This window comes from Streptomyces sp. NBC_01006 (genome assembly GCF_045162725.1).
GTDB lineage: Bacteria > Actinomycetota > Actinomycetes > Streptomycetales > Streptomycetaceae > Streptomyces.
The window spans coordinates 5,378,477-5,491,318 of record NZ_CP108700.1; the positions used below are offsets into that span (position 1 = coordinate 5,378,477).

Consider the following 112,842-nt stretch of genomic DNA (forward strand, 5'->3'; position numbering starts at 1 on the left):
CCCAGGAGGCGGCGCTCGGCTCCACGATCACTCCGAAGCAGCTCAAGGAGTGGATCGACAACGACGAGCCGATCGAGATCATCGACGTCCGTGAGAAGAACGAGTACGAGATCGTCTCGATCCCCGGCGCGAAGCTGATCCCCAAGGGCGAGTTCCTGATGGGCACCGCCCTCCAGGACCTCCCGCAGGACAAGCGCATCGTCTTGCACTGCAAGACGGGTGTCCGCAGTGCGGAAGTCCTCGCGGTCCTGAAGTCCGCGGGCTTCGCGGACGCGGTGCATGTGGGCGGCGGCGTGATCGGCTGGGTCCACCAGATCGAGCCCGAGAAGCCGGTCTACTAGAACGGTCGAGAAGGCCCTTACCCCGCGGGCGGGGTAAGGGCCTTCTCTCTTGCTAGGCCGGGGTGCAGACGGTGTTGCCGGGGGGCACCTTCCCGTCGAGCAGGTAGTTGTTCACCGCGGCCTGCACGCACTTGTCGCCGCTGTTGTAGGCGCCGTGCCCCTCGCCCTTGTACGTGAGCTCCACGCCGACGCCGGGCCCGAGCCGCTCCACCATCTTGCGGGCGCCCTCGTACGGGGTGGCCGGGTCGCCGGTGTTGCCGATCACCAGGATGGGCGCGGAGCCGGGGGCGGAGACGTCCGGGGTCTCCCAGGCGCCCGGGACGGGCCAGTCGGTGCAGCTCATCAGGGCCCAGCCGAGGAAGTCCCCGAAGACGGGGGAGGCGGTGCGGAAGGAGGGCAGCTTCGCCTTCGTCTGCGCCAGCGTGAACCGGCCCTTGGAGTCGGCGCAGTTGATCGCCGTGTTGGCCGAGCCGATGTTGCTGTAATGGCCTTGCTGGTCGCGGCCGTTGAGCGCGTCGGAGAGCGCCATAAGCAGCTGCCCCTGCCCGCCGTCGGCCTCGTCGAGCCCCTGCTCCAGCAGCGGCCACAGCTCCTTGGAGTACAGGGCCTGGGCGATGCCGTTGGTGGCGGCGGAGTCGGTGAGCATCCGGCCGCCGATGCCGGGGATGGGCTTGTCGGCCAGGCTCTTCTGGAGCTTGATGATGTTGTCCTCGATCTCCTTGGCGGTGCTGCCCTGGAGCCGGCACTCGTCGCCGCGGTTCACGCAGTCCTGCGCGAAGTTGCCGAGGGCGAGCTGGAACCCCTTGGCCTGGCCGAGCGCTCCCTCCTCGGAGGTCTGGGTCGGATCGACGACGGCGTCGAAGACGGCCCGGCCGACGTTCTTGGGGAAGAGGTGGGCGTAGACCCCGCCGAGCTCGGTGCCGTAGGAGATCCCGAAGTAGTTCAGCTTCTCGTCGCCGAGGGCCTGCCGGATCCGGTCGAGGTCGCGGGCGGCGTTCTCGGTGCCGACGTGGGGCAGGAGGTGCCCGGACTTGTCCTTGCAGGCCTTCTGGTACTTCTCCAGATTCCCGACGAAGGCCTGTTCCTCTTGGGGCGTCTCGGGCGAGGAATCCTGTGCGTAGTAGGCGTCGAGCTGCTTGTCGTTCTCGCACAGGACGGGAGCGCTGCGCCCCACCCCGCGCGGGTCGAAGCTCACGAGGTCGTACCGCGCCCGCAGGGCCTCGTACTCCTTGGCGGCGCCGGGCAGCGTACTGATCCCGGACCCGCCGGGCCCGCCGAAGTTGAACACGAGCGAGCCGAGCCGTTTGCTCTTGTCCCGGGCCTTGGCCCGGATCAGCGCGAGCGGAATCGTCTCGCCCTCGGGCTTGGCGTAGTCGAGGGGCACGTGGAGCGTGGCGCACTCCCAGTCCTTGGGCGGCGCCTGCCCCCCGCCTTCGGCGACATCGGGAGCCTCGCACTCCCCCCACTTCAGCGGCGCGGCCCCGGGGGTCCCCCCGGCCTCGGGCTTGCCCTCACCACTGTCGGAACACCCGCTGACCCCGGCCAGCCCGAGAGCAACGACAACGGCCACGGCACCCCGCACCAAGTTTCGACCCATACCCCCATCCTGCGTGCCCCCCGCACCCCCCGCCCCCGCGCTGACCCGTTCGGGGACGGTGCCAACTGGCCTATTCGAGGCTGTCGGCGGCTTGGAGAGCCTCTACGACGCAGGCAAGTAGTTCCGCGTCCGACACGTCGCCCTCTTCTCTCAGGGACGGGTCGATCGGATAGTCGTCCAATGCATAGAACACTATGTTGAAGATGCGCGAGAGTTTCTCCCCGACACGTTCGCCGCGCTCCAGCGATGTGCGGCGAGCAGCCAGCCACAAGGTGGCAAACATTGCTGGCGTGATGGCGCCGGCTGAGAGGGACCTCATCAGTTCGAGTTGCTCACCGGCGGCGGAATGCGCGGGCGTAGAGTACGGTTTTCCAAATTCCCTGTGGCTCGCCGGTGATTCGTCCCACAATATCAGCTCGGCAGGTACATTGATGGATGTGCGTTTCGTGAATCGGCGGAAATTGACTACAGCCTGAGCGACCCCTTCTGGAACGGTTTTCCTGATGAATTTCTCATCCCCGGCCATGAGGGCATACCCGGCAGCTGTGAGGAGGACTCCCGAAAAATCTGGGAGGGCGATGAGGGTATCTTCGTCTGGCCATGGACTGTGCCAAATGTCGCATGTCGAATTCGTTGAAATTGTGATGAACGGGGAGGCCTGTATGTCCGGCAGGATGGGCCCGGCGAGCACGTGATCAAATCCGCTACTCTTCGATGCCTCAAGGACCCGGCGGACTAGTCTGGCGCCGAAATTCCCCGATACGGGAAAAGGTACGACCTTCCTGGCTCTTTGGTGCAGCCACTCGGCGCGAAACGTTCCACCCGACATGACGCTTGCGGCGAAGCCCGCTCCTTGCTTGATGTGTCGATTTTCTTCGCTCACCACAGGAATGCCTTATCCACGATGTCGGAGAACTGGAGTTCGCTGAGCTTGTAAGCGGTGCGGACGCGTCCGTCGGTATGTAGCATCACCATCTTCCTTTCCGAATCGATGAACCCAACGGCGATGTCCCCGTTCTTTCTGTAGTGGAATCGATAGATCTTCGTGTCGGGATCATTCATATGATCCCTTAGTTCCTGCTCGAACCGCTTAAGATTTTTCCCGTTGAGGTTCCCGGGCTCCTCCATGAAATCTTTGGCGTGTGCATGAAACTTCTTGCTCATGATCTTTTGGCTTGAGAAGTCTGCCTTCTCCTGCCACTTGTCCTTCAAGCATGGGGCCAGGCCCAGCGGGTCTGACCACGTGTAGGGGTTGGTGACGTAGGTGGTCGGGCTCGGGGCCGGGGTGAGGCCCAGGGGGTCCGGGGAGAGGTAGCGGGCCGTTTCGGGGTCGTACGTGCGGAAGTAGTTGTGGTGGAGGCCGGACTCCGGGTCGTAGTACTGGCCCGGGAAGCGGAGCGGGGTGTAGGCCGTCGCGTCGCTGTTCCAGGTTGTGGTGCCCCACAGGGTGGTGCGGGTGCGCCACGCCGTCGTGCCGTCTTCGGCGAGGAGCTGGGTCGGGGTGCCGACCAGGTCGGTGACGATCGCGAAGAAGCGGTCGTCGATTTCCGCCTGTTCGAGGCGTTCCGTCTGGGTGAGGGGGTGCAGGCCCTCATGGGTCCAGGTGAGGGTTACGCCCCCGGTGGTCTGCTCGCAGAGGGTCGTGCCGTCCCAGGTGAAGAGGACTTCCTCTGCCACTGTGCCGTCTTCCGACAGGCGTCGCTTGGCGGTGCGGCGGCCCAGGGCGTCGTACGTGTACCGCCACCGCGTGCCGTCCGGGGTGGTGACCTCCGTCAGCTGGTCTTCCGCGTTCCATTCGTAGCGCCAGGTGTCCGGCTTGCGGGAGAGGCGGGTCTTCTGGCGGAGGGTGACGCGGCCCAGGGCGTCGTGTTCGTAGCGGATCGAGCCCGCGTGGGTGATGCGGGTGCCCGTGTACGTGCGCTCGCCCACCGCCTCCGCGCCCGGGTGGCGGGTCGGCCAGGAGGCGTGCGTCTGGTTGCCGGCCTCGTCGTACGCGTACCGCTCCGACCAGGACGTCGCCTCCACCGTCGTGACGCGGGCCGCAGCGTCGAGCGTGAAGGTGCGGGGGCCGGTGACCGAGTCGTCGATGCCGGTCAGGTAGCCGTCGGCGCGGTAGCTGTAGCCGCGCCGCTGGAGGGTGCGGCCGTCCTGGCCCACGACCGACTGCGCGGTCCGGCGGCCCATGTCGTTGTACTCGTGGGTGAGGGAGAGCAGCGGGTTCAGCGTGCGGGTCAGTTCCTGGCCCGCCGCGTCCCGGTCGAAGCTCAGCGTGCGGCCCGCGGTGGTGAGCGTCGAGCGCCTGCCCGCCGCGTCGTACGTCCATGAGGACTCCGACCCCGTGGGGGTGGTGCGGTGCGTGCGGCGGCCCAGCGCGTCGTACCCGTACGTGAGCGTGCGGCCGTCCACCGTCTCCGAGACCAGCCTGGCCGCCTCGTCGCGGAGCCAGGTGACCGTCGCGTCCGGGGAGACCGCGGTCGCGAGGGCGTCGAAGGAGTCGTACGCGTACGACGTGACCCGGCCGGCGGCGTCCTTGCGGAGCACCTGGCCGAGTGCGTTGTGCTCGTACTCCGTCGTCTCGCCCACCGCGTTGGTGCGTGCGCTGAGGCGGCCGGCGCCGTCGTAGCCGTACGTGAGGGTGCGGCCGTCGAAGTCCGACTCGGTGGCCAGGCGGCCCGCAGGGTCGTACACCCCGCCCACCGGGTCCGTGTGGGTCAGGCAGTTGCCCTCACCGTCGTACGTCCACGACTCCGTGCTGCCGTCGGGGTTCAGACGGTGCAGCAGGCGACCTTCGACGCTCCATGTGAAGTACGTGGTGCTGCCGAGTGGATCGGTGACGGCGACAGGGCGGCCGAAGGCGTCGCGGACGTACTGAGTCGTCGCGCCCAGCGGGTCCGTCGTCGATACCACCTGGCCCGCCGGATCCGAGCGCACTGTCGTCGTCTGGCCCAAGGCGTCCGTCACCGCCGCCAAGTGGCCGCGCACGTCGTACGAGAACCGGGTCGTGATGCCGGACGGATCGGTGACGGAGGTGCGGTTTCCGTGGTCGTCGTACGTCTGGCGGGTCACCCGGCCGTCCGGGTGGACGACTTCGACGGGCAGGCCCAGGGCGTCGTACGCCGCGTGGATCTCGCGGCCGTCCGGGCGGACCACCGCAGTGAGCCGGCCCTGTTCGTCGTAGCGGAAACGGGTGGTGTGGCCGAGCGGGTCGGTGCGGGAGAGCAGGCGGTTGAACCGGTCGTGCTCGAAGCGCGTCGTCGCGCCCGTGGGGTCGATCTCCGCGGTGATCTGGGCGCGGTCATTGACCAGGAAGTGGGTGCGGTGGCCCAGGGAGTCGATGAGGGTGGTGCGGCCCGGCTCGTAGGTGAAGCGGACGTCGAGGTGGCCGTTGGTGCCGGACTGGGCGATGCAGCGGTGCTGCTCGTCGTAGACGTAGTCGAAGTGGCGGTCGTTGGTGTCGGTCCACGAGGTGATCCGGCCCAGCGCGTCGTAGCCGAAACGCAGGGGGCGGCCCGAGGAGTTCGTGACGTCCGTGAGGTGGCCGTCCGTGTAGCCGTAGCGGAGGACTTGGGTGCCGTCCGCCAGGGCCAGCCCGGTTATTCGGCCGTCCGACGACGTCAGGCGCAGCTCGTGGCCGCCGCTGTGGGAGACGGCGTTCGGGGCGCCGGACTCGTCGTACGAGAAGGCGATCCAGGCGCCGCCCCGGTCGTCGACCTGCAGCAGCGCGCCGTCCTCCGCGAAGTGGCGGACGTGGCCGGAATCGGGGTCGGTCACCGTGTACGCGCCGTCGGCGTCGAGGACCAGCGGCCAGCGATGGCCGTGGGACGGGAGGACGGCGGTCCCCGGCTCGGGGGTCGGGTAGGCGAGCAGGCTTCCGTCCTCGCGGACGAAGACGATGCCTTCCTCGTCGATCTCCAGGCGCTGGTCGACCGTACTGGCCCAGGTCGGACCGAACTATCGGCCCGAGCGGTACGAGGATTCGAAGGTGCGGTTGAAGACCAGCGGCAGCGAGCCGGGCAGCACGAGGTCGGTCTGAGGGAGGATCATCCGGCCCGTCGCCATGTCGACCGGGTCCTCGCGGCAGGTCAGGTCCTCCCTCTTGGCGCGCGCCGCAGCTTCTTGTTCGGCCTTCTGCGCCGCGCGCGTCGCCTCCTTCCGGGCCGCGTTCTCCGCGCCCGTCTCCGCGGCACGGGTACCCGTACGGGCGGCTGTGCGGGCGGCCCCGCCGGCGCCCTTGGTGCCGATGAATTCCGGGGCGAGGCGGCCCCAGCCCTCGCTCGCGTCGCCTTCGAAGCTGTCGAGTACGGCGCCGGGGATGCGCTCCGGGTGCGAGGCCGTGGAGACGAGACCCGCCAGGGTCATGTTGAGGTGCTGCGCGTACTCGGCTGGGTGTGTGAGGTTGTACGGGTCCGCCGGGTTGAGGCCGCGGGCGAAGTTCAGCAGGTCCGCCGTGCCCTTCACGACCCCGCCCGTGAAGTGGGTGAGCTCGACGGCCTGGGCACCCTCGTGGTCGAGGAAGCCGGACCAGGCCCGCTCCATCGCGGGCGGTTTGGCCGGGGCGTGCTCCAGAGCGGTCTCCAGCACCTTCTGGACTGCCGAGGCGATCTCATCACGCTGACGGCGGGCCTCGTTCAGGATCTCCTGGGCCCGTTTGCGGTCCGCCGCGCCCACGTCACCCGGGACGGTCGGCTTCAGGCCGGGATCGTGACCGGCCTTGGCGGCGGCCTCGTACTCCTTGGCCTTGGTCTCGTAGGCGGCGTCCGCGTCCTTCGTGGCCTTGTCGCCCTTCTTGTAGAGGTTGACCGCCTCTCCCGCCTGCTGCTGCGCCCACTGGACCGTCTCCGTGTACCGGGCCAGCGCGCCGGCGGCGGCCTCGCAGGCGTCGGCCGCCCGGAGCCAGTCCGTCGGATGCATCGCGAACTTCTCCCGGAAGGCGTCGGCCGCCGCGCCCTTCCAGTGGCCCGAGTCCAGGGCGCGCATGCCCTCGCCGACCCGGTCGAACGCCGTCTGGAAGTCCCTGAAGTGTTTGGCCGATTCCCGGATCGCGGAAGGTGAGCCGTGGATCAGTTCGTTGGCCTCCTCGGTCTGGCCGAGTTGCTGCTCACCCACCGTGGCGCCGAGGTTGGAGGCGGCGTTGTCGCCCCAGTCCTCGACCTTGTCCGCCGCGCCGTGCGCGCCGACGTAGTCGAGGGCACCGCCGATTCCGTCGGTGGCCTTGTCGATGCCCGCACCGGCGACCTTCTTCGCGGACTCCCAGCCGTCGTCAAGCTTGTCCAGGCCCTTGTTGACCAGGCTGCCCCAGTCCGCCATCAGTGCTCACCCTCCGGCAGCGCCTCGGGCGCCGGGCCGACCATGTCCTCCACCACCGTGTTCATCTCGTCGCGCAGTCCGGCCGCGCCGAGGACCTGGTTGGAGAGCAGGATGTCGGAGCTGTTTGCGTCGCGGATCGCGGTCTTCCAGGCCTCCTTGGTGCCCTCGGTGGCCCGTTCGTAGGACTCGCCGCTGTAGTCCGCGTCGCGGACCTGGGTGTACGGATTGTCGGAGAGGACGTCGTCCCAGCTCTTCGCGGTGATGTCCGCCTCGGAGGCGTACGGGTTGCCCATCATGGCGTTCGTGCCCACCTTGAACGCGCCCTGGACGTACTGGTCCTGCTCGTGTACGAGACCCGCCGACAGGCCGACGTCGAACGCGAAGGTGTTCCCCTGCTGGACGAGCGAGCGCACCCCCCACTCCCAGCGCTCGCAAAATGTCCTGAGGGTGGAGGTCAGACCTTCGTGACCCGTCTGCATGCCCGACAGGCCGAGCTCGGAGAATCCGCGGCCCATGCCCGCGGTGCCGACCGAGCCGACCTCCTTAAGCTCGGCCAGCGTTTCCGTGATGCCGCGCGCTATCAGCCCGAGAGCCTCTTTCGAGACGTCCAGATCCGGCTGGTCCCCGCTCACGCCGCCACCTGCCCGTCCAGTGCCGCCGCATCCGGCACGATGCCGCGCAACGGAGGAAGCACCACCCCGTCGGGGCCGGCCGCGTCCAGTGCCACCCCGCACGGGAAGTCCAGGGCCGGGACCAGCTCGTCCAGCAGCCGGGCGCCCGTGATGCGCCGGTAGGGCCACTCGCGTTCGGCCTCGTCCCGTGCCACCGCGAACCGGGCCAGCGCCTCCTCGTCGGAGAACGCGCAGATCCAGTCCAGGCCTCCGAGTCCGGCCGTCCACAGCCCGCCGCGCTCGTCCAGCGGTACGAGCACCACCCGGTGGGGGAGGAGTTGGTGGGCTGCCAGGGGTTCGCCCATCGGGCCCACGGCCCGCCGCGTCGGCCTGGCGCCCGGCGCTGACCCGCCCGCTGTACTTCCTAGATGGCCTCTTTCCGGGTCAGGTAGTTGAAGGACAGCCAGCCCGGCAGGACCGGGAGCCAGAACGTCATCAGGCGGAACAGGAGCACCGCCGAGATGGCGACCTCCTTCTCCAGGCCCGCCGCGATCAGCCCCAGCGTCAGCGTCGTCTCCACCGCGCCGATACCGCCCGGCGTCGGCGCCGCCGACCCCAGCGCGTTGCCCGCCAGGAACACCACCGCGATGCTCGCGTAGCTGATGGCCTGGCCGCCGCCGAACGCCCGGATCGACGCGTCCAGGCACATCACGAAGCAGCCGGTCAGCAGCAGCATGCCGCCGATGCCCGTCATCAGCTTCTGCGGCCGCTGCAGCACGTCCAGCATGCGCGGCACCACACCCGCGAACAGCGCCCGCACCCGCGTCGCCACGAACTTCCGCAGGAACGGCACCGCCGTCACCACCAGCACCAGCACCGCCACCGTCAGCAGACCCGCGATGACCGTCCGGGACGGCGTCATCTCCGGGGTCTTCTCGGTGCCCGTCAGGTAGCCGAAGGCCAGCAGCAGCAGGACGTGGCTCGCCAGACCGAACAGCTGCGAGGCACCCACGCTCGCCACCGCCAGCCCCGGCCGGATCCCGGCCCGCTGCAGGAACCGCGTGTTCAGCGCGACACCGCCGACCGCCGCCGGCGCCACCAGTTTCACGAACGACCCCGCCACCTGCGCGACGACCGTCCGCAGGAACGACACCCGCTCCGGCACGAACCCCAGCAGGCTCATCGCCGCCGCGAAGTAGGTGAGCGCCGAGAAGGCCAGCGCGGCCCCCACCCAGCCCCACTGCGCCTCGCCGACGACCGTCGCGAAGTCCACGTGCGCCAGCTGCGTGAGCAGGAAGTACGCGCCGAACGCGCCCGCGATGAACGACACCAGCGTGCGCGGCCGGATCCGCTCCAGCCGGGCCGGCTCCACCGGCGCCTGCGGGCGGATCAGCAGCACCTGCCGGCGGATCTGGCTCAGCAGGTCCTCCTCGCGGGCCCCGTCGAGGGCGTCGTCCAGCGCCTTCTTCTCAGCCTTCTTCTCCGCGGCCGTGCTCGTCGCCGACTTGGCTCCCGCCGACTTGGCACCCGCCTCGCGCGCCGCCTTCGCCGCCCGCGAGGACTCCAGTACGGCCTCCCGCTGCCGGTCGGCCCGCTCCCGCGCCAGCCTGCGCAGCGTCGCCCGCGTGGAGCGGCTCAGCGCGATCGGCTGGAGCAGCGGCAGGCAGTCCGCCACCGCGTCCGGGCCGAGCACCGACACCGCCGAGGCCACCGAGCGCTCCGCGCCGATCCGCAGCCCGAGTGTGGTCAGCAGCTGCGCGATGTCCATCCGGAGCACCAGGTCCCCGGCCGCGATCTCGCCGCCGCGCAGGTCGGTGAGGACGACATTGCCGGAACGATCCACCACGAGCGCGTCGCCGGTCAGCCGCCGGTGGGCGATCCGCCGCGACTGTAGGGCCCGTACCTGCATCCACGTGTTGCGGGTCAGGCCGTCGGTGATCTCCTCGTCGGCGAGCGCGTCGAGGGGCCGGCCGTCCAGGTGCTCGTACACGAGCATCACGGCGTCCGGGCCGAGCTCGGACGTGGCGATCAGCTTCGGCGCGTTGGCCCCGGCAGCGATGGCCGCGTACGCGAGGAGCGCCTCCTGCTCCAGCGCCTGGCGGAGAGACTGGAGGCTGCGCCGCGTCGTGATGCCGCGCAGGGTGAGCCGGCGCCAGACCCGGTAGAAGAACCCGTGCGCCTGCTGCTCGCGGTCGACGACCGTGACGTCGAGCGGCGGGCCGTCCTCCAGCGTGACGTGGTAGCGCCGGCCCCGGTCGCTGACCTCCGAGGCGTCGGCGCCGTCCGGGAGTTCCGCGCGCATGGCGCTGACCGGCTTGAAGCCGACCCGGCGCAGGCCGGCCAGCAGGGTCTGCCCGGTGGGGCGGACGTTGGGCGAGCCGACGGCGTACAGGGTCCCGTACGCGACGCTCCAGCCGATCAGCACGGTCAGGATGATCGAGAACGGGGTGGTGTACCCGCTGACCAGCATCGCGAAGGCGTCGAGCAGCAGGACCACCCACAGCGCGACCCGCCAGCGCGGCCTGCGGGTCATGCCGACGGCGGTCATGTACGCGATGACGGGCGCGAGGTAGCCGTGCACCGGGTCGGTGATGGGGCCGCCGACGCTGGTGGCACGGGTGAGGGCGTCCTGGATGGTGTCGGAGGCGGCCTGGGAGACCCACAGGTCGGTGGCCAGGGTCACGCCGTGCGCGAGGACGGCGGCGAGCACGCCGTCGGCGATGCGCAGTCCGTCCCGTTTGATCAGCCGCTCGATGGCGAAGGCCACGGGCACGAGCAGCACGGCGATGCTGGACACCAGCCCGGCGACCTTGATCAGCAGATCGGGGGCGGCGCCGGTGCCCTGGCTGATGTCGGCTTCGAGGCCGGCGGTGGTGCGGTGGGCGAAGGCGGCGATGGCGAGGACGACGGCGATGCCGAGGACGCCGACGAGGAGGCGTACGAGGTCGGAGGGGCGGTGGACGCGGGCGGCGAGCAGCGGCTCGTCGACCTCGACCTGGTCCGCTGACGCGGAGGCGCGCCCGTGCGGCCCGTCGGCGTCGGCCGCGGGCGCCTTCCCGGCCTTGGCCCGGGCCCGGGGTTCGCCCGTGACACCGGCCCCGGCGTCGGGCTCGGGTGTGCCTCCGGGGCCGGCTCCGGCTCCGGTTCCGGGCGCGGGCGTGGCCCGGCCGGGGGGCTCGTCGGGGAGCTTCCCGGACCCGGGGTGCGGGTCTGGGCGCGTGCTGTCGTCCTCAGCCGCGCCGTCCGGAGGGCTCACACCCTGCTCCTTCGTCGTCACTTCCGTCTCTTCTTGATCACGTATCACCAGTCACCGCCCGGAAGATGGTGGCACGGACCGACGCAAGGGCGGGGCATCAGGGTGCGCGCCGGTACGGAAGGAAACCTTCCGGGAACCGGTCCGTGATGTACGGCACCATGGGCGCAATGAGCGAAGAGCTGCCCGCGTACGCGGAGCGGGTGCTGGAGGTGGCCGAGCGGATTCCGCCCGGCCGGGTGATGACGTACGGGGACGTCGCCGAATGGCTCGGCGAGGGCGGACCGCGCCAAGTCGGGCGCGTGATGGCCCTGTACGGGGGAGCCGTGCCCTGGTGGCGCGTGGTCCGGGCGGACGGCCGGCCGCTGCCCGGCAGCGAGATCCGGGCCCTGGAGCACTACCGGACGGAGGCCACCCCGCTGCGGCTGACCGCCGGCGGCGAGGCCCGGCTGAACATGCCGCGGGCGCGCTGGGACGGTCGGGAGGAGAACGCCGCACGGGACGAGGGTCACATCTGACAGCTTCGGCCATGCGGGGCCGGGGCGGGCGGTCGAGCGCCCGTACGGGCGACGGTGCGCGGACCCTCCGTCCCCACCTCGGGGAACTGCGCGGGACCCGGCGGTTGCCGTAGCGTTGCCCCTTCGGCTTCGGCAGGCGCGGCGGCGGCCACGGTGACCGCGGCACCCGAAGCAACGGCAGGAACCGCAGTATCCGCAGTATCCGCAGTATCCGCAGACCCACCAGGACCGGCACCCCACGTGATCACCTCTCCATCCGACCGCACCGAGCGGCGGCGTACGCGGACCCCTGACGCGTACCGCCTCGTGCGCACCGGGCCGCAGCGGGTGGATCCCCCTGTTCTGGACGCAGCGCAGCAGGCGGTGGTTGACCACACCGACGGCCCGCTCCTCGTCCTGGCCGGACCGGGTACCGGGAAGACGACCACGCTGGTCGAGGCGGCCGCGGCCCGGGTCGAGGCCGGGGTGGACCCGGCCCGGATCCTGATCCTCACCTTCAGCCGCAAGGCGGCGGTGGAACTGCGCGACCGGGCCGCCCTGCGGCTCGGCGGGGCGCGGGCTCCGCAGGCCACCACCTTCCACTCCTTCTGCTACGGACTGGTCCGCGCCCACCAGGACACCGACCTGTTCGCGGATCCGCTGCGCCTGCTGTCGGGCCCGGAGCAGGATGTGATGGTCCGCACCCTGCTGGACGGCCAGCGCCAGATCCGCTCCATCCGCTGGCCGGACGATCTGCGGGCCGCGCTGACCACGCGCGGCTTCGCGGACGAGGTCCGCGCGGTGCTCGCCCGCGCCCGCGAGCTGGGCCTCGGCCCGGCGGCGCTGGACGCGTTCGCGACCCGGCTGGGCCGCCCGGACTGGAAGGCGGCGGCCGCGTTCCTGTCGGAGTACCTGGACGTCCTGGACATGCAGGGCACGCTGGACTACGCGGAGCTCGTGCACCGGGCCGTCCTCCTGGCGGAACGCACTCCGTCGCTCACCGGGTCCTACGACGTGATCTACGTGGACGAGTACCAGGACACGGACGCCTCCCAGCTGCGGCTGCTGCGCGCCCTGGCCGGCCCGGCGGGCACGCTGATCGCCTTCGGCGACCCGGACCAGTCGATCTACGCCTTCCGCGGGGCCGACATCAACAACATCCTGGACTTCGAGGGCTCCTTCCCGGGCGCGGCGGTCCACGCCCTGACGGTGGGCCGCCGCTCGGCCGCGAACCTCCTGGCGGCCACCCGCTTCCTGACCACCCGTATGCCGGTCCCGCGCCTCCCCTCGGCGGCGGTCCGCGCCCACCGGGCCCTGGCCCCGGTCCGCGAGGGCGGCGGGGTGGAGGTGTTCACGTACCCCACGGCCGGCGCCGAACTGGACAACATCGCCGACATCCTGCGCCGGGCGCACCTGGAGGACGGCGTGCCGTGGCAGGACATGGCCGTCCTGGTCCGCTCCGGAGGCCGCACCCTCCCGGCGATGCGCCGGGCCCTGATCTCGGCGGGAGTCCCGGCGGAGACGGACGGTACGGACACCCCCCTGCGCCACGAACCGGCGACGACCCCCCTCCTGACGGCCCTCCGCACGGCCGCCACCCCGATCCCGGCGCCCGCGGACCGCGAGCCCGACACCACGCCGACCGCTCCGCAGCGGGCCGGCGACCCGGTGGTGCCGGCGCCCCGGGACCCGGGCGCCGCCGACGCGGCAGCGGTCCGGGAACCTGCCGACGGCGCCGAATCCCCCGCCGCGCCCGCCGAGGGCGCCGGCGAAGGCGCAGGCGAAGACGAAGGGTGGATCGGGGTCGAGGCGGCGCTGGCGCTGCTCACCTCGCCGCTCGGCGGGATGGACGCCGCCGATCTGCGGCGGCTCGGCCGGGCCCTGCGCGACGAGGAGCGGGCCGCCGGCATCAAGGTGCCGGCCCCCTCCGACGTCCTGCTCGCCCGCGCACTCGCCGAGCCCGAACGGCTCACCGCCCACGACCCCGCGTACGCCCGCGGAGCGCAGCGCCTCGGGATGCTCCTGCGCAAGGCCCGCGAGCTCCTCCAGGGCGGCGGCACCGCCGAAGAGGCCCTCTGGATCCTCTGGGAGGGCACCCCCTGGCCCCAGCGCCTGGAGCGCGGCGCCCGCCGCGGCGGCGCGGCCGGCCGCAACGCCGACCGCGACCTCGACGCCGTCTGCGCGCTCTTCGACACCGCCGCCCGCGCCGAGGACCGCACCGGCGGCCGCGGCGCCCTCAACTTCCTGGAACAGCTCGAAGCCGAGGACATCGCCGCCGACACCCTCACGACCCGGACCACCCGCTCCGAGGCCGTCCGCCTCATGACCGCCCACCGCTCCAAGGGCCTGGAGTGGTCCCTCGTCGTCGTGGCCGGCGTACAGGAAGGGCTCTGGCCCGACCTGCGCCGCCGCGGCTCCCTCCTCGAAGCGGACCGCATCGGGCCGGGCGGGCTCGCCGAGCCGCTCACCCCCGGCGCGCTCCTCGCCGAGGAGCGCCGCCTCTTCTACGTCGCCGCCACCCGCGCCCGCGACCGCCTCGTCGTCACCGCCGTCAAGGCCCCCGCCGAGGACGGCGACCAGCCCTCCCGCTTCCTCACCGAGCTCGGGGTCACCCCGAAGGACGTCACCGGCCGCCCCCGGCGCCCCCTCGCCGTCCCCGCGCTCGTCGCCGAACTGCGCGCCACCACCGTCGACCCCGACGCCTCTCCCGCGCTCCGCGAGGCGGCCGCCCGACGCCTCGCCCGCCTCGCCGCGCTCACCGACCAGGACGACCGCCCGCTGGTCCCCGCCGCGCACCCGCAGCGCTGGTGGGGGCTGTACGAGCCCACCGCCTCGGCCGTACCGCTGCGCGACCGGGACCGGCCCGTCGCCCTCTCCGGCTCCGCCCTGGACCAGCTCGCCAACACCTGCTCCCTCCAGTGGTTCCTCGGCCGCGAGGTCAAGGCCGACGCCCCCTCCACCGCGGCCCAGGGCTTCGGCAACGTCGTCCACGTCCTCGCCGACGAGGTCGCCTCCGGCCGCACCCCCGCCGACCTGGCCGTCCTGATGGAACGCCTCGACTCCGTCTGGGACGCCCTCGCCTTCGACGCCCCCTGGAAATCCCGCCAGGAGAAGGACAACGCCCGCGCCGCCCTGGAGCGCTTCCTGCGCTGGCACACCACCGACCGCGGGGGCAGGGCCTCCGTGGCCACGGAGCACGCGTTCGACGTCACGCTCGAAGCGGGTGACCACACCGTCCGGATCCGGGGTTCCATGGACAGGGTCGAAGCGGACCCCCAGGGGCGCGCGTACGTGGTCGACTTCAAGACCGGCAAGGCCGCGCCCACGAAGGACGAGGTCGCACGCCACCCCCAGCTCGCCGTGTACCAGCTCGCCGTACGCGAGGGCGCCGTCGACGAGGTCTTCGACGGGGTGCGCCCCGAGGCGGGCGGCGCCGAGCTCGTGCAGCTGCGCCAGGGCGCCGCCCAGCGGGACGGCGGCGAGACGGTGCCCAGGATCCAGGCGCAGCAGCCGCTGAACGGCGAATGGGTCGGCGACCTCCTCGCCACCGCGGCCGGCCGGGTCCTGGATGAGCGATTCGCGCCCGCCACCGGAAAGCACTGCGACCACTGCTCCTTCCGCAGCTCGTGCAGCGCACGGCCGGAGGGCCGCCAGACGGTGGAGTGAAGCGGGCCGTTCGACGGCCGGCGGCCCGCCGGTGATCGACCGGCCGGTGAGACGGCGGCCGGGAGTGTCGGTGGGTCCGGCTAGCCTCTTCACGTGTCCGCGCGTCCGTCCGTCCTCACCGACCCCGAGCAGCTCAAGGAGCTCCTCGGCATCCCTTTCACGCCCGAACAGCTGGCCTGCATCACCGCCCCGGCCGCCCCACAGGTCATCGTGGCCGGCGCCGGTTCCGGCAAGACCACTGTCATGGCCGCCCGCGTCGTCTGGCTGGTCGGCACCGGAGCGGTCGCCCCCGAGCAGGTCCTCGGCCTGACCTTCACCAACAAGGCCGCCGCCGAGCTCGCCGAGCGCGTACGCAAGGCCCTCGCGCGGGCCGGCATCACCGACCCGGACCCTTCGCCGGCCGAGGCCGACGCGGCCGGCGGCGAGCCGCGCATCTCCACGTACCACGCCTTCGCCGGCCAGCTCCTGGCGGACCACGGCCTGCGCATCGGCCTGGAGCCCAGCGCCCGCCTCCTCGCCGACGCCACCCGCTTCCAGCTCGCCGCGCGCGTGCTGCGCGAGGCCCCCGGCCCGTACCCGGCGCTCACCAAATCCGTCCCCGACCTGGTCAGCGACCTGCTCGCGCTCGACGGCGAACTCTCCGAGCACCTGGTCACCCCGGCCGAGCTGCGCGCGTACGACACGGAGCTCCTCGACGCCCTCGCCGGCGCCAAGCTCACCAACGAAGACCTGCGCAAGGTCCCCGAGGCCGTGCGCGGCCGCCTCGAACTGCTGGAGCTGACCGAGCGCTACCGCACCGCCAAACGCTCCCGCGACCTGCTCGACTTCAGCGACCAGATAGCCCTGTCCGCGCAGCTCGCCACCACCCGGCCCGAGGTGGGGGCGCTGCTGCGCGAGGAGTTCCGGGTGGTCCTGCTCGACGAGTACCAGGACACCTCCGTGGCCCAGCGGCTGCTGCTGTCCGGCCTGTTCGGCGGGGGCAGCGGGCACGCGGTGACCGCCGTCGGCGACCCCTGCCAGGCGATCTACGGCTGGCGCGGCGCGTCCGTGGCCAACCTGGACGACTTCCCCGAGCACTTCCCGCATGCCGACGGGCGCCCCGCGACCCGGTTCTCGCTGAGCGAGAACCGGCGCAGCGGCGGCCGCCTCCTCGACCTGGCCAACGAGCTGGCCGCGCCGCTGCGCTCGATGCACGAGGGCGTGGAGGCGCTGCGCGCGGCGCCGGGGGAGGAGCGGGCCGGCTCGGTCCGCTGCGCGCTGCTGGACACGCACGCCGAGGAGCTGGAGTGGCTCGGGGACTCGGTCGCGCACCTGGTCCGTACGGGGACGGAGCCGCGCGAGATCGCGGTGCTGTGCCGGTCGGCGCGGGACTTCGCGCAGATCCAGGCCGTACTGGTGGCCCGGGACGTGCCGGTGGAGGTCGTCGGGCTGTCCGGGCTGCTGCACCTGCCGGAGGTCGCGGACCTGGTCGCGGTGTGCGAGGTGCTCCAGGACCCGGGCGCCAACGCCTCCCTCGTCCGGCTGCTCGTCGGCCCGCGCTGGCGGATCGGCGCGCGCGACCTGGCGCTGCTGGGGCGCCGGGCGCGGCAGCTGATCGGCCGCGCGCCGGGCGAGGTGGACCCGCAGGAGCGCCTCGCGGCGGCGGTGGAGGGCGTGGACCCGGTGGAGGTCGTCTCCCTGGCGGACGCGCTGGAGACGTTCCTGGACGGTTCCGCGGCCGCTTCGGACGACCTGCCGTTCTCTCCCGCGGCCAGGGTCCGCTTCGCCCACCTCGCCCAGGAGCTGCGCGACCTGCGGCGTTCGCTCGCGGACCCGCTGATGGACGTACTGCACCGGGTGCTGGCCGCGACCGGCCTGGACGTGGAGCTGTCGGCGTCGCCGCACGCGCTGGCGGCCCGGCGGCGCGAGTCGCTCTCCGGCTTCCTGGACGTGGCGGCCGGCTTCGCGTCCCTCGACGGCGAGGCGACCCTGCTGGCCTTCCTGGGCTTCCTGCGCACGGCGGTCCAGTACGAGAAGGGCCTGGACCACGCCCTCCCCGGCGGGGAGAACACGGTGAAGGTGCTCACCGCCCACAAGTCCAAGGGGCTGGAGTGGGACGTGGTGGTGGTCCCGGACCTGTGCGCGGGCTCGTTCCCGAAGGAGAAGGCCCCGGAGCCGTGGACCTCGTACGCCAAGGTCCTGCCGTACGGCCTGCGCGGTGACGCGGCCACCCTTCCGGCCGATCCGGCGTGGACCTCGGCGGGCCTGAAGTCCTTCAAGTCCTCGCTGAAGGAGCACAAGGCGGTGGAGGAACTCCGCCTGGGTTACGTGACGTTCACCCGCCCCCGCAAGCTCCTCCTGGGCTCGGCGCACTGGTGGGGCCCGACGCAGAAGAAGCGCCGGGGCCCGTCCCCGTTCCTGTCCTCCCTCCACGCGCACTGCGCGGCGGGGCACGGCGAGATCGAGGCCTGGGCGCAGGAACCGGCCCCGGACGCGGAGAACCCGTCGCTCGCCACGGAGTCCACCCCGGACCGGTCCTGGCCCCTCCCCCTGGACCCGGCCTCCCTGACCCTGCGCCGCGCGGCGGCGGCCCTGGTCGAGTCCCACCTGTCGGCGAACTCGTACCTGTGGCCCCCCGACTGCGAGGACCCCGCCTACGCTGACGAACCCGAGGGCCGGCCCGCGGACGCGGAGGACCAGGACCTCTGGGCCGCGGACGAAGCCCTGCCCGTGCCGCACGCCCGCACCGGGGCGGCCCCCGCCGTCCGGCCGGACGAGGACCCCTGGGCGGACGAGGCCCCGGCCTGGCCGACCCCGCCCGGCGGCACCGACCCGTACGACGACGACCTCTGGCCCGACGACGAGTGGGGCTCCGAGGACCCCGTCCCGGAGGGACCGACCCGGCGCGGAGCCACCGCACACGCGCCCCGGCGCACCGCGGCAGCGGCCCGGCTCAGCCCCGAAGAGGCTCGGGCCATCGCCTCCTGGGACCGGGATCTCGACGCCCTCGAAGGCGAGCTCCGGCGCGCCCGCGCCGCCGTGCGCGACGTCGAGCTCCCGGCCGCCCTCTCCGCCAGCCAGCTCCTGCGCCTCGCCGCGGACGAGCAGGGCTTCGCCCGCGACCTCGCCCGCCCCATGCCGAAGCCCCCGCAGCCCGCGGCGCGCCAAGGAACGCGCTTCCACGCCTGGGTCGAGTCCCGTTTCGACGAGCTCCCGCTGCCGCTCCTCGACGTCCTCGACCCCGCCACCGAGCTGCCCGGCTCCGACCAGGACATCGTCGACGAGGCCGACCTCGACTCCCTCAAGGCCGCCTTCGAGCGGAGCGAGTACGCCGAGCGCACCCCGTACCGCATGGAGGTCCCGGTCCAGCTCACCCTCGCCGGCCGCGTCGTCCGCGGCCGGATCGACGCCGTGTACCGGACCGAGGACGGCGGCTACGAGATCGTCGACTGGAAGACCGGCCGCACCACCGAGGCCGACCCCCTCCAGCTCGCCGTCTACCGCCTGGCCTGGGCGGAAGCCACCGGCACGCCCCTCGACCGCGTCACCACGGCCTTCCTCCACGTCCGCAGCGGCCGCGTGATCCGCCCCCGCGACCTCCCCGGCCGGGACCGTCTTGAGCGGATCCTCCAAGGCAAAACGGACACGGACAGTGACCGGCACCCCGGCAGTTAGGCTCGTGGGCATGAGCGAAGCCCCGGCGGACAGCGTCGTCCGCACGTACATCGACACCCACCGCGCCGCGTTCCTCGACGACCTCGCCGAGTGGCTGCGCATCCCCTCCGTCTCGGCCCAGCCCGAGCACGCGGACGACGTACGTCGCAGCGCCGAGTGGCTCGCCGCGAAGCTCAAGGAGACCGGCTTCCCGGTCACGGAGATCTGGCCCACCCCCGGCGCGCCCGCCGTCTTCGCGGAGTGGCCGAGCGCGGACCCGGCCGCCCCGACCGTCCTCGTCTACGGGCACCACGACGTGCAGCCCGCCGCCGTCGCCGACGGCTGGCACACCGACCCGTTCGAGCCCGTGATCCAGGGCGGCCGCATGTACGCGCGCGGCGCCGCCGACGACAAGGGCCAGGTCTTCTTCCACACCCTCGGCGTACGGGCGCACCTGGCCGCCACCGGCGCCGAGGCCCCGGCCGTGCACCTCAAGCTGCTCATCGAGGGCGAGGAGGAGTCGGGCTCCCCGAACTTCCGCGCCCTGGTCGAGCGCGAGGCGCAGCGCCTCGCCGCCGACATCGTGATCGTCTCCGACACCGGCATGTGGTCCGAGACCACCCCCACCGTCTGCACCGGCATGCGCGGCGTCGCCGACTGCGAGATCGACCTGTACGGACCCGACCAGGACATCCACTCCGGCGCCTTCGGCGGGGCCGTGCCCAACCCGGCCACCGCCGCCGCCCGCCTGGTCGCGGCACTCCACGACGCCGACGAGCGGGTCACGATCCCCGGCTTCTACGACAACATCGCCGAGCTCACGGACGAGGAGCGGGCGCTGATCGCCGAGCTGCCGTTCGACGAGTCCGAGTGGCTGCGCACGGCCAAGTCGCACGCAGCCGCGGGGGAGAAGGGCTACTCCACCCTGGAGCGGGTCTGGGCCCGCCCGACCGCCGAGGTCAACGGCATCGGCGGCGGCTACCAGGGCCCCGGCGGCAAGACCATCGTGCCCGCCTCCGCCCACCTGAAGCTGTCGTTCCGCCTGGTGTCCGGGCAGGACCCGTACGAGGTCGAGGCGGCCGTCCGGGACTGGGTCGCGGCGCGGATCCCGGACGGGATCCGGCACTCCATCGTCTTCGGCGCCCCCACCCGGCCCTGCCTGACCCCGCTGGACCACCCGGCGCTGCAGTCCGTCGTACGGGCCATGGGCCGGGCGTTCGGCGAGAAGGTCCGCTTCACCCGCGAGGGCGGCTCCGGACCGGCGGCGGACCTCCAGGACGTACTGGACGCGCCCGTCCTGTTCCTCGGCATCTCCGTGCCGTCCGACGGCTGGCACTCGCCGAACGAGAAGGTCGAGCTGGACCTGCTCCTCAAGGGCGTCGAGACGGCCGCCTACCTGTGGGGCGACCTGGCCGCCTCCCACGGGAAACCCGCCTGACGCACGCACCCACAGCCGTACCGAGTCACACGAGTCATCGAGTCACGAGAGTCACTGAGCCTGCCTGTCCCACCACCGGGGGAGTTGGAAGTACCTGTGAGCACCCATACCGAGCACCCGATCTCGCTCGCCGCGCCCAGCGGAATCGACCGCGCCGCGCACCACCGCCTCGACGAGGCCTGGCTCGCGGCCGCCTGGAGCCACCCGACGACCCGCGTCTTCGTGGTCTCCGGCGGTCAGGTCCTGATCGACGACACCCCCGACGGCGGGACCGGGATAGTGATGACCCCGGCCTTCGAGGCCCCGGTCACCGAGACGCACCGCTACTTCCTGGGCACCGACGACGAGGGCGTACGGTACTTCGCGCTCCAGAAGGACTCCCTGCCCGGCCGAATGGACCAGTCGGCCCGCCCGGCCGGCCTGCGCGAGGCCGGGCTGCTGCTCTCCCCGCGCGACGCCGGGCTGATGGTGCACGCCGTGGCCCTGGAGAACTGGCAGCGGATGCACCGCTTCTGCTCCCGCTGCGGCGAACGCACGGTGGTCGCGGCCGCCGGGCACATCCGCCGCTGCCCGGGCTGCGGCGCCGAGCACTACCCGCGCACCGACCCGGCGGTGATCATGCTGGTCACCGACGAGCACGACCGCGCGCTGCTGGGCCGCCAGGTGCACTGGCCGGAGGGGCGGTTCTCGACGCTGGCCGGGTTCGTGGAGCCGGGCGAGTCGATCGAGCAGTCGGTCGTGCGCGAGGTGTGGGAGGAGGCGGGCGTCAAGGTCGGCGAGGTCGAGTACGTCGCCAGCCAGCCCTGGCCGTTCCCGTACAGCCTGATGCTCGGCTTCACGGCGCGCGCCACGACCACCGAGATCACGGTCGACGGCGAGGAGATCCAGGAGGCCCGCTGGTTCTCCCGCGAGGAGCTGCGCGCCGCGTTCGAGTCGGGCGAGATGCTGCCCCCGTCGGGGATCTCCATCGCGGCCCGTCTGGTCGAGCGCTGGTACGGGGAGCCGCTGCCGCGCGCGGCCGGGTGAGGCTCGCGCGCGCACGAAAGGCCCCCGCCGCGGCGGGGGCCTTTCGTGCGCGCATCGCATCGCACCGGGCGCGGGTCAGGCGCCGGACGTCAGACGGCGAGGGCCTGCTTGACCTGGGCCAGGCTCGGGTTCGTCATGACCGACTCGGCGCCGGCGGCGGACTTCACGAGCACGGTCGGGACCGTCTGGTTGCCGCCGTTCGCCTTCTCGACGAACGCCGCGGACTCCGGGTCCAGCTCGATGTTGATCTCGTTGTACGCGATGCCTTCCCGGTCCAGCTGGGTCTTCAGCCGGCGGCAGTAGCCGCACCAGGTCGTGCTGTACATCGTGACGGAACCCGTGTCCTGCATGCTGCGCTCTCCTCTGTGGGGTCTGGGTGGTCCGAGTACTCGAACGTACGGGACCGCGGGGCCATTCCCGTACCCGCGATACGGCCGTGACGTCCAAGTACGTCAGGTGCGTCCGGTAGGACCGTGTGACGAATGCGCGCACCCTGTGGACAACTTTCCCGCCCGCCCCGCGGGACCTGGCAGCATGGCGGGGTGACATCAGCAACGCACCCCTCATCCTTCCCCGCCGGCGCGGACTCGGCCGACGCGGTGCTCCTGGGCCTGGACCCGGAGCAGCGCGAGGTCGCGACGACCCTGCGCGGGCCGGTGTGCGTGCTGGCGGGCGCGGGCACGGGCAAGACCCGGGCGATCACCCACCGGATCGCCTACGGGGTCCGCTCCGGCCAGCTGATGCCGGCCAGTGTGCTGGCCGTCACGTTCACCAACCGCGCCGCCGGCGAGATGCGCGGCCGCCTGCGCTCCCTCGGCGCGGGCGGGGTGCAGGCGCGGACGTTCCACTCCGCCGCCCTGCGCCAGCTCCAGTACTTCTGGCCCAAGGCGATCGGCGGCGAGGTGCCCCGGCTCGTCGAGCGCAAGGTCCAGCTCGTCGCCGAGGCCGGCGCCCGCTGCCGCATCCGGCTCGACCGGGGCGAGCTGCGCGACGTCACCGGTGAGATCGAGTGGGCGAAGGTCACCCAGACCGTGCCCTCCGACTATCCGGCGGCCGCCCTGAAGGCGGGCCGCGAAGCCCCCCGGGACATGGCGGAGATCGCCCAGATCTACGGGACGTACGAGCAGCTCAAGCGTGACCGCGGCATGATCGACTTCGAGGACGTGCTGCTGCTCACGGTCGGCATCCTCCAGGACCGCCACGACATCGCCGAGCAGATCCGCAGCCAGTACCAGCACTTCGTGGTGGACGAGTACCAGGACGTCAGCCCGCTCCAGCAGCGGCTGCTGGACCTGTGGCTCGGCGAGCGCGACAGCCTCTGCGTCGTCGGCGACGCCAGCCAGACGATCTACTCCTTCACCGGTGCCACCCCGGACCACCTGCTGAACTTCCGCACCCGCTACCCGCAGGCCACCCTGGTCAAGCTGGTCCGCGACTACCGCTCCACCCCCCAGGTGGTCCACCTCGCCAACGGGCTCCTCGCCCAGGCCAAGGGCCGCGCCGCCGAGCACCGCCTGGAGCTGGTCTCCCAGCGCGAGCCCGGCCCCGACCCGGTCTACGCCGAGTACCCGGACGAGCCCGCCGAGGCCGAGGGCGTCGCCCTGCGCATCCGGGACCTGATCGCCGCGGGCGTCCCGGCCGGCGAGATCGCCGTGCTCTACCGCATCAACGCCCAGTCCGAGGTCTACGAGCAGGCCCTCGCCGACGCCGGGGTCCCCTACCAGCTGCGCGGCGCCGAGCGCTTCTTCGAGCGCGGCGAGGTGCAGAAGGCGATCCTCGCCCTGCGCGGCGCCGCCCGCTCCGGGGGCAACGACCCGCTGCTCGACGATGTCGTCGAGCTCGGCTCCCAGGTCCGGGCCGTGCTCAGCTCCACCGGCTGGACCGCCGAGCCGCCCGCCGGCTCCGGTGCCGTCCGCGACCAGTGGGAGTCGGTGGCCGCCCTGGTCCGGCTCGCCGAGGACTTCGCCCGCAGCCGGCCCGGGGCCACCCTGGCGGACCTGACCGTCGAGCTGGACGAGCGCAGGGCCGCCCAGCACGCCCCGACCGTCCAGGGCGTCACCCTCGCCTCGCTGCACGCAGCCAAGGGCCTGGAGTGGGACGCCGTCTTCCTGGCCGGCCTCACCGACGGCATGCTGCCGATCACGTACGCCAAGACCGACGAGCAGGTGGAGGAGGAGCGCCGGCTGCTCTACGTCGGCGTCACGCGCGCGCGGCTGCACCTGACGCTCTCCTGGGCGCTCTCCCGGGCTCCGGGCGGCCGGGCCTCCCGACGCCCCAGCCGCTTCCTGAACGGGCTGCGGCCGGGCTCTGCGGCCCCCGGAAGCCGGACGGGCGCCCCGGCCGAGAGAGGGGTCCGGGCGCGCGGCCGCCGCGGCCCGGCACTGTGCCGGGTCTGCGGCAAGACCCTCACCGAGGCGGGCGAGCTGAAACTGATGCGCTGTGAGGACTGCCCGTCCGACATGGACGAGGGCCTCTACGAGCGGCTGCGGGAGTGGCGCGCGGGCCAGGCGAAGGAGCAGGGACTGCCCGCGTACTGCGTGTTCACGGACAAGACGCTCGTCGCGATCGCGGAGGCCCAGCCGTCCGAGGAGGGCGAGCTCTCGATGATCTCTGGAGTCGGCGGCCGCAAGCTCGACCGGTACGGAGCCGATGTCCTGGCCATCTGCGCAGGTCAGGACCCTGGGGGCGCGGATGCTGACGACGCGTAGAAACTCGTCGGAAAAATAGTTTGCACATGCCCAGCGAATCCCCATAGGTTCTTAGCAACGGAAACGGTGGCTTCTCCGAAGCTCCGGATCCGTGCTGTACTTATCCGAATACGTATGGGACAGGCCCCCGGGCCACCGTCCCCGAGACGCCGAGAGGAGGCGAGACCAGTGACCAGCTTCATCACCACCACCAAAATGACCGATCGCTCGGTCGCCGCTTCCTGCACGCTCGGCTCCTCCTCGCTCCTCCCGCTCCTGGGTACCGGTCTGTCCGCGATTTCCGCTGACAGCCGCGCCCTGCTGGCCGCGCCCTCCGCGCTGCTGGCGAGCGAGCGGAATGAGCGACCGACCCAGGCACCGGTGGCAGTACTGGAAGCCCAGGCGCATGGCGCCTATGGGTTTGCGGCCGCAGCCGGTGCCGGATCCAAGACGACGCAGACGAAGCAGCAGCACCACCTGATGTGGGCCTTCCGTGGGCTCGAACCCTGGAGTGATCCAGCCTGATTCCAAGATCAGGCCGGCGCCTTCAGGGCCGCGGAACCCCACCCGGGATCCGCGGCCCTTCTGTTTGTCCCCGACCGGGGACGACGGCACGAAGGAGCCTCGGGACTGGCAAGACCAGGTACCAGCCGCCCCCGGCCGAACCCGGCCGGAACGACTAGCCAACCAAGACGAGGAAGAAAACACCGTGCAACTCGAAGCGCACGCCCCGTCCGTACCGCAGACCCAGACGATCTCCCCGCCCGCAGTCCCGGAGGACTCCACCTTGACTCCCCTCACCGCGCTGACCGCGCTCGACGACGCCATCGAGAACCTCGGCGTACCCGTCGCCTGCCGTACCTACGACCCCGAGGTCTTCTTCGCCGAGTCCCCGGCGGACGTCGAGTACGCCAAGTCCCTGTGCGCCACCTGCCCGCTGGTCGAGGCCTGCCTCGCCGGTGCGCTCGAGCGCCGCGAGCCCTGGGGTGTCTGGGGTGGCGAGCTCTTCGTCCAGGGCGTTGTCGTAGCCCGGAAGCGGCCCCGTGGCCGTCCGCGCAAGAACCCGGTTGTCGCGGCATGACCGCCATCGGAACCATCGACCGCCCCGTGACGCACGACCCCTTGAAGCAGGCCCTCATGACCGCCCACACGACGAGCGAGCAGCCGCACGGCTCCGCCCACGCAGACTTCATCACCGCCGGCGCGATCACCTCGCGTCAGAACAGGACCCGAGAAATGCAACTCATCCCAGAAGCCCTGGCCCGTGCCCATATGGACGACCGCATGCGCGAGGTCGACGCCGAGCGTCGCGCCCTGCGCCTGGTCGCCGCCCGCCGCATGCAGCGGCGAGCCGAGCGCGTCTCGCTGCGCGCCCGGCGGGCCCTCGCCATGGCCGTCATGCACTGATCAGCGGCTGAACCGCCGCTGACCAGCGGCGCAGCAGCGTACGGGGGACCGGTCCGAACGGACCGGTCCCCCCGGTGCGTTGCGGACGGCTCTCCAGCCCTCGCGGGGATATCGTCTGGAGGTGGACCAGCCGAATCCCCACCCCGCCCCGTCGGGACCCGAGGCCCAGCCCGTCGTCTGCGCGCGCTGCGGCAAGAAGGCCCCCGACGGCGCCCCGCCCACCTGGACCTGCTCGGTGGAGAACGGGACCAGACAGTACTTCTGCGTCGACTGCGCGCGAGCCAACCTCAGGGCGATCGAGGGCCGCCTCGACTCGTCCTGGTGGTGACCCCGGGCCGGTAGGCCCACAGGCCTACCCGCTCACTCCTCGGGCGGGAACCCCGGGAGCCAGGACTCCAGTTCGTCCCGCAGCCGTACCGTCGCGCCCAGCTGGCAGAGCACCCCGATGGTGCTCAGCGTCACCCGGTGGATCAGCAGGTACGAGGGCGGCAGATTGATCTGCCGGCCCAACTGGTGCGCGGGGGACCGGGGATCCGCGATCCGGGCCGCCTGACCGCGCAGCCACGGCCGGGTGAAGGTGAACTCCTCGGCCTGGGCGGGCTCGATGATGGGCAGCAGATAGTCCAGCACCGCCTCCGGATCCAGTTCGATGGACTCCCTCACGAACCCCTCGGCGCACAGATGCCCGTAGATCCCCTCGGCATCGCCCTCCAGCGTCATCCGCAGCGAGGTGCCTATGGGTTTGGGCCAGCCGCCGGGCAGCCGGTCGACGGTGCCGAAGTCCAGCACGCCCAGCCGCATCCGGCCGTCCGCCCCCGCCAGCAGGCGGAAGTTGCCCGGGTGCGGATCGGCGTGCAGCAGCCCGGTGCGCGCGGGCCCCGAGAAGAGGAACCGGGCCAGCAGCTGCCCGGCGCGGTCGCGCTCCTCCTGGGTGCCGTCCGCTATCACCTCCGACAGCGGGGTCCCCTCCATCCACTCGGTCACCAGCACCTGGTCGCCCTGGTGCACCACGTCCGGTACGACCACGTCCTCGTCGCCCTCGAACGCGTCAGCGTGGATCCGCTGGGCTTCTGCCTCCAGCTCGTAGTCCAGCTCCTCCGAGACCCGGTCGCGCAACTCCTTGATCAGCGGCTTGACGTCCATACCGGGGATCAGCGGCCCCAGCAGCCCCGCGAACCGGCCCAGTTGCTTCAGGTCCGACAGCAGTGCCTCGCCGGCCCCCGGGTACTGGACCTTGACCGCGACCTGCCGGCCGTCGTGCCACACCGCCCGGTGCACCTGTCCGATCGAGGCGGCCGCGGCCGGCTTGTCCTCGAACTCCTCGAACAGCTCCCGCCAGTCGGCCCCCAGCCGGTCCGCCAGAACCTGGTGCACGGTCTGGGCGGGCAGCGGCGGGGCCGCCTCCTGGAGCTTGGTCAGCGCCGCCCGGTACGGCCCGGCGACCTCCTCGGGCAGGGCCGACTCGAAGACCGAGAGCGCCTGCCCGAACTTCATGGCACCGCCCTTCAACTCTCCGAGCGTGCGGAACAGCTGCTCGGCGGTGCGCTGCTGGAGCTCGCGCGCCACGATCTCCGCCGACTTGCCCCCGATCCGCTTCCCCAGCCCCCAGGTGACCCGGCCCGCGAAGCCGAGCGGCAGCGCGGCCAGCTTGACGGTACGGGTGACCGCCTTCCGGGGAAGATCAGACATGCGCCCCTCCAATTCCCAGACAGCTGTGCCGCAAGCGGCGGTTCAGGATGACCCCTCGGCCAACCGCATCCTGTCATGGCGCCCCCGCCCCGCCCCGGCCGAGGCGCCCGCCCCGAATGCGGGGTGAGCCTCCGCCGCCCGACAGTGTCCACCCTCATGGGCCCGCACGGCCGGAGAGCTGATCGAGCCCTCACGACGGCACCGCCTGTTCGGCCGGGACGCGGGCCGCCGCGCAGGGACAGCCGGGGTGGGGGCGCAGGGAGGTCTGCTCCCAGTGGAGGCCCGGGAGGGCGGCTTCCCAGCGGGAGGCCGTGGAGGCGGGGAGCTCCCCGTCGAGGAAGGACAGGGCGTGGGCCGCGGCCAGGCCGGCCACCGCCGTGGCCAGGCCCAGGTCGCAGGCCGCGGTGGCCCGGCGGCGGTGTGCCGAGCGCCATTGGACCAGCATCCGGGGCCAGGCCGGATCCGCCTCGACCCGGTCACGCTCCATGCAGCCCGCGCACGCCGTGGCCCCCGGCAGCACCAGCGGCCCCACCAGCCCGGTGCCCTCCAGTACACCGGCGTACAGATGAGGGGTGCCGGCGGCGATCCAGTCGGCCGCGGTGCCCGGATCCGGGGCCCACGCCTGCAGTCCGTCCCGGGGCGCGACCACCACCAGGGACACCCCCGGCTCGGGTCCCTCGTGCTCCGCGGTCCGCGGCGGGCGCCCCGGGGCCGATGCGCGGACCAGCGCGGCCGCGGCCTCCGCCCGCAGCCGGCCCACGCTGTCGGGCCCGAGCCCGCCCGGCGCCACATCCGCCGGCTCCACCCGCCCGCCGTCGAGGACCTCGACCCGGCCCACCCCAGCCGCCGCCAGGACCCCGGCGATCACCCCGCCCACCCGGCCGCTCCCGCGCACCTGGACCCGTATGGCCCGCCGCGCCGCGACCCCCCGCAAATCGCCCCCCGGCTCGCGGTGCACCAGCGACAGCGAGCCCAGATCGGGCCCGAGCCGCTCCAGGGTCTGCGGCCGTTTGCGCACGGCCTGGGCCCGCGGGCCGCCCGCCGTGGCGTCGTCCAGCAGCCCGGCCGCCGCCAGCCGCCGGACCAGCGCGTCCACCTGCCCCTCCGGCAGCCCCACCGTCACCGCCTCCGCGCGCAGCAGCTCCATCCCCCGCGTCCCGTCGATCCGGTCGATGAGCGATCCCGTCGCCGTGTCCACCGGGCCGAGCACCACCGCATGCGCGGGCGTCACCCCGAACTGCACCGTCTGCAGATCCCGCCACGCCCTCGCCAGCGCCGGCTTCACCTTCGGATACATGGCTTTCCCCCTCGTAACGAACCCCGCCTCATTCCCGTCCCTCGCAGAGTGCCCGCCCGCCGCATTCCGTGCGCGCATTCGTCCACAGGCAAGGGCTATAAGGCATATGAGATGGAGAAAGGGGGGTGCTTCCCGTGCCGCCTTCGAACCGATCACGTTCGAACCGCGGAGCGGGGGGACTTCGGCCAGGCGAGCGGGTACGGTCTTGGGCGTGTCCGCCGACCCACAGCAGCGCGCCGTCGAAGTCCGCCGGAGCGCGCGCCGCCGCAGGACCGTATCCGCCTACCGCGAGGGTGACCGTACGGTCGTCCTCATCCCTGCCCGGATGTCCGAGGCAGAGGAGCAGCGCTGGGTGGGGGTCATGCTCGACAAGCTGGCCGCGCAGGAGAGCAAGCGCACCCTCGGGGACGCGGAACTCACCGAACGCGCCGAGCGTCTGTCAGAGCAGTACTTCGGCGCCCGGGCCCGCCCCCGCTCGGTGCGCTGGGTCACCAACCAGAACACCCGCTGGGGCTCCTGCACCCCCGCCGAAGGCAGCATCCGGCTCTCCCACCGCCTCCAGGGGATGCCGGAGTACGTCGTCGACTACGTGCTGCTCCACGAGCTGGCCCACCTCCTCGTGCCCGGCCACGGCCCCCGCTTCTGGGAACTGCTGGAGGCCTACCCGCGCACCGAGCGGGCCCGCGGCTACCTGGAGGGAGTGGTCGCCGCCGAGCGCCTCCCCAAGGTCCCCGCGGCCCGCGAGGAGTGACCCGCCCCGCGCACCCCGGGCGGCCCACGTCTCGATATGTACCGGGTCGGTACCGACTTGGCCGGATGTCGGCGGATGCGGCTAGCCTGAGCGGCACGCAATTCACTGTCGGGATGGGGGACGGTCGTTACGTATGGCCAGGGAATTCCAACGCGGTCACAAGGCCAGGATCAGCGATCTGACGGCAGGCACGGATCTGTACGTGGGCGTGCAGGTCGCCGGGCCGGGACTCGCCTTCGACATCAGCTGCTTCGGCCTTGACGCCAACGAGCAGCTGTCGGACGACCGGTACTTCGTCTTCTACAACCAGCCGAAGTCCCCGGAGGAGTCGATCCAGCAGCTCGGCGCGCAGGCCGGCGACACCGAGTCCTTCCGGGTGACGCTGGACCGCGTCCCGGCGAGCATCCACAAGCTGTCCTTCACCGCCACGATCGACGGCGCCGGACAGATGTCGCAGATCGGACCGGGCTACATCCGGATCGTGGCCGGCGGCGAGGAAGTCGTCCGGTACTCCTTCACGGGCGCGGAGTTCAGCACCGAGCGCGCGGTCATGCTCGGCGATTTCTACCTCAAGGACGTGTGGCGCTTCGCCGCCGTGGGCCAGGGCTTCGACGGCGGGCTCGCCGCGCTGCTGAAGAACTTCGGCGGCGAGGTCGCCGAGGAGGACGAGCAGCAGGCTCAGCAGCAGCCGCAGGCCCCCGCCCCGGCCCAGGCCGGCGCCGCGCCGGGGTTCGCCCCGCCGCCGCAGGCCGCCGCCCCGACGCCGTCCTTCGGCGCCCCGGTCCAGGCACCCCAGGCCCCTCAGGCCCCGTACGTCCCGCAGCCCGCGCCCGCCCCGGCCCCTGCCCCGCAGTACCAGCAGCCCGCCCCGCCCGCCCCGGTGCACTCGGCCCCGACGATGGTCGGCCCGCTGGCCACCCCGCCGGCCCCCGCCCCGTACGGTCAGCCGCCGCACGCCCCGCAGCCGCCCGGCCCGCCCTCGTACGGCCGGCAGCCGCAGCCCTCGTACGGCCAGATGCCCGGCTACGGCGGCCAGGTCCCGCCACCGGCCCCGGCCCCCGCGCCCTACGGGCAGGTCCCCGGCCAGCAGCCGCCGCCCCCGTACGGCCAGCAGATGCCCGGCCAGCAGCCCGGCCACGGCCAGGGCGCCCCGCAGGCCGCCGGCGCCGGCCTCGCCGCCGCCGGCCTCGCCGCCGCCCTCCAGCCGTACAAGGAAGTCCCCACCGGCACCCGCTGGACCTCGCAGAACCAGCAGCTCATGCGCGTCGACCTGGCGATGGGCGGGCAGCCCGTCCTCGCCCGCCAGGGCAGCATGGTCCTCTACCAGGGCAAGGTCGACTTCAGCTACAAGGGCGCCGGCTTCGCCGGCCGCATCGTCGGCAACGCCACCGGCCAGGAGATGCAGCTGATGCGCTGCAGCGGCCGCGGCCAGGTCTTCCTCGCCGAGAACGGCGCCCACCTGCACGCCATCGAGCTCCAGGGCGACGGGATCTGCGTCTCCGCCGAGAGCGTCCTCGCCTTCGACGAGAGCCTGCAGCACGAGGTCCGCCGCATCGAGGGCCATGGCATCCCCGGCGGCGCCCTGTTCACCATGCTGTTCCAGGGCTCCGGCACGGTGATCGTCAAGACGCACGGCACGCCCGTCGTGCTGCCCGTCACCCCGACCACCTTCGCGGACAGCAACGCCATCGTCGCGTGGTCGGCGGCCTCCCAGGTGATCGTTTCCAGCCAGGTCCGGCTGCGGCGCAACGCCTACCCCGGCCACAGCGGGGAGACCGTGAACCTCCAGTTCCGCGGCGCTCCCGGCAACTTCATCGTCGTCCAGCCGTACGAGGTCTGAGGGAGCCCCACATGAATGCCATGAACGCAATGAACCAGCAGCTCGCGGGCTACGCCCCCACCCCCGTCACGGCCCGCATGGAGAACCACGGCAGGGCCATGCTCAAGGTCGCCATGCAGAGCGGTCAGGACCTCTTCGCGCGCACCGGATCGATGGTCGCATACGAGGGCTTCGTCCAGTACGAGCCCAACCCGCCGGCCCTGCGCCAGATGGCCTCGCAGTGGCTGACGGGCGAAGGCGCACCGCTGATGAAGTGCACCGGAGACGGCCTGCTCTACCTCGCCGACTACGGCGCCGACGTCGTCGTGATCAACCTCAACAACGACGCCCTCTCGGTCAACGGCACCAACCTGCTCGCCTTCGACGCCCACCTCCAGTGGGGCGTCGAACGGGTCAAGGGCATGGCCAAGTTCGCCGGCCAGGGCCTGTTCAACGTTCAGATCTCCGGCACCGGCTGGGTCGCGATCACCTCCCGGGGCACCCCGATCGTGGTCGACTGCGGCCGCGGCGAGGACGAGACGTACGTCGACCCGGACGCGCTCGTCGCCTGGTCCCCGAACCTCAAGGTGAAGGGCAAGCGCAGCTTCAAGGCCTCGTCGATGATCGGCCGGGGCAGCGGGGAGGCCTACCAGATGGGCTTCTCCGGCCAGGGCATCGTCGTCGTACAGCCCAGCGAGGACAGCACCGACCGGCTCCGGACCCGGGGCTGAGGGGGAGCGGACACATCATGCAGAGCGCACTTTTCGCCCACGCCGAGGCGCAGTCCCAGGAGCGGTACGCCGTCCAGAACCCGCAGCTGCTGCGGGTCACGCTGGCCGGCTCCGACGACGTGCTCGCCCGCAAGGGCTCCATGGTCGCCTACCAGGGCATCATCGACTTCGACGGCGAGTACCAGAGCACCACGCAGCGCACCGCCCGCGCCCGCACCGGCGAGGGCCTCGACCTGATGCGCTGCTCCGGGCAGGGCACGGTCTACCTGGCCAACCTCGCCCAGTACGTGCACGTCGTGGACGTGGACCAGGACGGCCTCACCGTCGACAGCAGCTACGTGCTGGCCCTGGACTCCACCCTGCACACCGAGGCGATCGCGGTGGACAGCCAGTACGGGATCTCCGGCTCCGGCAAGTACCAGCTCAACATCACCGGCCGCGGCAAGGTCGCGCTGATGACCTCCGGGCAGCCGCTGATGATGCAGGTCACACCCGACAAGTACGTCAACGCCGACGCGGACGCGATCGTCGCCTGGTCCACCTCGCTGCGCGTGCAGATGCAGGCCCAGACGCACTCCAGCGGCGTCTGGCGGCGGCGCGGCAACACCGGCGAGGGCTGGGAGCTCAGCTTCCTCGGCACCGGCTTCGCGCTGGTGCAGCCGAGCGAGGTGCTGCCGCCGCAGAACGCCCAGCTCGGACAGGGCATGGTCGCGCAGTACGGGATGGGCCAGCACGGCGTCCAGGCCCAGAACCAGAACAACGCCTGGAACTAGCCCGCGCCCCAAGCACACGGAAGGGGCGGCTCCGCGGATGCGGGGCCGCCCCTTCCGGGCTGTCCGGAGGGCGTCAGAGCCGCGCCCGCGTCGCCTCCAGCAGCCGTACGACCGAGGTGTCGGCCACCGCCGCCACCTCCTCGTACGGGAACCAGCGCAGGTCCAGCGACTCCTCGCTGATCTCCGCCACCGCGTCGGCCGGAGCCAGCGCCGCGTACTGCACGTCCAGGTGCCAGTTGCACGGCGCCGGGATCGGGTGCCGGTCCAGCCGTACGGGGCCGCCCGGCAGCAGGGTCAGCCCGGATGCGATGCCCGACTCCTCGACGGCCTCACGCAGCGCGGCCCCGGCGAGGGTGGTGTCCTCGGGCTCGCAGTGCCCGCCCATCTGGAGCCAGATGCCGAGCTTCTTGTGCAGGGTCAGCAGGACGCGCCCGCCCGCCGGGTCGATGACCAGCGCGCTGCCCGTGATGTGCCCGGCCTGGCAGGGCTTGTAGACCCCGTCCGGGTGGGCGGCCAGGTGTTCCAGATACAGGTCGCGCAGCTCGGGCTGGCCCTCGTACCCCTTGAGGACCAGCACCGCGTCGTCGTACAGGTTCACTTCTTCGTTTCACCCTCGCCGTCGGAGTCGCCGTCGGAGCCGGAGCCGGAGCCGGAGTCGGGAGCCGAGTCGCCGGGCCGGCCCTGCTCGCCCTCGCCGCGCTTCTGCGCCGCCTCCCCGAGCATCTTGTCGATCTCGGAGAAGTCCAGCTGCTCGCGGTGCACGAACCCGTCCGGATCGTCCAGGTCGGAGGCGGTCGGCAGCATGTCCGGGTGCTCCCACAGCCCGTCCCGGCCGTCCACGCCGCGCGCGTCGGTCAGCGAGGCCCACAGCCGCGAGGCGTCACGCAGCCGGCGCGGGCGCAGCTCCAGCCCGATCAGCGTCGCGAAGGTCTGCTCCGCCGGACCGCCCGAGGCGCGCCGCCGGCGCATGGTCTCGCGCATGGCGTCCGCCGAGGTCAGCCGGGGCTTGGCCGCCTCGTGCACGACCGCGTCCACCCAGCCCTCGACCAGCGCGAGCGCCGTCTCCAGGCGGGCCAGGGCGGCCTTCTGCTCGGGGGTGTCCTGCGGCTGGAACATGCCGCCCTGGAGCGCCTCCTGCAGCTGCTCCGGGTTCGAGGGGTCGAGCTGGCCGACCACGTCCTCCAGCTTCGAGGTGTCGATCTTGATGCCGCGCGCGTACCCCTCGACCGCGCCGAACAGGTGCGAGCGCAGCCACGGCACGTGCGCGAAGAGCCGGGCGTGGGCCGCCTCGCGCAGGGCCAGGTAGAGCCGCACCTCCTCGGCGGGGACGCCCAGGTCCTTGCCGAAGGCCTCGATGTTCAGCGGCAGCAGGGCGGCCTTGCCCGCCGGGCCCAGCGGCAGCCCGATGTCGGTCGAGCCGACGACCTCGCCCGCGAGGGTGCCCACGGCCTGGCCGATCTGCTGGCCGAACATGGCCCCGCCCATGGAGCGCATCATGCCGAGCAGCGGGCCGGCCATGGCCTGCATCTCCTCGGGCAGCACGCTGCCCATGGCCACGCCGACGCGCTCGGCGACCGGGTCCACGAGCTCCTTCCACACCGGGAGGGTCGCCTCGACCCACTCGGCGCGGCTCCACGCGACGGCCGTGGTGGCGCCCGAGGGCAGCGAGGTCACCCCGTCCAGCCAGTGGTCGGCGAGGCGCACGGCCTCCTCGACGGCGGACTTCTCGGAGCTGCCGACGCTGGCGTCCTTCACACCGTCCGCCGTGCCCTGGGCCACGGTCTGGCGGGCGATGTCCTTGGCCATGTCCCAGTTCACGGGACCGCCCTCGTAGCTGAGCATCTGGCCGAGCTGCTGGAAGGCCGCGCCCAGGTCGTTCGGGTTCATCGAGCCGAACATCGCCGCGAACGGGTTGTCCGCGCCGCCGGGGCCGCCGGCGCCGCCCGGCAGGCCCATGCCCGGGAACCCGAACGGATTCGGGCCGCCCTGACCGCCCTGGTTGCCCTTCTTGTTGCCTTCGTCGCCGTTCTCCGGCTCCTCCGGCGGAAGGCCGAATCCGAATGGGGTGTCGCTCACGGGTTTCCTCGGCTCGTAGGGCCGCCGGCGGGGGCCGACGGGAAATGGTCCGACAACACCACCCAGCGTAGACACCACACCCGCTTCCGGGCTCGGTGCTCCGCCGACTCCTGGGCTGCGGCAGGATGGACATCACCTGGTAGGTACGCGTCACGACGCGCCCCTACTGAAGACAACCGCTGGAGACGCCTGGTGAGTTCCCCAGATCCACAGGTTCGCGCGCCCCACGACGCCGAAAACCGCCCTGAGCACGGCGAGAGCGCCCATGGCGTTCGCCGGCCGCGAAACCAGGCGGCACCCCGCAAGAACAGCCCAGTGATCGCCGTGACCGGCGCCGCGTCGGGGGTCGGGGCCGCCCTGGTGGCCCGCCTGGCCGCATCCGACGAGGTCAAGCAGGTCGTGGCGATCGACGAGCGGCGCGGCGACTGCGCTGCCGCGCAGTGGCACGTCCTGGACGTACGCGACCCCGCGATCGCCGAGAGACTGCGCGGCGCCGACGTGGTCGTCCACCTGGCACTGGACCTCGACCTGGAGACGGATCCGGCGGCCCGTACGGCGTACAACGTACGCGGGACCCAGACCGTGCTGACGGCGGCCGCCGCGGCCGGGGTGCACCGGGTCGTGCTGTGCACGTCCGCGATGGTCTACGGGGCGCTGCCGGACAACGACATCCCACTCTCGGAGGACTCCGAGCTGCGGGCCACGGCGGAGGCGACGGGCGTCGGCGACCTGCTGGAGATCGAGCGGCTGGGCCGCAGGGCGCCGCGGGCGCACCCCGGTCTGAACGTGACCGTGGTCCGCCCGGCGGTGCTGGTCGGCGGCACGGACACGGCCCTGACCCGGTACTTCGAGTCCCCGCGCCTGCTGGTGGTGGCCGGATCCCGGCCGACCTGGCAGTTCTGTCACGTGGAGGACCTGGTCAGCGCGCTGGAGTACGCCGCGCTGGAGAAGGTCGAGGGTGAGCTGGCGGTCGGCTGCGAGGGCTGGCTGGAGCAGGAGGAGGTCGAGGAGCTGAGCGGCATCCGCCGCATGGAGCTCCCGTCGGCGGTCGCGCTGGGCGCGGCGGCGCGGCTGCACCGGATCGGCCTGACGCCGTCCCCGGCCGGAGACCTCGCGTACACGATGCATCCGTGGGTGGTCAGCGTCAGCGGGCTGCACGCGGCGGGCTGGCGGCCGCGCTGGACCAACGAGGAGGTGCTGGCCGAGCTCCTCCAGGAGGTCGCGGGCCGGCACACCGTCGCGGGGCGCAGGCTGGGCCGCAAGGACGCCACCGCCGCGGGCGCCGCGGGGGCGACGGTCGCCCTCCTCGGCGCCGCCGCGGTGGTCCGCGCCGCCCGCCGCCGCCGGGGCCTCTGACCTCGAAGTTCCGCCCGGGCCGGTGGCCCGGGCGGGCGGCCGGGACGTCGGTCCTGTAGGAGGCTCCATACGCTTGGGTCGTACAGCCGGTCGAATCGGCTATACCGCGATGTGAGAGCGGTGGTGCACGATGGCTGCATGGCACCGCACTTCGACCACCCCGGCGAGCAGGCCGCTACGGACCCGATCCGGCTGCTCGGGATCCGTGAGACCCCGCTCTCGATAGACGAGGTCTTCAAGGCCGTCGGCGACGATGCGACGGGCGGCACCACGCTCTTCGTCGGCACGGTGCGCAACCACGACGGCGGCGCCGACGTCGACGGGCTCGGCTACTCCTGCCACCCGACGGCCGAGGCCGAGATGCGGCGCATCGCCGAGCGGGTGATCGCCAAGTACCCGGTTCGCGCACTCGCCGCGGTCCACCGCATCGGCGACCTGTCCGTCGGTGACCTCGCGGTGATCGTGGCGGTGTCGTGCCCGCACCGAGGCGAGGCCTTCGAGGCCAGCCGGATGCTGATCGACGACCTGAAGCACGAGGTCCCGATCTGGAAGCACCAGACCTTCTCCGACGGCACGGAGGAGTGGGTCGGCGCCTGCTGAAGGCCCGGTCCGGGCCCCGGCCTGCGGGTCGACGGACGGAGTCCGACGCAGCCGCGCGAAGCCTGCGAGGCGCCCCGGCGCCGCGCAGTGCGAGGGCGGCGATGAGGGAGGGGACCTTCTCCGACGGCACCGAGGAATGGGTCGGCGCCTGCTGAGAGGCGTCGGCACCCCCGCGCGCGTGGCGGTCGTGGCCGGCGGGTACTGTCCCACCCGTTCGGCCGCGCAACACGCCCTCGATTTGCGTAACCCCCTCCCGGGCAGGAGCGTTGAAGCCACCAACGACACGTACTTTCGGGGCAGGGAGGCACGTCCATGGCGTCATTGGCGTGGTTGCTGATTCCGCTGTTCGCCGCCATCGGAGCGGCGATATGGGGCAGCTGGGCGGCTCGCGACCGCACTCAAGGCGACATATCCGAACTCGCGGGATACGCGAGGTTCCGTGAAGCCATGGACAAGGCCGATCCGGCCAGGGCGAAGGCAGCGGCCCATTCCGGTTCCGACGCGGTGTGAGTGACGCGTCCCGGACGAGGCCCCCTGAGCGCTCTGAGAATCCGCTGAGAGTTCCGCGTACGGCCCCCGCACGGACCGGCCCCGGCGGCCGCCCGTCAGGGCCGTCACGTACTGTCGATCCATGCCACGCCGCACTGCGACGATGCTCGCCTCCACCCTCATGCTGTTCGCGCTGCTCTGCGCAGGGGTGTTCATCAAGGTCCCGTACTCGGAAATGAGCCCGGGCCCGACGGTGAACACGCTCGGCGATTCGCGCGGCGAGCCGGTCATCAGCATCGCGGACCACAAGACGTACCCGACCAGCGGGCACCTCAACATGACGACGGTCCGCGTCACCGGCGCCGACTACGACATGAACCTGCTGGAAGCGGTCTACGGCTGGCTGTCCGACGGCAACATCGTCCTCCCGCACGAGAACCTCTACCCGGACGGGAAGACGGAGGAGCAGTCCACGCAGGAGAACGCGGAGGAGTTCAGCCAGTCGCAGGAGAGCGCCAAGGTGGCCGCCCTCAAGCAGCTGGGCACGCCGGGCGTCACCACCCGCGTCGTGGTCGCCACCGTCGTCAAGGGCAGCCCCGCCGAGGGCAAGCTGCACGCCGGAGACGTGATCCGGGCCGTGGACGGCAGCCCGGTGGGCGCCCCCGAGGACGTGGCCAAGCTCGTCACCAAGCGCAAGGCCGGCGAGCCGGTCGAGTTCACCATCGTGCCCGCCGCCGAGGCGGCCGAGGCCGAGAAGGCGCACCGCGAGCCCACCGGCTCGTCCAAGGTCGTGCTCACCACCGCCAAGGCGGAGGGCGACGGGCACGCCATCGTCGGCATCCGGGCGGGCACCGACCACACCTTCCCGTTCACGATCGACATCAAGCTTGCCGACGTCGGCGGCCCGAGCGCGGGCCTGATGTTCGCCCTGGGCATCGTGGACAAGCTCACCCCCGGCGATCTGACCGGCGGCAAGTTCGTCGCGGGCACCGGCACCATCGACGACGCGGGCAAGGTCGGCCCCATCGGCGGCATCCAGATGAAGACGATCGGCGCCCGCCAGGCCGGCGCCGAGTACTTCCTGACGCCCGCCGAGAACTGCGGCTCCGCCTCCCAGCACATCCCCGACGGCCTGACCCTCGTGAAGGTGGCCACGATCGACGACGCCACGAAGGCGCTGGAGAAGATCAGCAAGGGGGACACGGCCGGGCTGCCGCAGTGCGGCAAGCCCTGACCCGTACCGCCCCGGACCGGTTCCCCGGCCGCCCGCTCAGTCCAGGAACGTCGCGGCCAGCGCCTCGGCCAGCCCCGGCACCAGGCTCGCGCCGGTGAGCACCTCGGTCGAGGAGTCCTTCTCGCGCAGCCGCACCGCGGACTCCCGCGACCCGTCGCGCAGCACGCCCACGGTGAGGCGCACCTCCTGCCGGTCCGGGTGCGCCGCGACCCACTTGGCCAGCTGCTTGTCGCTGAGCCCCTCCGGTACGGAGGCCTCCGCGGACGGCGGCAGCATCAGCCGCTCCACCGTCAGCGCGCAGCCCACGATGGACGGGGGCCAGGCGATGGTTCCCAGGAACTTGTCCAGCGGCGTGCCCTTCGGCACCTCGTCCTGCTCGATCGGGGTCAGCTGGCTCTTGCCCGCGTCGTCCTGGTCGAGGCCGAGCTGGCCCGCGAGCCGCGGCTCCGACTTGCGCAGCTTGGCGGTGTCGACGAGCGCGAACAGCCGGGCGGGCCTGTCCCAGCCGAGGGAGGAGGCGTACTCGTCGATCTCTAGGACGGCACGCGTCAGGGGGGTGGCGGCCATCGGCGTGCCGCCCGGGGAAGGCGAAAGGTTGGACATGGACAACATCCTGCCTCCTTTCCGCCCGATAACGGGAACTGACTAAAGCCTCAGTAAGTTGCATGAGTGGGCCCTACCATCGGGGGCCCAGCTTTTGAAATGTCCCGCAACGAGACTCAGCGACTTTCGAGGTGCGCACCTTGGCTTTCCAGATGCCGGACCGCGGCGGAGGCCCCTCCGGGCCACGGATGAGAGTCGGCCGCCCCTCCCGGCGCGCCCGCACTCTTCTGACGACCTTGGGCGTACTGGCCGTCCTGGCCATGGCGTTCATCATGTTCGCGGGCTTCTGGACGGACTGGCTCTGGTTCCGCTCCGTGAAGTACTCCACGGTCTTCACCACCACCCTGTGGACCAAGATCGGCCTCTTCGCCGTCTTCGGCCTGCTGATGGCGGGTGCCGTCGGGCTGAACGTCTGGCTGGCGTACCGGCTGCGGCCGCCGCTGTCCGCGATGTCGATGGAGCAGCAGAGCCTCGACCGCTACCGGATGAGCGTCGCCCCGTACAAGAGGTGGCTGCTCTTCGGGATCGCGGCGCTCGTCGGCATGATCGCGGGCGCCTCGGCGGCGGGCCAGTGGAAGACCTGGCTGATGTACGTGAACGGGGTGCCCTTCGGGCAGAAGGACCCCCAGTTCCACCTGGACGTTTCGTTCTACACCTTCGACCTGCCCTGGTACCGCTTCCTGCTCGGCTTCGGCTTCGCCGCGGTCGTGCTGTCGGTGATCGCCGCGGTCGTCGTCCACTACCTGTACGGCGGACTGCGCGTGACGAGCCCGGGCGCCCGGGCCACCGCGGCCGCGACCGGGCACCTGTCGGTGCTGCTCGGCCTGTTCGTGACGCTCAAGGCGCTCGCGTACTGGCTCGACCGGTACGGCCTCGCCGTGAAGTCCAGCGACTTCAAGGCCGCGGACAACTGGACCGGCCTGCGCTACGTCGACGCGAACGCGTACCTGCCGGCGAAGACGATCCTCGTCGCCATCGCCGCCATTTGCGCCGCGCTGTTCTTCGCGACGCTGTGGCGCCGCACCTGGCAGCTGCCGGTCATCGGATTCGGCCTGATGGTGCTCTCGGCGATCCTGATCGGCGGGCTGTACCCGGCGATCGTGCAGAAGTTCCAGGTCCAGCCGAACGAGCAGGCCAAGGAATCGCCGTACGTCGAGAAGAACATCAAGGCGACGCGCGACGCCTACGGGATCGACCAGTCGGACGTCAAGGACTACCCGGGCGTCCCGCAGACCGAGGACAAGACCAAGCTGCGCGAGGCGGCCAACACCACCGCCAGCGTCCGGCTCCTCGACCCGAACATCGTCTCCCCGGCCTTCCAGCAGCTCCAGCAGGTCAAGGGTTACTACGCCTTCCCGTCCACGCTCGCCGTGGACCGGTACAGCGGCCAGGACACGGTCATCGGGCTGCGCGAGCTGAACATCGGCGGCATCCCGAAGAACAACTGGATCAACGACCACTTCAAGTACACGCACGGCTACGGCGTGGTCGCGGCCAAGGGCACCACCGTCAAGGACGGCGCCCCCGACTTCACGCAGTCCGACCTGCCCTCCAAGGGGATGTTCGGCACGGACTTCGAGCAGCGCATCTACTACGGCGAGCAGACGAAGCAGTACTCGATCGTCGGCGGACCGCAGAAGGAGCTCGACTACTCGGACGACAAGGGCGAGAAGGAGACGAGCTACAAGGGCGACTCCGGCGTCAACCTCGACAACCCGGTCAACCGGGCGGCGTACGCGCTCGCGTTCAGCGAGCCGCAGATCCTCTACTCCGGCGCCATCGGCGACGGCTCGCGGATCCTCTACCACCGCACGCCCAAGGAGCGCGTCGAGGCCGTCGCCCCCTGGCTGACCATCGACGGCGCCCCGTACCCGGCGGTCGTCGACGGCCGGATCAAGTGGATCGTCGACGCGTACACGACGACGAACGGATACCCGTACGCCTCGCGCACCACGCTGGGCCAGAGCACCGCGGACTCCCTCACCAACAGCCAGCGCGCTGTAGTGGCGCAGGAGAACCAGGTCAACTACATCCGCAACTCGGTCAAGGCCACGGTCGACGCCTACGACGGAACGGTCGACCTGTACCAGTGGGACACCGAGGACCCGGTCCTCAAGACCTGGATGAAGGCGTTCCCGGGAACGGTCAAGCCCAAGACCGACATCTCCAAGCCGCTCATGGACCACCTGCGCTACCCGCAGGACCTCTTCAAGGTCCAGCGCGAGCTGCTCACCCGGTACCACGTGACCGACCCGCAGACCTTCCTCAGCGGCAGTGAGGCCTGGGCCGTCCCCGACGACCCGACGACCAAGGCCGGCACGGCGGTCCCGCCGTACTACCTGTCGATGAAGATGCCGGGCCAGAAGGAGAAGGACCAGGTCTTCTCGCTCACGACGACGTTCACGCCGAACGAGCGGGACAACCTGAGCGCCTTCATGGCGGTCAACGCCGATCCGGGCACCCCGGACTACGGCAAGATCAGAATCCTGAAGCTGCCGACCAGCAAGCCGGTCGACGGCCCCAAGCAGGTGCAGAGCAAGTTCCAGTCGGAGCCGAAGATCGCCGAGTCGATCCGGCTGCTGCGCGGCGGCGACTCCGAGGTCGAGTACGGCAACCTGCTCGCGGTGCCGCTCGACGGCGGGATGCTGTACGTGGAGCCGGTGTACGTGCGCAGTTCGGGGCTGAAGTACCCGCTGCTGCGCAAGGTGCTGGTGACGTACGGGAACCAGACGGCGTTCGAGGACAGCCTGGACAAGGCGCTGAACGTGGTCTTCGGGGCGGAGGCGCCGACGGTGCCGACCACTCCGGTGACCCCGCCGGGCGAGGGCACCACCACGCCTCCGACCTCCCAGAACCCGACGGTCAAGTCCGCCCTCGACGATGCGAAGAAGGCGATCGAGGCGGCCGAGAAGGCCCGTCAGGCCGGCGACTGGGCGGCCTTCGGCAAGGCGCAGGACGACATCAAGGCGGCTCTGCAGCGGGCGATCGACGCGGAGGCGAAGCCGGCGACCCCGCCGCCCGGGGGGTAACCGGTAATGGCTCAGTCCCGCGTCGTGATACTGTGGTTTCACCGACGCGGGGTGGAGCAGCTCGGTAGCTCGCTGGGCTCATAACCCAGAGGTCGCAGGTTCAAATCCTGTCCCCGCTACTGAAGATGAAGGCCCGGATCCATGGGATCCGGGCCTTCGTCATGTCCGGGTTCATCAGGTCCTTCGTCATGTCCAGGGGGACACGCGGGGGTCATGAGGTAACTGAGACGGGTGAGTTGGGGTGGGGGCGTGTTTGACTTATCTCTCTGTGGGCATGTCGACAAAACGCTGTAGTGACCTCACAGGCTGCGACATACCAGGTGTACGCGGGTAGCAGGTGATGCGACGATGGGATTTATGGGGGACAGGTCAACTCTGCTGGAGACAGGGCGGTTTGTGAGGGCGGAAGTCGAATCGGGCGCAGACGCCAACGAGGAGGCTCCGGTCGTTAACGCGCAGACCGCACTGACCGATGCGGATTTCGCGGAGGAAATGTTCGCCGAGACGGACCCGGCGGGCGACACCGAGCTGGAAGCACGGCACCGGGTCGCGGCCGACAGGGGCGACCCGGGCGCGATGAGCGTGCTCGGGGCGCTGCTGCTGCGCCGCGGCGACCTGGCCGGCGCCGAGCCGTACCTGCGCGGCGCCACGGCGGAGGGGGACCGCGCCGCCGCGAACAACCTCGGCGTGCTGCTGCTCCAGCGCGGGTACCCCGAGGAGGCCGCCGGCTGGTGGCGGGTCGCCGCCGTGGCCGGATCCGCCCCGGCCGCCCACGCCCTGGGCCGCCACTTCCGCGAGCGCGGGGACGAGCCGGCCGCCGAGTACTGGCTGCGCCAGGCGGCGGAATCCGGCCATGCCCTGGGCGCGTACGGGCTCGCCGACCTGCTGGAGCACCGCGGCGACAAGGGCGTCGAGCGCTGGCTGCGCCAGGCGGCCGAGCAGGGGCACCGCGAGGCCGCGTACCGGCTGGCCCGGCACCTGCGCAAGGGTGACCCCACCGAGGCCGAGCAGTGGTACCGGCAGGCCGCCGCGCGCGGGCACCGGCGCGCCGCGCTGCACCTGGGCGCCCTCCTGGAGGCGCGCGGGGAGCTCAAGGAGGCCGGGCGCTGGTACCTGACCTCCGCCAAGCAGGGCGAGGCGCGGGCGGCGTGCGCGCTCGGCTTCCTGCTGCGCGACGCCGGCGACGAGGAGAGCGCCGTCGCGTGGTGGAACCGGGCCGCGCAGGACGGCGACGGCAACGCCGCCAACGCGCTGGGCGCCCTGCACGCCGCGCGGGGGGAGACCCAGACCGCGGAGAAGTGGTACCGGACCGCCATGGACGCGGGCGACCAGAACGGGGCGTACAACCTTGCTCTGCTGTGCGCCGCACAGGAGCGGACCGCGCAGGCCGAGCAGTGGTACCGGCGGGCGGCCTACGCGGGCCACCGGGAGGCCGCCAACGCCCTCGCGATCATGCTGCTCCAGGTCGGCGACGCGGCGGGCGCCGAGCCGTGGTTCTCGAAGGCGGCCGAGGCGGGCAGCGTCGACGCCGCGTTCAACCTCGGGATCCTGTTCGCGAGCCGGGACGAGGACCGGACGGCGCTGAAGTGGTACGAGCGGGCCGCGTCGGCGGGCCACACCGACGCGGCGCTCCAGGTCGGCATCGCGCTGGTCCGCGACGGCGAGGACCGGGCGGCCGAGCGGCACCTGCGCTGCGCCGCGGGCGGCGGCAGCGCGGAGGCGGCGTTCCGGCTGGCCGCGCTGCTGGAATCGCTGGCTCCACCGCCGGAGCCGGTGGCGCTGGGCGAGCCGGCCGGCGGGGCCGAGCGCAGCGAGAGCGAGGAGTGGTACGAGCGGGCCGCGGAGCTGGGGCACCGGCGCGCGCAGGTACGGGTCGGGATGCTGGCCGCCGCGCGGGGCGATCTCGCCGTCGCCGCGCGGTGGTACCGGGAGGCTGCCGAGGCCGGCTCCCGGAACGGGGCGTTCAATCTCGGGCTGCTGCTGGCGCGCGAGGGGAACGAGCCGGAGGCCGCGCTGTGGTGGACCCGGGCCGCGGTGGCCGGCCACGGCCGGGCGGCGCTGAGGCTGGGGCTGCTGGCCGCGCGGCACGGGGACCTGGCGGAGGGGCAGAAGTGGTGCGTGCGGGCCATGGAGCTGGGCCCGGCGGAGGTCTCCGAGCGGGCGGCCCGGCTCCGCGAGGCCCTGGCGGAAGAGCTCTCGGCCTGAGGGTGCGGCCCCGCTGAGCTGGAACGTTAAGTGATTTGCATCTGTCGGGGGGCTTCGCGTAAAGTCGTGTTTACCGACGCGGGGTGGAGCAGCTCGGTAGCTCGCTGGGCTCATAACCCAGAGGTCGCAGGTTCAAATCCTGTCCCCGCTACTGAAGGCTGAAGGCCCGGATCCCCTGGATCCGGGCCTTCAGCCGTTTCACGGCAAAGAAGCAAAGAAAGAGGGGCCCGGAGCATCGCTCCCGGGCCCCTCTCCGTTCGTTACGCCGCCGCCGCGCAGGCCGGACACAGCCCGCGGTAGGTCACCTCGACCGCCGACACCACGAACCCGAACCGCTCCGCGTCCGGCAGGTCGGCCAGCGGATTGCCCGCCGGGTGCACGTCCCGGATCGCGCCGCACTGAGCGCACACCAGGTGCTGGTGGGGCTTGTGGGCGTTCGGGTCGTACCGCTTGGCCCGGCGGTCCGTGGCGACCTCCAGGACCTCGCCGAGGGACACCAGCTCGCCCAGCGTGTTGTACACGGTGGCGCGCGAGATCTCCGGCAGCTTGTCCACCGCGCGCGCGTGCACCTCGTCGGCCGTCAGGTGAACGTGGTCACCGTCGAGCACCTCGGCCACGACGCGCCGCTGTGCGGTCATGCGCCATCCGCGTCCGCGAAGTCGTTCCAGCAGGTCACTCATGTACACCAGCCTAACAGCGAGGGATTCGGTGTAACTCCCGAACGTGTGCGGACTTGGAACCTTACTTGACTTAGACAAAGTCCATCGTAGGATCGAGTACGACAAGGGCCAAGGACAGGCACAGGCACATGGCAGGAATGACGCAGGAGGCGCACGTGACGCAGGGACCGCTCACCACGGAGGCCGGGGCTCCGGTCGCCGACAACCAGAACAGCGAGACGGCCGGCGTCGGAGGCCCCGTCCTGGTGCAGGACCAGCTCCTCCTGGAGAAGCTGGCCCACTTCAACCGCGAGCGCATACCGGAGCGCGTGGTGCACGCCCGCGGTGCCGGTGCGTACGGCACCTTCACCCTCACCCGTGACGTCTCGCAGTGGACCCGGGCGAAGTTCCTGTCCGAGGTCGGCAAGCAGACCGAAACGTTCCTGCGCTTCTCCACCGTCGCGGGCAACCTCGGTGCGGCCGACGCGGTGCGCGACCCCCGCGGCTGGGCGCTGAAGTTCTACACCGAAGAGGGCAACTACGACCTCGTCGGCAACAACACCCCGGTGTTCTTCATCAAGGACGCCATCAAGTTCCCGGACTTCATCCACACCCAGAAGCGCGACCCGTACACCGGCTCGCAGGAGGCGGACAACGTCTGGGACTTCTGGGGTCTGTCGCCCGAGTCCACCCACCAGGTGACCTGGCTGTTCGGCGACCGCGGCATCCCGGCGTCCTACCGCCACATGAACGGCTACGGCTCGCACACGTTCCAGTGGAACAACGAGGCCGGCGAGGTCTTCTGGGTCAAGTACCACTTCAAGACCGACCAGGGCATCAAGAACCTCACCCAGGCCGAGGCCAACAAGCTCGCCGGCGAGGACCCCGACTCGCACCAGCGCGACCTGCGCGAGTCCATCGAGCGCGGCGAGTTCCCGACCTGGACCGTGCAGGTCCAGATCATGCCGGCGGCCGACGCGGCCGAGTACCGCTTCAACCCGTTCGACCTCACCAAGGTGTGGCCGCACGAGGACTACCCGCCGATCGAGATCGGCAAGCTGGAGCTCAACCGCAACCCGGAGAACGTCTTCGCCGAGGTCGAGCAGTCCATCTTCAGCCCGGCGCACTTCGTCCCCGGCATCGGCCCGTCCCCGGACAAGATGCTCCAGGGCCGCCTCTTCGCTTACGGCGACGCCCACCGCTACCGCGTCGGCATCAACGCCGACCACCTGCCGGTGAACCGCCCGCACGCCACCGAGGCGCGCACCAACTCCCGTGACGGCTTCCTGTACGACGGCCGCCACAAGGGCGCGAAGAACTACGAGCCGAACAGCTTCGGCGGCCCGTTCCAGACGGACCGCCCGCTGTGGCAGTCCACCGCGGTCACCGGCGGCACGGGCAACCACGCCGCCCCGGTCCACTCCGAGGACGGCGACTTCGTCCAGGCGGGCAACCTCTACCGCCTGATGTCCGAGGACGAGCAGGCCCGTCTGATCGAGAACCTGTCCGGCTTCATCGCCAAGGTCTCCCGTGACGACATCGCCGAGCGCGCGATCGGCAACTTCCGCCAGGCGGACGGCGACTTCGGCAAGCGGCTGGAGGCCGCGGTCCAGGCCCTTCGCGGCTGACGGATCCGCTCGCCGAGAGTTGAAGGGCCGGACCCCCTCGGGGTCCGGCCCTCCGGCTTTACGCCGGTACGGTGCTGCGCCGGGCCGGGACCCAGCAGCGGATCACGTCGCGTACGGACACGATGCCGACGGGGCCGCCGTGCTCCAACACGATCAGATGGCGGAAGCCGCCGCGCACCATTGCCTCGGCGGCATCCTGGACGGTGGCCTGCGGGGTGCAGAACACCACGTTGTTGGTGGTGTGCGCGCCCACGGACTCCCGGTCGGGATCGTGGCCCGCGCCGATGGAGTTGAGGATGTCGCGTTCGGTCAGGATGCCGATGCCGCTGTGGTCGGGATCGAGGACGACGGCTGCGCCGACCCGGCGGCCGGACATCAGGCAGGCCGCCTGCCTGAGGGTGTGGGCGGGTCCGAGGGTGAGGATCACGGTGCTCATGGCGTCGCGGACGAGCATGAAGAGAGCCACCTCCTGGGGAGTGTCCTCCGCGCACTTAGAGAAGGTCTTCACAAGCGCACAAGCGGAGGAGTCTCAGATTCCCATGGGTACGCAGGGTCATCAAGAGGGCGCACCCGGTTGTGCGGATGCAGTACCCGGACGGCGCATGCGGCTCAGTCGCGCGGGCGCAGGTACCCCAGCATCTCCTCGTGCAACAGTCCGTTCGAGGCGGCCGCGTTCCCGCCGTGCACGCCGTCCACGCCGTCCAGGCTCGTGAACCGGCCACCCGCCTCCTGGACCACGACCGCGATGGCCGCCATGTCCCACAGGTTCAGTTCCGGCTCGGCGCACAGGTCCAGCGAGCCCTCCGCGACCATCACGTACGGCCAGAAATCGCCGTAGCCGCGGGTGCGCCAGCACTGCCGGGTCAGGTCCAGGAACCCGGGGAGCCGGCCCTGCTCCTCCCAGCCGCTCAGCGAGGAGTACGCGAACGAGGCGTCGCCGAGCGAGCCCACCTTCGAGACGCCGAGCGGTACGGGCGCAGCGCCCAGCGCACCGCCGGCGTACGCGCCCCCGCCCTGCGCCGCCCACCAGCGGCGGCCCAGCGCCGGCGCCGAGACCACGCCGACCACGGGCCGGAAGACCCCGTCGGAGCCCTCCTCCATCAGCGAGATCAGCGTCGCCCAGACGGGGACGCCGCGCACGTAGTTCTTCGTACCGTCGATCGGGTCCACGACCCAGCGGCGCGGGCCGCTGCCCTTGAGCCCGTACTCCTCACCCAGGATGGCGTCGGCGGGCCGCGCCGCCTCGATCCCGGCCCGGACGATCTCCTCGGCGGCCTTGTCCGCCTCGCTCACCGGGGTCATGTCCGGCTTCGTCTCGACCTTCAGGTCGAGGGCTCGGAACCGCTGCATCGTGGCGGCGTCCGCCGCGTCGGCGAGCTCAAGGGCAAGGCGGAGGTCATCGTCATACTCGGGCATGCCCGAACAGTATCGGGACCACCCGGACCCGGCGAACGGCGTCCACGGTGCGACCCTCGGGCGCCCTTGACAGGATCTGTCGGTCCGTCAACTCTGGCGGGGAAGCCGAGCGGGGAATCGGAGCGGGGGAAGTCGAGCGGGGAGGCGCGCATGCCGGCAGCCCGGGAGTCCTTGCTGGAAGCGGCGGGAGCGGCGCTCTTGGCGCGCCCCTGGCCGTCGGTGCGGATGGTCGACGTGGCCGCCACCGCCGGGGTGTCCCGCCAGACCCTCTACAACGAGTTCGGCGGCAAGGCGGGCCTGGGCAGAGCCCTGGTGCGCCGCGAGGCGGACTGGTACCTCGAAGGGGTGGACCGGGTCCTGCGCTCCCCGGCCGCCACCGCCGAGCGCCTCGCCTCGGTCGCGGAGTGGACCGTACGGGCGGCTCGCGCGCGTCCCCTCGTACGGGCGCTGCTGACGGGGTGCTGGGACGGGAACTTACCCACGCCGCCCGGGCAGGGGGTGCGGCCCGGAGTGCCGGCCCCCGGGCCCGGGGAGCTGGCCCGGGCCGTCCGCGACCGGGCCTCGGCCACGATCAGCCCGGGGGAGGGGGCGCAGCGCTGCGAGCTCGCCGTACGCCTCGCGCTGTCGTACGTGATAGCGCCGGGCGAGGAGCCGGGGCTGGGGGAGTTGATGCGGCTGCTGCGCCTGCTCAGTGAGCCGAACCGGACAGCTGGAGGCCGATGACGCCCAGGATGACCAGCGAGATCGAGACGAGTTTGAGGGTCGAGACGAGGTCGCCCAGGAAGACCATGCCGTAGATGGCCGTTCCGGCGGCCCCGATGCCCGTCCACACCGCGTAGGCCGGGCCCACGTCGAGCTTCTTCAGGGCCAGGGTCAGCAGCCCGAAGCTGCCGAGGGCGAAGGCGGCGAAGGCGATGGTCGGCCACAGCCGGGTGAACCCGTGCGACAGCTTGAGGCACACCGCGAAACCGGTCTCCAGGATTCCGGCGACGACCACCAGCAGCCAGGCCATGGCGAATGCCTCCCGCGTCAGGTGACGTCGTATCACGTGGTGCGATTATGCATTTACCAGACCTGGCGCGCGGCAAACCCCGCCGGACGATCAGTCTCCTTCGCGGCGCTCGCGGGTCTCCAGGAGCCGCCGCAGCGAGTACAGGCGCGCCGGATCCGCGTGGCCGTCCTCCACCCACTTGTCGAGCGCACAGTCCTGCTCGTCGTGGCTGCAGGCCCGTGGGCACTCCTCCGTACCGGGAACGAGGTCGGGGAAGGCCAGGATCACGCGGGACGGATCCACGTGGTGCAGGCCGAAGGAGCGCACGCCCGGGGTGTCGATGACCCAGCCGTCGCCGCCCGGCAGCGGCAGCGCGAGCGCCGAGGTGGTGGTGTGCCGGCCGCGGCCGGTCACCGCGTTGACGTGCCCGGTGGCGCGCTGGCGGCCCTCGGCGACCAGCGAGTTCACCAGCGTGGTCTTGCCGACGCCCGAGTGGCCGACGAACGCCGTGATCCGGCCGTTCAGGCGCTCGCGCACCCGGTCGGCGGCGTCGCCCGTCGCCAGCTCCTCGCGGTTGGTCACCACGTAGTTCAGGCCGAAGGTCGAGTAGATCTCCAGGATCTTGTCCGCGGAGGTCAGGTCCGACTTCGTGAGGACCAGCAGCGGCTCCAGCCCGGCGTCGTACGCGGCCACCAGACAGCGGTCGATCATCCGGGGCCGCGGCTCCGGATCGGCCAGCGCCGTGACGATCGCCAGCTGGTCCGCGTTGGCGACGACCACCCGCTCGTACGGGTCGTCGTCGTCCGCGGTGCGCCGCAGGACGGACTTGCGCTCCTCGATCCGCACGATCCGCGCAAGGGTGTCCTTCTTGCCGGTCAGATCGCCGACGATCCAGACCCGGTCGCCGACCACAGCCGCCTTGCGGCCCAGCTCGCGGGCCTTCATCGCGTGGATGGTGCGCCCGTCGACCAGGCAGGTCAGCCGGCCGCGGTCGACGGTCAGGACGAAGCCCTCGGCCGCGTCCTCGTGCTTGGGCCGGATGGTGGTCCGGGGCCGGTTGCCCTTGGGGTTGGGCCGCTGGCGGATGTCGTCCTCGTCGGTGTGCTTGCCGTACCTGCGCATGACGGGGCCCTACGCTCCCGCTCCCGAGAGCATTCGAGCCCACATCTTCGGGAAGTCCGGCAGGGTCTTCGCGGTCGTCGCCACGTTCTCGATCTGCACGCCCTCCACCGCCAGGCCGATCACCGCGCCCGCGGTGGCCATCCGGTGGTCGTCGTAGGTGTGGAACACCCCGCCGTGCAGCGGGCGCGGGCGGATGTGCAGGCCGTCGGCGGTCTCGGTGACCTCGCCGCCGAGCCCGTTGATCTCCGCGGTCAGCGCCGCCAGCCGGTCCGTCTCGTGCAGCCGCAGGTGCGCCACCCCGCGCAGGGTGGACGGGGAGTCGGCCAGCGCCGCGACGGCCGCGATGCCGGGGGTGAGCTCGCCGACCTCGCCCAGGTCCACGTCGATGCCGTGGATCTTGCCGCTGCCCGTGAAGACCAGGCCCGCGTCGGTCAGCTCGCAGGAGCCGCCCATCTCCGTGAAGATCCGGCGCAGCTCGTCGCCGGGCTGCGTGGTGCGGCGCGGCCAGTCCGGGATGGTGACCGTACCGCCGGTGATCAGGGCCGCCGCCAGGAACGGCTGCGCGTTCGACAGGTCCGGCTCCACGACCACGTCACGGCCCAGCAGGGCGCTCGGCGCGACCCGCCACACGTTCGGCTCGCCACCCGCCTCGGGGGTGTCGACCTGGGCGCCCGCCGCGCGCAGCATCTCCACCGTCATCCGGATGTGCGGCATCGACGGCAGGGTGGTGCCGGTGTGCCGGACCTCGACGCCCTGGTTGAAGCGCGGGCCCGACAGCAGCAGCGCGGAGACGAACTGCGAGGAGTTGGAGGCGTCGATCTCGACGACGCCGCCCTCCAGGGCGCCGCCGCCCTGGACCGTCAGCGGCAGCGCGCCCCGGCCGTCGTCATCGATCCGGGCGCCGAGGGTGCGCAGGGCGCTGATGACCTGGCCGAGCGGGCGCTCGTAGGAGCGCGGGTCGCCGTCGAAGCGGATGTCGCCGGCGGCCAGGGTGGCGACGGGCGGCAGGAAGCGCATGACCGTGCCCGCATTGCCGACGTCGATGGTGGCCGGGCCGTGCAGGGCGGCCGGGATGACCCGCCAGGCCTCGCCGCCGGCGCCGTCGCCGGAGCTGGAGGAGGCGGTCTCCTCGATGCCGACGCCGAGCGCGCGCAGGGCGTCCGACATCAGCTGGGAGTCGCGCGAGCGCAGCGGGCGGCGCACCCAGCCCGGCTCGGCGGCGAGCGCGGCGAGGACGAGGGCGCGGTTGGTGACCGACTTCGACCCGGGCACGGTGACGGTGGCGTGGACGGTGCCGTCGGCGAGCGGTGCGGGCCAGAGGGCGTGGAGCGCGGGGGTCTCGGTCATGGCCCCCACTTTAGTGGCTCGCCCCGGCCCCAGATCTTGATCGCACGCTGGTCTCGGAGGTTGGACGCGGCGGTCGGACGCGGAGGTCGGACTCGCCGGCCGGGCCCGGAGGCCGCCTCGGAGGTTTCGCAGGTCGCCTCAGAGGTCGAGGAGCCAGCGCCCGCCGCCGATCAGCGAGCACAGCGCGACGGCGTGGAAGAGGAGCAGCCAGGCCACCGGGTGGACGTGCGTGAGCCGACCCAGCTGGTCCGCGTCGGAATCGGGCGCCCCGCCGTGCCGGCGCTTGGCCCCCAGCTCGAACACCGGCCGCACCCCGCCCAGCAGCAGGAACCACACCACCAGGTACGCGAAGACCGCCTGGACCTCGGCCGGGGCGAGCCAGGAGACCAGTACGAACGCGGCGCCCGACAGCACCACCGTCAGGGCGCCGTACGCATTGCGGATCATCACCAGCATCGCGAGCAGCAGCGCGGTGGCCGCCCACAGCAGCAGCGTGATCCGGTGGGCCGACAGCAGGGCGGCCCCGCCGAGCCCGAGCAGCGAGGGCGCCGTGTACCCGGCCGCGGCGGTCAGGATCATCCCGAGCCCGGTCGGCTTGCCGCGGCTGACGGTGACCCCGCTGGTGTCGGAGTGCAGCCGGATCCCGTCGAGGCGCCGCCCGGTCAGCAGCGCCAGCAGCCCGTGGCCGCCCTCGTGGGCGATGGTCACGGCGTTGCGGGACAGCCGCCACAGGGGGCGCGGTCCCACGGCGGCCAGGGCGGCCAGGCCCGTCACGATCACCAGCCACAGGGCCGGCGGGGTCTGTATGCCCGTGAGCCGGTCCCACAGGCCGGCGGTCGCGGTGCTGTCCGTGGTGCTGTTCATGGAGTGGCGGACTCCTTGCGGTGGTGGGCGGGTGGGATGGCAGTCTGGCAGCCATGTGCGGACGGTATGCAGCGAGTCGTCGGCCGGAGGACCTGGTGGAGGCCTTCGGCATCGAGAAGTGGGAGCCCGAGGAGACCCTGGCCCCCGACTGGAACGTGGCGCCGACGAAGGAGGTCCACGTCGTCCTCGACCGTCCCGTGAAAGACGCTCCGGACCCGCGTCCGGTTCGTCAGCTGCGCACGGTGAGGTGGGGGCTCGTCCCCTCCTGGGCCAAGGACTCCGACGGCGCCGCCCGGATGATCAATGCCCGGTCCGAGACGGTGGCCGAGAAGCCCTCCTTCCGCCGCCCCTTCGCGCAGCGCCGCTGCATCGTCCCCGCCGACGGCTACTACGAGTGGGTCACCGCCCACGACGAGCGGCAGCTGGAGGTCGAGGGCAAGAAGAAGCGGGCCCGCAAACAGCCCTACTTCGTGCTCCCCGCCGACGGCTCCGTCTTCGCCATGGCCGGGATATACGAGTTCTGGCGCGACCCGACGCTCCCCGGCGACCACCCGCAGGCCTGGTGGGCGACCTGCTCGGTGATCACCGCCGAGGCGGAGACCGGGCCGCTGGGCGTGGCCCCCGCCGAGGGGCCGGCCTCGCTCGCCGAGATCCACCCCCGGATGCCGCTGATGCTGACCCCGGACCGCTGGGACGCCTGGCTGGACCCGGCCCGGACCGACACCGACGAACTCCAGGCCCTGCTCGCGCCGCCGCCGGGCGGGCTGATGCGCGCGTACCCGGTGTCCACGGCCGTCAGCAACGTACGCAACAACGGGCCGGAGCTGCTCCACGAGCTGGCCGCGCCGGAGGAGGCCACGCTGTTCTAGGGGGTGTCTTACGGACTGGCCCGGCTCGGGTCCCGGGCAGGATGGGCGCCATGACCACGCGTACGCGCACCGAGAGCGTCGACACCCCGGCGGGCGAGGCCCGCATCACCTGGCATCCCGTCCCCGCCCGTACGGCCGCCCGCCTCGTGCTGGCCGTCAGCCACGGGGCCGGCGGCGGGATCGAGGCCCGCGACCTCGTGGCCCTGGCCGCCGCCCTGCCCGCCCACGGGGTCACCGTGGCGCTGGTCGAGCAGCCGTGGCGGGTCGCCGGGAAGAAGGTGGCCGCCGCGCCCAAGGTGCTGGACGAGGGCTGGCGGGGCCTGTGGCCCGCGCTGGCGAAGCCCGGACTGCCGGTGGTGGCGGGCGGCCGCAGCGCGGGGGCCCGGGTGGCCTGCCGGATCGCCGCCGAGCTGGGGGCGGCCGCGGTGCTGGCCCTGGCGTTCCCGCTGCACCCGCCGGGCCGGCCCGAGAAGTCCCGGGCCGGGGAGCTCACCGGAGCCGGGCGGCCCACCCTGGTGGTCCAGGGCGGCCGGGACCCCTTCGGGCGGCCGGAGGAGTTCCCGCCGCCGACCGGGCAGGCACCGTACGAACTGGTGGAGGTCCCGTACGCCGATCACGGCTTCGCCGTGCCGAAGAAGGCGGACCTGACCCAGGACGAGGCCCTCGCGGTGATCACCGGGGCGGTCGCCGCCTGGCTCGGCGGGCTTCCCCTCTGACGGCCGCGGCCCGGGGGACGGGTTCAGGGACCGGGGTCCGGGGTCCGCGGACCGAGACGGACCCGCGGTGATCCATATCACATCGCGGGCGCGCACCTGACACAGGACGGGAACCCGGCCCCCGACGGGGAATGCGCGGCCCGACCCTTCTGTTGTGCGGGATGTCGGAACGCACGGGATCAGTCGGAGGAGAGGGAGCGCATGACCCAGGTCATCAGCCAGCACCGTCCGCAGGCGGAGGGCCTGGACTGGACGGTCCTGCCCGCGCCCAAGCGCCGCCCGCTTCAGGCGGCGGAGGGCGGGGATGGTCGACTATTCTCCGATTCGAGCGGGTCCGCTTTCGGAGCCGTCACGCAGTCGGAGGAGGTGGGTCCTGTCGCTGGGACCGACGAAGGCCACGCGGAGGAGACGACCCCGGAGCGCAATGCGCGCTTCGAGAGGGACGCCCTCGGCTACCTCGACCAGATGTACTCGGCCGCGCTGCGCATGACGCGCAATCCGGCCGACGCCGAGGACCTGGTCCAGGAGACGTATGCGAAGGCATACGCGTCCTTCCACCAGTTCCGCGAGGGCACCAACCTCAAGGCGTGGCTCTACCGCATTCTGACCAACACGTTCATCAACTCCTACCGCAAGAAGCAGCGTGAACCGCAGCGCAGCGCGGCGGAGGAGATCGAGGACTGGCAGCTGGCGCGCGCCGAGTCGCACATGTCGACAGGCCTTCGTTCCGCCGAATCGCAGGCGCTCGACCATCTGCCCGATTCGGATGTGAAGGAAGCGCTGCAGGCCATTCCGGAGGAGTTCCGCATCGCGGTCTATCTTGCCGACGTAGAGGGCTTTGCGTACAAGGAGATCGCGGACATCATGGGTACACCCATCGGTACGGTCATGTCGCGACTGCACCGTGGCCGCCGTCAACTCCGCGGAATGCTGGAGGATTATGCCCGTGAGCGCGGGCTGGTCCCCGCCGGCGCGGGAGAGTCGAACGACCTGAAAGGCTCGGGCTCATGAGCTGCGGAGAGCCGCACGAGACGGATTGCTCTGAGGTCCTGGACCACCTGTACGAGTTCCTGGACCACGAGATGCCGGACAGCGATTGCACGAAGTTCGAGACGCACTTCGGCGAATGCAATCCCTGCCTGGAGAAGTACGGCCTCGAACAGGCCGTCAAGAAGCTGGTGAAGCGCTGCTGCGGTTCGGACGACGTGCCGACCGACCTGCGCTCGAAGGTCATGGGGCGGATCGAGCTGATCCGTTCCGGCCAGGCCGTCCCCGATCACGACGTGACCGCGGATCCCGCCACCGGCTGATCGAACAACCACCCCTGGAAGCCGAATCGTTCACTCGAAGGTGCTAATCCGGGGGTGCCCGTACGGCGCAATACGAAAATGTGGCCCCCTGTACGAGGGGGCCCCACTTATTCTCCCCAAACGGTGTGCACGGCACAGGGGGAGGAGAGCGCCATGCGGGTACGTCCGCCGGCGGCGCGTCCCCGGCCCCTGTGGGCCGTCATCCTCTGCGCCGTCCTCGCGGCATTCGCCTGCACCGCCCCGGCCTTCGCCGGTCCCGGCACCCCCTGGCCCGCCGCCGCGCTGCTCGCCTTCCTCTACCTCGGCTGTGAACTGGTCAGGATCTGCCCGCTGCCGGGCGACCGGGTCCGGGTCCCCGAGGGCATCGGCTCGTTCTTCCCCGTGCTGCTCGCCGCCGTCTTCCTGCTGCCGCCGGCCGCCGCCGCGCTCGTCGCGCTGCCCGGCGCCTTCGCCCAGCCGGTGGCCGGACGGCCCGCCTGGGTCCGGCGCGTGTGGCACGCGGCGCAGCAGGCCGTCGCCGCCTGGGCCGCGGGGCGGACGTTCGGGCTGCTGGGCGGCGCTCCCTCGGCCGGCCGGCTCGCGGACTTCCCGTACGCGCTGCTGCCCGCGGCGGCCGCGGCCGCCGCCTTCAGCCTCGTACTGGCCGCCCTCGACGGGGGCGTGCTGGCCGCCGCCGAACGACGGCCCCTGCGCACGGCCTGGCGCGGACTGCTCACCCGCACCCTGGTCCCGCACTGGGTGCACGGCCTCGCCGGGCTGATGATGGCCGTCCTGTGGCGCAGCCCGTACGGGCTGCCGGCCGCGCTGCTCGTGCTGCTGCCGATGTACATCTCCTGCTGGGTCTTCGCCCAGTACCACCGCGAACGGGCCGCCCACCAGGCCACGATCCGGGCGCTCGTGCAGGCCGTCGAGCTCAAGGACCGCTACACGCGCGGCCACGGCGAGCGCGTGGGCCAGGCCTCCGCGATGATCGCCCGCGAGCTGGGCATGGACGGCGACCGGCTCGAAGTCGTCCGCATCGCCGGGATCCTGCACGACGTCGGCAAGCTGGGCGTGCCGACCCGGCTGCTGCGCAAGGACGGTCCGCTGACCCCGCAGGAGCGGCGCGTCATCGAGCTGCACCCCGAGTACGGGCACGAGATGGTGCGCGGCATCGGCTTCCTGGGCGAGGCCCGGTCCGCGATCCTGCACCACCACGAGCGGGTCGACGGCTCCGGATATCCGTACGGGCTGACCGGTGAGCAGATCCCGGTGCCGGCCCGGGTGGTGGCGGTGGCCGACGCCTTCGACGCGATGACCTCGACCCGCTCGTACAGCCGGGCCCGGCCGGTGCCGGTGGCCCTGGCCGAGCTGGAGCGGTGCGCCGGGGCCCACTTCGACCCGGTGATGGTGCACGCGCTGGTCGAGGCGATCGGCCGGGACGGCTGGCACCCGGTGGTCACGGCGGACGAGGACGACCTCCAGGTGATCCCGGCCGGTTCCGCCCCCGGCCGGTCGGCGGCGCCCGCCGCCGCGGCCCCCGACCCCGGCGGGCCCGCGCTGTCCGGGCTCCCGGCCCAGGGCGCCCGGACGCGCGTACGGACCGTGGACCCGCGCGCCGGGCGGGAACCGGACGGCGGGGGCGGGGCGTGAGGGGCGTAGCGCTTCGGGGCACGGTCGTGTGGGGGGTGCGCGGGGCCGCCGTGGCGCTCACCCTGGCCGGGCTCGGGCACACCCTGTGGAACGGCGTCGTCGAACCCGGCACCGCCCTGGCCTTCGGCGCCCTGATCGCCTGCGGCGAGCTCGCCCGCCGCGACGGCCGGGACGCCCGGGACGCACCGGACGCGGCCGGCGACCGCCGGCCCGCGCCGCTGGCCTTCACCGGCGCCCTCGCGTACGCCCTGCTCGGCCCGGACGCCGCCCGGCCCACCCACCACGGGGTGCTCCAGATCGTCACGGTCGTCGCCGCCGCGGCGCTCGCCGGGATCGTCCCCCACATCGCCCGCGGCCGCGCTCCCGGCGCCGACCACCTGGCCCGCCGGGTCCTCACCGTCGCCTTCGCCGCCGTCTGCTTCCAGCCGCTCTACAATTCCGGCCGGCTGGAGCACGGGATCGGGCAGGGCCCGTACCTCGTCCTCTTCCTGCTCCTCCTGCTCGGCCTCACCGCCCTGTGCGACGCGGTGCTCGCCGCCGCCCTGGCCCGCGCCCGCACGGGCTGGCCGTACGGGCCCCTGCTGCGCGACGAGCTGCGCGCCCAGCTCGGCATCGGCTCGGCGATCTGCGCCACCGGGGTCGTCATGGCCCTCGGCGTGGCCGTCGCCGGCCTGTGGGCCCTGCCCGTCTTCTGCGTACCCCTGCTGCTGACCCAGCTGTCCTTCCACCGGATCACCGCGATCCGCACCACCTACCGCCAGACCATCACCTCCCTGGCCCGCGCCACCGAGATCGCCGGTCACACCCGGCCGGGGCACTCCCGCCGGGTCGCCGCCCTGAGCTGCGCCGTCGGCCGGGAGCTGGGCCTGTCGGAGCGGGAGCTCACGGTGCTGGAGTACGCCGCCCTCATGCACGACATCGGCCAGCTCTCCCTCGTCGATCCGGTCCGGGCCGGGGCCACCGCCGGGCTGCCCGCCGCCGAGGCCCGCCGGATCGCCGCGCTCGGCGGGGACGTGGCCCGCCAGACCGGGGTGCCCGCCGAGGTGGCCGTCATCGTGGAGCGGCAGGCCGACCCGTACCGGGAGCAGCCGATCGCGGCGCGCATCGTACGGGCGGTCAACGCGTACGACGACCTGCTCGGCGGGACCCGTCACCCGGGCGGCCCCCTCGCGGCCCTGGAGCAGCTGCGGCTGGGCACCGGGCGCGACTACCAGCCAGAGGTCGTGGAGTGTCTCGCAAGGGTTCTGGCCAGGGGCGGACGTGACAGAGTTGTTCCCGTCCCACCTGGGTAACCCATGGGTAATGAGCGGCCGTCCGAGTGGGCATGGTTGGATGCCAGTAGGAGTGTCCGTGAGGGTGTCCGCAAGGCTGCACCGTTGGACCGGCAGGCGGGAATCGTGAGGATCTTCGGGAAGGTACGGCATCGGCCCTCCGCCTCGTGGCGGCAGGCCACCGACCGCGCGTTCACGCTGATCGGCGACGGGCGGTACGAGGACGCGGGCGCGCTGCTGACCAGAGCCGCGGACCTGGAGCCCTGGCTGTCCGAGTCCTGGTTCAACCTCGCCCTGCTGCACAAGTTCCGGCACGACTGGGAACAGGCGCGGGCCGCAGGACTGCGCGCCGTGGCCCTCCTGGACCGTGAGACCGGCGCCCCGGACTGGTGGAACGTCGGGATCGCCGCGACCGCGCTGCAGGACTGGCCGCTGGCCCGCCGGGCCTGGCAGGCGTACGGGCTGAAGGTGCCCGGGGACCCGCACGGCTCGGGCACCCACCCCGCGAAGGGCAGCGGCGAACCGGTCGGCATGGAGCTCGGCAGCGCCGCCGTACGGCTGTCCCCCGAGGGGGAGGCCGAGGTGGTCTGGGGCCGCCGGCTGGACCCGGCCCGCATGGAGGTCCTGTCGATCCCGCTGCCCTCCTCGGGGCGGCGCTGGGGCGAGGTCGTCCTGCACGACGGGGTCCCGCACGGCGAGCGGGTCACCGCGGCCGGCCCCTCGTACCCGGTCTTCGACGAGATCGAGCTGTGGGCGCCCTCGCCGGTGCCGACCTGGGTGGTGCTGCTGGAGGCGGCCACCGAGGCGGACCGTGACGCGCTGGAGCAGCTGGCCTCGGACGCGGGCTTCGCCGCCGAGGACTGGTCTTCCTCGGTGCGGCTGCTGTGCCGGACCTGCTCGGAGAGCGTGATGCCGAGCGGCGAGGGCGACGGGGAGCAGCTGGACCCGCACGACCACAGCGAACCGGGGCATCCCGGACCGCTGGGCCACCGTACGAACGGTTCCGGCCCGCTGTGGGTGCCGGAGCGCGAATGCGGGATCGCGGCGCCGGCCGGCCTGGTGCGCGGTTTGCTCGACGGCTGGGTCGCGGACAGCCCGGACACCCGTGAATGGCGGGATCTCGAAGAGGTCTGCTGACCCGGCACCGTAGGCTGTACCGGCACATTGTGAACGGGTGGACTTACGGAAGGCGTACGGCGGACATGGCGCAGCAGGAGAACGAGGTCGTCGAGATCGTCAACGACGGGTACGTCGTGGACACCGAGGACTGTGAGGCGCGCGAGCTGGCCCACCGCGAGCGCGGTACCGCCCGCCCGATCACGGTGGTCGGCAACCCCGTCCTGCACCGTGAGTGCAAGGACGTCACCGAGTTCGGCGACGAACTGGCACAGCTGATCGACGACATGTTCGCCAGCCAGAAGGCCGCCGAGGGCGTGGGCCTGGCCGCGAACCAGATCGGCGTGGACGCCAAGGTCTTCGTCTACGACTGCCCGGACGACGACGGCGCGCGCCACACCGGTGTCGTGGTCAACCCGAAGCTGGTGGAGCTGCCGGCCGGCTCCCGCGTGCTCGACGACTCCAACGAGGGCTGCCTGTCGGTGCCGACCGCGTACGCCTCGCTGGCCCGCCCGGACTACGCCGAGGTGACCGGCCAGGACGCGCAGGGCAACCCGATCAAGGTGCGTGGCACCGGCTACTTCGCGCGCTGCCTCCAGCACGAGACGGACCACCTGTACGGGTACCTGTACATCGACCGCCTCTCGAAGCGCGACCGCAAGGACGCGCTGCGCCAGATGGAAGAGGGCACCCCGCGCTACGAGACCGTCCCGAACGCGTAGCCCGCGGGACGCGCTGCCCCCCCCCGCGAAGCCGCCGGATCGGAGGGCGGGGGCTACCCGCGGCCCAGGAGGGTCCGCAGGTCTTCCGGCAGGGGCATCGGGGTGAAGAGGCCCGCCGCCGTGCGGCCGGTGTTGCCGTACGGCACACGCCCGGTCACCGACCCGGCCCCGGCCACCAGGATCCGCACCACCTGCCCCGCCGTCTCCGCCCGGTCCCGGCAGCGCACCGCGAGCCGGAACATGTGCCAGTGGGCACGGGTGTGGGGCCAGGCCCAGGCCTGGGAGATGATGTGCGCCCGCTCCAGGGCGGTCCACATGGCCCGGGTGTCGGGCGCGGCGGCGCGGGCGCGGCGCAGCTCGTCCTCGAAGGCCGTGCGGACGGCGGCCGGCATGGTCTTGCCCGTACAGGCGGCCACACACTTCTTGATCGCTTTTCTCATGCGTCCACGGTGCCGCCGCGGGGCCCGCCGGCGCTTGAACGAACCTGCTACATCCACTGGACGGTGCGGGTGAAGTCCGACGGCGCGATCCCGAACATCCGCCGCCACACGCGGCTCAAGTGCGCCCCGTCGGCGAAGCCCGCGCCGTGCGCCGCGTCCGTCAGGGAGTGCCCCCGGGAGGAGAGTTCGGCGGCCCGCATCAGCCGCAGCCACAGCACGTACGGCCGGAACGGCAGCCCGAGTTCCGCCCGGAACAGGTGCGCGAGGCGGCTCTCCGACAGGCACGCCACCTCGGCCGCCCGGGACAGCCGTACCGACTCCCGGCCGGGCAGCCACTCCAGCACCCGCGCCAGCCCCGGATGCGCCGCCGCCGCGGGCTGCGGCGCCCCGGGCAGTACGGCGTCCAGCGCACACGCCGCCGCGAAGGCGTCGGCGGGCAGCGCGTCGGCCGGTACGAGGTCCCCCGCGTCCCCCGCCAGCGCCGCGAGCCGGCGCCCCGCCGAGGAGAGCGGGTCGTAGTGCAGCACCACCCCGTGAGGCACCCCGCGCAGCACCGCGTGGCGCACCCCGGCCGGGACCACGTACGCCCGGCACCCGAAGGGTTCCCCGTCCGGTCCGGCCATCAGCAGCTCGTCCCCGCCCAGCGCGGCGATGACCTGCACGGAGTGGTGCGCGTGCACACCGGCGGACCCGACGGCGCCCCCGTACAGCAGGCCCCCGGGCCGCAGCCGGGCCCGCCCCGCCCACCCGCCGCCGGTCATGCCCAAGGCTCCGGACACGACGAAGCGCCCCCGCCCGAGAACCCGGTGGACCGGGTGTCGCTTCCCATGGGCGGGGACGCTATCAAGCCGTACGGCGGTGGCCGGAGGGGACTTAGAAGTCCTCGTCCAGGTCGACCGTGCCCTCGACCGCGACCTGGTAGGCCGACGGGCGGCGCTCGAAGAAGTTCGTCAGCTCCTGGACGCCCTGCAGCTCCATGAAGGAGAACGGGTTCTGCGAGCCGTACACCGGCGGGAAGCCGAGGCGGACCAGGCGCTGGTCCGCGACGCACTCCAGGTACTCGCGCATCGACTCGGTGTTCATGCCCGGCAGGCCGTCACCGCACAGGTCGCGGCCGAACTGGAGCTCCGCCTCCACGGCCTCCTTCAGCATGTCGGTGACCTGCTGCTGGAGGGCGTCGTCGAAGAGCTCCGGCTCCTCCTTGCGGACCGTGTCCACGACCTCGAACGCGAAGTTCATGTGCATGGTCTCGTCGCGGAACACCCAGTTGGTGCCGGTGGCCAGACCGTGCAGCAGGCCGCGCGAGCGGAACCAGTACACGTACGCGAAGGCGCCGTAGAAGAACAGGCCCTCGATGCACGCCGCGAAGCAGATCAGGTTCAGCAGGAAGCGGCGGCGGTCGGCCTGCGTCTCCAGCCGGTCCAGCTTCTCGACCTCGTTGATCCACTTGAAGCAGAACTGCGCCTTCTCGCGGATCGACGGGATCTCCTCGACGGCGTCGAAGGCGGCCGCGCGGTCGTCCGGGTCGGGCAGGTAGGTGTCGAGCAGCGTCAGGTAGAACTGGACGTGCACGGCCTCCTCGAACAGCTGGCGCGACAGGTACAGGCGCGCCTCCGGGGAGTTGATGTGCTTGTAGAGCGTCAGCACCAGGTTGTTCGAGACGATCGAGTCGCCCGTCGCGAAGAACGCGACCAGACGGCCGATCATGTGCTGCTCGGCCGGCGTCAGCTTCGCGAGGTCGGCGACGTCCGAGTGGAGGTCGACCTCCTCGACGGTCCAGGTGTTCTTGATCGCGTCCCGGTAGCGCTCGTAGAAGTCCGGGTAGCGCATGGGGCGGAGCGTGAGCTCGAAGCCCGGGTCCAGGAGGTTCTTGTCGGTGGAGCTCATTACTGGCAGGCCTCGCAGGACTCGGGGTTCTCAAGGGAGCAGGCCAGCGCCTCGGCGTCGGCGACCGCCTGGGGCAGCGCGACGGGGGTGGCCGCCTGCGCGGCGCGGGCGATCTTCGTCGCGGGGCGCGAGCGCAGGTAGTACGTGGTCTTCAGGCCCTGCTTCCAGGCGTACGCGTACATCGAGCTGAGCTTGCCGATGGTGGGCGTCTCCAGGAACAGGTTCAGCGACTGGGCCTGGTCGAGGAACGGCGTACGGGCCGCGGCCATGTCGATCAGACCGCGCTGCGGGATCTCCCACGCCGTGCGGTACAGCTCGCGCACCTCGGCCGGGATCCAGCCGAAGCCCTGGACGGAGCCGCTGGACTCGCGCAGCGCCTCACGGGTCTGCGCGTCCCACACGCCGAGCTTCTTCAGCTCGTCCACCAGGTAGGCGTTGACCTGGAGGAACTCACCGCTCAGCGTCTCGCGCTTGAAGAGGTTGGAGACCTGCGGCTCGATGCACTCGTACACGCCGGCGATCGAGGCGATCGTCGCCGTCGGGGCGATGGCGAGGAGCAGGGAGTTGCGCATGCCGGACTTCGCGATCCGGGCGCGCAGGGCGTCCCAGCGCTCGGGCCAGTTCAGCTCCACGTCGAAGTGGTCGGGGTGCAGGACGCCGCGGGCGGTGCGGGTCTGCTCCCAGGCCGGGAGGGGGCCGCTGCGCTCGGCGAGGTCGCAGGAGGCCTCGTACGCGGCCAGCATGATGCGCTCGGAGAGCTTGGTGGACAGGGCCTTCGCCTCGGGGGAGTCGAAGGGCATCTTCATCTTGAAGAAGACGTCCTGGAGGCCCATCGCGCCCAGGCCCACCGGCCGCCAGCGGGAGTTGGAGCGGCCCGCCTGCTCGGTCGGGTAGAAGTTGATGTCCACGACGCGGTCGAGGAAGGTGACCGCGGTGCGGACGGTCTCGTCCAGGCGCTCCCAGTCGATCTCCCCGTCCACCACGAAGGCGCCCATGTTGACCGAGCCGAGGTTGCAGACGGCGGTCTCGCCGTCGTTCGTGACCTCGATGATCTCGGTGCAGAGGTTGGAGGAGTGGACGACCGTACCCGGCTCGGCGGTCTGGTTCGCCGTGCGGTTGGAGGCGTCCTTGAAGGTCATCCAGCCCTGGCCGGTCTGCGCGAGGGTGCGCATCATCCGGCCGTACAGGTCGCGGGCGGGCATGGTCTTGCGGGCGAGGCCCGCCGCCTCGGCCTTGCGGTAGGCGGCGTCGAACTCGTCGCCCCACAGGTCGACCAGGTCGGGCACGTCGGCCGGGGAGAACAGCGACCAGTCGCCGTCCGCGTTGACGCGGCGCATGAACTCGTCCGGCACCCAGTGCGCCAGGTTCAGGTTGTGCGTACGGCGCTGGTCCTCGCCGGTGTTGTCGCGGAGCTCCAGGAACTCCTCGATGTCCGCGTGCCAGGTCTCCAGGTACACGGCGGCGGCGCCCTTGCGGCGGCCGCCCTGGTTCACGGCGGCGACGGAGGCGTCGAGGGTCTTCAGGAACGGCACGATGCCGTTGGAGTGGCCGTTCGTACCGCGGATCAGCGAACCGCGGGCGCGGATGCGCGAGTACGAGAGGCCGATGCCGCCGGCGTGCTTCGACAGGCGTGCGACCTGGTGGTAGCGGTCGTAGATCGAGTCGAGCTCGTCCAGCGGGGAGTCCAGCAGGTAGCAGGAGGACATCTGCGGGTGCCGCGTGCCGGAGTTGAAGAGCGTGGGGGAGGACGGCAGGTAGTCGAGGCGGCTCATCAGCCGGTAGAGCGAGGCCACTTCCTCGACGGCCTGGACCGTGTCGTTCTCGGCGAGGCCGCAGGCCACGCGCAGCATGAAGTGCTGCGGGGTCTCGATGACCTGGCGGGTGATCGGGTGGCGCAGCAGGTAGCGGCTGTGCAGGGTGCGCAGGCCGAAGAAACCGAAGCGGTCGTCGGCGCCCTCGGCGAGGGTGTGCTCGACCAGCGCGTCCAGACGGTTCGCGTGCAGCGCCACGAACTCGGCGGTGCGGTCCGCGATCAGGCCCTCGCGGTGGCCGACCGCGACGGAGGAGGAGAAGGAGGTGGCCCCCTGGCCCGCGGCTTCCTCGGCGACCGCCAGCGTCAGCAGCCGGGCGGCGAGCCGGGAGTACGCCGGGTCCTCGGAGATCAGACCGGCGGCGGCCTCCGTGGCCAGCCCGCGCAGTTCGGCCTCGTCGGCGGCGGCGCTGCGCCCGCGGAGCGCGGCGGCGGCGACCCGGCCCGGGTCGGTGTCGGGGAGGTCGGCCGTCAGCTCGGTGAGGGTACGCAGCAGTGCGGCCCCAGGTCCCCCGGTCTCGATTCCGGTGTCGGACGGGTCGGACTCGGCGCGCGGTGCGGAAGGCGCGATGGTCACGGGGGGAGCTCTCCCTCGCTCGGCTCCGGGACACCTGCGGTGCGGGCGCGAGCGGGCGCGCGCGGGCATGACGGGGCAGCACCGCGCGGCGTCCACCGGCCCAACCGCGAGGCCCGGACGTATCGACACCCGGTTCGGTCGAGCCGGGCGCACTGTCGGCAGGTCATCGGACTTGCGGTGACACCAATGGGTGTACTTCATACCGTTGCGGGACAGTTCCGGATTCGCACCGGATTCCCCTGCGACGACAGCGAGGATGAGCATACATGTGGGGGCCGCATCATGTGCGACCCCCTAGATGTTGTGTCGGCGTGGCTACAGTTCGAGACCGTACGTGAGCAGAGGGAGGTCGGGTACGGGCTCCCAGTCGCGCTCGGGCGTGCGGACGAAGCCGAGCCGTTCGTAGATCCGGTGGGCGCCGGTCATGTCGTCCGTGGTGGACAGGACGAGGCGCCGTACGCCCTCGATGGCCCGGGCGCGGTCGGCACAGGCCCGCACCAACGCCTCCCCGGCGCCCCGCCCGCGGCCCTCCCGGGCGACGGCCAGCATCCGGAACTCGGCCTCGCCCGGTCCGGCGATGTCGCACAGCGGGCTCCCGGGCGCGGCGAAGGCCACACCGCCGAGGAGCCGCCCGTCGCCCGTCGCGGCCACGAGTATCACCCCGTCGGCCGCACGCCCGGCCACGTCGCGCAGCCGTTCGAGGTACGGGTCGTCCTCGCCGAACGTCAGCAGCCCGTCCCCGAGATAGGCCTGCGCGGTGATCTCCCCGAGCGTCCCGTACTCCGTCGCCAGCGCTTCCCTGATCACGATGTCCATGCGGTCGAGTGTGCCGGACGTCTGTCGGTGCCCGGCGCTATCGTCGGAGACAGCACCGTCGAGGAAGGCGAGCGAGGCATGACCGTGATGACAGACCGGCCCCACATGCTGACCGAGGACTTCGAAGCCGTGGCGCGCATAGCGGCCCGCGAGAGGGAGGGGACGCGGCTGGAGTTCATCGACGGGGTTATCAGGAGCAAGGCCATGCCGGACGGCGACCACCAGACGATCATTGAGTGGCTCACGCGGATCTGCATGCAGTACCGGCCGGAGCTCTGGCTGCACGGGGGACAGGGGATCAAGGCCGAGGCGTACCGGGGAGGGAGGGCCATCCCCGACGCGGTGCTGGCGCCTTCCAAGGCATTTGCCGGGCAGGGGGACTGGGTCGACCCCGATCCGATCCTCATGGCCGTGGAGGTGACCTCGTGGGACTCGGACACCCACCGGCGGGACCATGTCGAGAAGCCCCGCGCCTACGCGGAGACGGGTATCCCCGTCTACCTGCTGATCGACCGGGCCAAGTGCGAAATCTCCGTCTACAGCCAGCCCAACGGCCGACGGTACGAGAGCACCCACATCGTGCCGTACGGCACGGACATCGCGCTCCCCGAGCCCGTCGGCATCACCCTCCAGACCGAGGTCCTCAAGGACTGGGTGCGCTGAGACCCCCATGAACGGCGAAGGGTCCCGCCCGGTCCGGCGGGGCCCTTCGCGTCACGTGCTCAGCAGCAGCGGAAGCCCTCGCGGGGGTCCGCCTCGCGCGAGTCCGTACGGGCGCGTTCGAAGGCGCGGCGGGTCATGACCTCCGCGTCCGGGTCGTGCGTACGGGCGTGGGCCACGTAGCGGTCGTACGCCGCCTCGCCCGAGAACTCCCGTACGAAGAACCGCGCCTTCGCCAGCGCCGCGCGGACCCCGCTCACGCCACCGGCTCCTTCACGCGGCCGCCGCCCGAGTCCAGGCCGGCGGCGGCGAGCTCCGCCCGCTCCTCCGGCGTCGCGACGAGCCCGGCCGGGGCGATGATCTTCGACTCGGTCCACGGGACCTCCGACAGCCTGACCGCCTCCGGGTTGCCGACGGCCTTGAGGCAGGTCCGCGCCGCGTCCAGCAGCACGATGACGATCAGGACCGCGAAGAGCGCCGACAGCACGCCGTCGACCGTGGCGTTCGTGACGATCGTGTGCATCTCGCCCATGTTCTTGGCGGGCGGCAGGACCTTCCCGGCGTCGATCCCGGTCTGGTACTTGTCGCGTTGCGCGAAGAAGCCGACCTTCACGTCGTCGGAGAACACCTTCTGGTAGCTCGCGGTCAGCGTGACGGCCACGTCCCAGGCCAGCGGGACCCCGGTCACCCAGGCCCACTTGAGCCGCCCGGACTTGACCAGCAGCGTGGTGCAGACGGCCAGGGCCACCGCGGCGAGCAGCTGGTTCGCGATTCCGAACAGCGGGAACAGCTGGTTGATGCCGCCCAGCGGGTCCTTGATGCCGACCCACAGGAAGTAGCCCCAGCCGCCCACGACGACCGCGCTCGCCAGCCACACGCCCGGCTTCCAGCTGACGTCCTTGAAGGACTTGTGCACGTTGCCGAGGGTGTCCTGGAGCATGAACCGGCCGACCCGGGTGCCCGCGTCGAGGGTGGTCAGGATGAACAGGGCCTCGAACATGATCGCGAAGTGGTACCAGAACGCCTTCATCCCGGAGCCGCCGACCACGGACGAGAAGATCTCCGACATTCCGAGTGCGAACGTCGGCGCGCCGCCCGTACGGGACAGCAGGCTGGCCTCCTCCACGTCCTTCGCGGCCTGCGCGAGGAACTCGGGCGAGATGGCGAAGCCGAAGTTGGTCACGGCCTGCGAGGCGGTCTCGACCGTGGTGCCGATGACACCGGCGGGGGAGTTGACCGCGAAGAACAGGCCGGGCTCGATGATGCAGGCCGCGATGATCGCCATGACGGCGACGAAGGACTCGGTCAGCATCGCGCCGTAGCCGATGACCCGGACCTGGGTCTCCTTCTGGATCATCTTCGGGGTGGTGCCCGAAGAGACCAGCGCGTGGAAGCCGGACAGGGCCCCGCAGGCGATGGTGATGAAGACGAACGGGAACATCGACCCGGCGAACACCGGCCCGTCCCCGCGGGCGGCGAAATCGGTGACCGCGGGCATCTTCAGCGTCGGCATCGCCACGACCACGCCCACGGCGAGCAGCGCGATGGTGCCCACCTTCATGAAGGTGGAGAGGTAGTCGCGGGGCGCGAGGAGCATCCACACCGGCAGCACCGAGGCGACGAACCCGTACGCCACCATCCACAGGACCAGCGTCTCCTTCTCCAGCGTGAAGGTGCTCGCCAGCGAGGAGTCGGCGACCCAGCCGCCCGCGACGATGGCGAGCAGCAGCAGCGCGACGCCGATGACGGAGATCTCGGTGACCCGGCCGGGGCGCAGCACGCGCAGGTAGAAGCCCATGAAGAGGGCGATCGGGATGGTCATGCCGATGGAGAAGACACCCCAGGGGGAGTGCGCCAGCGCGTTGACGATGACCAGGGCGAGCACGGCCAGCAGGATGATCATGATGGCGAACACGGCGACCAGCGCGGCGGCTCCGCCGACCGGGCCGATCTCGTCCCGGGCCATCTGGCCGAGCGAACGCCCGTCGCGCCGGGTGGAGAAGAAGAGGGTGACCATGTCCTGGACGGCGCCCGCGAAGATGACGCCGGCGACGATCCAGATGGTGCCCGGCAGATAGCCCATCTGCGCGGCGAGCACGGGGCCGACCAGCGGGCCGGCGCCGGCGACGGCGGCGAAGTGGTGGCCGAACAGCACGCGGCGGTCGGTGGGGTGGAAGTCGACACCGTTGTCAAGGCGTTCGGCGGGGGTGGCCCGCGTCTTGTCGGTCTTCAGGACCTTGTCGGCGATGAAGCGCGCGTAGAAGCGGTAGCCGATGGCGTACGAGCCCAGCGCGGCGGCGAGCAGCCAGGCGGCCGAGATCTCCTCGCCGCGGGAGAGGGCGAGGATGCCCCAGCCGAGGGCCCCGACGAGGCCGACGAGCACCCAGACGGCCACGGACTTCGGGTTCATGCCTCCCGAGGTCCCTGGTGCGGAAGGCGAGTCCGCCGCCGTGCCCGGACTCGCCGCGTTCCGTTCTGTACCTGTTGCTTCCGGTTCCGGCATGATCCTCGTCCCCTCGTTGATCATCTGCGTAAGCGCAGGGAATCTACGGGGGCCCGCCCGGTGAACGTAAGCCCCCGTCCGTATAGCGGAACGAGAGTCAACTACGAATCAGACGGCGGGGCGCTGGAGTCGCGCCACGAACTTGTAACGATCGCCGCGGTACACCGATCGCACCCACTCCACGGGTTCGCCGTCGGCGTCGAGCGAGTGGCGGGAGAGCATCAGCATCGGCAGGCCGACGTCGGTGCCCAGCAGGCCGGCCTCGCGCGGGGTGGCCAGGGAGGTCTCGATCGTCTCCTCGGCCTCCGCGAGCCGTACGTCGTACACCTCGGCCAGGGCGGTGTAGAGGGAGGTGTACTTGGCCAGCGACCGGCGCAGCGCCGGGAAGCGCTTGGCCGAGAGGTGGGTGGTCTCGATGGCCATCGGCTCACCGCTCGCGAGGCGCAGCCGCTCGATGCGCAGCACCCGGCCGCCCGTGGCGATCTTGAGGAGCCCGGCCAGGGTGTCGTCGGCCGTCACGTAGCCGATGTCGAGGAGTTGGGAGGTGGGCTCCAGACCCTGGGCCCGCATGTCCTCCGTGTACGAGGAAAGTTGGAGCGGCTGGGAGACCTTCGGTTTCGCGACAAAGGTGCCTTTGCCCTGAATGCGCTCCAGCCGGCCCTCGACGACGAGCTCCTGGAGAGCCTGGCGCACGGTGGTCCGGGAGGTGTCGAATTCGGCCGCGAGCGTGCGCTCCGGCGGCACCGGCGTGCCCGGGGGCAGTGTTTCGGTCATGTCGAGCAAGTGCCGCTTGAGTCGGTAGTACTTGGGCACCCGCGCCGTGCGAGTGGCTGCCCCGCCTTCCGGCTCGGTGGTCGCCCCTTCGGTGGACATCGCCGCCCGCCTTCCCGACTCCATTTTCGCTGCCGTCACCGGCTCCTCCGATATGTGCGGTCACATCGTGACACGGGTGGGAGGACAGGCCTCCTCCCTCCCCCAGGTGTCGGTCCGGTAACGGACCGATCACCCGCTCATTAGACCCTTGACACCCCTAAAGGTCTAGGCCAAGCTCCGGTTACTGGTCTAAACCAATATGGATCAGATCCCGGCCCCACGGGCAGTACTTGGTACGTCACCGCGGCGGGCGAGGGAAGTGCAGAGCATCCCTGAGGAGGGTGGCGTGAAGCGCAAGCTCATCGCGGCGGTCGGAGTCGCGGGCATGGTGATCGGCCTCGCGGCGTGCGGTGGCAACGACGGCGACGACAAGGGCAAGACCGACGCCGGCGGCGCCAAGGAGATCACCGTCTGGGTGATGGACGGCTCCGCGCCCAAGGCCTGGATCGACGCCGTCAACGCCGAGTTCTCGGCCAAGCACCCGGGTGTCACGGTAAAGGTCGAAGAGCAGCAGTGGAAGGGCATCCAGGAGAAGGTCACCACCGCCCTCTCCGAGAACACCCCGCCGGACGTCCTGGAGCTCGGCAACACCCAGACCGCCGGCTACGCGGTCACCGGCGGCCTCGCCGACCTCACCAAGGACAAGGCCAAGCTCGGCTCCGACGCCTGGCAGAAGAGCATGCTCGCCTCGGCCGAGTACGACGGCAAGCTCTACTCCGCCCCCTGGTACGCGGCCAACCGCGTCGTCGTCTACGACAAGAAGGCCTTCGCCAAGGCCGGCGTCACCCCGCCGACCACCCGCGACGAGTGGATCGCCGGCCTCGACAAGCTGAAGGCCGCCGACCCCGCCTCGCAGCCCATCTACCTCCCCGGCCAGAGCTGGTACGTCCTCGCCGGCTTCATCTGGGACGAGGGCGGCGACCTCGCCGTCAAGGACGGCGACAAGTGGAAGGGCGGCCTCGGCACCCCCCAGGCCGCGTCCGCGATGGAGTTCTACAAGAAGCTCCAGGCGTACTCCACCGCCCCCAAGGACAAGGACGAGGCCACCCCGCAGCAGTCCACCGACGTCGTTCCCAAGGGCGGCGTCGCCTCCTGGATCGGTCTCGGCTGGGAGGCCGGCGGTGCGGAGAAGGCCCTGAAGGACGCGGGCAAGGAGGCCGACTTCGGCTACTTCCCGATCCCGGGCAAGACCGCCGACAAGCCCGGCACCGTCTTCCTCGGCGGCTCGAACCTCGCCGTCGCCGAGCGCTCCAAGAACAAGGAGCTCGCCAAGGAGTGGCTGGCCCTCGCCGCAGGCAAGGACCAGATGACGAAGTACGCCGCCGAGACCAAGGGCGCGCTGCTCCCGAACCAGGCCGCCGCGAACTTCACCCCCGCCGCCGGCTCCTTCGCCGAGGCCATGGGCAAGGGCGGCGTCAACGGCCGCATCACCCCGGTCACCCCGGGCTGGGCGAACGTCGAGACCGAGCCCAACCCGCTCAAGGAGTTCATGACCAAGGTCCTGAAGGGTGAGGACGCCGCCAAGGCGGGCGCGGACGCGGACAAGGAAATCGCGAGCCGCATCAACAAGTAGCACGTAGCACCGGGGGTGCGGCCGGCGCCCACGCGCCCGCCGCACCCCCGGTCGCGCATTGACCGACCTGTGCGACGCCCGACCGCAGCCGAGGTAACCAAGACATGACCGTGCACTCCCAGGGAGCGGTGACCGCTCCACAGGACGCACCACCGAAGTCCGCCGGAGGGCAGCAGACGCCGCCCACGACCAAGGGGGCCGGTCCGTCGGCTCCGCGCCGGGGCAGAAAGCCGCTTCCCGCGGGCTGGCTGCCGTACCTCCTGATCGGGCCCGCGGTCCTCAGCCTCGCCACGCTGCTGCTGTACCCGCTGGCCAAGAACGTGATCCTGTCGTTCCAGAAGGTCGACAAGATCGAGTTCATCCAGCGGAAGGCGCCCTTCAACGGGGTCGAGAACTACGCCCAGCTGCTGGGCGACGCGCACTTCTGGACCGTCGTCGTACGCACCTTCGCCTTCACCGCGGCCAACGTCGCGCTGATCATGCTGATCGGCAGCCTCGTCGGGATCCTGCTGAACCGCCTCGGCAAGTGGATGCGCCTGGTCCTGTCGATGGCCCTGGTGATGGCCTGGGCGATGCCGATCGTCGCCTCCGTCACCGTCTTCCAGTGGCTGTTCGACGAGCAGTTCGGCGTCATGAACTGGGTCATGCGCACCCTCGGCTTCTCCGGCTACGAGCAGCACAACTGGTTCGAGTCCGGCTTCTCCACCCTCGTGATCGTCACGGTCCTGGTGGTCTGGGGCTCCGTCCCCTTCGTCGCCCTCAACATGTACGCCGGCCTGACCACCGTCAGCGGCGAGCTGTACGAGGCCGCGCGGATGGACGGCGCGAACGGCTGGCAGACGTTCTGGCAGGTCGTCTTCCCGAACCTCAAGCCGTTCTTCACCGTCACCACGTTCCTTGAGGTGATCTGGGTCTTCAAGGCCTTCACCCAGGTGTACGCGATGAACCGCGGCGGCCCCGACCGCGCCTCCGAGACCCTGCCCGTCTTCGCCTTCGTCGAGGGCCAGAGCCAGGGCCACTACGCGCTCGCGGCAGCGATCTCCGTCCTGACGATCGTGATGCTCGTGATCGTCATGTCCTTCTACTTCCGCCTGATCCTGAAGCAGGAGGAGGAGCAGTGAGCACCACCACCGCCCCGAAGCCCGCGCAGCAGCTGCGCAAGCGCCGCCCGCTGCGCCCCGCAACGGTGGCGAAGAACCTGGGCGCGCTCGTCGTGGCCGTGGTCTTCGTCTTCCCGGTCTACTGGATGTTCTCCTCGGCCCTCAAGCCGTCCGGGCAGATCCTCTCCAAGGACCCCGTCTTCGTCTTCACTCCGACGCTGGACAACTTCACCAAGGCCACCGGCGTCGAGCTGTTCTGGACGTACGTGACGAACAGCCTGCTCGTCACCGTCGGAGCCGTCGCCCTGGCCCTGGTCGTGGCCCTCGCCGCGAGCTTCGCCATCGCCCGGATGAAGTTCAAGGGCCGCAAGGGCCTCGTACTCGGCGTGATGATGGCGCAGATGGCCCCCTGGGAGGTCATGGTCATCGCGATGTACATGATCGCCCGCGACGCCGAGATGCTGAACAGCCTCCCGCTGCTGACCGCGATCTACTTCGTGATGGTCCTGCCCTTCACCATCTGGACCCTGCGCGGCTTCATCGCCGCCGTCCCGGTGACGCTGGAGGAGGCGGCCCAGATCGACGGCTGCACCCGCGGCCAGGCCTTCCGCAAGGTGATCTTCCCGCTGCTGGCGCCCGGCCTGATGTCCACCTCGCTCTTCGGCTTCATCACCGCCTGGAACGAGTTCGCGATGGTCCTGATCCTCAACAAGGACAAGACCGCCCAGACCCTGCCCCTGTGGCTGACCCAGTTCCAGACCGCCTTCGGCAACGACTGGGGCGCCACCATGGCCGCGTCCTCGCTGTTCGCGGTCCCGGTCCTGGTGATCTTCGTCTTCCTCCAGCGCAAGGCCGTCGGCGGCATGACCGCCGGCGCGGTGAAGGGATAACGGCACTATGACTGTCCTTGCGCACGGCGTGACCCCGTCCGATGCGAACGACGAGTTGACCCGCGACGCCCTCGCGGTCCTCCAGCCCGGCTTCGAGGGCACCACCGCCCCCGCGTGGCTGCTCCGCCAGATCGGCGAAGGGCTCACCGCCGTCGGCCTCTTCGGCCGCAACATCGCCTCGCCCGAGCAGCTCGCCGCGCTCACCGCGCAGCTGCGCGCGGAGCGCGAAGACGTCCTCGTCGCCATCGACGAGGAGGGCGGCGACGTCACCCGCCTGGAGGTCCGGGGCGGTTCCTCCTTCCCCGGCAACCTGGCCCTCGGCGCCGTCGACGACACCGGCCTCACCCGGGACGTCGCCCACGAGCTGGGCCGCCGCCTCGCCGAGTGCGGGGTCAACCTCAACTGGGCGCCGTCCGCCGACGTCAACTCCAACCCGGACAACCCGGTCATCGGCGTCCGGTCCTTCGGCGCCGACACCCACCTCGCCGCCCGCCACACCGCCGCGTACGTCGAGGGCCTCCAGGCCGCCGGCGTCGCCGCGTGCACCAAGCACTTCCCGGGCCACGGCGACACCAACGTGGACTCGCACCACGCGCTGCCGCGCATCGACGTGGACCTGGACACGCTGGTGGCCCGCGAACTGGTCCCGTTCAAGGCGGCCGTCGCGGCCGGCACCAAGGCCGTGATGAGCGCCCACATCCTGGTGCCGGCCCTGGACCCGACCCGCCCGGCCACGCTCAGCCCGCAGATCCTGACCGGCCTGCTGCGCAAGGAGCTCGGCTACGAGGGCCTGATCGTCACCGACGGCATGGAGATGAACGCCATCGCCGGGACGTACGGCATCGAACGCGGCTCGGTCCTCGCCATCGCGGCCGGCGCCGACGCGATCTGCGTCGGCGGCGGGCTCGCGGACGAGGCCACCGTGCTCCGGCTGCAGGGCGCCCTGGTCGCGGCCGTACGGGAGGGCGCGCTCCCGGCGGAGCGGCTCGCCGACGCCGCCGCCCGGGTACGGGCGCTGGCCTCATGGACCCGGCAGGCCCGGGCCGCCGCCGCGCCGGGCGCGCCGCAGGAGGGGAGCGCGCCCGGCATCGGCCTGGCGGCGGCCCGCCGCGCGGTGGCCGTGACGGGCACCGCGGCGCCGGTGACGGCTCCCCTGTACGTCGCCACGCTCGCACCCGTCGCGAACATCGCGGTGGGCGACGAGACCCCGTGGGGCGTGGCCGCGGAACTGGCCGCGCTGGTCCCGGGAACCGCGTCGGGGGTGTTCCCCGAGGGGGCCACGGCCGCCGACGTGCTCGCGGCGGCGGGGGAGCGCACCGTCGTGCTGGTGGCCCGCGACGCGCACCGGCACCCGTGGATGGCCGCGGCTCTGGAGGCGCTGGTCGAGGCCCGCCCGGAGACCGTCGTGGTCGAGATGGGCGTACCGCGGGCCGAGCCCCGCGGGGCGCTGTACATCGCGACGCACGGTGCCTCGCGGGTCTGCGGCAGGGCGGCGGCGGAGCTGATCGCCGGGGCCTGACCAGCCCCGGAGCTCCCGGTCCGCCCCATCCCGTGCCCCCAGGACACCCCGTCCCGGGGGCACGGGCACACCCGGGCCCGTACGGGCTCCGTGCGGTTCGCGGGGTCTGTGGGGGCCCCGGCAGCCGTACGGACGCGCAAGGGCCGGGCCCCCTCGGGGGAGCCCGGCCCTTCGTACGCGTGGGAAGGTGCCGCCTAAAGCCCCTGCCACGCGGGCTTGTTGGCGTACGTGTGCCGGAAGTAGTCCGCGAGCTTCAGCTTCGACGCCGCAGCCTCGTCCACGACGACCGTGGCGTGCCGGTGCAGCTGCAGCGCGGAGGCCGGGACCAGAGCGGACAGCGGGCCCTCGACCGTCTGCGCGACGGCGTCCGCCTTGCCCTCGCCGGTCGCGAGGAGCACCAGGTGGCGGGCGTCGAGGATCGTCCCGATCCCCTGCGTGATGACGTGGTGCGGCACCTGGTCTATGTCGTCGTCGAAGAACCGCGCGTTGTCGACCCGCGTCTGCTCCGTCAGCGTCTTGATCCGGGTGCGCGACGCCAGCGAGGAGCACGGCTCGTTGAAGCCGATGTGCCCGTCCGTGCCGATGCCGAGCAGCTGCAGGTCCACCCCGCCCGCCTCGGCCAGCGCGCGGTCGTACGCCTCGCACGCGGCCACGATGTCCTCGGCGGAGCCGTCCGGCCCCATGAACGAAGCCTCCGACAGGCCCAGCGGCTCCACGACCTCGCGCAGTACGACCGCGCGGTAGGACTCCGGGTGCCCGGCCGGCAGGCCGACGTACTCGTCGAGCTGGCAGATCCGCGCCTTGGAGGCGTCGACCGCACCGGCCTTGACCTTCGCGGCCAGGGCCTCGTAGATGGGCAGCGGGGTAGAGCCGGTCGCCACGCCGAGCAGGGCGTCGGGCTTGCGGCGGACCAGGGCGGCCATGGCCTCCGCGATGAGCTCGCCGCCTGCCTTGGCGTCCGGGACGATGACAACTTCCACGCGGGGCCTGCCGATCTGGAGTGGGACGGTGTGGTATAGACCAATCTAGCAGAGGTGGGCCGCCTCCGGCCGGTCCGCGCCCACTCCCGTTCGCTTCCGTCCACTCCCATCGTCGGCCTCCCCGCCGGGACGTGCAGCCCGGCCCCGCCCGGGGCCGGGACCCGGACGCGCCCGGGCCCCGGCCGAGGTCACGGAGACCGCCGCAGGGCGCGTCTCACAGCAGCGACAGCTGGAGGCCGCCCGTCGCGTCCAGGTGCTGGCCCGTCACCCAGCGGGCGTCCGCCGAGGCCAGGAACGCCACCACGTCGGCGACCTCCTCCGCCGTGCCCACCCGCCCGAAGACGGAGCGGGAGGCCGCGTGCGCCCGCGCCGCCGGGTCCGCCAGCCAGCCCGCGCTGAGATCGGTGTCCGTGATGCCGGGACCCACCGAGTTCACCGTGATCCCGCGCGGGGCCAGTTCGGCGGCGAGCGACCGGGTCAGCGCGTTCACCGCGCCCTTGGCGGTGATGGTGGCCAGGATCGCCGGCAGGGCGATCTCCGGGGTGCCGGTCACGTTCACGATCCGGCCCCCGTCCCGGAGCCGCGCCAGCCCGTGCTTGATCACGAAGAAGGGCGCCTTCGCGTTGAGCGCGTGGACCCGGTCGTACGTCTCCTCGTCGGTGTCCGCGAGGCCGGCGAAGGCGGCGGCGCCCGCGTTGTTCACCAGGATGTCGACCGCGTCGGTGTGCAGCGGGTGCGCCGCGTACGCGGCCCACAGCGCCTGCGCGTCGCCCGGGACCCCGAGTTCGGCCCCGATCGCGAACGCCCGACCGCCCGCCGCCTCGATGGCGGCCACCGTCTCCTGCGCCGCCGCCGCGTTGTGTCCGTAGTGGACGGCGACCAGGGCCCCGTCCCGGGCGAGCCGCTGCGCCACCGCCCGCCCGATGCCCCGGCTGCCGCCCGTGACCAGTGCCGTCTTCCCCTTGAGCACGCCCATGACGCGCCCCCCTTCAGGATTTGCTAGTGATCGCTACAGAAAGGGACCGTACCAGATTCCGTAACGGCCGCTATAGAATCTGCGCATGGTGACCGGACAGCGCGGCAGGCCGCGCTCCTTCGACCGCGACGCCGCCCTCGACAAGGCCATGCTGGCCTTCTGGGAGCGCGGCTACGAAGCGACCTCGATCTCCGACCTGACCGCCTCGCTCGGCATCGGCGCGCCCAGCCTGTACGCCGCCTTCGGCGACAAGCGCAAGCTCTTCGACGAGGTCGTGGCGGTCTACGGCGGCCGGTACACCGACTTCGCGCGCGATGCCCTGGCCGAGGAGCCCACCGCCCGGGCCGGCCTTGCCCGCGTCCTGCGCGAGGCCGCCGAGATCTACACCGACCCGGCCCACCCGCCGGGCTGCCTGGTGATCAGCGCGGCCGTCAACACCACCTCGCAGGAGGTGGCCGAAGCCCTGCGCGAGCGCCGCGAGGCCAACCTGGAGGTGTTCGAGCGCAGGATCCGGTCCGACGTCGCCACCGGCGCCCTGCCCGCCGGTACGGACGCGCAGGCGCTGGCCCGCTACGCGCTGGCGGTGCTCATCGGGATGTCCCAGCAGTCGCGCGACGGCGCGAGCCGGGAAGAACTGGAAGCGGTGGCGGAACTGGCGATGGGGGCCTGGCCGCAGTAGTGCGGGCCGGAGGGGAACGGGCCCCGGGAATTGCGCCGCGGGAATCGCGCCGCGCCATGCGGATTCCTCTGGGCCACGGTGCCGGGTCGGGACCCTCAGCCCGTCCGGCACCGCAGCCCGGAGTACTTACGGCCGGCGGGTGTGCGGTTCCCGGCGGCCGGTGGGAGGTGCCTGCGCGGTCAGGGCAGAGCGCGCCGCTTACCTCGATCCGTCCTCCTGTGCGGGGAGGGCGGAAGCCTAAGGCAATTGTGGACTAGACCAATCTGTTCTGTCCATCCAATGGCGGGCTCTACGATCCCGTCACTTCATCCAACAGTACGCGGCCCGAGTGCTTCCTGGATACTCCTGAGTAGTCGCCGTGGGGAAAGTCATGGCCCATACCCGGGGTACGCTCGGCCCGTGCCCTCCATGAACGACCTCGTACGCCAGCACACCGCTCTCAGTGAAACCGACCTGGAGTGGCTGCACCTGCTGGTCTCGGAGTGGCAGCTGCTCTCCGACCTCTCCTTCGCCGACCTCGTGCTGTGGGTCCCCACCCTCGACGGCACCCGGTACGTCTCGGTCGCACAGATGCGCCCCAACACCGGCCCCACCTCGTACCAGGACGACATGGTCGGCCACCTGGTCCCGCGCGGCCGGCGCCCGCTGCTCGACGCCGCGCTCGACGAGGGCCGGATCGTGCGCGAGGGAGACCCGGAGTGGCGCGAGGAGGTGCCCGTCCGCGTCGAGTCCATCCCGGTGCGCCGCGAGGGCCGGGTACTCGGAGTGATCGCCCGCAATACCAACCTGCTCACTGTGCGTACACCGAGCCGGCTGGAGCTCACCTACCTCCAGTCCGCCTCCGACCTGGCCCAGATGATCGCGGCCGGCTCCTTCCCGTTCCCCGGCCAGCAGGTCGACATGGACGCCTCCCCGCGCGCCGGGGACGGCCTGATGCGGCTCGACGCCGACGGCGTCGTCACGTACGCCTCCCCGAACGCACTGTCCGCCTACCACCGGCTCGGCCTCGCCGCCGACCTCGTCGGACAGCACCTGGGCACCACCACCGCCGAACTCGCCCCCACCCGGGGCCCCGTGGACGAGGCGATCGTCAAGCTCGCCAGCGGCTGGGCCCCGCGCGAGACCGAGGTCGAGGGCAACGGCGGGGTCATCCAGCTGCGCGCCATCCCGCTCAAGCCCAAGGGCGTCCGGATCGGCTCCCTCGTCCTGTGCCGTGATGTGACGGAACTGCGCCGTCGCGAACGCGAATTGATCACCAAGGACGCGACCATCCGGGAGATCCACCACCGGGTGAAGAACAACCTCCAGACCGTGGCCGCCCTCCTGCGGTTGCAGGCCCGCCGGATGGATTCCGAGGGCGGCCGCGAGGCGCTCAACGAGGCCGTGCGCCGGGTGGGTTCGATCGCGATCGTGCACGAGACGCTCTCTCAGAACCTGGACGAGCGCGTCGAGTTCGACGAGATCGCCGACCGCGTGATCGCGATGGTCGCGGAGATCTCGCCGGGCAAGGTGGAGTGCCGGCGCACCGGACGGTTCGGGATCCTGGACGCGGAGGTCGCCACTCCGCTGTCCATGGTGCTGACCGAGATCCTCCAGAACGCCCTGGAGCACGCCTTCACCCAGGGGGAGGGCGGCCGGGTCGAGGTGTCCGCGACCCGCACCGGCTCCGGCCGCGCGGACGGCCGGCTGCTGATCACCGTGCTCGACGACGGCTCGGGTCTGCCCGAGGGCTTCGACCCGCAGCGCGCCGGGAACCTCGGACTCCAGATCGTCCGGACCCTGGTCGAGGGAGAGCTCGGCGGCACGTTCGACATGCTCCGGGTGGAACCGCGCGGCACCAAGGTCGTCCTCGACATCCCCGCCAGCCCGCAGAAGTAACGATCGTTCCGTCACTCAACGTGACGGAGCCTGCGGGGCGCACCCCGGACAGCACTGAGCCCCGGACCGAAAACTTCTCGGTCCGGGGCTCAAGAGCACGTTGCTGAGCGCTGGTGTGGTGTTGCTACGCGCTGCGGCTCGAGGCTCGAAAGTCGATGTCAGGCGGTGGCGTTGCGCGCCCGATTGCGAGCGGCGCGGCGCTTCATCGCGCGGCGCTCGTCCTCGCTGAGACCGCCCCAGACGCCGGAGTCCTGACCGGACTCGAGCGCCCACTGCAGGCACTGCTCCATGACGGGGCAGCGGCGGCAGACGGCCTTGGCTTCCTCGATCTGCAGCAGCGCAGGACCGGTGTTGCCGATGGGGAAGAAGAGTTCCGGGTCTTCCTCGCGGCAAACGGCGTTGTGACGCCAGTCCATGGCTGCTCCATCTCCTTGTATTGCGGGCAGGTTGCTTGTGAATGTGAACGCTTTCACGAATCCCCCCGTGAGGGAAGGGCGACCGCCCAGTTTCCTGGAAGGTCAGTCAGGGACTCGTGGAGGGGTTCTGGCGGTCTGTGTGGGTGCCGGGTGCTGCGGGCTGTCCCGATCGCCATGAAGAGATTCGCAAACCTCGGACGGGGATACAACCCCTTCCGGAAAGTTTTTTTTGATTCGTCGGTGTCTACTAGGTCACAGCCCTACATCGTGAGGGTGGACCGGCGTGTAAACGTTCGAGTGAAAGGACTTTGGGCCCTTCCACTCACACAATCACACGCAGTGCACGGCGTACGCCTGTGAACCGAACGCTGGTGCGCAGACCGAGGTGGTCGCCGTCCATCTGGAACGGAAGCGGAACCTTCGAATGCAAGGTGAAGTCCGTCAGATCGTGCAGAGACACCGCATGCTTGCCGCGCGGACCGCGCTCAGGAGTCGAGGTCAGGAGCTGTGTCGCGTGGCGGGCGACCGTCGGAGTTGACAAACGGTTGAGTGCCAATACGTCAAGCGCAGTATCGAACGACGCCTCCGGGGACGCGTAAATCGGACGATTCCCCAGATACGTCCACGGCGAGGTGTTGCAGACTATCGACAGCACCAGATCCGTGACGGGATCCGCGCCGGGGCGCTCCAGCGTCACCACGCCGTGGCGCCGGTTCGGCTCCTCCCAGAACTGGCGCATCAGCTGTCGTACATACAGAGCGTGCGTCGAACGCTTGCCGCGTTCCCGCTGCTGCTCGACCCGGCCCACCACCCCCGCGTCGAAACCGAAGCCCGCGCAGAACGTGAACCAGCGCGCCGGAACCGACTCGTCCTCCGTGCCCGGCGTGCCGGCCGCCAGCCCCAGGCCCACCGTCCGCTCGCGCTGCTCCCGCAACGCGTCGAGCAGGGCGCCGGTCGCCTCGACCGCGTCGTTGGGCAGTCCGAGCGCGCGGGCGAACACATTGGTCGAGCCGCCGGGGACCACGGCCAGCCGTGGCAGCCGCTCCGGATCGGGCCCGTTGTGCAGCAGTCCGTTGACCACCTCGTTGACCGTGCCGTCGCCGCCGAGCGCCACGACGAGGTCGATGCCGTGCTCGGCCGCCCTGCGGCCCAGGTCCCGGGCGTGCCCGCGGTACTCGGTGGTGACCGCCTCCAGCTTCATCTCGCTGGCCAGGGCGTGGGTGAGGACATCGCGCGTGCGCGCACTGGTGGTCGTTGCTGCTGGATTGGCCACGAGAAGTGCACGCATGACCGCCAGCCTACCGACCCGTACGGATGCGGCCCATACTGCCCGTCCCGTACGGGGCCGCGGGGGCGCGGCTACCCTGCTGGGGTGAGTACGAAGCCCACCCCCGCCCCGGCCCAGCCGACCGCCCCGCTGCCGAGGCGGCTGACCGCCGCCGCCGCGCTGACCGCGCTGGAGGGCCTGGCGCTGGCCGGCCTCGGCGCGTACATGCTGTTCGTGGGCATCGCCGGCGACCCCGACTCCCCGCAGCAGGCCGAGACCGGCGGGGTCACCCTGCTGGTGCTCGCCGCGCTGCCGCTGATCGCGGCCCGCGGGCTGCGACTGGGCCGCCGCTGGAGCCGCGGCCCCGCGCTGATCACCCAGCTGATGGCGCTGCCGGTGGCCTGGACCCTGTACTCCACGGGCGGCGCGATGATCGCCGCCGCGGTGGCGCTTGCCGTGGCCGCGGTGGCCGTCGTGGCCCTGCTGGTGAACCCGACGGCGACCGAGGCGCTGGGAATCGGGCCCGGCGAGCAGACCCGATAGCCCTTACCGTCCCTACTCCTCGACGAGGAGCTTCTCGCGCAGCTGGGCCAGGGTGCGGGCCAGCAGGCGGGAGACGTGCATCTGGGAGATGCCGACCTCCTGCGCGATCTGCGACTGGGTCATGTTGCCGAAGAACCGCAGCAGCAGGATCCGCTTCTCCCGCGGAGGCAGTCCCTCCAGGAGCGGTTTGAGCGACTCGCGGTACTCGACGCCCTCCAGCGCCTCGTCCTCCGCGCCCAGAGTGTCCGCCACCGCCGGCGATTCGTCGTCGGTGTCCGGGACGTCCAGCGAAAGCGTGCTGTAGGCATTGGCTGATTCCAGCCCCTCCAGCACCTCCTCCTCGGAGATCCCGAGCCGTTCCGCGAGCTCGTGGACGGTGGGGGAGCGGCCGTGCTGCTGGGACAGCTCGGCCGTGGCCGTGGTCAGCGAGAGCCGCAGTTCCTGCAGGCGCCGCGGCACGCGCACGGCCCAGCCCTTGTCGCGGAAGTGCCGCTTGATCTCGCCGACCACGGTGGGCGTCGCGTACGTGGAGAATTCGACCCCGCGGTCCGGGTCGAACCGGTCCACCGACTTGATCAGGCCGATGGTGGCGACCTGGGTCAGGTCGTCCAGCGGCTCACCCCGGTTGCGGAACCGCCGGGCGAGGTGCTCGACCAGCGGCAGGTGCATCCGCACGAGCCGGTTGCGCAGCTCCGCCTTCTCCACCGAGCCGTCGGGCAGCGCCCGCAGCTCGATGAACAGGGCCCGCGCGCCACTGCGGTCGCGCGGATCGGGCAGCACGGGAGGCACCGGCAGCAGCGGCGGCTCCGCCTCCGCCTGTGCCCCTACCGGTTCCGGTTCCGTATTCGGGGCCGTGGCAGCGGCCCCGGGTGGTTGTGGGACGTGTGGTTCTTCGTGCTGGTTCTCGCTCATAGGGCCCGCCCGTCGCTCCGCCGAGTCCAAAAAGCCGTCTTCCGCATCCGCGTCAGCCGGGTGCGGCCGGGCGTGCTGCTGCTCCGGGATGCCGCCGTCGACCTCGTGCCGTACCCGGGGCCGATCCCCGCCCCGCACCGGGATCTCCCCGCCGCTCACGCCGGGCCTGGACCCGCGCCGCGCTGTTTGTAGAGGCTGATGCTCACCGTCCGGTCCTCCTCGACCGTGGACTCGACCTTGCCGGCCAGCGCCGACAGGACGGTCCAGGCGAACGTGTCGCGTTCGGGCGCACGCCCGTCCGTGGTCGGTGCGGAGACCGTCACCTCCAGCGAGTCGTCGACCAACCGGAACACGCAGCTGAGGACGGAACCCGGCACGGCCTGTTGAAGCAGGATCGCGCAGGCCTCGTCCACCGCGATGCGGAGGTCCTCGATCTCGTCGAGGGTGAAGTCCAAACGTGCCGCGAGGCCGGCCGTGGCCGTTCGCAGCACAGACAGGTAGGCACCCGCAGCGGGCAGCCGGACTTCCACGAAGTCCTGGGTCCCGGGCTCGCCTGCGATCTGGGACACCCTCACCTCCAAGGTGGTACGAGCTCTGTTCGCCGGTGACGCTATCGCGATCCGGGCGATCGTGTCGCGGCACCCCTCATGGGGCCTGTTCCAGGCACCCCCGCCTACGGCCAGTGACTGATGGTATGCCCTTGGGTACGCACAGTGGCTAGGGGTCTGCGGGCCCAAATCAGGGGAACCGGCGGAGGGTTGACCTACCCCTCCTCAGACGATCGAACCGTCGACGTAACACCACCGCCAGGTCTCGCCCGGCTCGAAGCTCCGCATGACCGGATGGCCGGTGCTCTGGTGGTGCGCGGTGGCGTGCCGGTGCGGGGAGGAATCGCAGCATGCCACGTACCCGCACTCCAGGCACATCCGCAACTGCACCGGGTGGCTGCCGAGCACCAGACATTCGGAGCATGTCAGGGCAGTCGGGACGGGCTCGGGGCGCGGCAGTTCGGCAACGTGGGTGCACTCGCTCATGATTGCCAGCGTACTGACGTACGGGCGCCGCAGGACGACATGGCGATCAGCCACGACGAGCGAGGGTGGATCTTCGATGGAGGTATTGCCGCTGGTGGCGCTGGTGGCTGGCAGTGCGATCGTTGCCGGGGCCGCCCGCTGGACGCGGGTGCCCGCGCCGCTGCTGCTGGTCGCCGCCGGGTTGCTGGCCTCGTACTTCCCGGGCGTGCCTTCGTACGCCCTCGACCCGCACATCGTGCTGCCGCTGCTGCTCCCGCCGCTGCTCTACACGGCCGCGGTGGACAGCTCGTACCTGGACCTGCGGGCGAACATCCGGCCCGTGGCGCTGCTGTCGGTCGGGTACGTGCTCTTCGCGACGGTCGCCGTCGGGTACGCGGCGTACCTGGTGGTGCCGGGGCTGTCGCTGCCGGTGGCGCTGGTGCTGGGCGCGGTGATCGCGCCGCCCGACGCGGTGGCGGCGACGGCGATCGCCCGCAAGCTGGGGCTGCCGAACCGGATCACGACCATCCTGCAGGGCGAGTCCCTGGTGAACGACGCCACCGCGATCACCGCGTACAAGGTGGCACTGGCCGCGGCGGTCGGGGTGAGCGCCGGCTGGGCGGGCGGGATCGCGGAGTTCCTGCTGGCCTCGGTGGGCGGGGTCGGCGTGGGCCTGGTGCTGATGGTGCCGATCCACCACATGCGCAAGCGGCTGCGGGAGCCGCTGCTGCAGAACACGCTGTCGCTGCTGATCCCGTTCGTGGCGTACGCGGCGGCCGAGCGGGTGCACGCCTCGGGCGTGCTGGCGGTCGTCGTGGTGGCGCTGTACCTGGGGCACCGCAACTGGCAGGTCGACTTCGCGACCCGGCTCCAGGAGGAGGCGGTGTGGAAGATGGTCGCCTTCATCCTGGAGTCGGTGGTCTTCGCGCTGATCGGCCTCCAGCTGCCGGTGGTCCTCAAGGGGCTCGCGGAGTACGAGGGCTGGGACGCGGCCTGGTACGCGCTGGCGGTGTTCCTGGCGGTGGTGGTGGCCCGCTTCGTGTGGGTGTTCCCGGCCACCTTCGTACCTCGGCTGTCGAAGCGGGTCCGGACGCGGGAGCCGGACACCAACTGGAAGGCGCCGGTGATCGTGGGCTGGGCCGGGATGCGGGGGGTCGTCTCGCTGGCGATCGCGTTCTCGGTGCCGATCAGCGTGCCGCACCGGAACCTGATCCTGTTCCTGACCTTCACCACGGTGATCGGCACGCTGGTGGTGCAGGGGCTGACGCTGCCGCCGCTGATCCGGCTGCTGCGGCTGCCGCAGCGGGACGCGCAGGCGGAGACCCTGGCGGAGGCCCAGGCCCAGAGCGAGGCCTCGCGCTCGGCGGAGGACCGGCTGGAGGAGCTGCTGGCGGAGCCCGAGAACGCGCTGCCGCCGCCGCTGGCGGAGCGGCTGCGCACGGTGATGGAACGGCGCCGCAACGCGGTCTGGGAGCGGCTGGGCGAGGTCAACCCGGTCACCGGTGAATCGGCGGACGACGTCTACCGCCGTCTGGCGGGGGAGATGATCGCGGCCGAACGCGAGGTCTTCGTGACCCTCCGCGACCACCGCCGCATCGACGACGAAATGCTCCGGAACCTGCTCCGCAGACTGGACCTGGAGGAAGCGGCGGCCTACCGCGAGGACGCGGCCTGATCCCCCGCACGGGGGAGCGGGACCGTCCCGGGAGTGGACGCGCGGGGCAGCGGGGGCCGCGAGGCTCGGTGCATGACACCGATGAACGCAACGGCCGCCGGCTGCCTCGCCGCGGCGGCGGTGGTGACGGCGGCGGCCATGGCCCTGCCCGCGCGGCGACGGGTGTTGCTGTGGGCGGCCTGCGGCCTGTCGGCGGCCGCGGGATGCACGCTGCTGATGGACGTGATCGGGCTGCTGTTCGGGCAGGGGGTGGACAGTCTGCCCGCGGCGGTGGTGCATGCGCTCGGCCTGGCGGGGGCGGTGGCGCTCGCCAGGGCCGCGAGCCGGGGACGGGCCGCGGCCCAGGGACCACCGGGGCGGTGGATCGCGTACGTCGGGGTGCTGAGCTTCCTGCCGTACGTCGCCATGAAGCTGAACTGGGCGCTGGGCGGGTCGTTCGCGGGGATCGACGGGACGGATGTGCTGGAGGCCTCCGAGCGGAACGGGGCGTCGCGGCTGTGGCTCACCCTGGAGCGATGGGGGCTGGACGGCACGGTCCTGATGGCCCTGCTCGGGCTCCTGCTGCTGTTCTGCCTGATCCGGCCGTGGGGGCTGCGCCTGCCGCGATGGCTGCCGCTGACTCCGGCGCTCATCGGCGTGGGCACGCTGGTGCCGTACGGCCTGCTGGGGCTGGCCTACCTGGTGCCGGCCCAACTGGGCGCGCTGCCCGTTCGCCAGGGGGACTTCCACTCCGCCGGCGACGTCCTGTGGGTGGCGTGGATCGGCTACGCGGCCTTCGCGGGCTACGGATTGGCCCTCCTGGCGGCCACCCGCTGGTACTGGCACCGCACGCGCGCCGGGCGGGCTAGGGGGTGTCTCCCTGATCCGTAAGACACCCCCTAGGGGCGGCCGGTGACGACGGCGGTCAGGGTCGTGCCCGGGGGGAAGGCGCCCGACTCCGTGAGGGCGGCCAGGGCCCAGAGCAGCTTGGCCACGTAGATCCGCTCGACCGGGAACCCGTGCCGCTCCTCGAAATCGGCGGCGAACGCGTCGAGCAGTGCGGGGACGCGTGCGTAGCCGCCGTGGTGGAAGCCCTCCGCCAGGCTCCACTCCCCGGCCGGGCCGCCGAAGGCCGCCTCCTGGAGGGAACGTATCTCCGCCCCCAGGAACTCCCCCGCCAGCACGGGCACGCCCAACGCCCGCTGGCCCGGGGCCAGCCCCGCCGCCAGCCCGGCCAGCGTGCCCCCCGTACCGCACGCCACCGCGACCACGTCCGACAGGCCCCGCAGCTCGCGCCCCAGCTCCGCACACCCCTCCAGCGCGAGCGCGTTGCTGCCGCCCTCGGGGACGACGTACGACGAGGCAGCCCCGGCCCCCGCCAGCAGCCGGGCCAGCACCTGCGGCTCCGCCTTGCGGCGGTACTCCGAGCGCGTGACGAAGTGCAGCCGCATCCCGTCCGCCGCGCACCGGGCCAGGGAGTCGTTGAGGGGCCGGCCGGCGAGCTCGTCGCCGCGGACGATCCCGACGGTCTCCATCCCCAGCAGCCGCCCGGCCGCGGCGGTGGCCCGCAGGTGGTTCGAGTAGGCCCCGCCGAAGGTCACGACCCCGGGGAAGCCCTCGTCGACGGCGGCCCGCAGATTCGGCGCGAGCTTGCGCCATTTGTTGCCCGGCAGCTCGGGATGGACCAGATCGTCCCGCTTCACCAGCAGCCGCACCCCGTACCGGCCGAACCGCTCGTCCCGCACCTCCACCACCGGCGAGGCCGGCCGGGGCTGCAGGACGACGCCGGGGTCTGGGGTGTGGTTCACCCGGCCATTGTCCGCCCCGCGCCGTCGGAGGGGAGGCGGAGGTGGACGTACGGGACCGTCGCGCCCGGGAGGACGTAGCGCTCGGATTCCTCGAAGCCGTGGGTGCGGGCGAAGCGCAGGCCGTCCTCGTTGGAGGCCAGGACGATCGTCTCGATCGTGTCGGGGGCGGGGACGAGTGCGTGTGCCTCGGTCAGGCCGTGGGCGTAGAGCGCGGCGCCGAAGCCCTGCCCGCGGCGGGCGGGCAGGATCCGGGCGATCACGGTGGCCACCGACGGGGCGTCGGCCGTGGGCCGGCGTACGGTCATGCAGCCGACGAGCGCGTCGCCGAGGTACGCGACGTCCAGGAGGTGGCGCCCGGCCCGCTCGCGCACCTCGTCGAGGGTGAGGGCGTCCGGGGGAACGATCACGTTGTGGACGTGGCGCCAGTCCTGGAGGGAGGCTTCGTCCGTCACCCGTTCGATTCGGAGATCATCGGTCATCGGGTCAGGGAAGCCCGTGGATCTTCCCGGCGTCAACCCCCTTATTCGAGGCGTTCTCCCACCCGGGCGCGGAACGCGTCCATCGTGAAGCCCTTCGGGTCGATCTTGCCGGGCTGCCATTCGAGGTGGCCGATCACCGAGCGCTCGGTCCAGCCGTGGACCCGGCACACGGCCGCCGCCGCGCGGGCCATGGCATCCAGTTGGACCTCCGGCCAGGGGTCGTGGCCGTCGCCCAGGTTCTCGCACTCGAAGCCGTAGAAGTGCCGGTTGCCGTCGGTGTCCGCGTGGCGGTCCGGCGGGAGCCGCTTCTCCGCGATCACCGCTGCCAGGACGTCCGAGTCGCCCGCCCCGGCGTGGTTGGCACGGCCGTAGCCGACCAGGTGGACCCGGCCGTCCTTGGTGATGACGCCGTGGCAGAGCGGGCCCGGGAGGTCCTCGTCGCCGTCACGGCAGAGCTCGACGGTGAACTTCGTGCCGTGCGTGACGGTGTGGTGGATCATCACCCCGTTCACGGGGCCCCACGGGCCCTTGTGGTTGCGGTTGTGGGTGCGCCAGGCGCCCACCTCGACGACGGTCAGACCCTCGTTCCGCAGTGCGCCGATGAACCGGTCCGCGGACATGGGTGCGGACATGGCCGCCTCCTCTCCGGGTGCGCGGTGGTCACCTTGCGTGTCCACCTCATTGCTCTCCGGTGTAGTGGAGGCCGCCCCTCCGGGCTAGTGCCTTCGTACGGCGAGCGAGCCGATCCGGACACTCGTCCCGACCGGCCCACCCGCCACGGGAGTTACGCGGAGGCCAGCCACAGGTCCGGCCCGAACACCTCGTAGTGGATGTCCGAGGCGGGCACGCCCTTGGCGAGAAGCTGCGCGCGCACGGTCCGCATGAAGGGGAGCGGCCCGCACAGGTAAGCCTTCGTGCCCGGGGCCACCGGTACGTCCGTCAGGTCGAGGCGGCCCTCGCCGTCGCCCGGCTCGGCGGCGGCCTCGTACCAGAAGCGGGCCGAGGCGTCGGCGAGCTTGTGCGTCAGGGCCCGGTGGTCGGCCCGCAGCGCGTGGTCGGCGGGGGAGCGGTCGGCGTGCAGGACGGTCACGGGGGCGGCGTGCCCGGTGTCGGCCAGGTGCTCCAGCATCGACAGCATCGGGGTGCAGCCGATCCCGGCCGAGGCGAGCAGGACCGGCGCGGCGGAGTCCCGCAGGACGAGGTCGCCGTACGGGGCCGAGACCCGCAGGGTGTCGCCGGTCGCGATCCGGGCGTGGAGGTGGTTCGAGACCTCGCCGTCGGGGCCTGCGGCCGCCGCGCCGTGGATCCGCTTGACGGTGATCGAGCGGACCGGGGAGCCGGGTGCGCCGGACAGGCTGTACTGGCGTATCTGGCGCGCTCCGTCCGGCAGTTCGACCTGGACCGAGACGTACTGGCCGGGCTTGAAGGAGGGGGCCGGGGCGCCGTCCGCCGGGGCCAGGTGGAAGGTGGTGCAGTCCGCGGTCTCCTCGACGCGGGCGGTGACCGTCCAGGTGCGCCAGACGTCGCCGGCCAGTACCTGCTGCTCGGCGTAGAGCCGTTCCTCGATGGCGATCAGGGCGTTGGCCATCAGCCAGTAGACCTCGTCCCAGGCCTCGGCCACCTCGGGGGTGACGGCCTCGCCGAGGATCTCGGCGATCGCCTGGAAGAGGTGGTGGTGGACGACGGGGTACTGCTCGCGGGTGACGCCGAGGGAGGCGTGCTTGTGGGCGATCCGGTGCAGCATCACGTCGGGGCGGGTGTCCGGGTGGGCGACGAGGTGGGTGGCGAAGGCCGCGATGGAGCCGGCGAGGGCCTGGTTCTGGAGGCCGGCGCTCTGGTTGCCGCGGTTGAACAGGTCGCGGAGCAGCTCGGGGTGGGCCGCGAACAGCTTCGTGTAGAAGAGGTCCGCGATGTCGCCGATGGCCGCGCCGACGGCGGGCAGGGTGGCGCGTACGATCTCGGTCGACTTCTCGGACAGCATGGGGGAGCTCCTCTTCGCGTCGGGTACGTCTGCGTCAAGTAATAGGTATTCAGGATGCTTATTTTTGGGTGTGGGTACACCTGTTCGGGCCGTTGATGTCAGGTGTCGGGAACCGGCCGGCCGGCCCCCGGGGTTCAGGGGCTCGCGGTCCGCCCCGGCGGTCCGCCCGCGATGCCCAGCAGCACCGGGCCGGTCGGCGCCGCGACCAGGTCGTCCACCGTCAGCGGGTCCAGTGCGGCGAAGAAGGCCTCCTGGGCCCGGCGCAGCGCGCCCCGCAGGACGCAGGCCCCGCGCAGCGGGCAGGGGGTGGCGCCTTCGCAGTCCACGACGTCCCCCGCGCCCTCCAGCTCGCGGACCACCCCGCCCACCGAGGCCGCCCGGCCGGCGGCGGTCAGCGCGAGTCCGCCGCCGCGGCCGCGCCGCGCCTCGACCAGGCCGAGGTGCTGCAGCCGGGCGACCACTTTCGCCGTGTGCGTGTACGGGACCTCCATGGTCGCCGCCACGTCGCGCGTGGTGGGGAGGTCCGCGTCCGCGACGGCGAGACGCATCAGGACGCGCAGGGCCAGGTCGGTGAATCGGGTCAACCGCATGACCCCACCCTAGAAAACTCGCATCTGTCATGCAAATTAAAGCCGCCCCGGCCCCGCTCCGAAATCCGGGGTGGCTGGAACCAGTGGGATGGAACGGGCCTCGCGTGAAGGAGGTGAACTCCAAAGAGTGCCCACGCCCGGACGGAGTAGTCCCACCCTTTTGTGTAATGGTCCCACCACGTTCCGTACTGGAAGGCTGCATCCCGCAGATCCATGGAGTGATCGAAAGGGATACACATGTCGGTCCAGGCAGGTTCCGAATCCGAGGCCCAGACCCCGCAGAGGAGTCTTGCGACCTCGGCCGCGCGGAACTTGGCAACCACGACCAAGTCCGCGCCGCAGATGCAGGAGATCACCTCCCGGTGGCTCCTGAAGATGCTCCCGTGGGTGTCCGTACAGGGCGGCACGTACCGGGTCAACCGGCGGCTGAGCTACTCGGTCGGCGACGGACGCGTGGAGTTCATCAAGACCGGGACCCAGGTCCAGGTCATCCCGGCCGAACTCGGCGAACTCCCGCTGCTGCGCACCTACGAGGACCTGGACGTGCTCACCGAGCTCGCCCAGCGGTGCCGGCAGATCGACTTCGAGGCCGGTCAGGAGCTGACCTCCTTCGGCAGCGCCTGCGACAACGTGTTCCTGCTGGCGCACGGCCGCATCGAGCAGATCGGCCCCGGCCCGTACGGGGACGACGCCGTCCTGCGCACCGTCGCCGACGGCGCCTACTTCGGCGAGGACTCCCTCGTCGACGAGGAGGCGATCTGGGAGTACACCGCCCGGGCCGTCACCTCCGGCACCGCGCTCGTCCTCTCCCGCCAGGACTTCCGGCTGCTCGCCGACCGGGTCGACTCGCTGCGCGCCCACGTGGAGGCCCAGCGCTCCCTGCCCGCCCAGCGCGCCAACCAGTACGGCGAGGCCGCGATCGACCTCTCCGCCGGTCACCACGGCGAGGCGGTCCTCCCCGGCACCTTCGTGGACTACGAGGCCAGGCCGCGCGAGTACGAGCTCTCCATTGCACAAACGGTCCTGCGGGTGCACACGCGCGTCGCCGACCTCTACAACCAGCCGATGAACCAGACCGAGCAGCAGTTGCGGCTCACGGTCGAGGCGCTGCGCGAGCGCCAGGAGCACGAGATGCTCAACAACCCGGAGTTCGGCCTGCTCCACAACGCCGAGTACGACCAGCGCATCCAGCCGCACGACGGCGGGCCCGGCCCCGACGACCTGGACCAGCTGCTCAGCATGCGGCGCGGCTCCGACATGTTCCTCGCCCACCCCCAGGCCATCGCCGCCTTCGGCCGCGAGTGCAACAAGCGCGGCCTGGTCCCGGAGACCATCGACGTCGGCGGCCACCGCATGACGACCTGGCGCGGCGTGCCGCTCTTCCCGTGCAACAAGATCCCGATCAGCGACGCGCGGACGACGTCCATCCTCTGCATGCGCACCGGCGAGGACGAGTCCGGTGTCATCGGCCTCCACCAGCCCGGCATCCCGGACGAGATCGAGCCGAGCATGTCGGTGCGCTTCATGGGCATCAGCGAGCAGGCGATCATCTCGTACCTGGTCACCGCGTACTTCTCCGCCGCGGTGCTGGTGCCGGACGCGCTCGGCATCCTGGAGAACGTCGAGATCGCCCGCTGGCGCTGAGCGGCCGGCCGAGCGGGACGACCGGGGATCGGGGACACGCCATGGGCACCACTGAGGCCATCACGACCGGCGAGGGGCACGAGGCCGCGGCCCTGCTGGAGCGGACAAGAGAAACGGTCAACCCGGAACTGCGCCGCACGGTCGAGAGCCTGCCCGGCTCGATGCGGCGCGTGGCGATGTACCACTTCGGCTGGGAGCAGGCTGACGGCACCCCGGCCGCGGGCAACGCGGGCAAGGCCATCCGGCCCGCCCTCGTGCTCGCCGCGGCCCGGGCCCTGCGGGGCGGCCGGGACGAGAAGGAGGCCGAGGGCGCCGTACGGGCGGCGGTGGCCGTGGAGCTGGCGCACAACTTCACGCTGCTGCACGACGACGTCATCGACAAGGACACGAAGCGCCGGGGCAGGCCCACCGCCTGGACCGTGTTCGGGATACCGGACGCGATCATCACCGGCGACGCCATGATGGCGCTCGCGCTGCGGCTGCTGGCGGAGGACCCGCACCCCGCCTCGGCGGCGGCCTCGGCGCGGCTCGCGACCTGCGTCATCGAGCTGTGCGCCGGCCAGCAGGCGGACTGCGCGTTCGAGCAGCGCCCGTACGTCTCGCTCGACGAGTGCCTGACCATGGCGACGGCCAAGACGGGGGCCCTGCTGGGCTGCGCCTGCGCGCTCGGCGCGCTCTACGCGGGCGCCGGCCCGGACGAGGTCGACGCGATGGACGCGTTCGGGCGGGAGGCCGGGCTGGCCTTCCAGCTGATCGACGACCTGATCGGCATCTGGGGGGATCCGGGGCACACCGGCAAGCCCGCCGGGGCCGATCTGATCGCCCGCAAGAAGTCCCTCCCGGTCGTGGCCGCCCTCACCTCGGGGACCACCGCCGGCGAGGAGCTGGCGGCCCTGTACGCGGGGCCCATGACCGCGGACGACGTACGAAGGGCCGCCGAGGCGGTGGACCGGGCCGGCGGGCGCGACTGGGCGCAGGCCCATGCCGCGGACCGGATGGGCCGGGCGGTGCAGCTGCTGTCCCGGGCCGTGCCGGACCTCGGGGCGGCGGGCGGGCTGCTGGCGCTGGCGGAGTTCGTGACGCGGCGTACGCGGTGAGCCCGTAGCGCGGGGTGGACGGTCGCACGCAAGCCCTGTTCCGGCACTGCATGGTGCCGGAACGGGGCTTTCCGCTGTTCCGGGCCAACTCTAGGATCGCTCGCGGTAGTTGAAACGTGAGCGAAGGGTGTGACCAGTGGCGCTGGAGATACGTCAGGCAGACCAGGCGGACCGGGATGCGGTGGCCCGCCTCCTCGACGAGGCCTTCCGCACCGACCCGGTGAGCAGCTGGGTCTTCCCGGATCCGGCGCACCGGGCCGCCGTGCACGGCAGGTTCCTGGGCGTCTTCGTGGACGTGGCACTGGAGGAGGGCCGGATCGACTACGCGGTGGACGGCTCGGCGGCCGCCCTGTGGCTGCGGGTCCCGGCGGGGGAGCCGGAGGGGGAAGCCGCCGAGGACGACGTCCCGGCGAGGATGCGGGAGGCCGCCGACCCCGACAACGAGCGGTGCGAGCTGGTCGGCCGGCTGACGGGCGAGGTCCACCCGACCGCCGAGGAGCACGAGTACCTGCTGATGATCGCGGTCGCCCCGGACCGCCAGGGCGAGGGGCTCGGGACCGAGCTGATGCGGCCGGTGCTGGAGCGGTGCGACCGCGAGGGCGTGCCGGCGTACCTGGAGGCGAGCAGCGAGCGCAGCAGGGGGCTGTACGAACGGCTCGGCTGGGAGTTCACGGGCGAGGCGGTGCGCCTGCCGGAGGGGCCGCTGATGTGGCCGATGTGGCGCAAGCCGCAGGGGACGGCGTAATCGCCCTCGCGACGTCGGGTGCCGGAGCCGCCGAACGCGCGGAACCGGCCTACCGTGGAGGTATGGCCGGTGAACAGCACCAACAGCAGGGTGGGCGCCACCCGGGGCCGCATGACGTGGTGGCCCCGCAGGCCGGGCACGATCAGCTCGCGTGCCCGGTCTGCGGTCGCTCCGTCGACACCCTCGTACGGCGGCGCAAGGCGCTCGGGATCTTCATCCCGGAGTGGGTGCCGGGTCCCTGCAAGAACCCGGACTGCCCCGAGTACGAAGCCGAGGTGGGCAAACTGCCCGAGCTCTAGCTAGCTTTTCGTCCCCAGGCCCGACGCGGCCAGCCCGTTGACCCACAGCTGGTTCACGCGGGAGCGCTCCGTGCTGTTCGGGTAGGGGTTCTGGCAGGAGGTGCCGGGGCCGCCGCCCGACATCAGCTCGGAGCAGGGGCCCGAGTAGTGGTCCGGCAGGCCGAGCACGTGTCCGGTCTCGTGCGCGGTCACCCGGGTGGAGTTGTACTGCTGGTTCTGCCGGTAGTCGAGGAAGATGTAGCCCCGGCCGTGGCCGTCCGTGCTCGCGTACGAACCGCGCGAGTCGTTGCCCTCGTAGTACGAGAAGTTCCCGCCGGAGGAGACCTCCTGGAGCTTCACGTTCGAGACCGAGCTGTTCCATATCTGGGTGGAGCTGGCTATCTGGCTGCGGAAGCTGGGCGCGTTGCGCGTGTTGTACGTGACGGTCACCGCGAGGACGCCCGGGTTCGCGGCGCGCTGCTCGGCGACCGAGCGCTGCACGGCCTCGAAGAAGGCGCGGTTCGCGTCCTGGTTCTCCTGCGAGCGCTCGTACGCCGAGTAGGTCGCGGCGTTGCCGACGGGGGCGGGGGCGGGGGCGGCGCTGGCGGTGGGGACGGCGCCGAGCGCGGCGGCGAAGCCGAGGCCGATGGTGGCGGCCAGGACGGCCTTTCGGGACGTACGGGAGTGGCGCATGTGGGGGGCTCCTACTCATCCGGTGCGGGGGGTGGGTCGTTCGGTACCGGAGTCTGCGGGAGCGGGAGCGGCCGGCGGATGATGTCAGACACCGATAGCGCGGCCCTATCGGGAAGATTTCGGAAGGTCAACTTCCGTGAGAATGGCGGGATTCGATGGGGTATCAGTGGCTGGTGCGGTCCGCTGGGACCGGCCTACTCTCGGGTCATGGAGCTCGAGGTGAGGCACCTGCGCGCACTGTGCGCCATTGCCGACGCCGGCAGTCTGCACAAAGCCGCGCGGCAGCTCGGCGTGAGCCAGCCCTCCCTGACGACCCAGCTGCGGCGCATCGAACGCGCCCTGGACGGCGAGCTGTTCCTGCGTGAGCGCACCGGCTGCCGGCCCACCCCTTTCGGCCGCAGCGTCCTGGGCCGGGCCCGTCCGCTGCTGGCCGAGATGGCCGCGCTCGTCGCCGAGGCGAGGGCGCTGGCCCGCGGGCCCCGGCTGAACATCGGCTCCACCGCCAGCCGCGCGATACCGGGGTGGCTGCGCCGGATCCACCGCCGGATGCCGGACACCGAGACCTCGCTGGTGGTGGACGTCTCCGCCAACGCCCTGCTGCGGATGGTGGCTTCGGGGCAGCTGGACGTGGCGTTCGTCCACGAGGTGGAGGGCTGTCCGCTGCGGGTGCCGGCCGGGCTGGAGCTGCGGATCCTGATGGAGCGCGAGCCGCAGTTCGTGTCGATGTCCCGGGACCATCCGGCGGCGCGCCGGCCGGTGGTCGAGTTACAGGACCTGGCGGCCGACCGGTGGACGGTCGACCCCTCCGTGGACGGCGAATGGGACGGCCTGCGCCGGGTGTTCGCCGGGGCCGGCCTGGACCCGCCGGTACTGCACGCCGACTACCACACCGCGACCTCGCTGATCGTCTCCGGCGAGGCGGTGGCCCCCTGCCAGCCGACGTCGGGGCCGCGCGACGACATGGCGATACGTCCGCTGTCCGGCGATCCCCTGGCGGTCCGGCTGCTGCTGGCCACCCGCCCGGGCGCCCACGCCGAGGTCTTCGAGGACCTCCGCGCCGCCTACCGCGAGGCCGCCCTGCGCACACCCCCTTACCGCGCCTGGCTTCACCACCACGAAAGCCCCCTCCTGGCGGCGTAGCCGCGATACAACGCGACAACCGGCCCCGCCGCCCGTTCGAGGCGCGGGGCCGCTGACGGCTGCCCTGCCGCAAGGTCGAGGCTTGACTTCGGGAATCCGCGATATATCGTGTTCATCAGAAGACGCGATATGTTGCGTGCCGAGTCCGTACGCCGAGGAGGATCAGCACCATGGCAGAGCAGAAGACGTGGTCGGTCGCCGAACCGCAGAAGCTCACCTTCGAGGAGCCGGTGACCGAGCTCCGCGTCCGTGTCGTGGGCGGCACGGTGAACGTCGTCGCCGACGAGGGTCCGGCCCGGCTGGAGGTGGCCGCGGTCGACGGGCCGCCGCTGTACGTCGTGCAGGAGGGCGGCACCCTCACCGTCTCCTACGAGGACCTCCCCTGGAACGGCTCCCAGGGCTTCAAGGAGTGGCTGGAGGGCAAGCCCTGGAAGTCCTGGACCCGCACGGGTCTGGGCCGCAAGTCCTGGGAGCGCAGCGCCACCGTCACCCTCACCGTCCCCGCCGCCACCCGCGTACAGCTCGCGGCCGTCGGCGCCGCCGCGGTCGTCTCCGGCATCGCCGCCGGCACCGACGTCCACGGGGTCTCCGGCGACGTCACGCTGGTCGGCCTGTCCGGCAAGGTCACCGCGAACACCGTCTCCGGCGGCGTCGAGGCCCAGTCCGTCACCGGCGAGCTCGGCTTCCACTCCGTCTCCGGCGGTCTGACCGTCGTCGACGGCGCGGGCGGCAGCGTACGGGCCGACTCGGTCAGCGGTGACATGCTCATCGACCTCGCCCTCGACCCGGCCGCCCCGCGCCCCGTGGACATCTCCCTGAACTCCGTCTCCGGGCAGGTCGCCATCCGCCTCCCGCACCCCGCCGACGCGAGGGTGGAGGCCAATACGGCCACCGGCGGCGTCTCCAACGCCTTCGAGGACCTGCTCGTCTCCGGCCACTTCGCCGCCAAGCGCATCGCCGGCACGCTCGGCGCGGGCACCGGCACCCTGCGGGCCACCACGGTCTCGGGTTCCATCGCCCTGCTGCGCCGCCCGGCCGCCGACGCCCCGTCCGACGAAGGCTCCGCCGCCCCCCTCGTGCTCGACAAGAAGGTGCTCTGACATGCCGCCCGTCTTCGCCCACGGCCGACTCCGCCTCTACCTGCTCAAGCTGCTGGACGAGGCCCCGCGGCACGGCTACGAGGTGATCCGCCTGCTGGAGGAGCGCTTCCAGGGCCTGTACGCGCCCTCCGCGGGCACGGTGTACCCCCGGCTGGCCAAGCTGGAGGCCGAGGGTCTGGTCACGTACGCCACCGAAGGCGGGCGCAAGGTGTACTCCATCACCGAGGCGGGCCGCGCCGAGCTGGCCGACCGCGGCGGTGAGCTCGCCGACCTGGAGCTGGAGATCCGTGACTCGGTCTCCGAACTGGCCGCCGAGATCCGCGACGACGTACGGGGCGCGGCGGGCGCGCTGCGGCGGGAGATGCGGGCCGCGGCCTCCGCGTCGGCGGCCCCGGTCGAGGACGCCTCCTGGGCGGCGGCCAAGGAGGAGCTGCGCAAGGCCAAGCAGGAGTGGAAGGAGCAGGCGCGCCGGGCGAAGGACGAGTCCCGCCGGGCCCGCGAGGAGGCCCAGCAGGCCCGCCGCCAGGCCAAGGAGGCGCAGGAGCGGGCGCGCGAGGAGGTCATGCGGATCGCGGTCCAGTTCCAGGAGCAGTTCGCGAAGTCCGGCGGGGTGCTGGGCAATCTGGCCGGAAGCTGGCTCGGTGGCCCCGGTAAGGACACCACCACGACCACCGCCTCCGCCTCCGCGAGCACGGCCGCCGGCCCGCGCTGGGCCGAGGACCTCGCCCCCACCGGCGATCCGGCCCGTGACCTGGACCGGCTGCTCGACCGCTTCCGCGACGACGTCCGCGACGCCGCCCGCGACCACGGCGTCACCCCGGCCAAGCTGGCCGAGGCCCGCGCCCACCTCGCGGCGGCCGCGGACCGCCTGGCCGAGACGCTCCGGCCGAAGCGGTAGGCCCGAGGCATCCCGCCGGTCGCGACAGGTCGCGAGTCGGGCCGGGAGCCGGGCCGCGCGTCAGGCCGCCGTCAGGCCCGCCTCGGCCGCCGCGTACGTGACGCCGTGGTCCGCCAGGACCTCGGCGGCCGTGCCCGGGCGCGAGAGCAGTGCCAGCAGCAGGTGCAGGGCGGCGATGTGGCGGTCGTGGCGGCCCAGCGCGATGCGCAGGGCCTTTTCCAGGGTCTTCTTCGAGCCCTGCGCGAAGGGGACGTGCCTGCTCACCGGCTCCGGGCGGCCCAGCGCCGAGCGGAGCGAGGAGCCCAGGGTCCGCCGCCGCGGGGCCGCGGCGGCCAGTACGCCCTCGCCGTGGGCCTCCTCGACCCGGGAGAGGATCGCGGTCAGGTCGATGCCGAGGCCCGCGAGGGCCTCCTCGTCCGCCCGGGACATGCCGCCCCGACGGCGGGCCGCGGCGAGGTCCGCCGCCATCGCGGCGCGGTCGACGCCCAGAGGGTCCAGCGCGCCCCGGCCCAGCAGGGCCAGGAGCAGGTGCTCCTCGGTGACGGTGGCGGCCCCCGCCTGCCGGGCCTCGGCCACGGCGCCCACCACGGTGTCCCTGGCGTCCTGCGTGAAGCGTTCGAACATCAGACCCTCCCGTGCTTCTTGTGCACGGCCTGCCGGCTGACGCCCAGCTCGGCCGCGATCTCCTGCCAGGACCAGCCCTGGGCGCGGGCGCTGCGCACCTGTACGGCCTCCAGCTGCTCCAGCAGCCTGCGGAGGGCGGCCACGGCACGCAGGCCCACCCGCGGATCGCGGTCACCGGCCCGCTCGGCGAGATCCGTCGCTTCTGTCATGCCTGTCAATGTAGGTTGACGGACACGGTGGCGTCAACCGTCATTGACAAACCGGCGGCTACACCGTCAGGACGATCTTTCCGAACAGGTCGCCCGCCTCCAGCTTCTCGAAGCCCTCCCGCGCCCGGTCCAGCGGCAGGACCTCGTCGATCACCGGTCGCACCCCGGTCGCCGCGCAGAACGCCAGCAGGTCCTCCAGCTCGTCCTTCGACCCCATCGTCGAGCCGACCACCTTGAGCTCCAGGAAGAAGATCCGCGTCAGCTCGGCGTGCGCCGGCCGGTCCCCGCTCGTGGCGCCCGAGATGACCAGGGTGCCGCCCGGGCGCAGCGACTTGACCGAGTGCGACCAGGTGGCCGCGCCGACCGTCTCGATCACCGCGTCCACCCGCTGCGGCAGCCGCGCGCCCGGCTCGTACGCCTCCACCGCGCCCAGCTCCACCGCCCGCTTGCGCTTGGCCTCGTCCCGGCTGGTGGCGAAGACGCGCAGGCCCGCCGCCTTGCCGAGGACGATCGCGGCGGTCGCGACCCCGCCGCCCGCGCCCTGCACCAGTACCGAGTCGCCGGGGCGCACGCCCGCGTTGGTGAACAGCATCCGGTACGCGGTCAGCCATGCCGTCGGCAGGCACGCGGCCTCCTCGAACGACAGCTCGGCGGGCTTGCGCAGGACGTTCCAGGCCGGGACGGTCACCTGTTCGGCGAAGGTGCCCTGGTAGCGCTCGGTCAGGATCGAACGCGGCTCGTCGGGGCCGACCCCGTGGCCGCTCTGGCCGATCACGGAGTGCAGGACGACCTCGTTGCCGTCCTGGTCGATCCCGGCGGCGTCACAGCCGAGGATCATCGGGAGTTTGTCCTCGCCGAGGCCGACCCCGCGCAGCGACCACAGGTCGTGGTGGTTGAGGGAGGCGGCCTTGACGTTCACGGTCACCCAGCCGGGGCGGGCCTCGGGGGCCGGGCGCTCGCCCAGCACGAGGCCGCTCAGCGGCTGGTCACGGTCGATTCGGGCGGCGTAGGCAGCGAACATGCCGCGACGCTACCGCTCGGTAGCGCGTCGGGCCAGACCTGTCGGGGCCGAGCAGGTGAGGCCTTCGTCGCACGGCCGCCCGTACGGATCGGTGGCCTTCGGCGGGAACCGGGCGGGGGTGTTCCTGCGTCCGTACTGGACCGCCCGGGAGCCTAGCGGAATCGTTCGTTGCGTACTCAACTAAGCGTGCCACGTGCGGTCTTGTGGGATCGGGAGGGGGAAGCGGAACGTAAGAATCAAGCCTGGAGTGGCGGTAATATTCACGCCATGCCGCCCGGCTCGTCATGAGCCTGCCACCTTGTGGCCGCATTCTCATTGACGAAGCGTCAGCTTCGTCGAGGCGCTGAGGCGGAGCACCCCCTCCCGGTTCGGGGGCGGGGAGGGTGTGCCCAACAAAGAGAGGGGCCCGGCCGGATGTCATCCGGCCGGGCCCCTCTTCCGTGCTGCTGCCGGGTCAGGCCAGGCGGGCCACGCCATCGGCCTTGGCCGCCGCCGCGACCGCGGCCGCGACGGCCTCGGCGACGCGCGGGTCGAACGGCGAGGGGATCACGTAGTCGGCGGCGAGCTCGTCACCCACGACACCGGCGATGGCGTCGGCGGCGGCGATCTTCATGCCCTCGGTGATCCGGCTGGCGCGGACCTTCAGGGCGCCCGCGAAGATGCCCGGGAACGCCAGCACGTTGTTGATCTGGTTCGGGAAGTCCGAACGGCCCGTGGCCACGACCGCCGCGTACTTGTGCGCGACGTCCGGGTGGACCTCCGGGTTGGGGTTGGCCATGGCGAAGACGAAAGCGTCCTTCGCCATCGAGGCCACCGCGGCCTCCGGCACGGTGCCGCCCGAGACGCCGATGAACACGTCCGCGCCGTTCAGAGCCGCTTCCAGGGAGCCGGTCTGGCCGGTCTTGTTCGTCAGGCCCGCGATCTCCGCCTTGACGTCCGTCAGGTCGGAGCGGTCCGCGGAGACGACGCCCTTGCGGTCGGTGACGCACACGTCGCCGATGCCCGCGTCCACGAGGATCTTGGCGATGGCGATGCCCGCCGCGCCCGCACCCGAGATCACGGCGCGCAGGTCGCCGAGCGTGCGCCCGGTCAGCTTCGCGGCGTTGCGCAGGGCGGCCAGGGTCACGATCGCCGTGCCGTGCTGGTCGTCGTGGAAGATCGGGATGTCCAGGGCTTCCTGGAGCCGGCGCTCGATCTCGAAGCAGCGGGGGGCGGAGATGTCCTCCAGGTTCACCCCGCCGAAGGACGGAGCCAGACGGATGACCGTCTCGACGATCTCGTCCGCGTCCTTGGTCGCGAGCGCGATCGGCACCGCGTCCACGCCGCCGAACTGCTTGAACAGGATGGCCTTGCCCTCCATCACGGGGAGGGAGGCCTCGGGACCGATGTCACCGAGTCCGAGCACGGCCGTACCGTCGGTGACGACGGCGACCACGTTCGACTTCCAGGTGTACTCGTTCACCAGCTCGGGCTGCTCCGCGATGGCGCTGCAGACCTTCGCCACGCCGGGCGTGTACGCGAGGGACAGGTCGTCCTTGTTCTGGACCGGCACCGTGGCCTGGATGGCCATCTTGCCGCCCCGGTGCAGTGCGAACACCGCGTCCGGGTTGTTGTCCGTCGCGCTGTCGCTGCGAGGATTGACGATCTCCGCTGCCACTTTCTTGGCCCCTTAAGTCTTTGAATCGTTGAGGGTGACCACACCTGGTTAAGGGGTGGGCGGGCACCGCGTCCGTACTCCGCATCGACGGTTGGCCCGTCTCCGCGAAGGGGAGGTTCGTACGCGCGGGCGCGCCGCACGCGCGCCCTGAGCCCCGGATGAGGGGTGTAAGGATCCGTTGTACCCGAAGAACGCTTGCTCAGACGAGTCGATTCCTGCTCGACTGTAGACTGCTTGTCCCGTTTTCGGCGAAAGGTCCAAACGACTCCGTCCAATGGGCGAGACGGACCGCAAATAGTCCGTCAAAAGGGCCAGGTCGCAGCGGTTCCTTCGGCCTCGAACCCCCGAATCCGCAGTCCTGTTGGGTACCCCCACCCACCCGTTATCCGATTTTGACCTGACGAACTGCCTGAATGCGTCAGTCCGAATGGCAAGATGCCGTAATCACACGAGGTCGCGACACTCGAAGGTGCGTGCCCGACCGTTCTCGGATGCTCCACCAGCCAGCCGGAGGAACCAGCTCATGACCGCAAGCACCACCCGTCGTACGACCGCCGCCCGGTCCCGGATCGCCGCGGTCGGCGCGATCGCGGTCGCCGGAGCCCTGATCCTCACCGGCTGTGGCGACCAGACGGAGAAGGGCTCGTCGGCGACCCCTTCCGGCGGTACCTCGAAGGACAACAGCGCCCCGTTCTTCTCGGCCCTGCCGAAGAAGATCCAGGACGCCGGTGTCATCAAGATCGGTACGGACTCCGCCTACGCCCCGATGGAATTCGTCGAGGGCGGGAAGATCGTCGGCGTCGACCCCGACATCGCCGAGGCGCTCGGCAAGCAGCTCGGCGTGAAGATGCAGTTCACCGCGGGCACCTTCGACGGCCTGATCACCTCGATCTACACCGGCCGTGAAGACGCGATCATGTCGTCGATCACCGACAACAAGCAGCGCCAGGAGGGCCTGGACGACAAGGGCCAGAAGATCGGCAAGGGGATCGACTTCGTCGACTACTTCTCCTCCGGCCTCTCGCTCCTCGTCAAGAAGGGCAACCCCGAGGGCATCAAGTCCCTGGACGACCTCTGCGGCAAGACGGTGGCCGTCCAGCGCGGCACCACCTACGAGGACGCCTTCAAGGCCCAGGCCGAGAAGTGCGGCGACAAGAAGCTCACCATCCAGGCCTTCGACACCGACGCCGAGGCGCAGACCCGCGTCAAGGCCGGCGGCGCCGTCGCCGACCTGAACGACTACCCGGTCGCCGCCTACACGGTGAAGACCTCCGGTGGCGGCAACGACTTCGAGATCGCCGGCCAGCAGAGCGGCGTCGGCCTCTTCGGCATCGGCGTGAGCAAGGACAACACCCAGCTCCGCGACGCCCTCAAGCAGGCCCTGGACGCCGCGATCAAGGACGGTTCCTACGGCAAGGCGCTGGAGAAGTGGAACGTGCAGGACAGTGCCGTCAAGTCCGCGACGGTCAACGCAGGTCAGTAAGTCCCGCGCTCCACGCTCCACTGAAGGGCAGTCATTGTGACTGACAAGATCGAAAAGGGTCCGGCCGAGAACCCGCCGGCCGGACCCGGCGCCTCGGGCCTCCCGTACGAGGCCATCAAGGCAATTCCGGTGCGGCACTACGGCCGCTGGGTCAGCGGCGTCGTGGTCGTCGCGCTGCTCGTCTGGCTCGTCTACGCGTTCGCCAACGGCAACGTCATCTGGGCGACGGTCGGCGACAAGCTGTTCGACCCGGCGGTTCTGAGCGGTCTCGGCAACACCGTGATCATCAGCGTCTCGGCCATGGCGCTGGGCCTCGTGCTCGGCATCCTGTTCGCGGTGATGCGCCTCTCCAAGAACCCGGTGACAGGCGCCGTCTCCTGGCTCTACATCTGGTTCTTCCGCGGTACCCCGGTGTACGTCCAGCTGCTGGTGTGGTTCAACCTGTCGCTGATCTTCCAGTACATCAACCTCGGTCCGATCTACAAGAACGAGACCGTCGACATCATGACCCCGTTCATGGTCGCCCTCCTGGGCCTCGGCCTGAACGAGGGCGCGTACATGGCGGAGATCGTCCGGGCCGGCATCCAGTCGGTCGACGAGGGCCAGACCGAGGCCGCCCACGCGCTCGGCATGCCGCAGACGAAGACCATGCGCCGGATCGTGCTCCCGCAGGCGATGCGCGTGATCATCCCGCCGACCGGCAACGAGTTCATCAACATGCTGAAGACCTCCTCCCTGGTCTCGGCCGTGCAGTACACGGAACTCCTGCGGGCTTCGTCGAACATCGGCAACACGGCCGGTGCCATCATGGAGATGCTGTTCGTGGCCTCCTTCTGGTACCTCGCCCTGACCAGCGTGTTCAGCGTCGGCCAGTACTACCTGGAGCGCCGCTTCGCCCGTGGTTCCACGCGGAACCTGCCGCCGACGCCGTTCCAGCGTCTGAAGGCCAACCTGAACATGTTCCGCCGTACGGAGGTCGCGCGATGACCACTCAGCCGATGGTCAAGGCCGAGGGCGTCCACAAGTCGTACGGCGCCGCCCACATCCTGCGCGGCATCGACCTTGAGGTCGCCCCGCGCGAGGTCTTCTGCCTGGTCGGCCCGTCCGGCTCCGGCAAGTCGACCTTCCTGCGGTGCATCAACCACCTGGAGCGCATCAACTCCGGCCGCCTCTCGGTGGACGGCCAGCTGGTGGGCTACAAGCAGAAGGGCGACAAGCTCTACGAGCTGAAGGACAGCGAGGTCGCGGCCCAGCGCCGCGAGATCGGCATGGTCTTCCAGCGCTTCAACCTCTTCCCGCACATGACGGCCATAGAGAACGTCATGGAAGCCCCCGTCATGGTCAAGGGCGAGTCCAAGGCGGTGGCGCGCGAGCGCGCCATCCGCCTGCTCGACCGCGTGGGCCTGGGCGACAAGGGCGGGAACTACCCCTCGCAGCTCTCCGGCGGCCAGCAGCAGCGTGTGGCGATCGCCCGCGCGCTGGCCATGGAGCCGAAGCTGATGCTCTTCGACGAGCCCACCTCGGCGCTCGACCCGGAGCTCGTCGGCGACGTCCTCGACGTCATGCGGGACCTGGCCGAGTCGGGCATGACCATGATCGTGGTGACCCACGAGATGGGCTTCGCCCGCGAGGTCGGCGACAACCTCGTCTTCATGGACGGCGGCGTCGTGGTCGAGTCCGGCCACCCGCGCGAGGTGCTGGGCAACCCCCAGCACGACCGGACGAAGGCGTTCCTGTCCAAGGTGCTGTAAGCGCGGCGAACGGACGAGAGGGGCGGTACGGGATTCCCGTACCGCCCCTCTCGCGTGCGTGGCGGGCCGCGGAAAGTTCTCACTTTCCTACAAGGGCACTACTTCAGGCCTAGGACCAGCGCGTCCGAGGGGGAACGCCACACGGTCCGGGCCTCCGCGAAGCCCGCCTCGCGCAGGGTCCGCAGGTGCCAGGCGTCGTCGGGGGTGTCCCCGTCGGCGTGCTCGCCGTAGATCTCGTACCGGCGCTTCGTCGGCTCGGCGAGCACCGGGTCGGCGGCCGCGAGGGCCCACCAGTCGGCCCAGTCCAGCGCGCCGGCCGCGCGGGCCCGGTCCATCGCGGCGTGCCGGTGGGCGTGCTCGGCGGCGTTGATGCGCGGGGTCGCGGCGTCGGGCATGTGGTCGGCGTTCATGAAGACCCCACCCTCGCGCAGCAGCGGGGCGAGCTGCCCGTACAGCAGCGCCAGCTGCGGGGAGTGCAGCCAGTGCAGGGCGGTGGCCGTCAGGACGGCGTCGTACGTGTCGTACGGGAGCGCCGAGGTCCAGTCGGGGTCCTTGAGGTCCGCGGTGACGAACGTGACACGGCTGTCGCCGTCGAAGTGGCCCCGTGCGATGGTCAACAGCGCCGGGTCGAGATCGACGCCCGTACTGGTGGATTGCGGGAACCGCCGGAAGACGCGGTCCGTAATACTTCCCGTACCGCACGCCAGATCCAGCACCCGGGGGGTGGGTCCCACCAGTGCCTCGACCATGTCCAGCATCACCCGGAACCGCTCCTCGCGGTCGGGCATGTACCACTCCTGCTGCCGGTCCCAGCTCTCCTGCCAGGCCTGCCAGTCGGTCGTGGTCTCCGCCATCGCTCACCCTCCAGTCGTAATACCCTCGAAGAAGTCTCGGCCGTTACTTCGAGACCCTAATCCGCAGCCGTAAGGACTACAAGTGGAACTGGCCCATTACTCGGACTATGCCGTGCGCCTGGTCAACACCGAGGAGCCGGCCCGCAACAAGGACTCGCTGACCTCGGTGGACGCCGTCCGCGGCCTCTTCGGCGCCAGCGCGCAGATGGCCCGCCGCGTCACCGAAACCGACGTCACCCGCTTCCGCAACGTCCGCGGCCGGCTGCGCGCCGTCTTCGAGGCCGCCGACGGCGGCGACCACGTCCTCGCGGTCGACCTCCTGAACTCCCTGCTCATGGAGTTCCCGGTCAGCCCGCAGGTCTCCGGCCACGAGTACCTCGACGACGAGGGCCGCCCCAACTGGCACATCCACCTCGCCGACCACCCCTCGAACGCCTCCGCCGGCTACGCCGCGATCGCGTCCTTCGGCCTGGCCTTCCACCTCACCGAGCACGGCCCCGACCGCCTCGGGCTGTGCCAGGCCGCGCCCTGCCGCAACGCCTACCTCGACACCTCCACCAACCGCTCCCGGCGCTACTGCTCCGACCGCTGTGCCACCCGCGCCAACGTGGCCGCCTACCGGGCCCGCAAACGGCTGGAAGCCGAGGCGTCCGGCCAGAGCGGCCGCAGCGCCGACGCCGCCCAGGACAGCCGCGCCCTCAGCGAACTCTGATCCGCCGCGCGCGGCCGGAAGCGCAGCACGGCCGTCGCCAGCACCAGCTCCTCGGGCACCGTCCCGTAGTCGGTGCTGTCGCCGGTCTCGTTGTACGGGTTGTCCCCGAGCACCCACCAGCCGCCCGGCCGCCGCCCCACCGCCCGCTTGACCACCAGCAGGTCCTGCTGGAACGGGTGGCGCAGTACCACCACGTCACCCGGGCGCACGGCCGCCCCGTACCGGACCACCAGCCGGTCCCCGTGCAGCAGCGTCGGCACCATCGAGGGCCCCGCCACCTCCAGTACCTCGAACGCCATCCGCGAGTGCCTTCTCTCCACCATGCGCGACCTCCTCGCCCGCTCTCGCCTCACTGCGCATGCTGCCGCAGCCTCCCGTACATTCGCTCACCGGTCCGGACGCCACCCTGGACTTTTGTCCTAAGCCCACGGGGCCGCTCGCGAAATCGCCTTTCCCACGGAGTAATCTCCCCTCTTGAGAAGACGATCACGAGGAGGACAAACTCCATGCTTTCCCGCCTCTTCGCCCCCAAGGCGAAGGTCTCCGCCCACTGCGATCTTCCGTGCGGCGTGTACGACCCTGCCCAGGCCCGCATCGAGGCCGAGTCCGTCAAGGCCGTACAGGAGAAGTACCAGGCCAACGAGGACGCCGACTTCCGCGCGCGCGCCATCACCATCAAGGAGCAGCGCGCCGAGCTCGCCAAGCACCACGTCTCGGTGCTGTGGAGCGACTACTTCAAGCCCCCGCACTTCGAGAAGTACCCGCAGCTGCACACCCTGGTCAACGACACCCTGAAGGCCCTCTCGGCCGCCAAGGCGTCGAACGACCCGGCGACCGGCCAGAAGGCGCTGGAGCTCATCGCCGAGATCGACCGCATCTTCTGGGAGACCAAGGCCGCCTGATCCAGGCCCGTCCCCGAGCGCGGAGAAGGGGCCCGACCGTCACGGTCGGGCCCCTTCTCCGTACTCGGGAACAGTGCGTCCCACGTGTGGACTACTCGTCCTCGTCGTCCTCGTCGTCCAGGCGGGCGAGCCAGGTGGCCAGGCGTTCCACCGGGACCTCGAAGTCCGGGTTCAGGTCGACGAAGGTGCGCAGCTGCTCGGCGAGCCACTCGAAGGTGACCTCCTCCTCGCCGCGCCGCTTCTCCAGCTCCTCGATGCCGCGATCGGTGAAGTACAAGTCGGGCTCCGTGCCGTGATGAAGGTGTGCAGGGGGACGTTTCCCGCCAGGATAATCCGCATACCCGGCGAGACCTCCCTTCTTGCGGGACCCGGCGCTAGCCTGGACGGCCTCCACACCTGAGGGGGCAGGGGATGCCGGACGGGCGCACGGGCGGCACCGCGCGCGCCTTCGAGCTCCTCGAACCCCTCGTCCAGGCGGCCACCGTGCGCGTCCACGCGGCCCCGGACGGGTATGCACCCCATGGGACCGGTCCCACCTGGGGGAGTGGCTTCTTCATCGCCCCCGGCTGGGTCCTGACGTGCGCGCACGTCGTCGGGGAAGGGGGTGCAGCGGTGCGTCTCGTGGGGCGTGAGCTCGGCATCACCTTCTCCTCCGGCGCCGACGGCGCCACCGGCACCGTCACCGGCCGCGTCGAGTGCGTCCTGCCCGAGCGGCTGGAGGAGCGCCGCCCCGCCCGCCGCGCCCTGTGGGACCTGCCCGACCTGGCGCTGGTCCGGGTCCTCGCCCCGATCACGCACGCCTGCGTACGGCTCACCGACCGCGGCAGACCGCGCCTCGACGAGGTCGCCTACTTCGGCTGCACCGAGGACCTCGGCACCCCCGAGATCACCGGCCGCACCACCCGGCTGCGCGGCACCGCCGCCGGCGGCGCCGCCCTGCGCCTCGGCGACGACGACGAGATCGAGCCCGGCATGTCCGGCGGCCCGGTCGTGGACCTGGCCCGCGGCGAGGTCGTCGGCGTGGTCAAGGCCCGCCGCAACAGCGGCGGCGGCGGACTCGCCGTGTCCGTCGTGCAGTTACGGACCCTCCCGCTGGCCGCCACCGGCCAGGTCGGGCTCTACCGCCGCGTCATGCAGGCCCACGACCTGTACCACTACGACCAGCACCTGAGCGACCTCAACAGCCGCCGTACCTGGACGGACGTCCACGACGAGCTCCCGGCCCGCGAGGGCCCGTACGAGGGCCGCAGACGGCTCACCGCCGCCGAGCGCACCACCCTGTGCGGGCTGCTGGCCGAACTGCCTCCGCCGCGCTCATCGGAGGCCGTCCGCGCCCTGGTCGAGGCGGCCCGCGGCGAGGAGCCGGATCCCGGCCTGCCGGCCCCGCTCAGCTGGCGCGACGGGCTCGGCATGCTCCACGACCCGCCCGGCGGCGCCGGCGAGGCCGCCGCGATGCTCCGGTACGCGACCGACGTCAGCGTCGCCGACCACCGCGAGCCGCCCTCCCCGGGTGCCGACGAAGAGCTGTGGGACTGGGTACGGGCCACCGCCGAGCGGCTGTGGCGGCCCCTGCGGCGGGAGTTGGGCGAGCGGCACGAACAGGGCCTGGCGCAGCGCGAACGGCGCCGCCGCGCCCGGGCCGACCGGCAGCCGAACGGGCACGCCCGGCCGCCCGGCGCCCTGCCCCAGGGGCCCTCCGTACTGCTGGAGGCCTGGGCGCACGGCTGGGAGGACGTCTACGACTGGCGCGTCTCGGTGCTCTACGGGCCCGCCCACCCCGGCCGGGTGACCCCGGTGGACTCGGGCGTACGGGCCACCCGGGCCGGTCTCGCCGAAGTGCTGCGGGTCCCGCTCGCCGAGGCCTTCCGGCGCTGCGACACCCACGACGCGGCGGCCCTGCTCGAAGTCGCCGTGGCGCCCGAGCTGTTCGGCCTGCCCGTGGACACCTGGACGGTGGCCGGCCGCACCCCGCTGGGCGTCCAGCGGCCGGTGGTGTTCCGCTATCCGGCCGGGAGCGGCGGGATCCCCGACGACGACGAGGCCGACCACCGCCGGGCCGACCGCTGGACCCGCGTCCAGGCCGGTCCGCTGCTCGACGAGCGGGCCGACTGCGACCGCGGCCGCCCCAGGACCCCGGCGCCGGAATGGCTCGACACGCTGCCGGACAACACCGTGCCCGTGCACTGCCGCGCCGCCGAGGAGGAGCCCACCCGCGGCTCCCTGTACGGGGTCCGGGACGCCGGATACGGAGTGGCCGTCACCCGGCGGCCCCCGGCCGACCCGGCGGCCGACTGCGCGCCGTTCCACCGCGGGCTGCGCGAGGAGCTGACGGAGGCGGCGCGGGGAGCGCCGCTGCCGGTCCGGCTCCAGGCACTGCGGGCACGCGCGCACGGGGCCGACCCCGACGCGTACTGGGCCGACGGGATGGCCCTCGTATGGGAGGACCCGGCCCGCGCGCTGCCCGAAGACGAGCCGCTGCAGGGCGACCTGTGACGGGCGGGAGGGGGAGGGAGCAGGCGTGAACGAGGAATGGCTCATCTACCGGGGGGTCGGCGAACCCCACGACGGGATCGAGGCCCTGCCCGATCCGCCGCCGTGGCGGGATTTCGACGGCGGCCCCGTCGGCGAGCCCGGGGGACCGGCGGACACCGCCGACGGCAACGTCGCGCGGCGCCTCGGCGCGCACCGGCAGGCGGCCGAGCTGCACCGGCCCGAGCCCGAGGAGCTGGAGGCCATCAACGCGGCCCTGTACCTGCGCCGGCCGCTGCTGGTGACCGGCTACCCCGGAACCGGCAAGTCCACCCTCGCGCACGCCGTCGCCCACGAGCTGAGACTCGGCCGGGTGCTGCGCTGGCCCGTGGTATCGCGGACCGTGCTCCAGGAGGGCCTGTACCGCTACGACGCCATCGCCCGGCTCCAGGACGTACAGATCGCCGCGAGCGGCGGCTCGCCGGGCGTCGGACCCGGCGAGGGCTCCGTTGCGGGCCCCGGCGCGCCGCCCGGCCCCGGCACGCCCCCCGGCATCGGCAAGTACATCCGCCTCGGCCCCCTCGGGACGGCCCTGCTGCCCACCGAACGCCCCCGCGTCCTGCTCATCGACGAGCTCGACAAGAGCGACATCGACCTGCCCAACGACCTCCTGAACGTTCTGGAGGAGGGCGAGTTCGCCCTCCCCGAGCTCGAACGCGTCGCCGACACCGAGCCAGAGGTGCAGGTGCTCACCGACGACGGGGCGAAGGTCACCGTCCGGGGCGGCCGGGTGCGCTGCCGGGCCTTCCCCTTCATCATCCTGACCAGCAACGGCGAACGGGACTTCCCGGCCGCCCTGCTGCGTCGCTGCATCCAGCTCAAGCTCGGGCAGCCCGGCGAGAAACGGCTCGCCACCATGGTCCGCGCACACCTCGGCGAGGAGGCCGCCCAGCTCGGGGCCGACCTGATCCGGGAGTTCCTCAGCCGCTCCCAGTCCGAACTCGTCGCCGCCGACCAGCTGCTCAACGCCATCTACCTCACCCACTACGCCGCCCCGCCCACCCGGGAGGACCTCGCCGACCTGCTCATCCAGCGCCTCGACCGCCCGAGGTGAGCGCCCGTGTCCATGGACCGGCCACCCCTGCCCGCCCCATCCGCTCCGACTGCCCCGGTGCCCGTCCCCGCCGCCCTGCGTGACCTCGCCGGGCTGCTGCGCGCCGCCGGGCTCGACCCCACCGCCGAGGAGCTCGCCGACGCGCTGTGGCTGGCCGGGCGGATGGGACCGCCCGGCTCCGCCGCGCCCGACCGGGACCGCACGGCTCCGCCCCGGCGGCCGCGCGCCGCGGTCGGGGCGTCCCCGGCCGAGGAGGAGCCCGTACGGCCCGAGCCCGAACCGGAGGACCCGGTGCGGCTCTACGCCTCCCGGGTGCTGGGGACCGTCGCGGAGGAGGCGGCCGAGTTCCCGGGCGGCGCCGGAGTGCCCGTACGGGTCCCCGGCGCGGCCGCGCTGCCCCGGATCCTGGAGATCCAGCGGGCCCTGCGCGCCCTCCAGCGGCACCGCCCGCCCGGCCCGCCCACCCGCCTGGTGCTCGACGAGCCGGCCACCGCCGAGGCCAGCGCCCGTGCCCTCGGGCTGGTCATCCCCGTACTGCGGCCGGAGAGCCGGCGCGAGGCGACCGTACGGCTCGTCATGGACGCCTCCCCGTCGATGGCCGTCTGGCACGACATGTTCGAGGAGCTGCGGTCCGTGTGCGAGCGGCTCGGCGCCTTCCGCGACGTACAGGTGCACTACCTGCACCGGCTCGGCGACGGCCGGGCCGCCGTCGGGCGCGCACCCGGCCCCGGCACCCGGCTGCGCTCAGGGGACCAGCTGCGCGACCCCACCGGGCGGGCGCTGACCATGGTCGTCTCCGACTGCGCCGGCCCGCTCTGGCGCGAGGGCGAGGCCCAGCGGATGCTGCACCGCTGGGCCGAGTGCACCCCCTGCGTCGTCGTCCAGCCGCTGCCGCAGCGGCTGTGGAGCCGCAGCTGGCTGCCGACCGAGCGGGGCGTCCTCACGCGCGCCGAGGGCGGCTCCGGGAAGCTGCGGTTCCGCCCCGACCGGCCGGTCCGGGGCGGGCGCCACACCGGCGGGCTCACCGTCCCCGTCCTGCCGCCCAGCGCCATCGCGCTCGGCTCCTGGGCCCGCCTCGTCGCCGGGCTCGGCACCGGACCCGTCCCCGCCGAGGTGGGCCGCGTGCTCGCCGACCACCCCGCCGCGCCCCTCCCGCCGCCGCGCGCCGTCCGCCCGCCGCGCGAACTGGTGCGCCGCTTCCGCGCCTCCGCCTCGCCGCGCGCCGTACAGCTGGCCGTGTACCTGTCGGCGGCCCCGCTGACCCTGCCCGTGATGGCCCTCGTACAGCGCACGATGCTGCCCGACTCTGAGCCCTCGGACCTGGCGGAGGTGCTGCTCAGCGGGCTGTTGCGGCGCGGACAGGCCGCCGGGCAGTGGTACGAGTTCGTGCCCGGCGTCCAGGACGTCCTGCTCGGGCCGCTCGGCCGGGACGAGGCCGCGCTGGTGCTCAAGCACTGCTCCGAGTACGTGCTCGCGCACTTCGGGCGGGGCGTACGCAACTTCCCCGCCCTGGCCGTCTCCCAGCTCACCGGCGCCCCGCCGGTCGAGGAGGGCGGCGAGGAGCGGGTCCCCGCCGGGCGGCTCCCGCAGGCCTTCGCCGAGGTCTCGGCCCGCGTCGTACGGCGCTACCTGCCCGGGCCGCCGGCCGAGGACCCGGGCGTCCCCGAGCCCGTCCTGCCCCCGCCCGGACGGGCCTGGGCGGTGCGCACGGCCCGCGACCGGCTCGCCGCGCAGGACCGTCAGGGGGGCGACGGCGGCCAGCGCGGGCTGTACGAAGCCGTCGCCGTACTGCGCCGGGCCGTCGCCGCCCCCGCCGGGCCCGGGGACACGCCCGGCGAGGCGGAGTGCGAGCTGGCCACCGTACTGCTGCGGCTGTGGGCCGGACAGCGCGACCCCGAACTGCTCGCCGAGGCCGAGCGGGTGGTGGCCGGACTCGGCACCCCGCCGGCCCGGTCCGTACTCGGCCGGATCCTGTACGAGCGGGCCCTGGCGGCCGAGCCGGACCACGAGCTGCTGGCCGCGGCGGAACGGGAGTTCGCGGCCGTAGGCGGCGACCCCGACCCGGAGCTGGACCCGCGGCTGCGCCTGGACTGCGTGGTCCGCAGGGCGCAGACCCTGGTCCGACTCGGCGAGCTCCGCGAGGACACGGGCGCGCTGCGCGAGGCGCGCTCCGCGCTGGAGGCGGTGACCGGAGCCCCCGCCTCCGACCCGGCGGTGCGCCCCGCCCTCGGCCGGGTCCTGCTCGCCCTGCTGCCCCGCACCCCCGACCCGGCGGAGCGCACGGCGCTGGCCGGGCAGGCCGCCGAGCACCTGGCGGCCGGGCTGGCCGACGAGCCGGACGCCGAGCCCTCGGGAGCGGCGGCCGCCCGCGTACGGGTGGAGCTGGCCACCGCCCTGCGGTACCTGCCGGCGCGGCTGGAGGAGGCGGCCGGGCAGCTCGACCTGGCCCTGGCCGGGGCCACCGGCGACCCGGAGCTGCGGCTGGCCGCCCTGGTGTGCCTGGCGCGGGTCCACCGGGCCCGGTACGCGCGGGACGCGCAGCCGGCGGCCCTGGAGGACGCGGCCGAGGCGTACGGCAGGGCCCGCCGGCTGATCCCGCGCGACGCGGAGGCGTACGCGGAGCTGCTGCCCGAGTGGGGCGACGTACTGCTGGACCGGGCGCGGGCCGCCGACGGACGGCGGTTCACCTCGGTGGCCGTACGCGTGCTGCGCGACAGCCGGGCCGCGGTCCCGCAGTCCGACGCCCGCTCCGCGCAGCGGCTGGTGCGGCTCGCGGAGGGGCTGCGGCTGCGGCACGCGTACGAGGGGGACGTGGTCGACCTGCGGGAGGCGGAGTACCTGCTGGAACT

At 72.0% G+C, this 112,842-nt stretch carries 104 protein-coding genes, 2 tRNA genes and 1 riboswitch (2 of these 107 only partly in view); of the genes, 58 read left to right on the forward strand and 48 right to left on the reverse strand.

All coding sequences use genetic code 11. The features are described from left to right. Positions 1 to 341: the 3' end of an adenylyltransferase/sulfurtransferase MoeZ gene (moeZ, locus tag OG509_RS24785; RefSeq protein ID WP_403724902.1), read on the forward strand. The gene continues 838 nt to the left of window position 1, outside the view; the window shows 341 of its 1,179 coding nt (coding positions 839–1,179); its start codon lies beyond the left edge, outside the window; it ends in the stop codon at positions 339 to 341. A gap of 52 nt (positions 342 to 393) precedes the next feature. Here the strand turns inward: moeZ and OG509_RS24790 are convergent, their stop codons facing one another. The 7 genes from OG509_RS24790 to OG509_RS24820 form a co-directional block, all read right to left on the reverse strand. After that, a complete protein-coding gene (locus OG509_RS24790) occupies positions 394 to 1,938 on the reverse strand; it encodes an alpha/beta hydrolase (protein ID WP_406184701.1) in 1,545 nt (514 codons plus the stop codon). A 70-nt stretch (positions 1,939 to 2,008) separates the two neighbouring features. Continuing rightward, positions 2,009 to 2,821, reverse strand: coding sequence for a hypothetical protein (locus tag OG509_RS24795; RefSeq protein WP_406184702.1), 813 nt, complete (start codon positions 2,819 to 2,821; stop codon positions 2,009 to 2,011). Continuing rightward, positions 2,818 to 5,709 carry an RHS repeat-associated core domain-containing protein gene (locus tag OG509_RS24800; RefSeq protein WP_406184703.1) on the reverse strand — a complete coding sequence of 964 codons (2,892 nt, stop codon included), beginning with the start codon at positions 5,707 to 5,709 and terminating at the stop codon, positions 2,818 to 2,820. Before OG509_RS24800 ends, OG509_RS24795 begins: the two co-directional genes overlap by 4 nt. Positions 5,710 to 5,889: 180 nt before the next feature. After that, complete coding sequence (locus OG509_RS24805; RefSeq protein WP_406184704.1) at positions 5,890 to 7,245, reverse strand: putative T7SS-secreted protein; 1,356 nt, start codon at positions 7,243 to 7,245, stop codon at positions 5,890 to 5,892. Then, entirely contained in the window at positions 7,245 to 7,877 is a 633-nt protein-coding gene (locus OG509_RS24810) for a hypothetical protein (RefSeq protein WP_406184706.1), read from the reverse strand. The genes OG509_RS24805 and OG509_RS24810 overlap by 1 nt, the downstream gene beginning before the upstream one ends. After that, positions 7,874 to 8,221 carry an SseB family protein gene (locus OG509_RS24815; RefSeq protein WP_406184707.1) on the reverse strand — a complete coding sequence of 116 codons (348 nt, stop codon included), beginning with the start codon at positions 8,219 to 8,221 and terminating at the stop codon, positions 7,874 to 7,876. The genes OG509_RS24810 and OG509_RS24815 overlap by 4 nt, the downstream gene beginning before the upstream one ends. Positions 8,222 to 8,280: 59 nt before the next feature. Continuing rightward, on the reverse strand, positions 8,281 to 11,160 hold the full coding sequence (locus tag OG509_RS24820; RefSeq protein ID WP_406184708.1) for a YbhN family protein: 2,880 nt from the start codon (positions 11,158 to 11,160) through the stop codon (positions 8,281 to 8,283). Positions 11,161 to 11,270: 110 nt separating this feature from the next. On the opposite strand from OG509_RS24820, the gene OG509_RS24825 reads away from it, so the two are divergent. From OG509_RS24825 to nudC, 5 genes are all read left to right on the forward strand, one after another. Then, entirely contained in the window at positions 11,271 to 11,627 is a 357-nt protein-coding gene (locus OG509_RS24825) for an MGMT family protein (protein WP_406184709.1), read from the forward strand. A gap of 243 nt (positions 11,628 to 11,870) precedes the next feature. Then, the gene (locus OG509_RS24830) at positions 11,871 to 15,272 is read left to right on the forward strand and encodes an ATP-dependent helicase (RefSeq protein WP_406187673.1); all 3,402 of its coding nucleotides are present in this window, start codon (positions 11,871 to 11,873) and stop codon (positions 15,270 to 15,272) included. A gap of 93 nt (positions 15,273 to 15,365) precedes the next feature. Beyond that, positions 15,366 to 18,926, forward strand: a complete 3,561-nt coding sequence (locus tag OG509_RS24835) for a UvrD-helicase domain-containing protein (RefSeq protein ID WP_406184710.1) — start codon at positions 15,366 to 15,368, stop codon at positions 18,924 to 18,926. Between the two features lie 10 nt (positions 18,927 to 18,936). Further along, complete coding sequence (locus OG509_RS24840; RefSeq protein ID WP_387282831.1) at positions 18,937 to 20,343, forward strand: dipeptidase; 1,407 nt, start codon at positions 18,937 to 18,939, stop codon at positions 20,341 to 20,343. An 84-nt stretch (positions 20,344 to 20,427) separates the two neighbouring features. Beyond that, the gene (nudC, locus tag OG509_RS24845; protein ID WP_406184712.1) at positions 20,428 to 21,369 is read left to right on the forward strand and encodes an NAD(+) diphosphatase; all 942 of its coding nucleotides are present in this window, start codon (positions 20,428 to 20,430) and stop codon (positions 21,367 to 21,369) included. Positions 21,370 to 21,458: 89 nt separating this feature from the next. Here nudC and OG509_RS24850 read toward each other — a convergent pair whose 3' ends face one another. Beyond that, a complete protein-coding gene (locus tag OG509_RS24850) occupies positions 21,459 to 21,719 on the reverse strand; it encodes a mycoredoxin (RefSeq protein WP_030153502.1) in 261 nt (86 codons plus the stop codon). Between the two features lie 132 nt (positions 21,720 to 21,851). Here OG509_RS24850 and OG509_RS24855 point away from each other — a divergent pair, with 132 nt between their 5' ends. From OG509_RS24855 to OG509_RS24875, 5 genes are all read left to right on the forward strand, one after another. Next, on the forward strand, positions 21,852 to 24,077 hold the full coding sequence (locus tag OG509_RS24855) for an ATP-dependent DNA helicase UvrD2 (protein ID WP_406184714.1): 2,226 nt from the start codon (positions 21,852 to 21,854) through the stop codon (positions 24,075 to 24,077). Positions 24,078 to 24,245: 168 nt separating this feature from the next. Continuing rightward, positions 24,246 to 24,581: a hypothetical protein gene (locus OG509_RS24860; protein ID WP_030153504.1), complete on the forward strand. Its 336-nt coding sequence runs from the start codon at positions 24,246 to 24,248 to the stop codon at positions 24,579 to 24,581. A gap of 184 nt (positions 24,582 to 24,765) precedes the next feature. Beyond that, positions 24,766 to 25,137, forward strand: a complete 372-nt coding sequence (locus tag OG509_RS24865; RefSeq protein WP_030153506.1) for a WhiB family transcriptional regulator — start codon at positions 24,766 to 24,768, stop codon at positions 25,135 to 25,137. Then, on the forward strand, positions 25,134 to 25,463 hold the full coding sequence (locus OG509_RS24870; protein ID WP_030153507.1) for a hypothetical protein: 330 nt from the start codon (positions 25,134 to 25,136) through the stop codon (positions 25,461 to 25,463). The genes OG509_RS24865 and OG509_RS24870 overlap by 4 nt, the downstream gene beginning before the upstream one ends. A 121-nt stretch (positions 25,464 to 25,584) precedes the next feature. Then, positions 25,585 to 25,791: a hypothetical protein gene (locus OG509_RS24875; RefSeq protein ID WP_099889587.1), complete on the forward strand. Its 207-nt coding sequence runs from the start codon at positions 25,585 to 25,587 to the stop codon at positions 25,789 to 25,791. A 32-nt stretch (positions 25,792 to 25,823) separates the two neighbouring features. On the opposite strand, the gene OG509_RS24880 is transcribed toward OG509_RS24875, so the two are convergent. Beyond that, positions 25,824 to 27,152 (reverse strand): ABC1 kinase family protein, encoded by a 1,329-nt coding sequence (locus tag OG509_RS24880; protein WP_406184716.1) that lies wholly within the window; start codon positions 27,150 to 27,152, stop codon positions 25,824 to 25,826. 190 nt (positions 27,153 to 27,342) lie between these two features. Next, complete coding sequence (locus OG509_RS24885) at positions 27,343 to 28,449, reverse strand: ThiF family adenylyltransferase (RefSeq protein ID WP_406184717.1); 1,107 nt, start codon at positions 28,447 to 28,449, stop codon at positions 27,343 to 27,345. Positions 28,450 to 28,555: 106 nt separating this feature from the next. On the opposite strand from OG509_RS24885, the gene OG509_RS24890 reads away from it, so the two are divergent. The 4 genes from OG509_RS24890 to OG509_RS24905 all read left to right on the forward strand — a co-directional run bounded on the left by OG509_RS24890 (position 28,556) and on the right by OG509_RS24905 (position 32,523). Further along, positions 28,556 to 29,200 (forward strand): M48 family metallopeptidase, encoded by a 645-nt coding sequence (locus OG509_RS24890; protein ID WP_406184718.1) that lies wholly within the window; start codon positions 28,556 to 28,558, stop codon positions 29,198 to 29,200. 133 nt (positions 29,201 to 29,333) lie between these two features. Further along, a complete protein-coding gene (locus tag OG509_RS24895) occupies positions 29,334 to 31,040 on the forward strand; it encodes a TerD family protein (RefSeq protein WP_406184719.1) in 1,707 nt (568 codons plus the stop codon). A gap of 29 nt (positions 31,041 to 31,069) precedes the next feature. After that, positions 31,070 to 31,750, forward strand: a complete 681-nt coding sequence (locus OG509_RS24900; protein WP_385584080.1) for an AIM24 family protein — start codon at positions 31,070 to 31,072, stop codon at positions 31,748 to 31,750. A 17-nt stretch (positions 31,751 to 31,767) separates the two neighbouring features. Further along, complete coding sequence (locus OG509_RS24905; RefSeq protein WP_406184720.1) at positions 31,768 to 32,523, forward strand: AIM24 family protein; 756 nt, start codon at positions 31,768 to 31,770, stop codon at positions 32,521 to 32,523. Between the two features lie 73 nt (positions 32,524 to 32,596). On the opposite strand, the gene OG509_RS24910 is transcribed toward OG509_RS24905, so the two are convergent. Both OG509_RS24910 and OG509_RS24915 read right to left on the reverse strand, forming a co-directional pair. Next, the gene (locus tag OG509_RS24910) at positions 32,597 to 33,121 is read right to left on the reverse strand and encodes an NUDIX hydrolase (RefSeq protein WP_406184721.1); all 525 of its coding nucleotides are present in this window, start codon (positions 33,119 to 33,121) and stop codon (positions 32,597 to 32,599) included. Beyond that, a complete protein-coding gene (locus OG509_RS24915; RefSeq protein WP_406184722.1) occupies positions 33,118 to 34,599 on the reverse strand; it encodes a zinc-dependent metalloprotease in 1,482 nt (493 codons plus the stop codon). The genes OG509_RS24910 and OG509_RS24915 overlap by 4 nt, the downstream gene beginning before the upstream one ends. 192 nt (positions 34,600 to 34,791) lie before the next feature. Between OG509_RS24915 and OG509_RS24920 the strand changes: the two genes are divergently transcribed. From OG509_RS24920 to OG509_RS24935, 4 genes are all read left to right on the forward strand, one after another. Beyond that, on the forward strand, positions 34,792 to 35,955 hold the full coding sequence (locus OG509_RS24920; protein WP_406184723.1) for an SDR family oxidoreductase: 1,164 nt from the start codon (positions 34,792 to 34,794) through the stop codon (positions 35,953 to 35,955). 138 nt (positions 35,956 to 36,093) lie between these two features. Beyond that, positions 36,094 to 36,555, forward strand: a complete 462-nt coding sequence (locus tag OG509_RS24925; RefSeq protein ID WP_406184725.1) for a molybdenum cofactor biosynthesis protein MoaE — start codon at positions 36,094 to 36,096, stop codon at positions 36,553 to 36,555. Positions 36,556 to 36,867: 312 nt separating this feature from the next. Then, a complete protein-coding gene (locus tag OG509_RS24930; RefSeq protein ID WP_030291247.1) occupies positions 36,868 to 37,065 on the forward strand; it encodes a hypothetical protein in 198 nt (65 codons plus the stop codon). 121 nt (positions 37,066 to 37,186) lie between these two features. Continuing rightward, positions 37,187 to 38,278 carry a PDZ domain-containing protein gene (locus tag OG509_RS24935; protein ID WP_406184726.1) on the forward strand — a complete coding sequence of 364 codons (1,092 nt, stop codon included), beginning with the start codon at positions 37,187 to 37,189 and terminating at the stop codon, positions 38,276 to 38,278. A 36-nt stretch (positions 38,279 to 38,314) separates the two neighbouring features. On the opposite strand, the gene OG509_RS24940 is transcribed toward OG509_RS24935, so the two are convergent. Continuing rightward, positions 38,315 to 38,890, reverse strand: a complete 576-nt coding sequence (locus tag OG509_RS24940; RefSeq protein WP_385583909.1) for a PPA1309 family protein — start codon at positions 38,888 to 38,890, stop codon at positions 38,315 to 38,317. Positions 38,891 to 39,033: 143 nt separating this feature from the next. Between OG509_RS24940 and OG509_RS24945 the strand changes: the two genes are divergently transcribed. The 4 genes from OG509_RS24945 to OG509_RS24960 all read left to right on the forward strand — a co-directional run bounded on the left by OG509_RS24945 (position 39,034) and on the right by OG509_RS24960 (position 44,266). Further along, complete coding sequence (locus OG509_RS24945; protein WP_406187674.1) at positions 39,034 to 41,910, forward strand: UPF0182 family protein; 2,877 nt, start codon at positions 39,034 to 39,036, stop codon at positions 41,908 to 41,910. 45 nt (positions 41,911 to 41,955) lie between these two features. Further along, positions 41,956 to 42,029 (forward strand) — tRNA-Met (locus OG509_RS24950). Between the two features lie 229 nt (positions 42,030 to 42,258). Next, a complete protein-coding gene (locus OG509_RS24955) occupies positions 42,259 to 44,115 on the forward strand; it encodes a tetratricopeptide repeat protein (RefSeq protein WP_406184727.1) in 1,857 nt (618 codons plus the stop codon). A gap of 77 nt (positions 44,116 to 44,192) precedes the next feature. Further along, positions 44,193 to 44,266: transfer RNA gene (locus OG509_RS24960), tRNA-Met, on the forward strand. 109 nt (positions 44,267 to 44,375) lie between these two features. On the opposite strand, the gene OG509_RS24965 is transcribed toward OG509_RS24960, so the two are convergent. Further along, positions 44,376 to 44,795 carry a Fur family transcriptional regulator gene (locus OG509_RS24965; RefSeq protein ID WP_385583904.1) on the reverse strand — a complete coding sequence of 140 codons (420 nt, stop codon included), beginning with the start codon at positions 44,793 to 44,795 and terminating at the stop codon, positions 44,376 to 44,378. 137 nt (positions 44,796 to 44,932) lie between these two features. Here OG509_RS24965 and OG509_RS24970 point away from each other — a divergent pair, with 137 nt between their 5' ends. After that, a complete protein-coding gene (locus tag OG509_RS24970; RefSeq protein WP_406187676.1) occupies positions 44,933 to 46,402 on the forward strand; it encodes a catalase in 1,470 nt (489 codons plus the stop codon). Between the two features lie 58 nt (positions 46,403 to 46,460). Here the strand turns inward: OG509_RS24970 and OG509_RS24975 are convergent, their stop codons facing one another. Continuing rightward, a complete protein-coding gene (locus tag OG509_RS24975; protein WP_385579452.1) occupies positions 46,461 to 46,856 on the reverse strand; it encodes a cyclic nucleotide-binding/CBS domain-containing protein in 396 nt (131 codons plus the stop codon). 155 nt (positions 46,857 to 47,011) lie between these two features. Next, positions 47,012 to 47,818, reverse strand: coding sequence for a histidinol-phosphatase (gene hisN, locus OG509_RS24980; RefSeq protein WP_385579433.1), 807 nt, complete (start codon positions 47,816 to 47,818; stop codon positions 47,012 to 47,014). A gap of 150 nt (positions 47,819 to 47,968) precedes the next feature. Between hisN and OG509_RS24985 the strand changes: the two genes are divergently transcribed. Continuing rightward, entirely contained in the window at positions 47,969 to 48,541 is a 573-nt protein-coding gene (locus OG509_RS24985; RefSeq protein ID WP_406184728.1) for a TetR/AcrR family transcriptional regulator, read from the forward strand. Here the strand turns inward: OG509_RS24985 and OG509_RS24990 are convergent. The 4 genes from OG509_RS24990 to OG509_RS25005 all read right to left on the reverse strand — a co-directional run bounded on the left by OG509_RS24990 (position 48,507) and on the right by OG509_RS25005 (position 52,142). Continuing rightward, on the reverse strand, positions 48,507 to 48,830 hold the full coding sequence (locus OG509_RS24990) for a multidrug efflux SMR transporter (RefSeq protein WP_030153546.1): 324 nt from the start codon (positions 48,828 to 48,830) through the stop codon (positions 48,507 to 48,509). The two genes, OG509_RS24985 and OG509_RS24990, sit on opposite strands and share 35 nt — an antisense overlap. 90 nt (positions 48,831 to 48,920) lie before the next feature. After that, positions 48,921 to 49,931: a ribosome small subunit-dependent GTPase A gene (gene rsgA / locus OG509_RS24995; RefSeq protein ID WP_053691826.1), complete on the reverse strand. Its 1,011-nt coding sequence runs from the start codon at positions 49,929 to 49,931 to the stop codon at positions 48,921 to 48,923. A gap of 9 nt (positions 49,932 to 49,940) precedes the next feature. Then, complete coding sequence (aroA, locus tag OG509_RS25000; protein ID WP_406184729.1) at positions 49,941 to 51,278, reverse strand: 3-phosphoshikimate 1-carboxyvinyltransferase; 1,338 nt, start codon at positions 51,276 to 51,278, stop codon at positions 49,941 to 49,943. Positions 51,279 to 51,416: 138 nt separating this feature from the next. Further along, positions 51,417 to 52,142 (reverse strand): M50 family metallopeptidase, encoded by a 726-nt coding sequence (locus tag OG509_RS25005; protein ID WP_387282815.1) that lies wholly within the window; start codon positions 52,140 to 52,142, stop codon positions 51,417 to 51,419. Positions 52,143 to 52,195: 53 nt separating this feature from the next. Between OG509_RS25005 and OG509_RS25010 the strand changes: the two genes are divergently transcribed. The 8 genes from OG509_RS25010 to def all read left to right on the forward strand — a co-directional run bounded on the left by OG509_RS25010 (position 52,196) and on the right by def (position 59,778). Beyond that, positions 52,196 to 53,011, forward strand: coding sequence for an SOS response-associated peptidase (locus OG509_RS25010; protein WP_406184730.1), 816 nt, complete (start codon positions 52,196 to 52,198; stop codon positions 53,009 to 53,011). A 50-nt stretch (positions 53,012 to 53,061) separates the two neighbouring features. Beyond that, positions 53,062 to 53,727, forward strand: a complete 666-nt coding sequence (locus tag OG509_RS25015) for an alpha/beta family hydrolase (RefSeq protein ID WP_406184731.1) — start codon at positions 53,062 to 53,064, stop codon at positions 53,725 to 53,727. Between the two features lie 366 nt (positions 53,728 to 54,093). Further along, entirely contained in the window at positions 54,094 to 54,738 is a 645-nt protein-coding gene (locus OG509_RS25020; protein WP_008741505.1) for a sigma-70 family RNA polymerase sigma factor, read from the forward strand. Then, complete coding sequence (gene rsrA / locus OG509_RS25025; protein ID WP_030153557.1) at positions 54,735 to 55,037, forward strand: mycothiol system anti-sigma-R factor; 303 nt, start codon at positions 54,735 to 54,737, stop codon at positions 55,035 to 55,037. Before OG509_RS25020 ends, rsrA begins: the two co-directional genes overlap by 4 nt. Positions 55,038 to 55,190: 153 nt before the next feature. Further along, a complete protein-coding gene (locus OG509_RS25030) occupies positions 55,191 to 56,669 on the forward strand; it encodes an HD-GYP domain-containing protein (RefSeq protein ID WP_406184732.1) in 1,479 nt (492 codons plus the stop codon). Next, entirely contained in the window at positions 56,666 to 57,961 is a 1,296-nt protein-coding gene (locus tag OG509_RS25035; protein WP_406184733.1) for an HD-GYP domain-containing protein, read from the forward strand. The genes OG509_RS25030 and OG509_RS25035 overlap by 4 nt, the downstream gene beginning before the upstream one ends. Positions 57,962 to 58,066: 105 nt before the next feature. Then, positions 58,067 to 59,077, forward strand: coding sequence for a hypothetical protein (locus tag OG509_RS25040; protein ID WP_030153561.1), 1,011 nt, complete (start codon positions 58,067 to 58,069; stop codon positions 59,075 to 59,077). Between the two features lie 65 nt (positions 59,078 to 59,142). Continuing rightward, positions 59,143 to 59,778: a peptide deformylase gene (gene def, locus OG509_RS25045; RefSeq protein WP_053691819.1), complete on the forward strand. Its 636-nt coding sequence runs from the start codon at positions 59,143 to 59,145 to the stop codon at positions 59,776 to 59,778. Between the two features lie 53 nt (positions 59,779 to 59,831). On the opposite strand, the gene OG509_RS25050 is transcribed toward def, so the two are convergent. The 5 genes from OG509_RS25050 to OG509_RS25070 form a co-directional block, all read right to left on the reverse strand. Next, on the reverse strand, positions 59,832 to 60,218 hold the full coding sequence (locus OG509_RS25050) for a DUF3703 domain-containing protein (RefSeq protein ID WP_234318067.1): 387 nt from the start codon (positions 60,216 to 60,218) through the stop codon (positions 59,832 to 59,834). A gap of 47 nt (positions 60,219 to 60,265) precedes the next feature. After that, positions 60,266 to 60,979 carry a helix-turn-helix domain-containing protein gene (locus OG509_RS25055; protein WP_030153567.1) on the reverse strand — a complete coding sequence of 238 codons (714 nt, stop codon included), beginning with the start codon at positions 60,977 to 60,979 and terminating at the stop codon, positions 60,266 to 60,268. A 112-nt stretch (positions 60,980 to 61,091) separates the two neighbouring features. Then, positions 61,092 to 62,105 (reverse strand): ribonucleotide-diphosphate reductase subunit beta, encoded by a 1,014-nt coding sequence (locus OG509_RS25060; RefSeq protein WP_030153568.1) that lies wholly within the window; start codon positions 62,103 to 62,105, stop codon positions 61,092 to 61,094. Continuing rightward, positions 62,105 to 64,492 carry a ribonucleoside-diphosphate reductase subunit alpha gene (locus tag OG509_RS25065; protein WP_406184736.1) on the reverse strand — a complete coding sequence of 796 codons (2,388 nt, stop codon included), beginning with the start codon at positions 64,490 to 64,492 and terminating at the stop codon, positions 62,105 to 62,107. Before OG509_RS25065 ends, OG509_RS25060 begins: the two co-directional genes overlap by 1 nt. A gap of 161 nt (positions 64,493 to 64,653) precedes the next feature. Further along, positions 64,654 to 64,731: riboswitch (cobalamin riboswitch) on the reverse strand. A gap of 76 nt (positions 64,732 to 64,807) precedes the next feature. Further along, positions 64,808 to 65,308: a GNAT family N-acetyltransferase gene (locus OG509_RS25070; RefSeq protein WP_406184737.1), complete on the reverse strand. Its 501-nt coding sequence runs from the start codon at positions 65,306 to 65,308 to the stop codon at positions 64,808 to 64,810. A gap of 78 nt (positions 65,309 to 65,386) precedes the next feature. On the opposite strand from OG509_RS25070, the gene OG509_RS25075 reads away from it, so the two are divergent. Next, positions 65,387 to 65,971: a Uma2 family endonuclease gene (locus OG509_RS25075; protein WP_406184738.1), complete on the forward strand. Its 585-nt coding sequence runs from the start codon at positions 65,387 to 65,389 to the stop codon at positions 65,969 to 65,971. Positions 65,972 to 66,030: 59 nt separating this feature from the next. On the opposite strand, the gene OG509_RS25080 is transcribed toward OG509_RS25075, so the two are convergent. The 3 genes from OG509_RS25080 to OG509_RS25090 all read right to left on the reverse strand — a co-directional run bounded on the left by OG509_RS25080 (position 66,031) and on the right by OG509_RS25090 (position 69,344). Next, positions 66,031 to 66,228 (reverse strand): YbdD/YjiX family protein, encoded by a 198-nt coding sequence (locus OG509_RS25080; RefSeq protein WP_030153574.1) that lies wholly within the window; start codon positions 66,226 to 66,228, stop codon positions 66,031 to 66,033. Then, on the reverse strand, positions 66,225 to 68,378 hold the full coding sequence (locus OG509_RS25085; protein WP_406184739.1) for a carbon starvation CstA family protein: 2,154 nt from the start codon (positions 68,376 to 68,378) through the stop codon (positions 66,225 to 66,227). Before OG509_RS25085 ends, OG509_RS25080 begins: the two co-directional genes overlap by 4 nt. Before the next feature lie 201 nt (positions 68,379 to 68,579). Beyond that, positions 68,580 to 69,344, reverse strand: coding sequence for a GntR family transcriptional regulator (locus tag OG509_RS25090; RefSeq protein WP_030153577.1), 765 nt, complete (start codon positions 69,342 to 69,344; stop codon positions 68,580 to 68,582). A gap of 286 nt (positions 69,345 to 69,630) precedes the next feature. Between OG509_RS25090 and OG509_RS25095 the strand changes: the two genes are divergently transcribed. The 4 genes from OG509_RS25095 (at position 69,631) to OG509_RS25110 (ending at position 74,426) form a co-directional block, all read left to right on the forward strand. Next, on the forward strand, positions 69,631 to 70,917 hold the full coding sequence (locus OG509_RS25095) for an extracellular solute-binding protein (RefSeq protein WP_406184741.1): 1,287 nt from the start codon (positions 69,631 to 69,633) through the stop codon (positions 70,915 to 70,917). 104 nt (positions 70,918 to 71,021) lie between these two features. Beyond that, positions 71,022 to 72,038 carry a carbohydrate ABC transporter permease gene (locus tag OG509_RS25100; protein ID WP_406184742.1) on the forward strand — a complete coding sequence of 339 codons (1,017 nt, stop codon included), beginning with the start codon at positions 71,022 to 71,024 and terminating at the stop codon, positions 72,036 to 72,038. Between the two features lie 50 nt (positions 72,039 to 72,088). Next, positions 72,089 to 72,907, forward strand: coding sequence for a carbohydrate ABC transporter permease (locus OG509_RS25105; protein WP_030153582.1), 819 nt, complete (start codon positions 72,089 to 72,091; stop codon positions 72,905 to 72,907). Between the two features lie 7 nt (positions 72,908 to 72,914). Continuing rightward, complete coding sequence (locus OG509_RS25110; protein ID WP_406184744.1) at positions 72,915 to 74,426, forward strand: glycoside hydrolase family 3 protein; 1,512 nt, start codon at positions 72,915 to 72,917, stop codon at positions 74,424 to 74,426. Positions 74,427 to 74,620: 194 nt separating this feature from the next. On the opposite strand, the gene nagB is transcribed toward OG509_RS25110, so the two are convergent. Further along, on the reverse strand, positions 74,621 to 75,406 hold the full coding sequence (nagB, locus tag OG509_RS25115; protein ID WP_406184745.1) for a glucosamine-6-phosphate deaminase: 786 nt from the start codon (positions 75,404 to 75,406) through the stop codon (positions 74,621 to 74,623). Positions 75,407 to 75,620: 214 nt separating this feature from the next. Then, a complete protein-coding gene (locus OG509_RS25120) occupies positions 75,621 to 76,382 on the reverse strand; it encodes an SDR family oxidoreductase (protein ID WP_387282803.1) in 762 nt (253 codons plus the stop codon). Positions 76,383 to 76,467: 85 nt separating this feature from the next. Here OG509_RS25120 and OG509_RS25125 point away from each other — a divergent pair, with 85 nt between their 5' ends. Together OG509_RS25125 and OG509_RS25130 are read left to right on the forward strand one after the other, a co-directional pair. Then, a complete protein-coding gene (locus OG509_RS25125) occupies positions 76,468 to 77,061 on the forward strand; it encodes a TetR/AcrR family transcriptional regulator (RefSeq protein WP_406184747.1) in 594 nt (197 codons plus the stop codon). A 408-nt stretch (positions 77,062 to 77,469) separates the two neighbouring features. After that, positions 77,470 to 78,939: a sensor histidine kinase gene (locus tag OG509_RS25130; RefSeq protein WP_385579445.1), complete on the forward strand. Its 1,470-nt coding sequence runs from the start codon at positions 77,470 to 77,472 to the stop codon at positions 78,937 to 78,939. A gap of 158 nt (positions 78,940 to 79,097) precedes the next feature. Here OG509_RS25130 and OG509_RS25135 read toward each other — a convergent pair whose 3' ends face one another. Together OG509_RS25135 and OG509_RS25140 are read right to left on the reverse strand one after the other, a co-directional pair. Continuing rightward, entirely contained in the window at positions 79,098 to 79,355 is a 258-nt protein-coding gene (locus OG509_RS25135) for a WhiB family transcriptional regulator (RefSeq protein WP_004937597.1), read from the reverse strand. A 322-nt stretch (positions 79,356 to 79,677) separates the two neighbouring features. Then, positions 79,678 to 80,643 carry a diacylglycerol/lipid kinase family protein gene (locus OG509_RS25140; RefSeq protein ID WP_406184748.1) on the reverse strand — a complete coding sequence of 322 codons (966 nt, stop codon included), beginning with the start codon at positions 80,641 to 80,643 and terminating at the stop codon, positions 79,678 to 79,680. A gap of 84 nt (positions 80,644 to 80,727) precedes the next feature. Here OG509_RS25140 and OG509_RS25145 point away from each other — a divergent pair, with 84 nt between their 5' ends. Beyond that, positions 80,728 to 81,165, forward strand: a complete 438-nt coding sequence (locus tag OG509_RS25145; RefSeq protein WP_030153597.1) for a hypothetical protein — start codon at positions 80,728 to 80,730, stop codon at positions 81,163 to 81,165. A 12-nt stretch (positions 81,166 to 81,177) separates the two neighbouring features. On the opposite strand, the gene OG509_RS25150 is transcribed toward OG509_RS25145, so the two are convergent. The 3 genes from OG509_RS25150 to OG509_RS25160 all read right to left on the reverse strand — a co-directional run bounded on the left by OG509_RS25150 (position 81,178) and on the right by OG509_RS25160 (position 83,111). Then, positions 81,178 to 82,236, reverse strand: coding sequence for an RNA polymerase sigma factor SigF (locus tag OG509_RS25150; protein WP_406184750.1), 1,059 nt, complete (start codon positions 82,234 to 82,236; stop codon positions 81,178 to 81,180). Continuing rightward, positions 82,233 to 82,646, reverse strand: a complete 414-nt coding sequence (locus OG509_RS25155; RefSeq protein ID WP_030153599.1) for an anti-sigma regulatory factor — start codon at positions 82,644 to 82,646, stop codon at positions 82,233 to 82,235. Before OG509_RS25155 ends, OG509_RS25150 begins: the two co-directional genes overlap by 4 nt. 204 nt (positions 82,647 to 82,850) lie before the next feature. Continuing rightward, the gene (locus OG509_RS25160; RefSeq protein ID WP_403724795.1) at positions 82,851 to 83,111 is read right to left on the reverse strand and encodes a UBP-type zinc finger domain-containing protein; all 261 of its coding nucleotides are present in this window, start codon (positions 83,109 to 83,111) and stop codon (positions 82,851 to 82,853) included. Between the two features lie 76 nt (positions 83,112 to 83,187). Between OG509_RS25160 and OG509_RS25165 the strand changes: the two genes are divergently transcribed. Both OG509_RS25165 and OG509_RS25170 read left to right on the forward strand, forming a co-directional pair. After that, positions 83,188 to 84,765 carry a Na+/H+ antiporter gene (locus OG509_RS25165; RefSeq protein ID WP_406184752.1) on the forward strand — a complete coding sequence of 526 codons (1,578 nt, stop codon included), beginning with the start codon at positions 83,188 to 83,190 and terminating at the stop codon, positions 84,763 to 84,765. Positions 84,766 to 84,837: 72 nt separating this feature from the next. Beyond that, on the forward strand, positions 84,838 to 85,635 hold the full coding sequence (locus OG509_RS25170) for a hypothetical protein (protein ID WP_406184753.1): 798 nt from the start codon (positions 84,838 to 84,840) through the stop codon (positions 85,633 to 85,635). Positions 85,636 to 85,643: 8 nt separating this feature from the next. On the opposite strand, the gene OG509_RS25175 is transcribed toward OG509_RS25170, so the two are convergent. The 5 genes from OG509_RS25175 to OG509_RS25195 form a co-directional block, all read right to left on the reverse strand. Next, positions 85,644 to 86,552, reverse strand: a complete 909-nt coding sequence (locus OG509_RS25175; protein WP_406184754.1) for a 1-aminocyclopropane-1-carboxylate deaminase/D-cysteine desulfhydrase — start codon at positions 86,550 to 86,552, stop codon at positions 85,644 to 85,646. Beyond that, on the reverse strand, positions 86,549 to 87,031 hold the full coding sequence (locus OG509_RS25180; RefSeq protein ID WP_406184755.1) for a GNAT family N-acetyltransferase: 483 nt from the start codon (positions 87,029 to 87,031) through the stop codon (positions 86,549 to 86,551). The genes OG509_RS25175 and OG509_RS25180 overlap by 4 nt, the downstream gene beginning before the upstream one ends. A 41-nt stretch (positions 87,032 to 87,072) precedes the next feature. Next, entirely contained in the window at positions 87,073 to 87,663 is a 591-nt protein-coding gene (locus tag OG509_RS25185) for an N-acetylmuramoyl-L-alanine amidase (RefSeq protein ID WP_406184756.1), read from the reverse strand. 152 nt (positions 87,664 to 87,815) lie between these two features. Next, complete coding sequence (locus OG509_RS25190) at positions 87,816 to 89,012, reverse strand: globin domain-containing protein (RefSeq protein ID WP_406184757.1); 1,197 nt, start codon at positions 89,010 to 89,012, stop codon at positions 87,816 to 87,818. Positions 89,013 to 89,146: 134 nt separating this feature from the next. Then, positions 89,147 to 89,602 (reverse strand): RrF2 family transcriptional regulator, encoded by a 456-nt coding sequence (locus OG509_RS25195; protein ID WP_406184758.1) that lies wholly within the window; start codon positions 89,600 to 89,602, stop codon positions 89,147 to 89,149. A gap of 237 nt (positions 89,603 to 89,839) precedes the next feature. On the opposite strand from OG509_RS25195, the gene OG509_RS25200 reads away from it, so the two are divergent. The 4 genes from OG509_RS25200 to OG509_RS25215 all read left to right on the forward strand — a co-directional run bounded on the left by OG509_RS25200 (position 89,840) and on the right by OG509_RS25215 (position 93,387). Beyond that, positions 89,840 to 91,246 carry a family 2B encapsulin nanocompartment shell protein gene (locus OG509_RS25200; RefSeq protein ID WP_406184759.1) on the forward strand — a complete coding sequence of 469 codons (1,407 nt, stop codon included), beginning with the start codon at positions 89,840 to 89,842 and terminating at the stop codon, positions 91,244 to 91,246. A 41-nt stretch (positions 91,247 to 91,287) separates the two neighbouring features. Continuing rightward, positions 91,288 to 92,343 (forward strand): family 2 encapsulin nanocompartment cargo protein polyprenyl transferase, encoded by a 1,056-nt coding sequence (locus OG509_RS25205; protein WP_406184761.1) that lies wholly within the window; start codon positions 91,288 to 91,290, stop codon positions 92,341 to 92,343. A 136-nt stretch (positions 92,344 to 92,479) separates the two neighbouring features. Further along, the gene (locus tag OG509_RS25210; protein ID WP_406184763.1) at positions 92,480 to 93,088 is read left to right on the forward strand and encodes a GNAT family N-acetyltransferase; all 609 of its coding nucleotides are present in this window, start codon (positions 92,480 to 92,482) and stop codon (positions 93,086 to 93,088) included. Between the two features lie 62 nt (positions 93,089 to 93,150). Continuing rightward, the gene (locus tag OG509_RS25215) at positions 93,151 to 93,387 is read left to right on the forward strand and encodes a hypothetical protein (RefSeq protein ID WP_385579331.1); all 237 of its coding nucleotides are present in this window, start codon (positions 93,151 to 93,153) and stop codon (positions 93,385 to 93,387) included. Here OG509_RS25215 and snpA read toward each other — a convergent pair whose 3' ends face one another. Continuing rightward, on the reverse strand, positions 93,388 to 94,059 hold the full coding sequence (snpA, locus tag OG509_RS25220; RefSeq protein WP_406184764.1) for a snapalysin: 672 nt from the start codon (positions 94,057 to 94,059) through the stop codon (positions 93,388 to 93,390). 207 nt (positions 94,060 to 94,266) lie between these two features. On the opposite strand from snpA, the gene OG509_RS25225 reads away from it, so the two are divergent. From OG509_RS25225 to OG509_RS25235, 3 genes are all read left to right on the forward strand, one after another. Beyond that, entirely contained in the window at positions 94,267 to 95,199 is a 933-nt protein-coding gene (locus tag OG509_RS25225) for a LysR substrate-binding domain-containing protein (RefSeq protein WP_385579326.1), read from the forward strand. A 170-nt stretch (positions 95,200 to 95,369) separates the two neighbouring features. Then, the gene (locus tag OG509_RS25230; RefSeq protein WP_406184765.1) at positions 95,370 to 96,299 is read left to right on the forward strand and encodes a DUF4097 family beta strand repeat-containing protein; all 930 of its coding nucleotides are present in this window, start codon (positions 95,370 to 95,372) and stop codon (positions 96,297 to 96,299) included. A gap of 1 nt (position 96,300) precedes the next feature. Beyond that, on the forward strand, positions 96,301 to 97,197 hold the full coding sequence (locus tag OG509_RS25235; RefSeq protein ID WP_406184766.1) for a helix-turn-helix transcriptional regulator: 897 nt from the start codon (positions 96,301 to 96,303) through the stop codon (positions 97,195 to 97,197). 60 nt (positions 97,198 to 97,257) lie between these two features. Here OG509_RS25235 and OG509_RS25240 read toward each other — a convergent pair whose 3' ends face one another. The 4 genes from OG509_RS25240 to OG509_RS25255 all read right to left on the reverse strand — a co-directional run bounded on the left by OG509_RS25240 (position 97,258) and on the right by OG509_RS25255 (position 100,708). Then, the gene (locus OG509_RS25240) at positions 97,258 to 97,821 is read right to left on the reverse strand and encodes a Clp protease N-terminal domain-containing protein (RefSeq protein ID WP_406184768.1); all 564 of its coding nucleotides are present in this window, start codon (positions 97,819 to 97,821) and stop codon (positions 97,258 to 97,260) included. Beyond that, a complete protein-coding gene (locus OG509_RS25245; protein WP_008741547.1) occupies positions 97,821 to 98,030 on the reverse strand; it encodes a helix-turn-helix domain-containing protein in 210 nt (69 codons plus the stop codon). The genes OG509_RS25240 and OG509_RS25245 overlap by 1 nt, the downstream gene beginning before the upstream one ends. A 58-nt stretch (positions 98,031 to 98,088) precedes the next feature. Continuing rightward, positions 98,089 to 99,051: a zinc-binding dehydrogenase gene (locus tag OG509_RS25250; RefSeq protein ID WP_053691791.1), complete on the reverse strand. Its 963-nt coding sequence runs from the start codon at positions 99,049 to 99,051 to the stop codon at positions 98,089 to 98,091. Positions 99,052 to 99,505: 454 nt separating this feature from the next. Next, on the reverse strand, positions 99,506 to 100,708 hold the full coding sequence (locus OG509_RS25255; RefSeq protein ID WP_387282786.1) for an NADP-dependent malic enzyme: 1,203 nt from the start codon (positions 100,706 to 100,708) through the stop codon (positions 99,506 to 99,508). Between the two features lie 523 nt (positions 100,709 to 101,231). Between OG509_RS25255 and OG509_RS25260 the strand changes: the two genes are divergently transcribed. The 3 genes from OG509_RS25260 to OG509_RS25270 are packed head-to-tail and all read left to right on the forward strand — an operon-like array spanning position 101,232 to position 103,942. After that, positions 101,232 to 102,191: an ABC transporter substrate-binding protein gene (locus OG509_RS25260; protein ID WP_406184770.1), complete on the forward strand. Its 960-nt coding sequence runs from the start codon at positions 101,232 to 101,234 to the stop codon at positions 102,189 to 102,191. Between the two features lie 36 nt (positions 102,192 to 102,227). Then, positions 102,228 to 103,178, forward strand: coding sequence for an amino acid ABC transporter permease (locus tag OG509_RS25265; RefSeq protein ID WP_030153623.1), 951 nt, complete (start codon positions 102,228 to 102,230; stop codon positions 103,176 to 103,178). Continuing rightward, positions 103,175 to 103,942 carry an amino acid ABC transporter ATP-binding protein gene (locus OG509_RS25270; protein ID WP_406184772.1) on the forward strand — a complete coding sequence of 256 codons (768 nt, stop codon included), beginning with the start codon at positions 103,175 to 103,177 and terminating at the stop codon, positions 103,940 to 103,942. Before OG509_RS25265 ends, OG509_RS25270 begins: the two co-directional genes overlap by 4 nt. A gap of 98 nt (positions 103,943 to 104,040) precedes the next feature. Here the strand turns inward: OG509_RS25270 and OG509_RS25275 are convergent, their stop codons facing one another. Then, positions 104,041 to 104,796, reverse strand: coding sequence for a class I SAM-dependent methyltransferase (locus OG509_RS25275; RefSeq protein ID WP_406184774.1), 756 nt, complete (start codon positions 104,794 to 104,796; stop codon positions 104,041 to 104,043). Positions 104,797 to 104,878: 82 nt separating this feature from the next. On the opposite strand from OG509_RS25275, the gene OG509_RS25280 reads away from it, so the two are divergent. Further along, positions 104,879 to 105,508 carry a CGNR zinc finger domain-containing protein gene (locus tag OG509_RS25280; protein ID WP_406184776.1) on the forward strand — a complete coding sequence of 210 codons (630 nt, stop codon included), beginning with the start codon at positions 104,879 to 104,881 and terminating at the stop codon, positions 105,506 to 105,508. On the opposite strand, the gene sodX is transcribed toward OG509_RS25280, so the two are convergent. Beyond that, positions 105,412 to 105,831, reverse strand: coding sequence for a nickel-type superoxide dismutase maturation protease (sodX, locus tag OG509_RS25285; RefSeq protein ID WP_406184777.1), 420 nt, complete (start codon positions 105,829 to 105,831; stop codon positions 105,412 to 105,414). The two genes, OG509_RS25280 and sodX, sit on opposite strands and share 97 nt — an antisense overlap. A 183-nt stretch (positions 105,832 to 106,014) precedes the next feature. On the opposite strand from sodX, the gene sodN reads away from it, so the two are divergent. Continuing rightward, a complete protein-coding gene (sodN, locus tag OG509_RS25290) occupies positions 106,015 to 106,410 on the forward strand; it encodes a superoxide dismutase, Ni (RefSeq protein WP_008741558.1) in 396 nt (131 codons plus the stop codon). A 91-nt stretch (positions 106,411 to 106,501) separates the two neighbouring features. Here the strand turns inward: sodN and OG509_RS25295 are convergent, their stop codons facing one another. Then, on the reverse strand, positions 106,502 to 106,687 hold the full coding sequence (locus OG509_RS25295; RefSeq protein WP_010061466.1) for a DUF6104 family protein: 186 nt from the start codon (positions 106,685 to 106,687) through the stop codon (positions 106,502 to 106,504). Between the two features lie 134 nt (positions 106,688 to 106,821). On the opposite strand from OG509_RS25295, the gene OG509_RS25300 reads away from it, so the two are divergent. The 3 genes in view from OG509_RS25300 to OG509_RS25310 are tightly spaced (at most 57 nt apart) and all read left to right on the forward strand, a layout consistent with a single transcriptional unit that may run on beyond the window. Beyond that, positions 106,822 to 108,903 (forward strand): trypsin-like peptidase domain-containing protein, encoded by a 2,082-nt coding sequence (locus tag OG509_RS25300; RefSeq protein ID WP_406184778.1) that lies wholly within the window; start codon positions 106,822 to 106,824, stop codon positions 108,901 to 108,903. 25 nt (positions 108,904 to 108,928) lie between these two features. After that, positions 108,929 to 109,993 (forward strand): AAA family ATPase, encoded by a 1,065-nt coding sequence (locus OG509_RS25305; RefSeq protein WP_406184779.1) that lies wholly within the window; start codon positions 108,929 to 108,931, stop codon positions 109,991 to 109,993. Between the two features lie 57 nt (positions 109,994 to 110,050). Further along, positions 110,051 to 112,842 carry the 5' portion of an SAV_2336 N-terminal domain-related protein gene (locus tag OG509_RS25310; protein ID WP_406184780.1) on the forward strand. It continues 367 nt past the right edge of the window, so only the first 2,792 of its 3,159 coding nucleotides appear in the window; it begins with the start codon at positions 110,051 to 110,053; its stop codon lies beyond the right edge, outside the window.

Coding starts and splice junctions, on each gene's coding strand:
- OG509_RS24790 (WP_406184701.1), bottom strand. CDS start 1,938: ATGGGTCGAAACTTGGTGCGGGGTGCCGTGGCCGTTGTCGTTGCTCTC.
- OG509_RS24805 (WP_406184704.1), bottom strand. CDS start 7,245: ATGGCGGACTGGGGCAGCCTGGTCAACAAGGGCCTGGACAAGCTTGAC.
- OG509_RS24815 (WP_406184707.1), bottom strand. CDS start 8,221: ATGGGCGAACCCCTGGCAGCCCACCAACTCCTCCCCCACCGGGTGGTG.
- OG509_RS24825 (WP_406184709.1), top strand. CDS start 11,271: ATGGGCGCAATGAGCGAAGAGCTGCCCGCGTACGCGGAGCGGGTGCTG.
- OG509_RS24840 (WP_387282831.1), top strand. CDS start 18,937: ATGAGCGAAGCCCCGGCGGACAGCGTCGTCCGCACGTACATCGACACC.
- OG509_RS24850 (WP_030153502.1), bottom strand. CDS start 21,719: ATGCAGGACACGGGTTCCGTCACGATGTACAGCACGACCTGGTGCGGC.
- OG509_RS24855 (WP_406184714.1), top strand. CDS start 21,852: ATGCGCGCACCCTGTGGACAACTTTCCCGCCCGCCCCGCGGGACCTGG.
- OG509_RS24870 (WP_030153507.1), top strand. CDS start 25,134: ATGACCGCCATCGGAACCATCGACCGCCCCGTGACGCACGACCCCTTG.
- OG509_RS24880 (WP_406184716.1), bottom strand. CDS start 27,152: ATGTCTGATCTTCCCCGGAAGGCGGTCACCCGTACCGTCAAGCTGGCC.
- OG509_RS24885 (WP_406184717.1), bottom strand. CDS start 28,449: ATGTATCCGAAGGTGAAGCCGGCGCTGGCGAGGGCGTGGCGGGATCTG.
- OG509_RS24890 (WP_406184718.1), top strand. CDS start 28,556: ATGAGATGGAGAAAGGGGGGTGCTTCCCGTGCCGCCTTCGAACCGATC.
- OG509_RS24895 (WP_406184719.1), top strand. CDS start 29,334: ATGGCCAGGGAATTCCAACGCGGTCACAAGGCCAGGATCAGCGATCTG.
- OG509_RS24900 (WP_385584080.1), top strand. CDS start 31,070: ATGAACCAGCAGCTCGCGGGCTACGCCCCCACCCCCGTCACGGCCCGC.
- OG509_RS24905 (WP_406184720.1), top strand. CDS start 31,768: ATGCAGAGCGCACTTTTCGCCCACGCCGAGGCGCAGTCCCAGGAGCGG.
- OG509_RS24925 (WP_406184725.1), top strand. CDS start 36,094: ATGGCACCGCACTTCGACCACCCCGGCGAGCAGGCCGCTACGGACCCG.
- OG509_RS24930 (WP_030291247.1), top strand. CDS start 36,868: ATGGCGTCATTGGCGTGGTTGCTGATTCCGCTGTTCGCCGCCATCGGA.
- OG509_RS24935 (WP_406184726.1), top strand. CDS start 37,187: ATGCCACGCCGCACTGCGACGATGCTCGCCTCCACCCTCATGCTGTTC.
- OG509_RS24940 (WP_385583909.1), bottom strand. CDS start 38,890: ATGTTGTCCATGTCCAACCTTTCGCCTTCCCCGGGCGGCACGCCGATG.
- OG509_RS24945 (WP_406187674.1), top strand. CDS start 39,034: ATGCCGGACCGCGGCGGAGGCCCCTCCGGGCCACGGATGAGAGTCGGC.
- OG509_RS24955 (WP_406184727.1), top strand. CDS start 42,259: ATGGGATTTATGGGGGACAGGTCAACTCTGCTGGAGACAGGGCGGTTT.
- OG509_RS24965 (WP_385583904.1), bottom strand. CDS start 44,795: ATGAGTGACCTGCTGGAACGACTTCGCGGACGCGGATGGCGCATGACC.
- OG509_RS24970 (WP_406187676.1), top strand. CDS start 44,933: ATGACGCAGGAGGCGCACGTGACGCAGGGACCGCTCACCACGGAGGCC.
- OG509_RS24975 (WP_385579452.1), bottom strand. CDS start 46,856: ATGCTCGTCCGCGACGCCATGAGCACCGTGATCCTCACCCTCGGACCC.
- hisN (WP_385579433.1), bottom strand. CDS start 47,818: ATGCCCGAGTATGACGATGACCTCCGCCTTGCCCTTGAGCTCGCCGAC.
- OG509_RS24985 (WP_406184728.1), top strand. CDS start 47,969: ATGCCGGCAGCCCGGGAGTCCTTGCTGGAAGCGGCGGGAGCGGCGCTC.
- OG509_RS24990 (WP_030153546.1), bottom strand. CDS start 48,830: ATGGCCTGGCTGCTGGTGGTCGTCGCCGGAATCCTGGAGACCGGTTTC.
- rsgA (WP_053691826.1), bottom strand. CDS start 49,931: ATGCGCAGGTACGGCAAGCACACCGACGAGGACGACATCCGCCAGCGG.
- aroA (WP_406184729.1), bottom strand. CDS start 51,278: ATGACCGAGACCCCCGCGCTCCACGCCCTCTGGCCCGCACCGCTCGCC.
- OG509_RS25005 (WP_387282815.1), bottom strand. CDS start 52,142: ATGAACAGCACCACGGACAGCACCGCGACCGCCGGCCTGTGGGACCGG.
- OG509_RS25010 (WP_406184730.1), top strand. CDS start 52,196: ATGTGCGGACGGTATGCAGCGAGTCGTCGGCCGGAGGACCTGGTGGAG.
- OG509_RS25015 (WP_406184731.1), top strand. CDS start 53,062: ATGACCACGCGTACGCGCACCGAGAGCGTCGACACCCCGGCGGGCGAG.
- rsrA (WP_030153557.1), top strand. CDS start 54,735: ATGAGCTGCGGAGAGCCGCACGAGACGGATTGCTCTGAGGTCCTGGAC.
- OG509_RS25030 (WP_406184732.1), top strand. CDS start 55,191: ATGCGGGTACGTCCGCCGGCGGCGCGTCCCCGGCCCCTGTGGGCCGTC.
- def (WP_053691819.1), top strand. CDS start 59,143: ATGGCGCAGCAGGAGAACGAGGTCGTCGAGATCGTCAACGACGGGTAC.
- OG509_RS25050 (WP_234318067.1), bottom strand. CDS start 60,218: ATGAGAAAAGCGATCAAGAAGTGTGTGGCCGCCTGTACGGGCAAGACC.
- OG509_RS25055 (WP_030153567.1), bottom strand. CDS start 60,979: ATGACCGGCGGCGGGTGGGCGGGGCGGGCCCGGCTGCGGCCCGGGGGC.
- OG509_RS25060 (WP_030153568.1), bottom strand. CDS start 62,105: ATGAGCTCCACCGACAAGAACCTCCTGGACCCGGGCTTCGAGCTCACG.
- OG509_RS25070 (WP_406184737.1), bottom strand. CDS start 65,308: ATGGACATCGTGATCAGGGAAGCGCTGGCGACGGAGTACGGGACGCTC.
- OG509_RS25075 (WP_406184738.1), top strand. CDS start 65,387: ATGACCGTGATGACAGACCGGCCCCACATGCTGACCGAGGACTTCGAA.
- OG509_RS25085 (WP_406184739.1), bottom strand. CDS start 68,378: ATGAACCCGAAGTCCGTGGCCGTCTGGGTGCTCGTCGGCCTCGTCGGG.
- OG509_RS25090 (WP_030153577.1), bottom strand. CDS start 69,344: ATGTCCACCGAAGGGGCGACCACCGAGCCGGAAGGCGGGGCAGCCACT.
- OG509_RS25100 (WP_406184742.1), top strand. CDS start 71,022: ATGACCGTGCACTCCCAGGGAGCGGTGACCGCTCCACAGGACGCACCA.
- OG509_RS25110 (WP_406184744.1), top strand. CDS start 72,915: ATGACTGTCCTTGCGCACGGCGTGACCCCGTCCGATGCGAACGACGAG.
- OG509_RS25120 (WP_387282803.1), bottom strand. CDS start 76,382: ATGGGCGTGCTCAAGGGGAAGACGGCACTGGTCACGGGCGGCAGCCGG.
- OG509_RS25125 (WP_406184747.1), top strand. CDS start 76,468: ATGGTGACCGGACAGCGCGGCAGGCCGCGCTCCTTCGACCGCGACGCC.
- OG509_RS25130 (WP_385579445.1), top strand. CDS start 77,470: ATGAACGACCTCGTACGCCAGCACACCGCTCTCAGTGAAACCGACCTG.
- OG509_RS25135 (WP_004937597.1), bottom strand. CDS start 79,355: ATGGACTGGCGTCACAACGCCGTTTGCCGCGAGGAAGACCCGGAACTC.
- OG509_RS25140 (WP_406184748.1), bottom strand. CDS start 80,643: ATGCGTGCACTTCTCGTGGCCAATCCAGCAGCAACGACCACCAGTGCG.
- OG509_RS25160 (WP_403724795.1), bottom strand. CDS start 83,111: ATGAGCGAGTGCACCCACGTTGCCGAACTGCCGCGCCCCGAGCCCGTC.
- OG509_RS25165 (WP_406184752.1), top strand. CDS start 83,188: ATGGAGGTATTGCCGCTGGTGGCGCTGGTGGCTGGCAGTGCGATCGTT.
- OG509_RS25170 (WP_406184753.1), top strand. CDS start 84,838: ATGACACCGATGAACGCAACGGCCGCCGGCTGCCTCGCCGCGGCGGCG.
- OG509_RS25180 (WP_406184755.1), bottom strand. CDS start 87,031: ATGACCGATGATCTCCGAATCGAACGGGTGACGGACGAAGCCTCCCTC.
- OG509_RS25185 (WP_406184756.1), bottom strand. CDS start 87,663: ATGTCCGCACCCATGTCCGCGGACCGGTTCATCGGCGCACTGCGGAAC.
- OG509_RS25190 (WP_406184757.1), bottom strand. CDS start 89,012: ATGCTGTCCGAGAAGTCGACCGAGATCGTACGCGCCACCCTGCCCGCC.
- OG509_RS25195 (WP_406184758.1), bottom strand. CDS start 89,602: ATGCGGTTGACCCGATTCACCGACCTGGCCCTGCGCGTCCTGATGCGT.
- OG509_RS25200 (WP_406184759.1), top strand. CDS start 89,840: ATGTCGGTCCAGGCAGGTTCCGAATCCGAGGCCCAGACCCCGCAGAGG.
- OG509_RS25205 (WP_406184761.1), top strand. CDS start 91,288: ATGGGCACCACTGAGGCCATCACGACCGGCGAGGGGCACGAGGCCGCG.
- OG509_RS25215 (WP_385579331.1), top strand. CDS start 93,151: ATGGCCGGTGAACAGCACCAACAGCAGGGTGGGCGCCACCCGGGGCCG.
- snpA (WP_406184764.1), bottom strand. CDS start 94,059: ATGCGCCACTCCCGTACGTCCCGAAAGGCCGTCCTGGCCGCCACCATC.
- OG509_RS25225 (WP_385579326.1), top strand. CDS start 94,267: ATGGAGCTCGAGGTGAGGCACCTGCGCGCACTGTGCGCCATTGCCGAC.
- OG509_RS25230 (WP_406184765.1), top strand. CDS start 95,370: ATGGCAGAGCAGAAGACGTGGTCGGTCGCCGAACCGCAGAAGCTCACC.
- OG509_RS25235 (WP_406184766.1), top strand. CDS start 96,301: ATGCCGCCCGTCTTCGCCCACGGCCGACTCCGCCTCTACCTGCTCAAG.
- OG509_RS25240 (WP_406184768.1), bottom strand. CDS start 97,821: ATGTTCGAACGCTTCACGCAGGACGCCAGGGACACCGTGGTGGGCGCC.
- OG509_RS25245 (WP_008741547.1), bottom strand. CDS start 98,030: ATGACAGAAGCGACGGATCTCGCCGAGCGGGCCGGTGACCGCGATCCG.
- OG509_RS25250 (WP_053691791.1), bottom strand. CDS start 99,051: ATGTTCGCTGCCTACGCCGCCCGAATCGACCGTGACCAGCCGCTGAGC.
- OG509_RS25260 (WP_406184770.1), top strand. CDS start 101,232: ATGACCGCAAGCACCACCCGTCGTACGACCGCCGCCCGGTCCCGGATC.
- OG509_RS25270 (WP_406184772.1), top strand. CDS start 103,175: ATGACCACTCAGCCGATGGTCAAGGCCGAGGGCGTCCACAAGTCGTAC.
- OG509_RS25275 (WP_406184774.1), bottom strand. CDS start 104,796: ATGGCGGAGACCACGACCGACTGGCAGGCCTGGCAGGAGAGCTGGGAC.
- sodX (WP_406184777.1), bottom strand. CDS start 105,831: ATGGTGGAGAGAAGGCACTCGCGGATGGCGTTCGAGGTACTGGAGGTG.
- sodN (WP_008741558.1), top strand. CDS start 106,015: ATGCTTTCCCGCCTCTTCGCCCCCAAGGCGAAGGTCTCCGCCCACTGC.
- OG509_RS25300 (WP_406184778.1), top strand. CDS start 106,822: ATGCCGGACGGGCGCACGGGCGGCACCGCGCGCGCCTTCGAGCTCCTC.